The 115,343-nt window shown below is 45.8% G+C and carries 97 protein-coding genes and 3 riboswitches (2 of these 100 running past the window's edge); of the genes, 78 read left to right on the forward strand and 19 right to left on the reverse strand.

Annotation, left to right across the window (positions count from 1 at the left end; all coding sequences use genetic code 11):
• Together BN6539_RS06975 and BN6539_RS06980 are read left to right on the forward strand one after the other, a co-directional pair.
• On the forward strand, positions 1-734 hold the 3' portion of the coding sequence (locus BN6539_RS06975; RefSeq protein ID WP_067535708.1) for a glycerol dehydrogenase. Its footprint begins 358 nt before the window's first position; the window shows 734 of its 1,092 coding nt (coding positions 359-1,092); its start codon lies off the left edge, out of view; the stop codon is at positions 732-734.
• A 485-nt stretch (positions 735-1,219) separates the two neighbouring features.
• Complete coding sequence (locus BN6539_RS06980) at positions 1,220-1,786, forward strand: cob(I)yrinic acid a,c-diamide adenosyltransferase (RefSeq protein ID WP_082907468.1); 567 nt, start codon at positions 1,220-1,222, stop codon at positions 1,784-1,786.
• On the opposite strand, the gene BN6539_RS06985 is transcribed toward BN6539_RS06980, so the two are convergent.
• On the reverse strand, positions 1,783-2,403 hold the full coding sequence (locus BN6539_RS06985; RefSeq protein ID WP_067535714.1) for an HAD family hydrolase: 621 nt from the start codon (positions 2,401-2,403) through the stop codon (positions 1,783-1,785). The genes BN6539_RS06980 and BN6539_RS06985 overlap by 4 nt on opposite strands.
• A 193-nt stretch (positions 2,404-2,596) precedes the next feature.
• Here BN6539_RS06985 and trhA point away from each other — a divergent pair, with 193 nt between their 5' ends.
• The 3 genes from trhA to BN6539_RS07000 all read left to right on the forward strand — a co-directional run bounded on the left by trhA (position 2,597) and on the right by BN6539_RS07000 (position 5,647).
• Positions 2,597-3,256 (forward strand): PAQR family membrane homeostasis protein TrhA, encoded by a 660-nt coding sequence (gene trhA / locus BN6539_RS06990; RefSeq protein WP_067535717.1) that lies wholly within the window; start codon positions 2,597-2,599, stop codon positions 3,254-3,256.
• A 330-nt stretch (positions 3,257-3,586) separates the two neighbouring features.
• A complete protein-coding gene (locus BN6539_RS06995) occupies positions 3,587-4,888 on the forward strand; it encodes an FAD-dependent oxidoreductase (protein ID WP_330385060.1) in 1,302 nt (433 codons plus the stop codon).
• Positions 4,889-4,939: 51 nt separating this feature from the next.
• The gene (locus tag BN6539_RS07000) at positions 4,940-5,647 is read left to right on the forward strand and encodes a pseudouridine synthase (RefSeq protein ID WP_067535723.1); all 708 of its coding nucleotides are present in this window, start codon (positions 4,940-4,942) and stop codon (positions 5,645-5,647) included.
• A 76-nt stretch (positions 5,648-5,723) separates the two neighbouring features.
• Here BN6539_RS07000 and BN6539_RS07005 read toward each other — a convergent pair whose 3' ends face one another.
• A complete protein-coding gene (locus BN6539_RS07005; protein ID WP_067535727.1) occupies positions 5,724-6,341 on the reverse strand; it encodes a TetR/AcrR family transcriptional regulator in 618 nt (205 codons plus the stop codon).
• Positions 6,342-6,936: 595 nt separating this feature from the next.
• On the opposite strand from BN6539_RS07005, the gene BN6539_RS07010 reads away from it, so the two are divergent.
• Genes BN6539_RS07010 through BN6539_RS07020 form a run of 3 tightly spaced genes read left to right on the forward strand, consistent with a single transcriptional unit; the run spans position 6,937 to position 11,482 of the window.
• The gene (locus tag BN6539_RS07010; RefSeq protein ID WP_067535730.1) at positions 6,937-8,601 is read left to right on the forward strand and encodes an OPT/YSL family transporter; all 1,665 of its coding nucleotides are present in this window, start codon (positions 6,937-6,939) and stop codon (positions 8,599-8,601) included.
• Between the two features lie 12 nt (positions 8,602-8,613).
• Positions 8,614-10,356: an N-acyl-D-amino-acid deacylase family protein gene (locus BN6539_RS07015; protein ID WP_067535733.1), complete on the forward strand. Its 1,743-nt coding sequence runs from the start codon at positions 8,614-8,616 to the stop codon at positions 10,354-10,356.
• A gap of 16 nt (positions 10,357-10,372) precedes the next feature.
• Positions 10,373-11,482 (forward strand): aminopeptidase, encoded by a 1,110-nt coding sequence (locus BN6539_RS07020; RefSeq protein ID WP_067538152.1) that lies wholly within the window; start codon positions 10,373-10,375, stop codon positions 11,480-11,482.
• Here the strand turns inward: BN6539_RS07020 and BN6539_RS07025 are convergent.
• Entirely contained in the window at positions 11,479-12,822 is a 1,344-nt protein-coding gene (locus tag BN6539_RS07025) for an MATE family efflux transporter (RefSeq protein ID WP_067538154.1), read from the reverse strand. The genes BN6539_RS07020 and BN6539_RS07025 overlap by 4 nt on opposite strands.
• Positions 12,823-13,236: 414 nt before the next feature.
• Between BN6539_RS07025 and BN6539_RS07030 the strand changes: the two genes are divergently transcribed.
• Positions 13,237-15,054: a M14 family metallopeptidase gene (locus BN6539_RS07030; protein WP_067535736.1), complete on the forward strand. Its 1,818-nt coding sequence runs from the start codon at positions 13,237-13,239 to the stop codon at positions 15,052-15,054.
• A gap of 75 nt (positions 15,055-15,129) precedes the next feature.
• Here the strand turns inward: BN6539_RS07030 and kal are convergent, their stop codons facing one another.
• Positions 15,130-15,522 (reverse strand): 3-aminobutyryl-CoA ammonia lyase, encoded by a 393-nt coding sequence (gene kal, locus BN6539_RS07035; RefSeq protein ID WP_067535740.1) that lies wholly within the window; start codon positions 15,520-15,522, stop codon positions 15,130-15,132.
• A gap of 161 nt (positions 15,523-15,683) precedes the next feature.
• Here kal and BN6539_RS07040 point away from each other — a divergent pair, with 161 nt between their 5' ends.
• The 13 genes from BN6539_RS07040 to BN6539_RS07100 all read left to right on the forward strand — a co-directional run bounded on the left by BN6539_RS07040 (position 15,684) and on the right by BN6539_RS07100 (position 30,840).
• Positions 15,684-17,759 carry a sigma-54 interaction domain-containing protein gene (locus BN6539_RS07040; RefSeq protein WP_067535743.1) on the forward strand — a complete coding sequence of 692 codons (2,076 nt, stop codon included), beginning with the start codon at positions 15,684-15,686 and terminating at the stop codon, positions 17,757-17,759.
• Between the two features lie 170 nt (positions 17,760-17,929).
• On the forward strand, positions 17,930-18,976 hold the full coding sequence (gene kdd / locus BN6539_RS07045; RefSeq protein WP_276326616.1) for an L-erythro-3,5-diaminohexanoate dehydrogenase: 1,047 nt from the start codon (positions 17,930-17,932) through the stop codon (positions 18,974-18,976).
• 216 nt (positions 18,977-19,192) lie between these two features.
• Positions 19,193-20,224, forward strand: a complete 1,032-nt coding sequence (gene kdd, locus BN6539_RS07050) for an L-erythro-3,5-diaminohexanoate dehydrogenase (protein ID WP_067535745.1) — start codon at positions 19,193-19,195, stop codon at positions 20,222-20,224.
• 300 nt (positions 20,225-20,524) lie between these two features.
• Positions 20,525-21,787 carry a lysine 2,3-aminomutase gene (kamA, locus tag BN6539_RS07055; protein ID WP_067535747.1) on the forward strand — a complete coding sequence of 421 codons (1,263 nt, stop codon included), beginning with the start codon at positions 20,525-20,527 and terminating at the stop codon, positions 21,785-21,787.
• A gap of 169 nt (positions 21,788-21,956) precedes the next feature.
• Positions 21,957-22,973, forward strand: a complete 1,017-nt coding sequence (gene kamB / locus BN6539_RS07060) for a lysine 5,6-aminomutase reactivase subunit KamB (protein WP_067535749.1) — start codon at positions 21,957-21,959, stop codon at positions 22,971-22,973.
• Positions 22,974-22,988: 15 nt separating this feature from the next.
• A complete protein-coding gene (gene kamC, locus BN6539_RS07065) occupies positions 22,989-24,632 on the forward strand; it encodes a lysine 5,6-aminomutase reactivase ATPase KamC (protein ID WP_082907396.1) in 1,644 nt (547 codons plus the stop codon).
• A 14-nt stretch (positions 24,633-24,646) separates the two neighbouring features.
• The gene (kamD, locus tag BN6539_RS07070; RefSeq protein WP_067535752.1) at positions 24,647-26,203 is read left to right on the forward strand and encodes a lysine 5,6-aminomutase subunit alpha; all 1,557 of its coding nucleotides are present in this window, start codon (positions 24,647-24,649) and stop codon (positions 26,201-26,203) included.
• On the forward strand, positions 26,203-26,997 hold the full coding sequence (gene kamE / locus BN6539_RS07075; protein WP_067535756.1) for a lysine 5,6-aminomutase subunit beta: 795 nt from the start codon (positions 26,203-26,205) through the stop codon (positions 26,995-26,997). Before kamD ends, kamE begins: the two co-directional genes overlap by 1 nt.
• Before the next feature lie 145 nt (positions 26,998-27,142).
• Positions 27,143-27,856: a CoA transferase subunit A gene (locus tag BN6539_RS07080; RefSeq protein ID WP_067535758.1), complete on the forward strand. Its 714-nt coding sequence runs from the start codon at positions 27,143-27,145 to the stop codon at positions 27,854-27,856.
• Positions 27,844-28,500: a 3-oxoacid CoA-transferase subunit B gene (locus BN6539_RS07085; protein WP_067535761.1), complete on the forward strand. Its 657-nt coding sequence runs from the start codon at positions 27,844-27,846 to the stop codon at positions 28,498-28,500. Before BN6539_RS07080 ends, BN6539_RS07085 begins: the two co-directional genes overlap by 13 nt.
• A gap of 132 nt (positions 28,501-28,632) precedes the next feature.
• Complete coding sequence (locus BN6539_RS07090; RefSeq protein ID WP_067535763.1) at positions 28,633-29,544, forward strand: DMT family transporter; 912 nt, start codon at positions 28,633-28,635, stop codon at positions 29,542-29,544.
• 91 nt (positions 29,545-29,635) lie between these two features.
• Positions 29,636-30,541 carry a DMT family transporter gene (locus BN6539_RS07095; RefSeq protein ID WP_067535766.1) on the forward strand — a complete coding sequence of 302 codons (906 nt, stop codon included), beginning with the start codon at positions 29,636-29,638 and terminating at the stop codon, positions 30,539-30,541.
• Positions 30,542-30,585: 44 nt separating this feature from the next.
• Entirely contained in the window at positions 30,586-30,840 is a 255-nt protein-coding gene (locus BN6539_RS07100; protein WP_118336519.1) for a TfoX/Sxy family DNA transformation protein, read from the forward strand.
• Positions 30,841-30,853: 13 nt separating this feature from the next.
• Here BN6539_RS07100 and BN6539_RS07105 read toward each other — a convergent pair whose 3' ends face one another.
• Positions 30,854-32,059 carry an alanyl-tRNA editing protein gene (locus BN6539_RS07105; protein WP_067535772.1) on the reverse strand — a complete coding sequence of 402 codons (1,206 nt, stop codon included), beginning with the start codon at positions 32,057-32,059 and terminating at the stop codon, positions 30,854-30,856.
• Between the two features lie 68 nt (positions 32,060-32,127).
• Between BN6539_RS07105 and BN6539_RS07110 the strand changes: the two genes are divergently transcribed.
• Positions 32,128-32,916, forward strand: coding sequence for an N-acetylmuramoyl-L-alanine amidase (locus BN6539_RS07110; RefSeq protein ID WP_067535775.1), 789 nt, complete (start codon positions 32,128-32,130; stop codon positions 32,914-32,916).
• 241 nt (positions 32,917-33,157) lie between these two features.
• On the opposite strand, the gene BN6539_RS07115 is transcribed toward BN6539_RS07110, so the two are convergent.
• The gene (locus BN6539_RS07115; protein WP_067535779.1) at positions 33,158-34,339 is read right to left on the reverse strand and encodes a hypothetical protein; all 1,182 of its coding nucleotides are present in this window, start codon (positions 34,337-34,339) and stop codon (positions 33,158-33,160) included.
• A 110-nt stretch (positions 34,340-34,449) separates the two neighbouring features.
• A riboswitch (SAM riboswitch) is annotated at positions 34,450-34,566 on the forward strand.
• A gap of 98 nt (positions 34,567-34,664) precedes the next feature.
• On the opposite strand from BN6539_RS07115, the gene metK reads away from it, so the two are divergent.
• On the forward strand, positions 34,665-35,846 hold the full coding sequence (metK, locus tag BN6539_RS07120) for a methionine adenosyltransferase (RefSeq protein WP_067535782.1): 1,182 nt from the start codon (positions 34,665-34,667) through the stop codon (positions 35,844-35,846).
• Between the two features lie 110 nt (positions 35,847-35,956).
• On the forward strand, positions 35,957-36,520 hold the full coding sequence (locus tag BN6539_RS22275) for a PepSY domain-containing protein (RefSeq protein WP_067535785.1): 564 nt from the start codon (positions 35,957-35,959) through the stop codon (positions 36,518-36,520).
• A gap of 88 nt (positions 36,521-36,608) precedes the next feature.
• On the opposite strand, the gene BN6539_RS07130 is transcribed toward BN6539_RS22275, so the two are convergent.
• A complete protein-coding gene (locus BN6539_RS07130; RefSeq protein ID WP_207645084.1) occupies positions 36,609-37,004 on the reverse strand; it encodes a hypothetical protein in 396 nt (131 codons plus the stop codon).
• A gap of 79 nt (positions 37,005-37,083) precedes the next feature.
• Positions 37,084-37,332 (reverse strand): hypothetical protein, encoded by a 249-nt coding sequence (locus BN6539_RS07135; RefSeq protein WP_067535791.1) that lies wholly within the window; start codon positions 37,330-37,332, stop codon positions 37,084-37,086.
• 545 nt (positions 37,333-37,877) lie between these two features.
• Between BN6539_RS07135 and BN6539_RS07140 the strand changes: the two genes are divergently transcribed.
• A complete protein-coding gene (locus BN6539_RS07140) occupies positions 37,878-39,191 on the forward strand; it encodes an aspartate kinase (RefSeq protein ID WP_067535795.1) in 1,314 nt (437 codons plus the stop codon).
• A gap of 725 nt (positions 39,192-39,916) precedes the next feature.
• Here BN6539_RS07140 and BN6539_RS07145 read toward each other — a convergent pair.
• Positions 39,917-41,113 (reverse strand): alpha/beta fold hydrolase, encoded by a 1,197-nt coding sequence (locus BN6539_RS07145; protein ID WP_067535799.1) that lies wholly within the window; start codon positions 41,111-41,113, stop codon positions 39,917-39,919.
• 113 nt (positions 41,114-41,226) lie between these two features.
• On the opposite strand from BN6539_RS07145, the gene BN6539_RS07150 reads away from it, so the two are divergent.
• The gene (locus tag BN6539_RS07150; protein WP_067535803.1) at positions 41,227-41,814 is read left to right on the forward strand and encodes a TetR/AcrR family transcriptional regulator; all 588 of its coding nucleotides are present in this window, start codon (positions 41,227-41,229) and stop codon (positions 41,812-41,814) included.
• A 104-nt stretch (positions 41,815-41,918) separates the two neighbouring features.
• Positions 41,919-44,744, forward strand: a complete 2,826-nt coding sequence (locus tag BN6539_RS07155) for a transporter substrate-binding domain-containing protein (RefSeq protein WP_147363179.1) — start codon at positions 41,919-41,921, stop codon at positions 44,742-44,744.
• 88 nt (positions 44,745-44,832) lie between these two features.
• Here the strand turns inward: BN6539_RS07155 and BN6539_RS07160 are convergent, their stop codons facing one another.
• Positions 44,833-45,039 carry a helix-turn-helix transcriptional regulator gene (locus BN6539_RS07160; RefSeq protein ID WP_067535810.1) on the reverse strand — a complete coding sequence of 69 codons (207 nt, stop codon included), beginning with the start codon at positions 45,037-45,039 and terminating at the stop codon, positions 44,833-44,835.
• Between the two features lie 4 nt (positions 45,040-45,043).
• A complete protein-coding gene (locus tag BN6539_RS07165; RefSeq protein ID WP_067535813.1) occupies positions 45,044-45,352 on the reverse strand; it encodes a DUF6442 family protein in 309 nt (102 codons plus the stop codon).
• Positions 45,353-45,591: 239 nt separating this feature from the next.
• Here BN6539_RS07165 and BN6539_RS07170 point away from each other — a divergent pair, with 239 nt between their 5' ends.
• Genes BN6539_RS07170 through BN6539_RS07180 form a run of 3 tightly spaced genes read left to right on the forward strand, consistent with a single transcriptional unit; the run spans position 45,592 to position 50,255 of the window.
• Positions 45,592-46,080: a MarR family winged helix-turn-helix transcriptional regulator gene (locus tag BN6539_RS07170; RefSeq protein WP_067535816.1), complete on the forward strand. Its 489-nt coding sequence runs from the start codon at positions 45,592-45,594 to the stop codon at positions 46,078-46,080.
• Positions 46,064-48,379, forward strand: a complete 2,316-nt coding sequence (locus BN6539_RS07175) for an ABC transporter ATP-binding protein (protein ID WP_067535820.1) — start codon at positions 46,064-46,066, stop codon at positions 48,377-48,379. Before BN6539_RS07170 ends, BN6539_RS07175 begins: the two co-directional genes overlap by 17 nt.
• 1 nt (position 48,380) lies before the next feature.
• Positions 48,381-50,255 (forward strand): ABC transporter ATP-binding protein, encoded by a 1,875-nt coding sequence (locus BN6539_RS07180; protein WP_067535824.1) that lies wholly within the window; start codon positions 48,381-48,383, stop codon positions 50,253-50,255.
• Between the two features lie 398 nt (positions 50,256-50,653).
• Here BN6539_RS07180 and BN6539_RS07185 read toward each other — a convergent pair whose 3' ends face one another.
• From BN6539_RS07185 to BN6539_RS07210, 5 genes are all read right to left on the reverse strand, one after another.
• A complete protein-coding gene (locus BN6539_RS07185) occupies positions 50,654-51,961 on the reverse strand; it encodes a DUF4179 domain-containing protein (RefSeq protein WP_067535827.1) in 1,308 nt (435 codons plus the stop codon).
• The gene (locus BN6539_RS07190) at positions 51,958-52,428 is read right to left on the reverse strand and encodes a sigma-70 family RNA polymerase sigma factor (protein ID WP_067535829.1); all 471 of its coding nucleotides are present in this window, start codon (positions 52,426-52,428) and stop codon (positions 51,958-51,960) included. Before BN6539_RS07190 ends, BN6539_RS07185 begins: the two co-directional genes overlap by 4 nt.
• Before the next feature lie 249 nt (positions 52,429-52,677).
• Complete coding sequence (locus BN6539_RS07200) at positions 52,678-53,445, reverse strand: outer membrane protein assembly factor BamD (protein ID WP_148484461.1); 768 nt, start codon at positions 53,443-53,445, stop codon at positions 52,678-52,680.
• A complete protein-coding gene (locus tag BN6539_RS07205) occupies positions 53,352-54,149 on the reverse strand; it encodes a hypothetical protein (protein WP_067535840.1) in 798 nt (265 codons plus the stop codon). The genes BN6539_RS07200 and BN6539_RS07205 overlap by 94 nt, the downstream gene beginning before the upstream one ends.
• Before the next feature lie 16 nt (positions 54,150-54,165).
• Positions 54,166-54,438, reverse strand: a complete 273-nt coding sequence (locus BN6539_RS07210; protein ID WP_067535849.1) for a hypothetical protein — start codon at positions 54,436-54,438, stop codon at positions 54,166-54,168.
• A gap of 230 nt (positions 54,439-54,668) precedes the next feature.
• Here BN6539_RS07210 and BN6539_RS07215 point away from each other — a divergent pair, with 230 nt between their 5' ends.
• The 3 genes from BN6539_RS07215 (at position 54,669) to BN6539_RS07225 (ending at position 61,820) form a co-directional block, all read left to right on the forward strand.
• Positions 54,669-55,283: a cytidylate kinase-like family protein gene (locus BN6539_RS07215; RefSeq protein WP_067535858.1), complete on the forward strand. Its 615-nt coding sequence runs from the start codon at positions 54,669-54,671 to the stop codon at positions 55,281-55,283.
• A gap of 32 nt (positions 55,284-55,315) precedes the next feature.
• Complete coding sequence (locus BN6539_RS07220; RefSeq protein ID WP_067535861.1) at positions 55,316-55,549, forward strand: hypothetical protein; 234 nt, start codon at positions 55,316-55,318, stop codon at positions 55,547-55,549.
• Between the two features lie 235 nt (positions 55,550-55,784).
• Complete coding sequence (locus BN6539_RS07225; protein ID WP_067535863.1) at positions 55,785-61,820, forward strand: M26 family metallopeptidase; 6,036 nt, start codon at positions 55,785-55,787, stop codon at positions 61,818-61,820.
• Positions 61,821-61,979: 159 nt separating this feature from the next.
• Here the strand turns inward: BN6539_RS07225 and BN6539_RS07230 are convergent, their stop codons facing one another.
• The gene (locus tag BN6539_RS07230; protein WP_067535867.1) at positions 61,980-62,207 is read right to left on the reverse strand and encodes a helix-turn-helix domain-containing protein; all 228 of its coding nucleotides are present in this window, start codon (positions 62,205-62,207) and stop codon (positions 61,980-61,982) included.
• A 241-nt stretch (positions 62,208-62,448) separates the two neighbouring features.
• Between BN6539_RS07230 and BN6539_RS07235 the strand changes: the two genes are divergently transcribed.
• From BN6539_RS07235 to BN6539_RS07410, 36 genes are all read left to right on the forward strand, one after another.
• Positions 62,449-64,839: a hypothetical protein gene (locus BN6539_RS07235; protein ID WP_067535870.1), complete on the forward strand. Its 2,391-nt coding sequence runs from the start codon at positions 62,449-62,451 to the stop codon at positions 64,837-64,839.
• Between the two features lie 241 nt (positions 64,840-65,080).
• A complete protein-coding gene (gene metG / locus BN6539_RS07240; RefSeq protein ID WP_067535873.1) occupies positions 65,081-67,006 on the forward strand; it encodes a methionine--tRNA ligase in 1,926 nt (641 codons plus the stop codon).
• A 134-nt stretch (positions 67,007-67,140) separates the two neighbouring features.
• Entirely contained in the window at positions 67,141-67,971 is an 831-nt protein-coding gene (locus tag BN6539_RS07245) for a TatD family hydrolase (RefSeq protein WP_067535876.1), read from the forward strand.
• Between the two features lie 78 nt (positions 67,972-68,049).
• Complete coding sequence (gene speB, locus BN6539_RS07250) at positions 68,050-68,976, forward strand: agmatinase (protein ID WP_067535881.1); 927 nt, start codon at positions 68,050-68,052, stop codon at positions 68,974-68,976.
• Between the two features lie 72 nt (positions 68,977-69,048).
• Positions 69,049-69,465 (forward strand): hypothetical protein, encoded by a 417-nt coding sequence (locus tag BN6539_RS07255; RefSeq protein WP_067535884.1) that lies wholly within the window; start codon positions 69,049-69,051, stop codon positions 69,463-69,465.
• Complete coding sequence (locus tag BN6539_RS07260) at positions 69,446-69,766, forward strand: hypothetical protein (protein WP_067535885.1); 321 nt, start codon at positions 69,446-69,448, stop codon at positions 69,764-69,766. Before BN6539_RS07255 ends, BN6539_RS07260 begins: the two co-directional genes overlap by 20 nt.
• Positions 69,759-70,568, forward strand: coding sequence for a CheR family methyltransferase (locus BN6539_RS07265; protein WP_067535886.1), 810 nt, complete (start codon positions 69,759-69,761; stop codon positions 70,566-70,568). The genes BN6539_RS07260 and BN6539_RS07265 overlap by 8 nt, the downstream gene beginning before the upstream one ends.
• 17 nt (positions 70,569-70,585) lie before the next feature.
• Positions 70,586-70,948 carry a response regulator gene (locus BN6539_RS07270; protein ID WP_067535889.1) on the forward strand — a complete coding sequence of 121 codons (363 nt, stop codon included), beginning with the start codon at positions 70,586-70,588 and terminating at the stop codon, positions 70,946-70,948.
• A 22-nt stretch (positions 70,949-70,970) separates the two neighbouring features.
• Complete coding sequence (locus tag BN6539_RS07275; protein ID WP_067535899.1) at positions 70,971-72,644, forward strand: methyl-accepting chemotaxis protein; 1,674 nt, start codon at positions 70,971-70,973, stop codon at positions 72,642-72,644.
• Positions 72,645-72,655: 11 nt separating this feature from the next.
• Positions 72,656-73,273: a chemotaxis protein CheC gene (locus BN6539_RS07280; RefSeq protein WP_067535902.1), complete on the forward strand. Its 618-nt coding sequence runs from the start codon at positions 72,656-72,658 to the stop codon at positions 73,271-73,273.
• Positions 73,273-73,755 (forward strand): chemotaxis protein CheD, encoded by a 483-nt coding sequence (locus tag BN6539_RS07285; RefSeq protein ID WP_067535906.1) that lies wholly within the window; start codon positions 73,273-73,275, stop codon positions 73,753-73,755. Before BN6539_RS07280 ends, BN6539_RS07285 begins: the two co-directional genes overlap by 1 nt.
• A 15-nt stretch (positions 73,756-73,770) precedes the next feature.
• A complete protein-coding gene (locus tag BN6539_RS07290) occupies positions 73,771-74,709 on the forward strand; it encodes a GGDEF domain-containing response regulator (RefSeq protein WP_067535910.1) in 939 nt (312 codons plus the stop codon).
• A 15-nt stretch (positions 74,710-74,724) separates the two neighbouring features.
• Positions 74,725-76,737 (forward strand): chemotaxis protein CheA, encoded by a 2,013-nt coding sequence (locus BN6539_RS07295; protein WP_067535911.1) that lies wholly within the window; start codon positions 74,725-74,727, stop codon positions 76,735-76,737.
• Positions 76,727-77,158, forward strand: a complete 432-nt coding sequence (locus BN6539_RS07300; RefSeq protein ID WP_067535912.1) for a chemotaxis protein CheW — start codon at positions 76,727-76,729, stop codon at positions 77,156-77,158. The genes BN6539_RS07295 and BN6539_RS07300 overlap by 11 nt, the downstream gene beginning before the upstream one ends.
• Before the next feature lie 152 nt (positions 77,159-77,310).
• Positions 77,311-77,928 (forward strand): TetR/AcrR family transcriptional regulator, encoded by a 618-nt coding sequence (locus BN6539_RS07305; RefSeq protein WP_067535914.1) that lies wholly within the window; start codon positions 77,311-77,313, stop codon positions 77,926-77,928.
• Positions 77,929-77,930: 2 nt separating this feature from the next.
• Positions 77,931-79,028: a radical SAM protein gene (locus tag BN6539_RS07310; RefSeq protein ID WP_067535916.1), complete on the forward strand. Its 1,098-nt coding sequence runs from the start codon at positions 77,931-77,933 to the stop codon at positions 79,026-79,028.
• Between the two features lie 220 nt (positions 79,029-79,248).
• Positions 79,249-80,994 (forward strand): SpoIIE family protein phosphatase, encoded by a 1,746-nt coding sequence (locus BN6539_RS07315; RefSeq protein WP_067535919.1) that lies wholly within the window; start codon positions 79,249-79,251, stop codon positions 80,992-80,994.
• A 52-nt stretch (positions 80,995-81,046) separates the two neighbouring features.
• Positions 81,047-81,268 carry a hypothetical protein gene (locus tag BN6539_RS07320; protein ID WP_147363188.1) on the forward strand — a complete coding sequence of 74 codons (222 nt, stop codon included), beginning with the start codon at positions 81,047-81,049 and terminating at the stop codon, positions 81,266-81,268.
• A 31-nt stretch (positions 81,269-81,299) separates the two neighbouring features.
• Positions 81,300-81,481: riboswitch (cobalamin riboswitch) on the forward strand.
• Positions 81,482-81,631: 150 nt separating this feature from the next.
• Positions 81,632-82,381, forward strand: a complete 750-nt coding sequence (locus BN6539_RS07325; RefSeq protein WP_067535926.1) for an energy-coupling factor ABC transporter permease — start codon at positions 81,632-81,634, stop codon at positions 82,379-82,381.
• 2 nt (positions 82,382-82,383) lie between these two features.
• The gene (locus BN6539_RS07330) at positions 82,384-82,716 is read left to right on the forward strand and encodes an energy-coupling factor ABC transporter substrate-binding protein (protein WP_067535933.1); all 333 of its coding nucleotides are present in this window, start codon (positions 82,384-82,386) and stop codon (positions 82,714-82,716) included.
• Positions 82,716-83,492: a cobalt ECF transporter T component CbiQ gene (gene cbiQ / locus BN6539_RS07335; protein ID WP_067535936.1), complete on the forward strand. Its 777-nt coding sequence runs from the start codon at positions 82,716-82,718 to the stop codon at positions 83,490-83,492. Before BN6539_RS07330 ends, cbiQ begins: the two co-directional genes overlap by 1 nt.
• Positions 83,493-83,500: 8 nt before the next feature.
• Entirely contained in the window at positions 83,501-84,340 is an 840-nt protein-coding gene (locus tag BN6539_RS07340) for an energy-coupling factor ABC transporter ATP-binding protein (RefSeq protein WP_067535939.1), read from the forward strand.
• A 134-nt stretch (positions 84,341-84,474) separates the two neighbouring features.
• Entirely contained in the window at positions 84,475-86,457 is a 1,983-nt protein-coding gene (locus tag BN6539_RS07345) for an Ig-like domain-containing protein (RefSeq protein WP_067535943.1), read from the forward strand.
• A 50-nt stretch (positions 86,458-86,507) separates the two neighbouring features.
• Entirely contained in the window at positions 86,508-87,905 is a 1,398-nt protein-coding gene (gene tilS / locus BN6539_RS07350) for a tRNA lysidine(34) synthetase TilS (RefSeq protein WP_082907399.1), read from the forward strand.
• A gap of 92 nt (positions 87,906-87,997) precedes the next feature.
• Complete coding sequence (gene ftsH, locus BN6539_RS07355) at positions 87,998-90,091, forward strand: ATP-dependent zinc metalloprotease FtsH (RefSeq protein WP_067535948.1); 2,094 nt, start codon at positions 87,998-88,000, stop codon at positions 90,089-90,091.
• Between the two features lie 9 nt (positions 90,092-90,100).
• Complete coding sequence (locus BN6539_RS07360; RefSeq protein WP_067535950.1) at positions 90,101-91,684, forward strand: PucR family transcriptional regulator; 1,584 nt, start codon at positions 90,101-90,103, stop codon at positions 91,682-91,684.
• Positions 91,685-91,775: 91 nt separating this feature from the next.
• Positions 91,776-92,606: a type III pantothenate kinase gene (locus tag BN6539_RS07365; protein ID WP_067535951.1), complete on the forward strand. Its 831-nt coding sequence runs from the start codon at positions 91,776-91,778 to the stop codon at positions 92,604-92,606.
• Positions 92,599-93,561 carry a tRNA dihydrouridine synthase DusB gene (gene dusB / locus BN6539_RS07370; RefSeq protein WP_067535954.1) on the forward strand — a complete coding sequence of 321 codons (963 nt, stop codon included), beginning with the start codon at positions 92,599-92,601 and terminating at the stop codon, positions 93,559-93,561. The genes BN6539_RS07365 and dusB overlap by 8 nt, the downstream gene beginning before the upstream one ends.
• 1 nt (position 93,562) lies before the next feature.
• Positions 93,563-94,756 (forward strand): hypothetical protein, encoded by a 1,194-nt coding sequence (locus BN6539_RS07375; RefSeq protein WP_067535957.1) that lies wholly within the window; start codon positions 93,563-93,565, stop codon positions 94,754-94,756.
• Positions 94,757-94,974: 218 nt separating this feature from the next.
• Positions 94,975-96,468: an SLC13 family permease gene (locus BN6539_RS07380; protein WP_067535960.1), complete on the forward strand. Its 1,494-nt coding sequence runs from the start codon at positions 94,975-94,977 to the stop codon at positions 96,466-96,468.
• Positions 96,469-96,498: 30 nt separating this feature from the next.
• Complete coding sequence (locus tag BN6539_RS07385) at positions 96,499-97,152, forward strand: hypothetical protein (RefSeq protein WP_067535964.1); 654 nt, start codon at positions 96,499-96,501, stop codon at positions 97,150-97,152.
• A gap of 15 nt (positions 97,153-97,167) precedes the next feature.
• Positions 97,168-98,835 (forward strand): thiamine pyrophosphate-binding protein, encoded by a 1,668-nt coding sequence (locus tag BN6539_RS07390; protein ID WP_067535968.1) that lies wholly within the window; start codon positions 97,168-97,170, stop codon positions 98,833-98,835.
• 33 nt (positions 98,836-98,868) lie between these two features.
• Positions 98,869-100,014, forward strand: a complete 1,146-nt coding sequence (locus BN6539_RS07395) for an iron-containing alcohol dehydrogenase family protein (protein ID WP_067535972.1) — start codon at positions 98,869-98,871, stop codon at positions 100,012-100,014.
• Between the two features lie 21 nt (positions 100,015-100,035).
• Positions 100,036-100,926, forward strand: a complete 891-nt coding sequence (locus BN6539_RS07400; RefSeq protein WP_067535974.1) for a LysR family transcriptional regulator — start codon at positions 100,036-100,038, stop codon at positions 100,924-100,926.
• Positions 100,927-101,670: 744 nt separating this feature from the next.
• Positions 101,671-101,752: riboswitch (cyclic di-GMP riboswitch) on the forward strand.
• Positions 101,753-102,149: 397 nt separating this feature from the next.
• Complete coding sequence (locus BN6539_RS07405) at positions 102,150-104,951, forward strand: hypothetical protein (RefSeq protein ID WP_067535978.1); 2,802 nt, start codon at positions 102,150-102,152, stop codon at positions 104,949-104,951.
• A gap of 444 nt (positions 104,952-105,395) precedes the next feature.
• Positions 105,396-106,181 (forward strand): hypothetical protein, encoded by a 786-nt coding sequence (locus BN6539_RS07410; RefSeq protein ID WP_067535982.1) that lies wholly within the window; start codon positions 105,396-105,398, stop codon positions 106,179-106,181.
• A 37-nt stretch (positions 106,182-106,218) separates the two neighbouring features.
• On the opposite strand, the gene BN6539_RS07415 is transcribed toward BN6539_RS07410, so the two are convergent.
• Positions 106,219-107,709, reverse strand: a complete 1,491-nt coding sequence (locus tag BN6539_RS07415) for an aminotransferase-like domain-containing protein (RefSeq protein WP_067535985.1) — start codon at positions 107,707-107,709, stop codon at positions 106,219-106,221.
• A gap of 130 nt (positions 107,710-107,839) precedes the next feature.
• Here BN6539_RS07415 and BN6539_RS07420 point away from each other — a divergent pair, with 130 nt between their 5' ends.
• Both BN6539_RS07420 and BN6539_RS07425 read left to right on the forward strand, forming a co-directional pair.
• The gene (locus BN6539_RS07420) at positions 107,840-109,078 is read left to right on the forward strand and encodes a metal-dependent hydrolase family protein (RefSeq protein WP_067535988.1); all 1,239 of its coding nucleotides are present in this window, start codon (positions 107,840-107,842) and stop codon (positions 109,076-109,078) included.
• Between the two features lie 15 nt (positions 109,079-109,093).
• Positions 109,094-110,365 carry an MFS transporter gene (locus BN6539_RS07425; protein WP_067535991.1) on the forward strand — a complete coding sequence of 424 codons (1,272 nt, stop codon included), beginning with the start codon at positions 109,094-109,096 and terminating at the stop codon, positions 110,363-110,365.
• A gap of 282 nt (positions 110,366-110,647) precedes the next feature.
• On the opposite strand, the gene BN6539_RS07430 is transcribed toward BN6539_RS07425, so the two are convergent.
• The gene (locus BN6539_RS07430) at positions 110,648-111,193 is read right to left on the reverse strand and encodes an NADH peroxidase (protein WP_067535994.1); all 546 of its coding nucleotides are present in this window, start codon (positions 111,191-111,193) and stop codon (positions 110,648-110,650) included.
• A gap of 184 nt (positions 111,194-111,377) precedes the next feature.
• Between BN6539_RS07430 and BN6539_RS07435 the strand changes: the two genes are divergently transcribed.
• The 6 genes in view from BN6539_RS07435 to tsaB are tightly spaced (at most 34 nt apart) and all read left to right on the forward strand, a layout consistent with a single transcriptional unit that may run on beyond the window.
• Complete coding sequence (locus BN6539_RS07435) at positions 111,378-112,577, forward strand: ABC transporter substrate-binding protein (RefSeq protein WP_067535997.1); 1,200 nt, start codon at positions 111,378-111,380, stop codon at positions 112,575-112,577.
• A 34-nt stretch (positions 112,578-112,611) separates the two neighbouring features.
• Positions 112,612-112,836, forward strand: a complete 225-nt coding sequence (locus BN6539_RS07440; protein WP_067536002.1) for a NifU family protein — start codon at positions 112,612-112,614, stop codon at positions 112,834-112,836.
• Positions 112,836-114,281, forward strand: a complete 1,446-nt coding sequence (pepV, locus tag BN6539_RS07445; RefSeq protein ID WP_067536004.1) for a dipeptidase PepV — start codon at positions 112,836-112,838, stop codon at positions 114,279-114,281. Before BN6539_RS07440 ends, pepV begins: the two co-directional genes overlap by 1 nt.
• Positions 114,278-114,820: an ECF transporter S component gene (locus BN6539_RS07450; RefSeq protein ID WP_067536006.1), complete on the forward strand. Its 543-nt coding sequence runs from the start codon at positions 114,278-114,280 to the stop codon at positions 114,818-114,820. Before pepV ends, BN6539_RS07450 begins: the two co-directional genes overlap by 4 nt.
• Before the next feature lie 5 nt (positions 114,821-114,825).
• Entirely contained in the window at positions 114,826-115,245 is a 420-nt protein-coding gene (tsaE, locus tag BN6539_RS07455) for a tRNA (adenosine(37)-N6)-threonylcarbamoyltransferase complex ATPase subunit type 1 TsaE (RefSeq protein ID WP_242869381.1), read from the forward strand.
• Positions 115,233-115,343, forward strand: the start of a protein-coding gene (gene tsaB, locus BN6539_RS07460; RefSeq protein WP_067536011.1) for a tRNA (adenosine(37)-N6)-threonylcarbamoyltransferase complex dimerization subunit type 1 TsaB. The gene runs 684 nt beyond the window's last position; only the first 111 of its 795 coding nucleotides appear in the window; it begins with the start codon at positions 115,233-115,235; its stop codon lies off the right edge, out of view. The genes tsaE and tsaB overlap by 13 nt, the downstream gene beginning before the upstream one ends.

Genomic DNA, 115,343 nt, shown 5'->3' on the forward strand with positions numbered 1-115,343 from the left:
CGCCTTGCAGCGCTCTGTCCGTCATCTATAAAGATGAGGGTGTTTTCGAAGAATACCTGTTCCTGCCTGCCAGCCCGAACATGGTTCTGGTAGATACAGACATCGTCAGCAAAGCGCCGGTGCGCCTGCTGATTTCCGGCATGGGAGATGCGCTCGCCACCTATTTTGAAGCGAGAGCCTGCCTGCAGTCTGACGCATCCAACTGCGTAGGAGGCAAAGCCACTTTGGCTGCCATGGCTCTGGCAAAGCTGTGCTACGAGACTTTGATGACAGACGGTATCAACGCCATGCTGGCTGTCAAGGAGGGCGTATGCACCAAGGCGGTTGAAAATATTATCGAAGCAAATACCTATCTGTCAGGCATCGGCTTTGAAAGCGGCGGCTTAGCGGGTGCTCATGCCATTCACAATGGGCTGACGGCTATCGAAGAAACCCACAGCCTGTACCATGGCGAGAAAGTGGCTTTCGGTACTTTGGTGCAGTTGGTCCTTGAGAATGCGCCTGAGGATGAGATTGCAGAGGTGCTGGATTTCTGTATGGAAGTGGGACTGCCTGTGACCCTGGCAGATCTGGGCATCAAAGAAGTCAAAGCAGATCAGATCATGGAAGTCGCAAAGCTGGCTGCTGGGGAAAATGACACCCTGGGCAACATGCCGTTTGCAGTGACGCCGGAAGACGTCTACGCCGCCATCATGGGCGCCGACGCTCTGGGTAGATATTACAAAGGTGAATAAGTACGTGTTACATGGGGCTGCAGATGCAGCCCCTTTTTATAACATAGGAAATACCGTCCGAAGGACGGATTTCTGTATGTTTCATCGTTCGCTCCGCTCACTCCTCCAGTCGCTAACGCGCCTTTCGCTGTCCGTTTCGCCAGGCCGGCTAAAGCTGGGGCGAAAAGGCAAAGAACGTACCTTGCGAAGAGTCGCCCTTTACGGGTGACATGAGGAAATAGGAATCTTTGATTCCGTCATTTCCACGTTTTTTATTGGTTAGAACCATGTTGAATTTATACTTTTTTAATCGTTTCGGTGGTTTGACCTAAAAAACCGCAATGGACCTTGCTTGCCGGAAATCATCTGCGGAAAATAGTGTTTACCGGAGGGCGGTTTTTGAGAAAGCGCTTATTTATAATTAAAAATGATTTCCTGTTTTTGTATAGAATATGGAGTTTCTACATATCCTAATGACAAAATTGATAATTTAGGATGTGATGAATTTGGCAAATCTTTATACGAAAACGGGAGACAAAGGGGAAACCGGCCTGGTGGGCGGCAGCAGAGTCAGAAAGGACAGTGCACGGGTAAACTGCTACGGCACCATGGACGAAGTGAATGCCGTGCTAGGAGTAGCCTATGCGCTGACGCACAACGATTATATCAAAGAGTGCATCGATCGGATTCAGCATACGCTGTTTCGTGTAGGGGCAGAACTGGCCAGCGATGAAAAAGGATTGGAGCTCTTAGGTGATGATGTGGTGTGCGACAAGGAGGTTACGGAACTAGAAGGCATGGTAGACCGCTGCACCTTGACGACAGGCGTGCAGACTGAGTTTGTAATCCCAGGGGTCAACGCAGCTTCTGCGGTTCTCCATGTGGCGAGAACTGTTGTAAGAAGAGGGGAAAGAACGATTATTGCCGCCGCGGAGGAGATAAAAGTGCGTGACGTATTACTGAAATATGTCAACCGCTTGTCTGATGCTATTTATGCGCTGGCAAGATTAGAAGAAACAGTTTGCCAGCAGGATCAGGGGAAGAGCAAAAGCCGCTGCTGGCCGTCCCGCTAGAGGCAGAGAGACGGCAGTTCTGTGAATACGTGAATGGCAGGTACGCTGCGATTTACCTGTCCGAACCCGTAGGCAGCGTGAATAAAGGGGATTGCAGCCAGATCTGCGGCATCCAGGTCGCCCTGGGTGTCCCCTACATAAACCGCCGCAGTCAACTGATTGCGCATCATGAGATCTCTGATATTTTCACCTTTCGATTGGCCGTGGCTGCCCTCCCATTGAAAATCCTTAAAATAGTGATTGAATTTGTGGACGTTCAGAAAAGTTTCGATATAACCTTCCTGGCAATTGCTGACGATAAACAAATCGTGCTGCCCGGCCAGAGTGCGAAGTGTTTTTTCCAGATGCGGATATAGCGTGCCGCCGCTCTTTTGCAGATATATCAATTCTTCCTGGCAGCAGGCCTTAACAATTTGGAGACTTCGTTCCAGTGGTTCATCTGGCAGTATTCTTTGTGCAATCTGTACAGCCGTCTTTCCCATACAGCCTTTGATATCCTGGTGACTGAGCCTGTGTTCTATGTTATAGCGCTGTAAGACGATGTTCCACGCCGGCAGAATCTGCAGCGTAGAATTCCATAAAGTGCCGTCTAAATCAAAAATAATTCCTTGATACATGGATGGTACCTCCTTGCTATTGCTATCTTATCTCTTTTGCCTGCGTTTTACAACAGGAAAAATGTGATTGGCGACTTGACAAAATAAGATTATAAATGTATTATAATATAGTAATGAAAATTATATTTACGAACATAAAAAATCATATTCTGCATAGAATATGATTAGAATCTAATAGCAGGAGGCTGATTTTATGGCAGATAGAACTTTAAAAAGATATACGGCAGGGGAGGAGATTTTCAACAGCGTGTCTCACGGCGTGGGATCGCTTCTGGCAATTGGCGGTACGGCGCTGATGACAGTCATGTCTGTGGCCCACGGCAGCGGACTGGCGCTTTCGGCCAGTTTGATTTACGGAATCTCTCTGATTGTGCTCTACACCATGTCAACGGTGTATCACGCAGTAGCCAATCCGAAAGCAAAAGAAATCCTGAGGATTTTCGATCATACATCGATCTTCCTTTTAATTGCGGGGAGTTATACGCCGTTTTGTCTGGTGGCCCTCGCAGGAAACAGCAGGGGACTTGCGGTAATCATCGCAGTATGGGCCTGTGCAATTCTGGGCATCGTGCTCAACGCCATCGATCTGAAAAAGACAGAGAAGTTTGGTACGGTACTCTATGTCATCATGGGATGGTCGATTTTGGCTGTGTTCAAGGACATCATCCATGTTCTGCCGGCACCGGCATTCTGGCTGCTTCTCATCGGCGGCATCAGCTATACAGGCGGTTTGGTATTTTACGCCTTGAAGAACGTAAAATACATGCACAGCATCTGGCATTTATTTGTCCTGGCGGGCAGCGTGCTCCATTATCTGTGCATTTCCATCTACGTTTTGCCTATGGCTTATTAATTCTTCCAACAAAATGACATATAGACGTGCCCCAGTATCATATGAATACTATACGGGGATACGATGTAAAACGGCATACCCTAAAGGGGTATGCTGTCTTTCGTTTTCGGGAGAAATGCCATAAAAAGATGTTTTTTTCTAAATTTGGGCAGATTTTCAGGTGGTTTAAAGGCCAATAGCGGGAAAAATGGGATGATTTTATAAGCTGAAACAAAAATTTCAGGATAATCAATACAAAAGCCCTAATTTATGAGCGTAATTTTGAGAATATCCTGCTGATGGCGCTGAAATCTGCCATAATTTCCTTGAAAATAGCACATATCAGGCGTTATGTGCGTGATCCCCGATACTCGGAAAAGTAAATTGGAGGTTCATATGGCAAAAATCGTAATTATCGGCGGCGGCTGGTCTGGCTGTGCTGCCGCCATCGCAGCAAGAAAAATGGGAGCGGAGGTAGAAATACTGGAACGGACAGATCTGCTTCTGGGACTAGGAAACGTTGGAGGAATCATGAGAAACAATGGCCGTTTTACTGCGACCGAAGAAAATATAGCGATGGGCGCAGACGAGCTCTTTGCTATTACAGATAAATGCGCGACCCACAAAAACGTAAATTTCCCAGGTCACGACCACGCAACTTTTTACAATGTCGTCAAAGTGGAGCCAGAAGTGAGGCGGCTAATGAGAGAAATGGATATCGAAGTACATCTGATAACGAGGATCACAGACGTTGTCAAAGAGGGCGATCGAATTACGGCACTGGAATCGGCGGACGGCGAACGCTTTGACGGCGACGTCTTTGTCGACTGTACGGGAACTACAGGCCCTATGGGAAACTGTATGGAGTTCGGCAACGGTTGCAGCATGTGCGTATTACGCTGTCCTGCTTTTGGCCCTCGCGTCAGCATTTCGGAAAAAGCCGGTGGCCATGACTACTATGGAAAGCGGGCTGACGGTACGCCGGGCGCTTTCAGCGGTTCCTGCAAGCTGGAAAAATCCAGCCTGTCAGAGAAAATCGTAAAAGAACTCAATGAAAAGGGCGTCGCAGTCGTGCCGTTGCCAAAAGAACTGATCAACGAGAGCAAGCTCTCGAAGAAAGTATGTCGTCAATACGCATTGCCGCCTTTTGCTGAGAATGTGATTTTGATCGACACGGGCTATGCCAAGATGATGACGCCGTACTTCCCATTGGCGGAGCTGCGCCAGGTAGAAGGTTTTGAAAATGCCCGGTTCGTCGATCCTTATGCCGGCGGAAAGGGAAATTCCATCAGGTATACGGCCGTTACGGAACGAGATCCTTTCATGAAGGTGAAGGACGTCGAGAATCTGTTCTGCGGCGGTGAAAAATCCGGACTGTTCATCGGACATACAGAGGCTATTTCTACTGGTTCCCTGGCCGGGCACAATGCGGGCAGAGCAGCGCGCGGTGAAACACTGATTACACTGCCGGAATCAACCGCTATCGGCTCTCTTCTTACATACGAAAAACCAGACGGGGGCATGATCACCTTTGCGGGAGATGAATTCTTTGCCCACATGAAGGAGACCGGGCTTTACACCACGGACATAGAGAAAATCGCAGACCGCATAGAGACAGCAGGGCTTACGGGAATATATAACGCTTTCAATTAATCGCGTTTTGTGTTAAAATCACTAAAGACAAAGTGAACGGAGAAAAAACCAATGAGAATTAACAAATATATTGCACAGGCTGGTGTAGCCAGCCGCAGAAAAGCAGATGAACTGATTGCCAATGGCAACGTCAAAGTCAACGGTCTGATTTTAAAGGAGCCGGGCTATGACGTTGTCACGGGCGATGTGGTGGAAGTCAACGGCAGGAGAATTGAGGCTGAGGAAAAGAAGGTGTACATCCTTCTTAACAAGCCGGTTGGTTACATTACCAGCGTCAGCGACGATCGGGACAGGCTGACCGTCATGGACCTGGTCCAGGATGTGGATGCGAGGATTTTCCCGGTGGGTCGTCTGGACTACAATACGTCGGGCATGCTGATCATGACAAACGATGGGGATTTTGCCTATACGTTATCTCACCCCAAACACGAGATGACAAAGACGTACCGCGCTGTGGTAGCCGGCGTACTGTCAAATGAAAAGTGCGCGAAACTCAGGGAAGGGGTGGACATCGGCGGTTTTGTCACCTCAAAGGCGAAGGTGGAGATCGTCAAAGGTCATCCGCGGAACACGGTGGTGGACATCACCATTCACGAGGGCAAAAACCGTCAGGTCCGCAAAATGTTCAAAGCTGTCGGCAACAACGTGCAGAGCCTGGAACGCATCGCCATCGGCGACGTCAGACTGGGAAGACTTGCAGAAGGCCATTACCGAAAACTGACGAGAGAAGAAATCGAGTATTTCAAGAATGGAAGATAAAAAACAGAGGGGATTGCGAAGCAGTAGCAAAGCTACTGTAATCGCAATCCCTTTTTAGTGCGCTTGATATACACAATTATTCTTTCTTTATCTTCGCTTCGGCATCATCACGATAGATGCCGAAGAAAAACATATCTGTCATCTTGCGCAGGATTTCTGTATCCTTAGAAAAATCGAGATCGTGGGCGATACAGTATTGGTAAGCGTTGAACTCGATGGTGGAATAAAGATAGGCGGCTACCTCCAAGTCGACATCATCCTTTAAAATACCGCGCTTTTGGTCCTTTGCCAGATAGTCCTTCAGTTTCTCCAGATAATCCGGTGTTGCCGTATCGCTGAACACTAAGCCCTGAAAGAGGCTGGTGTTTTGAAAAATAATATTCGCAAGGTCATTGCCCACCTGACTCGCTTCTAAATCTAAGCCGATTTCTTTTTTGGAATAATCATACAGCGTATCCGACTCCGCCAAAGTCTGCGGCTGCGCTTTGTTGCTGTTAAAAACGCAGAAGAACAGGTCGTCTTTGTCGTAAAAATACTTGTAGATACTGCCGACGGAGATGCCGGCCCTGTCTGCAATGCGATTGACACTGCTCTTTTCGTACTGGTCTTTATATTCAATAAACTCGTCCGCGGCCGCATTGAGGATTCGTTGCTGCTTCTCTGGCGGCAGTTTCAAAAATGTTTTTTTTGGCATGGATATTCCTCCTCTTTCTTATCTTGTTGTAACACAAATTCCCTTTTGGCGCAAGGAGAAAAGATCAGATTATCTCGTCTGCAATATCCTTATGCTTTTTGAATGTATTAGGACATTCTCGCGTAACCGGGTCGCTATCTGGCGGCCTACACCAGGGGGTATATTTAATTATGGTTACTTTTGACTTAAATTTCTTCGCTTCAAACACCGGCCTAAGCCTATAAAAGTAACCGCATACAGATGATTTACAGATTCTGCAAGCAATATGAACTATTTTCGTGAGGAATGGTTCCTGATGTCGTCGTTAAGTTACGCGAAACCTCTAAAATCGTATCAAAAAACCTAACCGTATCGTAGAAGAGACTTCTCTTATACCCCCATACCCTATACGCCGACAAAGAATCTACCTTTTGAGAGGCGATCAATAACAGAATTCAGTATTTTTTGAAAAAATCGATTGACTTGAGGAGGAAAAAGGTGTATAAAAAAAGTGAGTCGACTCACTTTTGCTAAAACGATCTTTTGACGAGGTGTACCGGCAGCGATCAATTTCGTGATGAATGCATGCTGCCTTAGAACACCTGGGGAGGAAATTATGAAAAAAGAAATAAAAGCGGCATCTGGGCTGAGCCTGGACAGAGAATTCAGTTTTCGCGCGATCTTCTTTGGCGTGATGATCGGGCTTCTGCTCATGGCGCTGATGATGTATCTGGATGCGGTATTAGGTCTGGATACTGATGTGGCGCCCATCGCCTCTATGATTGGCGTCCTTTTGATACCACTTTTCGGTGGTCCCACCAACAGACGAGAAGTCAACATCATGCAGACCTGTGCGACTGCGACGACTTTTGCCGCCTATTCGCTGACCGGTAATATCGTGCCGCTGCTGATGATGGGAGAAAAATTGGAAGTGCTGCCGACCTTTGCTCTGCTATTGCTTGCAGATGCCATCGGTATCTGCTTTGTATCCATACTCCGAGACCAGTTCGTCTACGACAAAAACCTGCCTTTTCCCGGCGCGGTCATGTGCACGACTGCCATGGATCAGATTGACGCCAAAGACAAGAGTTCAACAAAGCTGTTGTTTGGCGCAGTGGCCTTCAGCGTGGTGATTTCCTTTTTGCAGAACATGGAATATCTGCCGTATCTGGCGGATTTTACATCTCTTCTGCCGGAGAACGGCATGACCTTGGGCATTCTGATCATGCCTCTGATGCTGGGCATGGGATATGTGCTGGGTTCGAGAAATGCGCTCTGCATGTTGGCGACCAGTTTATTAATCTGCCTCATCGAAGCTCCTGTCGGCACGAGCCGCGGCTGGTTTGCAAATCCTGCCGAAGACTACTTTTCAGAGATCCAGGATTTTAACCTGCCGATTGTAATCGGCATTGCCCTTTTGGCGGCGGTGATTCCCATCTGCAGACAATGGAGAGCCATTGCCCACGCCTTTCAGTTCAAAAAAGGCGCGGACCAAAAGAGTGACCGAGATTATTCCATGAAATCTATCCTGATTCTGCTTTTGGTGCTGACCGCTGCCATGATCGCCTTCTGCAACTTCTATTACCAGATCAAAGTCTTCCACCTGGTCATCTGCACGGTGGTAAGCCTGCTCTTTGCCATGATTGCAGTCAGGGTTTCTGCGGAATCAGGTTTAAGTGCAGGACTGGCACTGAACATTTTTATGATCGTGATCTCCTACGGTCTGACTGGCAATGCGGTATTTTCCATGCTGATCGCCTTTATGAACTTCAATACGTTCATTCTGGCGCAGGATACCATGTATGATTTGAAAATCGGACAGATGGTCAGCGCTTCCCCTAAGAAGCAGATTAAGGCGCAGTTTATCGGCATTTTTTTCGGATGCCTGGTAGGTACGGCTCTGTTCTATGCAATCATCAAAGTCTTCGGACTCAACGACGAGCTGTTCACATTCCCTTTCGGAAACATGTATTATGCAGTAATCAACGGCATTTCTGAAGGCGGCGTCTCAACCCTGTTCAATCCAGGGCGATTTGCAATCGGCGGTGCCCTGGGGGCAGTGCTTTCTCTGATCGGCTTGCCGGCAGGAGGTATCGCTCTTGCCATGTATCTGGCGCCGAAGACCATTCTGGGTATTGCCCTGGGCGGTATGATCCGTCTGGTGGTGGAAAAGACAAAAGGCATCGCTTTTGCGGAGAAGATGGATAATGCGGCGACGGGATTCGTCATCGGAGACGCCATGGTCTGCGTACTGATGGTCATCATCACCATGTTTAGGTAAGGGGGAGACAGTATGTTTGACATAGTGATAAAAAACGGTCTCATCTGTGACGGCACAGGCGGACCGATCTACCTCGCCGATATCGGCATCACTGGCGATGTGATTACATATATCGGGGAAATTTCCCTGACAGACGACGACGGCAAAGACTGCAAAGTCATCGACGCTGCTGGAAAGACTGTGACACCTGGTTTCATCGACCCCCATACCCATGTGGATCAATCCATTCTCACGGCACCGGCAATGGAACCTTATTTAAAACAAGGCGTAACCACTGTGGTAACGGGAAACTGCGGCTATGGCATGGCGCCCCAGGGGGAAGAAGTCTTCTATTGTTCGGATCTGGACCAGGAATTTCTAAATCTGGCCGGAGCAGATCCCTTTGCGCTGCTGTCTCTGCTCTTTGACAGAGAGAAAGCTGCTGCCGCCTACGAAAAGCGATACGGAGTACGGCTGGATTGGCGGAGCTTTGATGCGTTCAACCGAAAATGCGATGAACTTACACTGGGAGGCAACCTGGCGCCTTTGATCGGTTACAGCGCTGTAAGGACTGCCGTCATGGGCAGAGACTGCATGCGGCAGGCGGCCGAAGGTGAAATTGCCTCCTTAGAATCTGTCACCCGGGACTGCATGGAGGCGGGCGCTTTTGGAATTTCAACGGGCAGGGATCCGATGTATATCCCTGGCCCCTTTGCGGCAGATGATGAAATGAACAGGATGCTGCAAGTCGTTGCCAGGTATGGGGGGATTTTTGCAAGCCATACCTTTAACTGCAATGGACAGGGCCAGCCGGACCGTCTCGCAGGTTATGGGGAAATGGTCAGACAGGCGGGAGATACAGGCATCAAAATGAATATTTCCCATGTTCACGTCATGAATATGGCTCGAGATGGGGCAGAGGCTGTAAAAGCAGCCAAAGAAACGATGGACTATTTTGACGGACTTGTCGCCTCGGGAATAGACCTGAGCTACGATGTCATACCCAGCGCGTCTTGTTCTGACTATACCCTGACATCCTGCGGCTATTATCTGCGCCCCTTAGTGCTGATGGCGGGGACGAGGAAAAAACTGGGAGAATTGTTCCGCCAAGAAGCTTTCCGCCAGCGAGTCCGCCAGATTGTAAAGGAAGGAAAGATGCCGATTCTGGATGAAAGTTCCGATACCTGCTGGCTGGGGGAACTTTTCATCACAAAGCATGGGAACCCGGCCTATGCGGGCCAATATTTACACCACTGTGCTGAAAAACGGAATCTCTCGGCTCTCGATGGCTTGATGGCAGTCTTTGCGGAAGACCCTGACATGACAGCGGATTTAGCAGCGCCGGACTTCCAGCAGAGTGTGGACCTTCTATGCAGCAGCGAAATCGCTATGCCATGTTCTGATGGCAGCAGCTACAGCAAGGATACCAACCTCAGCGGCAATGCAGAAATCGGAATTTACCCCAACAGCATGAACATCAGCTATATACCGCGCTATTTAAATCGTTATGGGAAAAAAGATTTTGCGAAGGCGGTTTCTCAGGCCAGCGGTTTTGTGGCGCGGCGGTTTGGGATCGAAAAAAGAGGTGTGATCAAAGAGGGCAGCTTCGCTGATCTGGTCGTCATGGACCGGACTTTGCTCCGCAGTTTTGATGAGGAAGAGAACCCACTGCAGGATCCAGAGGGGATTTTATATGTGTTGGTCAACGGGCAGATTGCCGCAGAGAACAATGTTTTGACGAAGAAAGCAGCCGGCAGAGTGCTGCGTAAAAAGTAAGGAAGAGGTGATGGAGATGGATAGCAGAATCGAGGGCTTGTCCAGGCAGCTGACGGAATATTCCTGTGACCTGAAGGCTGGAGAGCGGGTTTTGATAGAATATGAGGGGCGAGAATGCCTGCCTTTGGTGCGGCAGCTGATCAAGGATGCGTATCGCCTTGGCGGCAGGCCATTTGTTCTGGCGAGAGAAGACAGTGTGCTGAGAGAGATTTTGATGGAGGCAGATGCAGAACAACTGAAGCTGCTTTTTGACTGGGAGCTGACACAGATGGAAGCCATGGATGCCTATATCGGCATCAGAGGGAATGCCAACATTGCGGAACTGGCCGACGTGCCGACGAAACAGATGAGCCTTTATTATAAGCTGAGTCAGCCTGTAGTTGAACGCAGGGTCTATGAGACAAAATGGGTCATACTCCGCTATCCCAATGCTTCGATGGCGCAACTGGCCGGCAGAAGCCAAGAGGGCTTTGAAAGGTTTTTCTTTGATGTATGCACCATGGATTATGGGAAGATGAGCCGTGCCATGGATGCCCTGGTGGATTTGATGAACAGGACGGACCGGGTCAGAATCGTAGGGCCGGGTACGGATTTGTCCTTTTCTATCAAAGGGATTCCCGCTGTCAAATGCGATGGCAAAATGAATCTTCCGGACGGAGAGGTCTATACCGCGCCAGTAAAGAATTCGGTCAACGGTCTCATCCGCTATAACGCCTGCAGCGAAATGCTAGGGTTCACTTACGAAAATGTGCAGTTTGAAGTGAAGAACGGGCGCATTGTCAAGGCAGAAGCCAACGACACGGAGCGGATTAACGCCCTCCTGGATACCGATGAAGGGGCGCGTTTCTTCGGTGAATTTGCCATCGGAGTCAATCCGTTTGTGCTGGAACCGATGAAAGATATCCTCTTTGATGAGAAAATCTGCGGAAGCTTTCATCTGACACCGGGAGAGGCTTACGAGGATGCCGACAACGGCAATCGGTCTGCGGTCCACTGGGATTTAGTGATGATGCAGCGGCCGGAATATGGAGGCGGTGAAATCTGGTTTGACGATGTGCTCATCCGCAAGGACGGACGCTTTGTCTGTCCGGAACTGAAACCCCTGAATCCGGAGAACCTGCTCTAGCGCACGTACTTATTCTCCCATTTGTGACCACGATACCGCAGGACGAAGATGATGATGCGCACGATCCAGTCGATGAACATGGCCATCCAGATGCCGAGGACGCCGAATCCAAAATTCTTGGCTAAGAGGACACCGGCGGCGATGCGGAAGAGCCACATGGAAGCCACTGCTGCGCCCATGACGAAGGTGGTATCGCCGGCGGCTTTCAGGGTCTGGGGCAGGGTGAAGGACAGGGGCCAGAGGAGAATGCCCAGTCCGCCGTGCATCCAGAGAATCAGCTTTGCCAGATGCGAAGCCTCGTCAGAGACGTTGTACAGATTGATGACCAGCGGCAGGATCAAGAAAATCACTGCGTTGATGGCCAGCATGGACAGATAAGACCACTTGAGCAGTTTCTTGGTATAGAACCTGGCGCTTTCAAAGTCCTTGGCGCCCACACATTGACTGACCACGGTGATCATGCCCACCCCGATGGCCTGGGCTGGTAGAATCTGAAAGGTGGCCATGGAGTTGCCGATGGCATTTGCCGCGATGGAGGCGGTGCCAAAAGCAGAGACCACGCTGAGCAGCATGATCTTTCCCAGATGAAAGAGACTGCTCTCAAGACCGCTGGGCACGCCCAGCTTCAATATTGTTTTGACGATATGTCCCTCCAGACGGCAGCGGAATGGCTTGCTGATATGGAGGGTATATTTTTCATTGCGCAGGAGCCAGACCACGGCGACAGCGCCGATGATTCTCGAAGCCAGGGTCGGGATGGCAACGCCTTCTACACCCATGTGGAAACCGAAGATCAAAAGGGCGTTGCCCCCTACATTGATGATGTTCATGCCGATGGAAATCCGCATGGAGACAGCTGAGTTGCCCATGACGCGGAAGAGGGCGGCGCCGGCGTTGTAGAGCGCGATAAAGGGAATAGAGGCTTCTACGATGATAAAATAGGTATTAGCGTGATCCATCACATCCTGATCGATGTTGCCAAAGAGTCCGTGAAGGATGAAATACTTTGTCATATATAAAACTGCGGTCAGCCCTGCGGCCAGCAGGACGATGAAGACCAAAAGCTGCTCTGCGGAATCGTTGGCTTTTTTCAGGTCGCGGCTGCCGATAAACTGCCCGCAGACCACAGCGCCGCCAGTAGCCAGGGCTGCAAAGCCGTAAAACACAAGGGTGTTGATGGAGTCCACCAGGGAAACTGCTGATACGGCAGCTTCGCCCACGCTGGCTACCATGATCGAGTCAGCCAGGCCCACTGTGATTGCGAGGAACTGCTCGACGATCAAAGGCAGGATCAAGCTGCATAGTCGTTTGTTAGAAAAGTTGATTGTTAGTTCGTTCAAAAAATTCCACCACCTTATATATAGTAACAGAGATATTTTATCATATCTGTCAAGTTTCATCAGCATATAGTCGAAATCCTCAATGGCGTGCAATAAAGGCACGCCATTGCTGCACAACTTCATGACAGTGACTGTATCCAAAGAACCGCTTTACATTCTGCCAAAGCCGGCGAATATTTCTTATTAAAGTGTTATGACAGGCGTTTTAAGTGTCAAAATACATGGGAAAAGTAACCGGAACGAGCTATACCCCCCCCTTGGTTTTTCTGTATACAGTCGTTCTGTTGTGCAGAAGTGGAAGAACACGGCCAAAAAGTACAAAAATATTGTAAAGCATAATTGACAAATTACCTTGAAGGAGTATCCTGGTAAAGATAGGAACTGAAATGGGAAGAAGAGGAAGGTGGCTGTGACTTGGAGATAATCTTTGAAACGAACAAAAATGTAGATATTGTAGTGTTTTCCACTCCCAACGGAATGGGAGAAGGGACAACGGTTTGCGACAGGCGATTGACCTTAGAGGACGCAGAGGCGGGTTTTGTATTTAGCTACAAAGCTGCATCGGCTGGGTTTTATACCCTCATATCTACTGTTGTAATTGGTGAGAAGGATGTTGCTGCCGGCAGTAAAACAGTAAAGATAAAGCTGGAGCGAAGAACGGGTAAAGGCTATGAGCCGGAACTGATGTATCGTTGGAGTGATGAAATCGAAGATAAGATGTTTGGAACGGAAGATTTGTGCAATGTGGATACGAATGCCTTGAATACGCCTGCTTTCTGCGGAGAAACTCAGGGGCACCGATTTACAACCCTGGAGGAAGTTGTCGCTTTTTTGCAGGAGTTAGAACGGCAGAGCGCCAATGCCCATCTGTATTTCCTCGATGCAGACAACAGCATTCCTGTCGTACTCTTTACCAAAACGGATTTGTCCGAAGCAAAAGATCTTGACAGTGCACTGACAGTGATGAGAAAAGACGGCCATCTGACTATCATGTATCAGGCACAGATACACGGCAACGAACCGGCCTCTGGCGAGGGAGCGCTGGCTGTGGCGGAAATTCTCGCCAAGGATGAGGTCTATCTGGAGAAGTTGGATGTTGCATTAGCGCCTTGTGTAAATCGGTATGGTGCAGAGCACTTCAGCCGGTTTGGCGACACTCACAAACTGAATTTAAACAGAGACGGCCTCTGTCTGCGTTCTCAGATTGTAAGAAAACTCCATTGGCTATATGGAAGACTGATGCCGGAGGTTTTTATCGACGGTCATGAATTGGCTGGGAGGGTGTCCTTTGTAGAGAAAAGTGAGAGGGGATACTATTTGAATCACTTGGATGATATCAGAATTATTTGTGTCAACAATCTAAATCAAGGCCGCGGTGTCTTTGCTGATGCTGAAAAAATCCTGTGTAAGACCATCGTGGGATTACAGCGACAGGGGTTTCGGACTTTTTTCTATAAACTTTCCTGCGACAATACCACGTCCTGCGGTTATGCAAGACTGCGGAATTCCTACACCTTTCTCATCGAGTCCAACGGTATCAATCTTGGAAAACAGCACTTTGCGAGACGGGTATTGTCACAGCGAGAAGCGGTGCTGTCTATTCTGAGACAGGCCTCTGACAAAGCGGATACCATCCGCAGGACAGTAAAGGATGCCAGAGAACAGATGATTTTTATGGGAGGAAGAGATGCTGGGGAAAATCGATTTGTGTTAAAACATCAGGCTTCCCAAGAGTCTGGGATTGACGTGCTTCGGCCGTCCTATGATTTCTTTGGGCGCCCTGTGGGGAATCCCGGCAAAATGGACAGAGCCTATAACATAGACACCTGCATTAGGAGCAGACTGAGACCTGCTGCATATCTTTTGCCTAAAGGTGTTGAAGGAACGACAGAAGCCGCAGAGATTTTAGCGGCTAACGGTGCGGCGTATTACGAGTTGAAGAATGGCGCAAAGGTTAGGGCGATTCAGTATTCTGTCTCAAAAGATGGAATTCTAATTGGTGATGAGCAGACCGTTATATTTGAAGAAGGAGCCTATGTATTCCCTATGAATCAGGAAGGGGCAAATGTCATCGCAGCCAGCCTGGAACCTGATGTGGATGATACCGTGGAATCCAAAGGCTCCTTTGTCCAGGCAGGAATTCTGAAAAAAACTGAGTCTGGTGATTATCCCCTCTATCGCTGCCAAGACATGAGAATGCTGCGACTTTCCGGTAAGCAGAGAGATAATTGATGAAATTAGAAAAAAGCCTGAACATAAAAAGGGATGTGCATTGCCCGCACATCCCTCGTTCATTTTATCAGTATCTTATTTTCTCTTAAATTCTTTTGGTGTTACGCAAGTTCCTGTTGCTCTTGCTACGACGATTGGTTCTTCTAAGAAGTCAGCGGCAGAAGCGTTGATGTCTTTTCTGGAAACGATGACCTTTCTGGCTTCGAACTTCATCTGTCTGGAAGTGTTTCCGATCTTTGTGATCTCGCCGTAAGCTTCGATGTAGTCTCCAGCGTATGTAGGAGCTAAGAATTCGATGTTGTCATATGCGCAGAAAAGACCCTCGTCTCCGTCCAATTTGATCAAAAGTTCTGTCGCAACGTCTCCGAACAGGTGAACCATATGCGCGCCGTCCACTAATTCTCCGCCGTAATGAGCATCCTTTGCAGACATTCTCAGTCTGAGGGTTGATGTGATTTTTTCTTCCATGATAAAAATTCTCCTTTTCTATAATTAAAATTCTTCTTTTAGTATAACTTTGAATTCGTTACCTGTAAATAATAATTGCAAAATATGTGCCAATGGGTTATCATTGAAATTACATAAAAAGTGAACCGAAATGTGTTCATGCAAAAAGGAGCGAATCAAAAATGACCCGCAATTATGGAACCAACAGAGTCATGGAACCGCAGCACGTACTGCCCACCTCTGCCTGGCGTCTGGACAACAGCAGGAATATAGCACCGGAGGAAATCAGAGTAGATATCAAACGGATACATATTGAACAGACCAGTTTCAAACAGATCTGCCTGGAAGCGGCAGATAACGACCAGCGAATCAAACAGAAAATCATGGACATTGTGATTAGAAGAGGAAAACTGCATAATCCTGTCACGGACACAGGAGGCCTGTTCTACGGTACCGTCTCTGAGGTGGGAGCGGAGTATGACAACAAAAAAGGCTTCAAACCGGGAGAAGAAGTGGTCTGCAATGCGTCCCTGGCCTCGGTGCCTATATACATAGACAAAATCATTTCCATAGATAGAGCCTTTGGCCAGATCGACATAGAAGGGTATGCAGTCCTCTATAACGAGGTGCCGTTGGTCCGAAAGCCAGAAGGCATTCCCATCAACCTGCTGCTCTTCGCGTTCAACGAATCGGGCACCCTCTACAGAATCAGCAATACGGCGGTAGGGAAGAAAAAGTTTTTGATCGTGGGAAATAACCTGCTTTCCAACCTGCTCTTCGGTTATGCCGTCAGAAAAGTGGCTCGAGAAGACGCGGAGGTGGTCTGTCTGCTGGACAGGAAGACGGATATCGTTCTCAAAGGGCAGTCGATCAACGACTTGATTGCCAGAGTGTTTACGGAGGTGCATTATGTGGACATCCTCAAGCCCATGGAATGCCTGTCAGGGCTCAATGCAGATTCTCTGTTCGATCTGTCTGTAAACTGCGCCGACATCCCCGGTGCGGAAACCATCAATATTTTGGCGACAAAGAGCGGGGGAACGGTCGTCTTTGCCAATCTGATCAACAATTACAACATCGCCCTGTATATTACAGAGTCCATTTCGCGCCAATTGGACATCCGCTGTGCAGACGGTTATCTGGAGGCTTATGACGAATTTGACATTGAAATCGTCAAAGACCTGATTCCCTACATTGAAAATGCGGTGGAGACGGATCCTTATGTAGACGACGATCCGTCTTATCCCATCAACAGGGAGACCAGGCTGCTGGAGGCATCGGGCCAGAGGAAGACCATGCTTGAGGACTTTGTCTGTGAAAGCCGGGCTATGGCTGCAGTGCTCAACGATATGCTGACTGTGGCAAAGTACGACTGCAACGTCTTGATTACAGGAGACACGGGTGTCGGCAAAGAGAAGGTGGCAAATATCATCCACAAGAACAGCAATCGAAAGATGCAGCCCTTTATCAAGGTCAACTGTGCATCCATTTCGCCTACCCTGATAGAGTCAGAATTCTTTGGATATGAGAGGGGCGCCTTTACCGGCGCCAACTCCAATGGAAAGAAGGGATACTTTGAGCTGGCGGACAACGGAGCGATTTTCCTTGACGAAATCGGCGAATTGCAGCAGGACATGCAGGCGAAGCTTTTGCGCGTGATTCAGGATGGTGAGTTTTTCAGAGTAGGCGGCACGACGCCGATCAAAACCAACGTGAGAATTTTGTCCGCCACCAATCGCGATCTGGAAGATCTGATCCAAGAAGACAAATTCAGGCGGGACTTATATTATCGGCTCAATGTGGTGAGAATGCGCGTGCCCAATCTGCGGGAACGGACGGGAGATATCCCTGCGCTGGTCAACCATTTTATCAAGAAATACAGCGACAAGTTTGAGATACAGCGGAAAATTGACGACGACGCTGTAGAGTACCTGAAGCAGTGCGAATGGCCGGGCAATATCAGGGAATTGGAAAATGTAGTGCAGCGGCTGATGATTTCGGCAAAGGGAGAGCAGATTACTCTGCTGGACGTCATGAGGGAACTTCATGCAGAAGTTTTTGAGAATACGAGTCCCGAAGCCGCTGCCAATGCGGAAGAAGAGGGGCGGACCCTGAACCTGGAAAAGATGGTGGAAAACTTCGAAAAAAACATCATCAAGCACGCCTGTGAAAAGTACGGCTCTACTCGAAAAGTGGCGAAAGCCATTGGAATCAGCCAGACACAGCTAGTCAGAAAAAAGAAGAAATATGAAATTTAAGCGGAATGAACCGAATTAGGTTCGGGTGGTAAACATTTGAACATAAAACGGTTCGAATTTGACGTGGACCTCAGAAAAACCCATTGGAAACAGTGGGTTTTTATTTTGGCACGGCATTTGCTATATAATAAGGCGACGAAAATTTACATACATTAGAGGAGGAAACACACATGCAGAACATGGAATACAGAAAAGGTGATCCATTTGGCACACACAGAGTTATCAGTCCGGAGGGCGTGCTTCCACAACCAGCAGACGTAATTGACAATACGATGGAAATTTACGACAATGAAGTATTGATCGACGTGCAGACTTTGAACGTGGACTCGGCTTCATTTACTGAAATAGAAAAGAGAGCGGATGGCGATGTTGAAGAAATCAAAAACATCATGATGGGCATCGTCGAAAAGACTGGAAAACACAAGAATCCGTGGACTGGTTCCGGCGGCATGCTGATCGGAACTGTCGCAGAGGTTGGACCGAGCTATGACGGAGACTTGAGGGTAGGGGACAGAATCGCTACATTAGTATCTCTGTCGTTGACCCCTTTGAGAATCGACGAGATTGTCGAAGTGAGAAAAGACATCGACCAGGTGGACATCAAAGGGCAGGCCATCTTGTTTGAAAGCGGCATTTATTCCATCCTGCCGGCTGACATTCCGCAGAACCTGGCTCTCTCGGTACTTGATGTCGCAGGCGCACCTGCGCAGACTGCAAAAATCGTTGAACCGGGTGACACTGTAGTCATTTTAGGCGGCGGCGGAAAATCGGGCATGCTCTGCTGCTATCAGGCGAAGAAAGAAGCGGGCGTCAACGGAAAGGTGATCTGCGTAGACGGATTCGAAAGTTCCATCGAAAGAGCGAAGAGTGTGGACGTGGCAGACGAATACCTGGTGGCAAACGCGACTGATGCGGTTGGCCTGTATAGGGAAGTCGCCAGATTGACGGAGGATAAACTGGCCGACGTCGTAATTAATGTAGTAAATATACCGAATACGGAGATGGCTTCTATCATGGCCTGCAAAGATAACGGCATGGTATACTTCTTTTCCATGGCTTCTGACTTTACGAAGGCGGCCCTCGGAGCAGAAGGCGTCGGCAAAGATGTTAACATGCTGATCGGTAACGGTTATACAAAAGGACATGCAAATGTCGCTCTCCAGGTTCTGAGAGAGAATGACAAACTGAGAGACCTTTTCGCGCAGCTTTATGCGTAATAAACCTCAATCATTCGGGCTGAATTAAAAACGGTTCAGCCCGAAATGAAAATGAACACATTTCGGTTCGCTTGTTATTTTTTTAATAATCTTGCAAATTGGCTGACTGTAACTGTAGACACCGTATGGCGTGAGGCTTATAATGAAGACAGTCATGAGTTATGCGAGACGCATAAATTTAAAAAGTTAAAATATTTTTCTAGGAGGATGATTATTATGAAAAAAGGATGCCCTTACGGAACACACAGAGTTATTTCACCAAAAGGTGTTTTACCTCAGCCAGCAGATGTCATTGACAACACAATGGAAATCTATGACAACGAAGTACTGATCGACGTTAAAACTTTGAACATCGACTCCGCTTCTTTCACAGAAATCGAGAGAAGAGCTGGTGGAGACGTAGAAGAAATCAAAAAGACTATGCTTGGCATCGTTGCTAAAGCTGGTAAACATAAGAATCCTTGGACTGGATCCGGCGGCATGCTGATCGGTACAGTTAAGGAAATCGGACCTGCTTACGAAGGAGACCTGAAGGTTGGAGACAAGATCGCTACTTTAGTATCCCTGTCCCTGACTCCGTTAGTAATCGAAGAAATCTTAGAAGTAAGACCGGAAATCGACCAGGTAGACATCAAGGGCCAGGCTATCCTGTTCCAGAGCGGTATCTATGCAAAACTCCCAGAAGATATGCCAGAAGGACTCGCTCTTTCCGCATTAGACGTAGCTGGAGCGCCTGCACAGACTGCAAAGCTGGTGAAACCGGGTCAGACTGTACTGGTTATCGGCGGCGGCGGAAAATCAGGACTGCTGTGCTTATACGAGGCAAAGAAGAGAGCTGGCGTAACTGGTAAAGTTATCTGCGCTGCTGGTTCACAGAAATCAGAAGACAGAGCTAGAAAGTTAGACTTAGCTGACGAATACTTCCACCTGGATGCAACAGATGCAGTTGGAATGTACAACAAGATCATGGAACTGACTGACGGCGAGCTCTGTGACATCGTTATCAACAACGTAAATATCGAGAACACAGAAATGGCTTCTATCCTTGCTTGTAAGGATGACGGCCTTGTATACTTCTTCTCCATGGCAACAAGCTTTACAAAGGCTGCTCTGGGTGCAGAAGGCGTTGGCAAAGACGTTAACATGATCATCGGTAATGGTTATACAAAGGGACACGCTGCAATTACTCTTCAGTGCCTGAGAGAACACGAAGGACTGAGAAACTTATTTGCAGAAATGTACTCCTAATGGGGAGATTCTAACCCGATTTCCGCAGGAAATTGACGGTAAGCCCCGGTCAGGATTGCCCGAAGCGAAGCTGCAATCACGGCCCGCATAAACTGCTAACACATACTTATGCCACGGCTTCTTACGGGAGGCTGTGGCGCATCTTATGCAAAAAAACGGCTATTACCACTCCGCTAGGGAATCCCCTCAGCACATCCGATCTGTTTGATTCCTAGCATTCAAACACACAGCCGTAGGCTGCTTGAATATCAAAAAATCAAAAAATAATCATACGAAAATCGTAAATTAAGGAGATTTATTATGGCAATTAGAAATTGGAAGGATATTCCTCTATTCAAAGATGTTACTGATGAACAGTGGAATGACTGGCATTGGCAGGTTTCCCACAGACTTTCAACCGTAGAAGACATCGCGCAGGTTGTAAATCTGACTGACCAGGAAAAAGCTGATATCGAAAAAGTAATCGGTGGATTCAGAGTTGGAATCACTCCTTACTATGCTTCCCTGATGGATCCAGATGATCCAAGATGTCCTGTAAGAATGCAGGCGGTTCCTACTTTACTTGAGATGCACAGATCAGAAGCTGACGATGCTGACCCTCTTCACGAGGACGCTGATTCTCCAGCTCCAGGACTGACGCACAGATATCCGGACAGAGTTTTATTCCTGATTACTGACCAGTGTTCCATGTATTGCCGTCACTGCACAAGAAGAAGACTTGCAGGTGAAACTGACGGAGCTAGATCAAGAGAAGATATCGATGCATGTATCGAATACATCAGAAAGACACCAGTTGTAAGAGACGTTCTTCTTTCAGGCGGAGACTGCTTATGCGTTGAAGACGATACATTAGAATACATCATCAGCGAACTGAGAAAAATCGACCACGTTGAAATCGTAAGATTAGGTTCAAGAACTCCAGTTGTTATGCCTATGAGAATCACTGACAACCTGGTTAACATGCTGAAGAAATATCACCCAATCTGGCTGAACACACACTTCAACCATCCAAAAGAAATGACTGCCGATTCAGCTGAAGCATTAAGAAAGTTAGCTGACGCTGGTATTCCTCTTGGAAACCAGTCCGTACTGCTCAGAGGTGTAAACGACTGTAAGCACATCATGAGAGACCTGGTACACGTTCTAGTTAAGAACAGAGTAAGACCTTACTACATCTACATCTGCGACTTGTCCGTTGGCATCGAGCACTTCAGAACAACTGTTGCAAAGGGCATCGAAATCATCGAAGGTCTGAGAGGTCATACTTCAGGTTACGCAGTACCGACATTCGTAGTTGACGCTCCTGGCGGCGGCGGAAAGACTCCGGTTATGCCACAGTACATTATCTCAGAAACGCCTGACAAGGTCATCCTGAGAAACTACGAAGGTGTTATCACTACATATACACAGCCTCGTCTGCCAGATCTGAAATGCACTTGCGATTACTGCACAGGCAAGAAGACATATAAGTATCAGGGTGTATCAGCACTTGGAGAAGGACTTCAGATTAAATCTATGGAGCCGGCTAACCTGCTGAGACACGAAAGAAATAAACACGAATAAAGCATACGCAATAGGGGGGCCTTCCGACAATCCACTTTCTGGTGGATTAGGTCTCCGGTCGTAAACGTCTGCGGAGCAAACTCCTGACGTTCTGACGGGGGACCTACCAACAATCCGCGACGCAGATTGGGTTAGGTCTCCCTATCATTATCAATTGAAGGATTTTATTATGGGTTTACTCTATGATTTATCAACAAAATATAAGACGCTGTCTATAGTGGGAATGGCGAAAAACGCAGGTAAGACAACGGCACTCAACTATCTGATTGAAGAAGCCGATGACGAAGGAATCAGACTGGGCATCACTTCTACGGGGAGAGATGGCGAAACCCAGGACCTTGTTACGGGAACGGAGAAGCCGAAAGTATTTCTCTACGAAGATACCATCGTATCTGTGCCGACGCAGCTGTACGACCTAGCAGATGCGGGGCTGGAAATCATCAAGAAGTCAGAGTACAGAACTTCGATCGGAGATCTGCTTCTCTGCAGAGTAGCAGACAGTGGATATGTACAAATCGCTGGTCCCGTTGCTACGGTTCACACCAAGAAGATGTGCCAGGAGATGTTTGATATGGGCTGCCAATTGATTTTGATTGACGGTGCAATCGACCGAAAGTCCATCGCCTCACCTGAAACGTCTGATGCTATCATTCTTTCCACAGGAGCGGTGCTGTCGCGGAACCTGAAAAAGGTAATCGAGGATACGGCGCACATTGTAGAACTTTACAGTCTTCCTGAGCTAGAAGCTTGCACAGCCCGGCAACTCATTACAGAACATATGGACGAAGATAAAATCATGGTCATCAAAAAGGACAGGGCAGATATTCTTGATCTGACTACTGGTCTGGGTTCCAGTCGGTTTATCGATGAAGCCATAGACGACGATACCGATTATGTATACATTCCGGGAGCGTTTACCAATAGCGTGATTGCAGATATCAATCCCGCCAAGCTGAAAAGGGTAAACTTTGTACTGAAAGATCCGACGAAGATTTTTATCAACCAGATGGACTTTGGACAGCTGCGGAAAAAGAAGTTTAAAGTCAGCGTCATGAAGAATATCGAGGTTGCGGCGGTAACGGTAAACCCAATAGCGCCAAGCGGATATTCCTTCGACCACCAGGTGCTGAGAGACGCGATGCAGAAAGCGCTGCCGGACATTCCGGTTATTGACGTCAGGATATAGACAGGAGGGGCGTTTATGAAACATGGAAGCAACAGACGACTTGCAAATGTTAAGACCAGATCAGAAACAGGCCTTGATTATGTGATGTCGCAGATCGATCTCAACACTCCTTTTGGCAGAACTATCCTGAAGGCCACGAAACCTTTTTTTCCGGGAGAGGAAGAGGAGCTGAGACATGAGCTGAACAAGGTGGAGGACATGATCTGCTTTGCCAGAGAAAATCAGAGATCAATTGAAATGCTTTCCGAGGCTTTCATGGAGATCAAAGATACGACATATACCATCGATCGAAGCGGCAGAAATACACTTTCCGTTGTGGAATTATACGAGATAAAGACACTGCTTCTGATGATGCGGAAGATTGAACAGATCTGCAGCCAGACTCATACAGCAGTGCCAGAGGAGTTTATTTTAGAACCGACGGAAACGCTTTTGGACGTACTCGACCCGAACAAAGACAGGCTCAATACCTTCTATATCTATGACGAGTTTTCCGAAAAGCTCAGAGAGCTGCGTAAAGAAAAACACAGTATTGAAATTACCATCAGAAAGCAGCAGAAGGCAAGAAAAGAAGAAATCAGAAAAGAATACGGTATCGTATTGACTCCTAAGTTTGACTGTGCGGTTTCAAAGACGGGAGGCGATCTTGAGAAATATAAGGCTGTTCCCGATCTGGAACAGGTCGATGAAGACTACATGACAGTCACTTTTCAGCTGAAGCCGGGAGAAGCCGTCTATCAACTGACGCAGAAGATGGAGGATTTGACTACGCAGATTGAGGAAGAAGAGGCTGTCATCAGACAGGAGCTTTCTCTGAGAATCGCGGAATTTGCAGAAGTGCTTAAATCCAATTGCCATAGAATAGGCTGTCTGGATGTAGCGGTAGGAAAAGCTCTTTACGCCATCAAACATGATTGCGTTAAACCGGAGATTATAGACGAGCATCGAGTCACCATTGAAGAAGGCAGACACCTAAAGGTTGAAGATGTACTGAAATCGAAAGGGCAGAACTACTGCCCGGTTAGCATTGCCTTGTCTGACGGCGTCACCTGTATTACGGGCGCTAACATGGGAGGAAAGACCATCTCCCTCAAACTTGCTGGGCTGGTTCCGATTTTGGCGCAGTATGGTTTTTTTGTTCCTTGCAGGAGCGCAAAAGTCGGACTTTCTAATTACATGCAGATACTCATAGGAGACAGTCAATCGGTGGAAAGAGGCCTTTCCAGCTTTGGAAGCGAAATGGAAGAACTGAAGGAAATTTTGGACCACAGCGAAGACCGTTCCCTGCTTCTCGTAGACGAGATTGCCAGCGGAACGAATCCAGTAGAGGGTCTCGCTTTGACCAGAAGTCTGGTGGATTATCTGAAAGAAAAACCGTATATTACCCTCATCACTACGCATTTTGAAGCGGTCACTGAAGCTGATGGAGTTAAAAATATGCAGGTCAGAGGGCTGTCAGACGTCGATTTCAGAAAGCTGGACAGCGAACTTCGTTACGCCAATAGGAAAGAGCGGATTAATATCATATCAAAGTATATGGATTACAGACTATATACCATAGAACAACAAGGGCAAATACCAAAAGATGCTCTGAACATCGCCAAGATGTTAGGGATCAATAAAGAGATTATTGATGGGGCACAAAAATACATTAAGTAAGGAGAGAGAAAAGGATGAAAAGCAAATTAAACCTTGACCCGAAAGTAGTGGACAGTGCTCGTTCTCATGCTGCCAACATTGCACATGACATGCAGGCGTTTATTGACAGACACACCACTGTCAGCACAGAGAGAACGATTCTAAGACTTTTAGGGATTGACGGCGTGGACGACGTTGAAAATCCACTTCCAAATGTTGTAGTTGACCAGATTAAAGAAGTGGGAGGACTTCCAAGAGGAGTAGCTTACTGGATTGGCAACGCAATGGTACAGACCGGAAAGACACCACAGGAAATCGCAGAAGAAATGGCGGCAGGTAAGTTGGATGTTACAAAGCTTCCTACCTGCTCCGCAGAAGAAGCAGAGGCAGCGATCATGCCTATGGTTCATGAATCCTTGAAGAAAATTAAGGCGCAGACCGCGAAGAGAAACGAACTGCTCGATAGATTAGGAGAGGGCGCACAGCCTTATCTTTATGTTATCGTAGCTACCGGTAATATTTACGAGGACGTCGTGCAGGCACAGGCTGCTGCCAGACAGGGCGCCGACATTATCGCGGTTATCAGAACGACAGCGCAGTCACTGCTGGACTATGTACCTTACGGTCCTACGACCGAGGGATTTGGCGGTACTTATGCAACCCAGGAGAACTTCAAAATCATGAGAAAAGCCCTGGACGAAGTTGGCGAAGAAGTGGGCAGATACATCAGATTATGTAACTACTCATCCGGCATGTGCATGCCTGAAATCGCAGCTATGGGAGCCTTGGAAAGACTGGATGTTCTGCTGAACGACGCCATTTACGGCATTCTCTTCAGAGACATCAATATGCAGAGAACCCTGGTAGACCAGTACATGAGCCGTGTCATCATCGGTTACTGCGGAATCATCTTTAACTCTGGAGAAGACAATTATCTGACGACAGATGACGCTTATGAATCAGCCCATACTGTAACTGCATCTCAGTTCATCAACGAACAGTTTGCCGTTTTGGCCAACATCAAAGAAGAGCAGATGGGTCTTGGACACGCATTCGAGATGGATCCAAATACAGAAAACGGATTTTTATACGAATTGTCACAGGCTATCATGGCCAGAGAAATTTTCCCTAAAGCCAGCTTAAAATACATGCCGCCTACAAAGTTCATGACAGGAAATATTTTCAAGGGTCAGATTCAGGATGCGCTGTTTAATCTGGTATCCATCTGGTCAGGTCAGTCACTGCAGCTATTAGGTATGATGACTGAGGCTATTCACACTCCACATATGCATGATAGATATCTTTCTATAGAAAACGCACAGTACATCTTTAACAACTGTAAGGATTTGGGTTCAGAAGTTGAATTCAAAAAGGATGGTATCATTCAGCAGAGAGCACAGCTCGTTCTCTCGAAGGCTGACGACCTTCTTGCAAAAGTAGAAAAAGAAGGGCTGTTCTCAACGATCGAAAAGGGTATATTCGGCGGAGTAAAGAGACCAAAAGACGGCGGCCACGGTCTTGCTGGCGTTTGTGCTAAGGATGATATGTACTTCAATCCGTTTATCCCACTCATGCTTGGAGGTGAAGAATAATGACAACAGAATGCAAAGCAACTAGCAACGTAGATTTAACTAAGGTTAAGCCTTATGGTGATACCTTAAACGACGGAATGACAGAAATGTCTTTTACTCTTCCAGTACCTTACAGCGAAGAGGCAGAAGAAGCTGCAAAGCAGCTGGTGAAAAAAATCGGCTTTGACGAGCCAAATGTAACTTACTATAAAGAACTTTGCCCGGGTTTCACTTTCTTCGTAGTATACGGAAAGATGCAGGCGACGGTAGACTTTACGGCCATTAAAGTTCCAAAGGTAGAAGGAACGACTTTAGATCGTGTAGAATGCGGTGACTGGATTGGCGAACACATCGGCAGAGATATCGTAGTCGTTGGCGCATCCATCGAATCTGACGCGCATACGGTAGGTATCGACGCAATCATCCAGATGAAGGGTTTCCACGGACACTTCGGTCTGGAAAGATTCAAAAATGTAGTGCCTTACAACATGGGTTCGCAGGTTCCTTGTGAACAGTTAATTGCAAAGGCAAAGGAGGTTAACGCCGATGCGATTTTGGTATCACAGACTGTTACACAGAAGGACATTCACATCAAACAGCTGACAAAGATGGTGGAGCTGATGGAAGCAGAAGGACTTCGTGACAAAATAATCTTAACTTGCGGCGGACCGAGAATCTCTCACGAGCTGGCACAGGAATTGGGTTATGACGCTGGTTTTGGTCCTGGAAAATATGCAGAGCACGTCATGTCCTATATCATGCAGGAAGTCGAAAAGAGAGGCTGGCAGGATAAGGCAAACATCGCAGATCGTTAATCAGCTTACGATCCATTGGCAATGCTTACCAAAGGGTAACTTCTTGCGGGAGGTTCCCCTTTGGTGTATGATAATAAATAGATAACGATTCTAAGAACGGCGCTCGGGCGCTGCGGATAGAAAGAAAGAAAGGTGATTTTAAGCAATGATTAACAAAATCAAGACTGCTGACGAAGCAGTTTCCGGCATCAAAGACGGTATGACAATCATGGTCGGCGGATTCCTCGGAACAGGAACTCCAGAATGCCTGATCGATGCACTGGTAAAAAAGGGCGTAAAGCATTTGACTGTAATCGGTAACGATGGAGGCCTTCCCGTCGGTACATATGGGGCAAAGACTGCCAGAGGCATCGGTAAGCTGCTGGAAGCAGGCATGGTAGACCATATCATCGCTTCCCACGTAGGCATGAATCCGCTGATCGGTGACGGCATGGTAGCCGGAACCCTCAAGTGCACACTGGTTCCGCAGGGAACCCTGGCTGAGAAGATCAGAGCAGCAAACTACGGACTGGGCGGCGTTCTGACACCGACCGGCGTCGGCACACCGATGGAAGAAGAGCTGGACGAACTGGACAGACCGAAGAAGGTTCTCGAAATCGAAGGTAAAAAATATCTTCTGGAAATGCCGCTCCGAGCTGACTACGCACTGTGCAGAGCGTCTATCTGTGACAAGTTTGGCAACTTCAGATGTGATAAAGCGACAAAGAACTTCAACTATGTGATGGCTGGCGCTGCTGACCACGTAATCCTGGCGAGCGAAAAGGTCGTAGAGATCGGCGAAGCAGATCCAGATACATTTGTAGTTGCAGGTGTTGTTGTAGATACGATCGTGGAAGGAGAACCAAAATGGCAGATTTAAAACAGAGAATTGCGAAAAGATGCGCAAAAGAATTTAAAGACGGAGATTTCGTAAACCTGGGTATCGGTCTTCCTACGATGGTTGCAAACTACATTCCGGATGATATCGTCGTCACACTGCACTCCGAAAACGGATTCGCAGGACTTGCTGAGGCGGCTGAACCAGGAAAAGAAGATGTAGACATCATCAACTCCGGCGGAGCTTATGTAACAGCTGTAGACAGAGTCAACTACTTTGACACAGCTACCAGCTTCGGTCTTGTAAGAGGCGGACACGTTGCGGCAACGGTTCTGGGCGCTATGGAAGTTGCAGAGAACGGGGACCTGGCTAACTGGATCGTTCCAGGCAAGAAGGTTGCCGGCATGGGCGGCGCTATGGACCTGGTAGTTGGTGCCAGGGAGTGCATCATCGTCATGCTGCACACACAGAAAGGTGCGCACAAAATCCTAAAGAAGTGTACGCTTCCGCTGACAGCACCTGCATGTGTGAACAAGATCATCACGGAGATGGGCGTCATGGAAGTGACACCGGAAGGCCTGGTTGTAACAGAATTACATCCGGATTATTCGAAAGAAGACATTCAGGCGGCTACAGGATGTGAGCTGACATTCAGCCCAGACTTAAAGCCGATGGAAGAAGAATAAACGAAACGTTTTTAGACTGCTCTCGAGAGCAGTCTTTTTTCTTGGACAGATTATCATATTTCACTCGTAATCTGCTTCGCTTTTAGGTATAATGTAAAAGTAAATTTTATTGATATATATGAAAGAGGCATTATGGAAAAGGATAGAAAGTTACATCAGACAAAAGGTTATATCATGATTGCGGTTGCAGGAATCCTCTGGGGTACCATCGGGCTCTTTGTCAGTCTGCTAAAGAATTTAGGCGCTGAATCAGAACTGATTGTTGTCATCCGCATTGGAACGGCGACAATTCTCTTAATCCCGCTGATGCTGGCCAGCGGAGGCCCGTCGTTGTTTAAGGCGGATAAACAGACCATCATCGCCTGTATCGCCATGGGTATATTTAGTCAGGCACTCTTCAATTATTCCTATAGTGAATCTATTAATAACGTCGGAGTTGCGACAGGGGCGGTATTATTATATACGTCGCCGATCTTTGTTTCTGTCATGTCCAGAGTCGTATTCAAAGAGCATGTAGGGAAAATCAAGATTCTGGCGCTTTTTATCAACATCATCGGCTGCACCTTGACCGTAACGGGCGGTAATTTTACTTCAGTTAAGTTCTCCGTCTATGGGGTCGCTATGGGTGTTCTGGCAGGATTTCTCTATGGGCTGATGACGATTATCAGTACGCCTGTTACGGAGAAAAATCACCCTCTGACCATCGTTTTTTATCAGTTTCTCTTTGGAACGATTACCATGGCGCTGATTTCCCATCCGTTTGCAGGTGTTTCCCAGCTAATATCTCTCAAATTTGTGCTGGCAGCCATCGGCTACGGTCTGATTCCCACAGTAGGGTCCTATTTTTTCTATATGCACGGTTTATCACACGGTCTCGAGACATCAAAGGTGCCTGTAGTTGCATCGGTAGAAACCGTTGTGGCAGCCGTCATCGGTATCTTCGTCTTCAGCGAATCCATGAGTTTCTTGAAACTGTTTGGCATCGTATTAGTGTTGGCCTCCATCGCCATTATGAACATGGTGAAGCCGAAGAAAAAATTTTGAATTTTGCATAATTTCTTCTCGTAATTTTATCCATTTTTATGTATAATAGTGGAATAGCAAAAAATTCACCGTACATAATGAAAGAGGCAATATGAAACAGAAAATCAAGATGAGACCAGACCAGAGAAAAGGCTATTTTATGGTACTGATTGCAGGGTGTCTATGGGGAACCAACGGGTTCTTTGTCAGTATCCTTGGCGACTTAGGCGTACAGTCTTCCACTGTGGCCTTTTTAAGGCTTGCAGTTGCGGCGATATTACTCGCTCTTATTATGCTGGTCATGGGCGGAAAGAAACTCTTCAAGATTGACAAATATGGTCTGCTCGCCTGCCTTGCACTGGGTATTTTCAGCCAGGCATTGTTCAACTATTCCTATAATGAGGCCATCGATCATATCGGTGTAGCCATGGCTTGTATCCTGGCCTATACGTCACCGATCTTTGTCTGTATCATGTCGAGGCTCTTTTTTAAAGAAAAAATCGGACCCGTAAAGATCATTGCTCTTGCGGTCAATATTATAGGCTGTATTTTGACGGTTACCGGTGGAAATTTTACGTCAATCAAATTTTCGGTGTATGGCGCTGGTGCGGCAGTTTTGGCAGGGTTTCTCTTTGCTTTGATGACGATTATCAGTACGACGACGACAAGCTACCATCCTTTGACCATACTCTTCTACAGCTTTGTCTTCGGCGCGGTAACCCTGGGCGTCATCGCCAGGCCGTGGAATGCCATCGTTCAGGCGGCAAGTCTGCCGTTGCTGCTTGCTGTCCTTGGTTACTGTCTGATCGCTACGGTAGGGTCTTACTTCATCTATCTGAGGGGACTGTCAAAGAAGCTTGAAACTTCAAAGGTGCCAGTCGTTACCTCGGTGGAAACCGTGGTTGCCACCTGCATTGGAATTTTTGTGTTCAGCGAAGCCATCGGATTAGTTAAATTGATAGGTATCGGACTGGTTTTGGCATCTATCGTTATCATGAATATGGCTAGGCCGAAATAATAGGGACTGCAGTGATAGCAATGTCTGAAAAAGGATGTGACAGAGTGACAGAATTATCATCGATGAAAAATATCGGAAAGGAAATTGAAAAAAAACTCCAAGCTATTGGAATCCGTTCAGGAGAAGAACTGCTGCAAATTGGCAGCAAGGAAGCCTTCCTACAGATGAAAATGCGTTTCCCAAATGTCTGTTTGGTACATTTATATACACTTCAAGGGGCGATTGACGATATTGAATATCATCAACTGCCCGATGAAGTCAAACGAGATCTGAAACATTTCAGTGATGAGCTGAAATAGGCAGAAAGAATCGTCATCTTAGGTGTTTTTCAATTAAATCAATAAACGTATCCACATATTCCGCCTTTGAGAAAATCGCTCGGGCGGAATTTTTATTGCCGCCGCCTTTCCCTCCGTAGATGTCGGCATTCTCTTTGACCAGTTTATTACAGTCATACTGATCTGAGAAAAGCAGTACCGTATTAGAGGGTTGGTGGACTAGAAAAGCGATGGTAGGGATCAAGCCTTTCAACTCCTTGCCGATATCAAGTATATCGTTAATTGCCAATTTATCGTACTTTTTGACGAAGGCAGGCGTAAGAGAGGCTTTGATGTCGCTGATTTCCCGCATAATCACTGATTTTTTCAGGTGATATAATTCGTTACGGCTCTCTTTTGCTTTCTCCTGCTGCGCCTCATACTTAGAGAGCAGGTCGCCGAATCCGGCGGAAAGCTTATTTTCCAAGGTGGTGAGGACGTCAAATCGAGCCTGGTATTGAGTAAATGCCCGCTGACCGGCTTCAAAGTAGATGCGGAACATGCCTTTATTGCTTTCGACTTTATAAATTTTCAGCATTCCCACCTGGCCAGAGGTGCTGGGATGGGTGCCGCAGCAGGCCACACAATCAGCGGGGTTTGAGGTAGCGCCGACGCAGACGATGGTGATATCTTCGTCAAAAGCCAGAGCCTTCCGAAGGGGCAGATTCTCTGCATCCTCTCTCTTGTCAAAATGTCTCGTAATGACAGGAAGATTGCTCCAAATTGCCTGATTTGTGCGAAGTTCGGCCTCTTTTGCCATTTCCCAGGAAATCTTGTCAAATTCCGGCTTTTCCTCCAGACTGATGTCGATAGTCATATATTCTTCCCCCATGTGGAAGCCTCGATTGACGCCGCCATAGAGCTCGAAAAAGATACCAGAAAGGATATGTTCGCCGCAGTGACGCTGCATGTTATCAAAACGATGAGCCCAATCTATTGCTACTTCAACTTCATCGCCTATTGACAATCCATGGTTTAATTGGTCTGTCACATGAAAAATCTCGTCGTCTGACTCATAGACATCGACGATAGGAAGATTGTCAATGGTTCCGACATCACAGCTCTGACCGCCGCCTGTAGGGAAAAAAATGGTCTGATTCAATGTGATTTGGCATTTACCATCCTTTTCTGTTAAACCGGTTACTTTTGCCCGGCATTCTCTCAAATAGACGTCTTCTTGAAATCGTCTGATTGTATTCATAATAAAGCTCCTTCGTGGTTGTCGTATAATGGTTCTTGATAACAACAGTATAACATATATTAATGTGAATGAAAAAGAGTAAAGAAGGGGAAAGTGATTTGAAAATAAAGAAATTTGTCTTAGCATTTTTAATAATCCTCTGCATCTGCGCTATGCCGGGATATAGACAGGCGCTTCAGATTGCTGCAAAATTATCGGTGCCGATGACTTTGGTCATCGATCCTGGTCACGGCGGACCTGACAGCGGTGCAGTCGCCTCTGACGGTACCGTAGAAAAAAACATCAACTTGGCCATTTCGCTTGCCTTAAAACAAGAAGCAGAGAAATACGGGATCAAGGTTGTACTTACCAGAGACAGCGATGCGGGACTCTACGGAGAAGATAATACCAGCGGCCGCTGGCTGAAGCTGGGTGATCTGAAAGAACGGAAAAGAATCATCGACGAAGCCGCTCCCGATCTGATGATCAGCATTCATCTCAATAGTTTTCAGCAGGATTCAAAGGTCAAAGGCGCGCAGGTTTTTTATCCAAAGAATGGAACGGAAGAGGTAAGCGAGGAAAACAAGAGCATGGCGGAGAAGATTCAGAAGTCTTTGACGGCAGGAATCGACGATGGAACGGATCGAATCGTCCTACCCAAAAGCGATATTTACCTGTTTAAAAACGTTGACAGTAATATGGTTCTCGTAGAGTGTGGATTCCTGTCAAATCCTGAGGACCTGGCAAACTTGAAATCCGAGGCTTTTCAACAAAAACTGGCAAAATGTATCATGGATGCCATTGCCGATCAGTATTCGTTAAAAATTCAAAAAAGTCAAACGAATAAAGTAATAGCGAGTCGAACAAACAACTCATAATTATCCATTCAAAAATTGTGGATAACTATCTATTGACAAAAGAGAGCGTTCCTATTTAGCGTTGGAATTTTAATGGATACAGACGATAAAGTTTTCCACATTACAATGTGCACAAAATTGTATACGATTTGAGTTTTCCATGTGGAAAAGTCGTCCAACGGCTTAAAATAAGGGGTTTATCCACTGTTGAAAACTGTTTGCCTAAATGCGAACACTGGTTAACATAAAACCGGAGAATAAATTATTCTCCGGTTTTTATTGCGTCTACAAAGAGTTCAAAATCTTCAAATCCGCTCTGAATAAATTCGTATAGAACAGGTTCTTGAAATTCATATTTTGCAGTCGGTATTAATTTTCTTCCAAAAGAGGAAGTTCCTAAATCAATTTCCAGTTGGCGGATTTCTTCCAGCGAGTAGGAGGCGGAAATCAGCTGTCCCGAATCAGAAACAAAATACATGCCGAGGACGTCTTCGTTCAGGCGGTATTCTTTTTTTGCCACATGTTTATTGTTCGGATGAAAGATCATATAGAGGATACCGGTGTCATGTTTTGTAACCATAGCACCAGGCGTCAGCTTCGTAGAAGTGGCTGTAAATGTCGACGCATCGGCCAGCATTTTGTAGACCGATACAAACTCCGAGCGAGACAACATCATTGCAGCTTCGGCGGAAGAGACTCTGAAAGCAGAGATGCGTTCATAATTACAGATACGCATCTGCGAAAGCTCCACATGGGTTACGATTACGTAATAACTGTCGTCAAATTCGACGAGAGATTCGTTGATATAAGAATTAGGCGCATTCCCTTTGTCTATGGTATTTTTGCAGAAGGTCCCCGCCCTAAAGTCAGAGAAAAGCTCCAGATCAAAGTCCTGTGTCGTTAAATAAGCAGCGGCTCCAAAATCTTTTCCAAAACATCTCATCAGAAAATAATTGATTAGTTCATAAGGAGAATCAATTTGGACGCATTGTTTGCACATCAAAATAAAAAGTTCCGGCTCTGTCATGTGAATATCTTCTTCCAGCAGGAACTCATATTCTGCAAATCCTTCAGGCATAGGAATATTTTCCTTGCGGTTGAGACGCACGTATTCCTGCAGAATAAACTGTGCCTCTCTGAGGGTCAGATCAATTTTTTCTCCCCCCAGCCCACCGATCAGGGAACTTTCAATTTCAGATACCCGCCCATCGTCTGGACCAAGTACGCTGTCATAGGTTTCAAAACCATACTCCTCCGCATCAAAATAGAAAAATTGATGTAAGTCAAAAAGGGCTTTGTTGTCCGGCAGTTTAAAGTGGATGTACATACCCAGTACGCCCATTAATCTGGTGTTTGTCACGTATGCTGATACGAAAGTTTTTCTGCTTGTGTTGGCGCTGTCTAACAGACCGCCACGTATTACCTTAAAATTGTCTTTGTTCAAAATCACACCTCAATATAAGAATTACTACATAAGAGTATATCCTATTTTTACAAAATTACAATATGCCATTGACAAAGATTTTTAACAGAGTATAATTTAGAAGATGACGATCCTTATCAAGAGCGGCTGAGGGAATAGGCCCGAAGATGCCCAGCAACCTAGGTGTCAGTTTACTGACAGAAAAGGTGCTAAATCCTACAGAATTATCTTATTCTGAAAGATGAGGAATGATACCGATAATATCATGCCTTTTCTTTCAAGACGAGAGAAAAGGCTTTTTTCTTGCTAGGGATGTGCAGACAAATAAAAAGGGAGGAAAACTTCAATGAAAAAATTATTCACATCTGAGTCCGTAACAGAAGGACATCCAGATAAAATGTGCGACCAGATTTCGGACGCAATCTTAGATGCAATCATGGAAAAAGATCCATACGGCAGGGTAGCCTGTGAAACGACGGCGACTACCGGTTACGCTATGGTAATGGGAGAAATCAGTACAAACTGTTACATAGACATACCGAAGATTGTCAGGAGTGTGATCAAAGATATCGGCTATGACAGAGCCAAGTACGGTTTTGATGGAAGCACCTGTGCAGTATTGACTGCCATTGATGAACAATCCGGCGATATCGCCATGGGCGTTGATAAAGCCCTTGAATATAAGGAAGGCACTTTGGACGATCAGATCGATACCATTGGCGCCGGGGATCAGGGAATTATGTTTGGTTATGCCTGCGATGAGACCCCGGAATACATGCCGATGCCTATCGCCTTGGCACATAAGCTGGCGCTTCAGCTGACAAAGGTTAGGAATGAGGGCAATCTCAACTATCTAAGACCTGATGGAAAGACGCAGGTCACCGTGGAATACGATGGAAATCAGGTTAAAAGAGTCGACACTGTCCTCGTTTCCACACAGCATGACCCAGAAGCAACACAGGAACAGATCAGGGCAGATATGATAGAACACGTCATCAAACCGATTATTCCTGCTGAACTGCTAGACGACGAGACAAAGTATTTTGTAAACCCAACCGGCAGATTTGTCATCGGCGGACCCCATGGAGATTCCGGTCTGACTGGACGTAAGATCATCGTAGACACCTACGGCGGATATGCACGTCACGGCGGCGGCGCTTTCTCCGGAAAAGATCCAACAAAGGTAGACCGCTCCGCTACCTATGCAGCCAGACATGCTGCTAAGAATGTGGTTGCTGCGGGTCTTGCTGCAAAGTGCGAGATTCAGTTGGCCTATGCCATCGGCGTAGCAAAACCGGTTTCCATCATGGTTGACACTTTTGGCACTGGAAAACTGTCTGATGAGGAAATCGCAGAAATTATCAGCAGGCATTTTGACCTGCGGCCTGCGGCCATCATCAGAGACCTGGATCTCCGCAGACCTCTTTACAGACAGACTGCTGCTTACGGACACTTCGGCAGAACAGACGTCGATCTTCCATGGGAGCATCTGGACAAAGTAGAGGAACTAAAAACCTATCTGAAATAAACTTACCTGAGAAAATGAAAAAGATTTTTCTTTTTCATTTTCTTTTCATTTTTCTCCTTTATATTAAAGCCATAAACAAAACACACACGATATTCAAAGGAGGATATAGAATGAAAGCGATAAAAAACAGATTAGGAAAAGTATTGATCGTTACTACGATCGCCGTATCTCTGCTGGCAACATCTTTTGCTTTTGCAGATACAAAACCTGTGCCTAAGGTGACAGAGGGGACTACGGTATCAGCGAAAGCTTCATCGGTGATCTCATGGAGCAAGGCGAAACGGATCTTCTTAAATGAGTTTCCATCTCTGAGCGGCGTGAAGTATCTGCGTCTTACCAAAGATGATGGCGTGAGAGTATACAAGGGCAAGGCCGTAAAAGGCAGCTATGTGTATTCGATCGAGATCGACGCTTATACAGGTGAAGTCAGAGACAGCGAACGCGACTATGAGGGTTCCAGATATTCTGCATCCAGAGCAGGGGCAGTGAGCAAGAGCACCATCATATCAAAAATCAAAAGAAGAGTACCAGGAGCGACGATCATCTATGTGAAACTGGACAGAGATGACGGCAGATATGTCTATGAGGCAGAAGCGTACAAGAATGGGTACGAATATGATTTTGAATTTACCAAACGTGGTACATTGATTGAATCTGAAAGAGATAGAGTCTAAAAGTAATCAGCGATTCAACAATTTGAAATAGAGAGAAATCTGGCGCAAAAGAGCCGGAGGACAGAAATCCTCCGGCTCTTTGAGTGGATTAAGATATACTAGCTTCGAATTCTTCGATTGTTTCGGCTTTCACAGCCAGTTTGAGCCATCTTTTCAAAGTTTCCGGATATGCTGCGTTAAAACTGTCCTTTTGGATGAATCGGCTGTAGTCATGGAGTGTCGGGGATCTTTTCAGTATTTCTTTGTCTTTATTGTAATCGACATCCAGTGTTTTGACGACAATTTCTGCAGAGTTTTCTGGCAGGGCAGTGATGTAGCTGTCAGACAGACGGATAACAGATTTATCGGGCAGAGCAGGAGTTCCGTTGAATAAAACGCAGAATTCAGGAACGATGAGCTTTTGCTGTTTCGTACTGAAAAAGTTTACAACGCGATACATTCTTTCAAAGGTTTTGGCGGTATAACCCAACATTCGATAAGGCATATTCAGACAAATTGTAGATTGCCTTTTCGCCCCAGCTTTAGCTGGTCAGGCGAAACGGACAGCGAAAGGAACAACGCGACTAGAGGAGTGAGCGAAGCGAACGTTTATGTTCGATTAGCACTACAAATTTATCGCCGATACGAAAGGTCTGGTCTTTGACGGCGTCTACAAAAATTCCGTTTTCCAAGGTTTCGATAAATATCGGGTTGTCTTCTCCGTATACTGTGTCCTCTGGAACATTATAAAGTTCTCTTAATTTATCCTCATCATTGAACAGAGCACGAAATACGCTGTCTTTATCATTACGTTTGAGTTTTTCTTTTATCAATGTTCCTGCCTCCTTTCTAAAAATTATAACGTTTAAAATAATTACTGTAAATAAATGTTGAAAAAATTTATTGCTTCCGTATCTTTGGACAAATAGTCCAATTGTTCCTTAGCTTTTTTGTGACTCGTCAACAAAAATCGTTGCAAGACATGCTTCTGTGTAATATAATGATTCTAAATGATTGTAACGATTAAAACGGCGTTGCCGCAAGGTAAGAATCATTGAAACACGACTTTTGATTGTAACTTCAAAGGAAACGTCGCGTTATAATGATTCTAAATGATTGTAATGGTTAAAACGGCGTTGCCGCAAGGTAAGAATCATTGAAACACGACTTTTGATTGTAACTTCAAAGGAAACGTCGCGTTATAATGATTCTAAATGATTGTAACAGCTACGCTGCAAGGTAAGAATCATTGAAACACGACTTTTGATTGTAACTTTAAAGGAATCGTCGCGTTATAATGGTTCTAAATGATTGTAACGATTAAAACGGCGTTGCCGCGAAAATAAATGATATTGCGAAATAAGGAGGAAATTTCTGCATGGGAATTAAAGTAGCAAAGTTTGGCGGCTCATCAGTCGCTGACGGAATTCAGTTGACAAAGACGAAACAGATCATCGAAGCCGATCCTGAAAGAAGGTACATAGTGGTATCTGCACCGGGGAAAAGGTTTGACGGAGATAATAAGATTACAGATCTTCTGTATCTGTGTAAGACCCATATGGAACACAATCTGCCTTATGACCAGGTTTTTCAGGTAGTGACAGACAGATTCATGGCTGTGGAACTGAACCTGGGTGTTGAAGTGGACTTGCAAGAGAATTTTGATAGAATAAAAGAAAACTTGAAAAAAGGGTGTTCTGCCGACTATATTGCCAGTCGTGGAGAATACCTGAATGCTGTGCTGATTGCAGCGTTTCTCGGTTATGATTTTGTTGATACAGAAGGTTTGATCAAGTTTGACAACAAGGGCAGACTGTTGCTGGAAGAGACGGACGAAGCGCTCCGCGACGAGCTTTCAAAACACGAACGGGCAGTTCTTCCGGGATTTTATGGTACTAATGAAGAGGACGGAAAGGTGAGAACCTTCTCACGAGGCGGATCAGATATTACAGGTTCGCTGGTCGCCAGAGCAGTGGGAGCAGATGTCTATGAGAACTGGACAGACGTTTCCGGATTTCTGATGGCAGATCCGAGGATCGTCAAGAATGCGAGACCGATTCATAAGATTTCCTATAAGGAACTGAGAGAGCTTTCTTACATGGGTGCATCGGTACTTCACGAGGACGCTATCTATCCAGCAAGAATCGCGAACATTCCAATTAATATCAGAAATACGAACCTTCCGGAAGATCCGGGAACCATTATCACCGCAGAGCACGATGAGACCAGCACCAATGTCGTTACCGGCATTGCGGGAAGCAAGGACTTCCTGGTCATCGCAATCTACAAGAACATGATGAGTTCTGAGCGCGGTTTTGTGAGAAGGATTCTCGCGATTCTGGAAGATTTTGATATCAACTTTGAACATCTGCCAAGCGGAATTGACACGGTTTCCGTCGTCATCTCCAGGAAGAGCGTGGATGGCAGGATGGATGAACTGCTGGAAGCCTTTGAAAAGCAGCTCAGTCCTGACAACATGGAAGTCTTCGAGGACATTGCACTCATCGCCACTGTAGGATGCGGCATGAGCAGGAGAAGCGGCGTATCGGCGACGCTGTTCACGGCCCTTGCGGATGCGGATATCAACATCAGAATGATTGACCAGGGATCCAGCGAAATGAACATCATTGTCGGCGTGGAGAACAAGGATTTCGAGAAAGCAATCAAAGCGATCTATCAGGCATTTGAATAGAGAATTAAGGGGGACTGATAACTCTAAGGAGGTATCAGTCCTTTTTATTGGGAAATTCGGTATGAGAATTGCCCTTCTATATAACAGCAGGGACGATCAAGAGTCTGACGGGGAAAACTGCGAAATGGAATAAGAAGACAAAGACGATTTCTGTCAGTGATACAGTAAAAAATGGTCATAAAATCACATATCTTATAAAAGTTAAATAAAATTTAAAATAGAAATGCCGATGATTGCTTAAATACTAAGCTTATAAGTAATAACATAGGTTTTGAGAGTTTAGTTTAACACTTACCAAAGAGCTTTGATATGACGCAATGATTAAAAAGACATATTAAATATAAAGAGCGTAGATTATATGTAATTCACTTATTAGTGATAATTAACCTACGCTTTTTTTCATTGAATTTATAACCGACACCCCAGACGGTCAGTAAATATTGCCCATTGTCTGGCAAAAGAGGAAATACAACAGGTCAAATTCTTTTGCTGTCAGATTTCGTTTTCACTTTTATCGCTGATAAAGGTTCTTGAAAAGGGGCGATCTGAAATCCATTTACTTACTGCTTAATGAAAGTTGGAGAACTAGAGAGCCTAGAAGATCACTATTCAACTGTTTGTTGAAAGATAGTATCCTCGTTATCTGAAAATTTAACAATCGCATTTTCCCATAAACTCAACCACCTGCAGCCATATTCATAACACCTTCAAAGAATTAAAATCAGTTAAGAATACTTTTGTTTTGAAGTAAATATTAATTCCTTGATAAATCTATCGCTTTCATTTATCCAAGGGCTATGACCAGAATTTTCAAACCATACAATTTCTTTATGAGGCGCTTCTAAAACATTCAAATAATCTTCTACTAAGGGAGTAGGTGCATTGATATCATGCCTGCCAAGAAAAAAATAAATCGGTACATTGATTTTTGAATAATCTGTGCGTAAATCAATATCATATAATTGCGGATATACATGATTAAATGTAGTGACAATACCTCGTAAATAATTAATTTTATCAATTATACTATATTCAGATGAAAATATATCACGAAAGGTATTATAGCCCCTATTTTGAATTTTGGGATTGCTACTCATATATGAAGATAAATAGTTTAAATATTCAGCACTTTTCCATGTAACATCAGAACCATAATATGGAGGACGACCGTTTTCTTTTAGTTTTTTAATTTTATCTTTATCACCTTTTTCTGTGGCAATTTCAATCGCCTTGTCATAGTCTAAGTTTTCTGTTTCTATAAAATCAACCATTTGTCCTGTTCCAATTATGGCATGATAATAGTCTGGTGATTTTGACGCAAGAAATATTGCAAGCGTACTTCCCCAAGATTCGCCTACAAGATATATCTTTTCTTGCTTAAATTGGTTACGAAGGTACTCTGTTAAAGCTAATCCATCTTCAATATAGGTATTCACAGTCAAGTTTTCGTTTCCGACAGAATATGATTTACCAGAACCGGGCTGGTCCCATACTACGACTACAAAATGCTTCTCCAATTCTGAAAGTTCATGCCTAACTGCCGCCATTTGCGAACCACCTGGACCACCTGCCAAAAAAAGAAGAACTGGATTTTTTTTGTTTTGTCCACGAATACTGATCCACTCGCTTCTGGTGTTTAAATCAACACTTTCTAATTTAGCGATACTATTTTCCATTACTTTTCCATTTTCATCTTTGATTTTGGGTGTACTTACTGTGATTTGACTATATAGCATAAGACCTCCCATTAATATAATTGTAACGATCAATAGAATAGAGTTCCTTTTCAATCGTACTTGATTTTTTGAAGATGAAACTTTTTTTCGCTTCTTTAATGACCAACTAATTCCCAAAATAATCTCTGCCACCATGAGGACAAACATACTGATTAACAACACTATAAAGATTATTACTTCTACCATTTTTACGCTCCTTTGATATTTTTGACCGATGTTCAACATTATCATAACACAAACTTGACCGCTGTTCAAGTACATTAAGTTATGCTATAATGATTACAAAAGGTGGTGATTTTATGGAAAAGAAGGACTTAATATTAGATTCTATGCTGGAATTACTAGCGGAAAAAAAGGGAGAAAGCTGTTCTGTCAGTGAAATAGCAAAAAAAGCGGGAATAGCAAAGGGAGGAATGTACTATTATTTCAAGTCTAAAGAAGAAGTTTTTGACGCTTTAGTAGAACGGACTTATCAAAATATCATTGATGATTGTCAAAATATTGCCTCGTCTAGTGGAGAAAATGCTATTGAAAAATTAAAACACTTATATATTCATTACCGAAGTTCTATCATATCTTCTGATTTAGATGCATATCTCCATAAACCACAGAATGCTGGTATACACCAAAAATCTTTGGCTAAAATTCTAACCAGTCTTTCACCAATCGTTGCACAGATTATAGAGCAAGGGAATGAAGAAAAAGTATTTCATTGTACTTATCCACTGGAATTAAGTGAAACGATTATTTCTGTTTTTTGCTTTCTTTTAGACCCAGGTATTTTTAACTGGACACCAAAACAAATAGAGAGAAAGCTAACTGTTATCGTTTCTATGTTTGAATGTGAGTTGGGTGTTACTAAAGGTTGTATTGATTTTTTTATTTAATTAAAAATTGGATTCTGCCAGAAATAGGGCAGAGCCCTTTTTCGTTTGTAAAAGGAGGTGTATCGTGTTAGAATAAAGTGAATAAATGAAGTGTGGTGTTCGTAATGAATCAATTTTTAAGAATGAGAAGACTAATCGCTATTTCAGTAGTATTAGTTGTTTTTTGCGTGTCTTTCGTATACTGCGTTTACCCAGTCTTTGCGGAGGAGGGGCCTAAACAAAAGGTAATCAAAGTGGGCTGTGTAGATATCGAACAATTTCTTATGATGGACAAAAATGGCAACGTTCACGGATATGGAGAAGAATATCTTTCTGCAATCAGCAAATATACAGGCTGGCAATACGAGTACGTTGAAGGAAGCTGGAAACAATGCTTGAAGTGGCTGGAGCAAGGCAAGATTGACCTGCTGTTTCCTGCAGAATATACCGAGGAGCGGTCGGAATCATTTTTGTTCAGCGATACACAGTGCTGCATCGATTTTGTCGCATTGCTGACAAGGCAAGATAATCAGAACTTATATTATGGTGATTTTGACAATTACGACGGTATTAAAGTCGGAATGATTACCGAAAGCCATCTGAATAAGATATTTAAAGAAACGGCGAAGGCGAAGGGATTTTCCTATGAGCCTGTTTATTTTGAACGCATGGTCGATTTGCAGGCAGCGCTGAAAAATAAAAAAATCGATGCCATCGTCAACGGCAATCTGTCTATCCAAGAGGGACAGAAACTGCTGCTTCGCACCAAATCTGTTCCGGCCTATTTCATAACTTCAAAGGAAAATCAGAATTTGATGGAGCAGCTGAATCACGCTTTAGAGAAAATGGATATAGAAAATCCGTATTATGTTTCTAATCTGACGGAAAAATATTATGGAGATTTTTCCAAGCATGCCAAAGGCTTGACAAGGGAAGAGGCGGAGTTTGCCTCGGCCAGTGAGCCGATCAAAGTTGCTGTCGCGCCGGACACCTATCCTTACCAATGGTACGATAAGGAAGAAAAGAAGTATAAGGGCGTCGACCTGGATGTACTGAACAGTGTTGCAGAAAATACAGGCCTAGAATTTGAATATGTAGAGACCAGCGATCGGCAGGAGTCCTGGACATTTTTAAAAGAGGGAAAAGTCGATATGATTGCCGGTATCTACAGTGATAATACATTGGAGCGCAAGTATCGATTAACTTTATCTGACAGCTATGCTGACAAGATGAATACAGCAGTGACGCGGCAGGGAAACGTCGTCTATCCGACGGATAAACTAAAAGTGGTTATTCCTGAATCTTTTAAAGGATTGAGATCTTTTATAGAAAACAACTATCCTGAGTGGACCATTGTGACGGCAGTCAATGAGGAAGCTTGCCTGAGTATGGTGAGGGGCGGGAAGGCAGATATCACCTTTATCGATTCTTTGAAGATTCACTCAGATGTCAATTACCAATCAGCAAACGGCGTGGACCTAGTGTCTTCTATTACGATAAGTGTCCCGATCTATATAGGCATCTCCGATGGACAGTCACCTCTTTTGAGGTCTTTAATTGACAAAGGCATTTCGATGATGAACGCGGGCGATGTGGAGGATTATAAAATTTTTAACTCCATCAAACGGAACCAGTATTCACTGTCAGCATTGATTAGGACCAATCCCTTTACGGCATTAGCAGTCTCCCTTGCTTTGATGACGCTGATTTTCTTAGCAATTTTCTTGACGTATAAGAATCGTCAGAGGGCGGCCTACGCCAAACTCTTAGAATCTAACAACCGTCAGCTTCATGAAGCAAATAATGCGAAATCAGAATTTCTCCAGCGAGTCAGCCACGATATGCGTACGCCGATGAATGGTATCATGGGCTTGACCACATTGACTCTGGAGAAAGACGATGTCAAGGGGGAAATCAGGGAAAACCTTGAGCAAATCAATAACTCCAGCGTGTATCTGCTGAACTTGATTAACGATACATTAGACATGAGCAGAATCGAAGAGAAGAAAATGAGTCTGCAGACAGAACCGCTGCTGCTGCAATCTGTAATTGATGCAGTGGACAGTCAGATTAGGATTATGGCCAAGTCAAAGAAGCTGGATTTTATCTGCTGCACTGAAATGGCGAATGAAGTTCTATACGGAGATAAGATTCGCATTAAACAGATTTTGATCAATCTGTTGTCCAACGCTGTAAAATTTACACCGGCAGGCGGTAAAGTGGAATTGTCTGTAAAAGGCTGCAGGCGCAGTGAAACGGAGCTAGAAGCAGAGTTTCTCGTAACAGATACGGGTATCGGTATCAGTGAAGCGTTTCTGTCAAAGATATTTGACCCTTTTGAACAGGAATACGGCAATATTGTTGACAAGATAGGCGGCACAGGCCTGGGCATGTCCATCGTCAAGAACTTAGTTGACATGATGGACGGCACGATTGACATCAAAAGCGAGAAGGGCAGGGGAACCAGAATTTCCGTAACGCTCCCATTTCGAATTGCAGAACAGACAGTTTCAGAGACTGTGCCACCTTCTCATAACAGAGAGGCTGATTTTAATCAGTTAAAAGATAAAAGAATTTTGCTGTGTGAAGACCATAAAATTAACCGTGAGATCGCGTGTAAGATTTTGGAGAATGTGGGCTGCAGAGTTGACACTGCCGCCGATGGAAAACTTTGTCTCGAGAGGTTTGCAGGTTCAGAAGAATTTTTCTATGACTGCATCTTGATGGATATCAGAATGCCTGTCATGGATGGCCTGACCGCTGCGAGGGAAATCAGAAGACTCCATCGCAGTGATGCGAAGAAGGTGACGATCATCGCCATGACGGCCAACGCCTTTGACGAGGATGTAAAGAAGTCGCTGGATGCAGGGATGAACGCGCATATCAGCAAACCCATTGACAGAGAGATGTTATACAAGGCGATTTTAAAAGATTATTACAGCGGAGAATAAAAGTCCTTTCTGTAATGAAAAAGAGGCTGCCGCATGAACGAAATATGACCGTTCATGCGGCAGTTTTCTGCATGTAGAAACTTCTTTATTAAAAGTAAAATAACTCTTCGAATTTTTTATCCAAGGCAATACAGAGCACCAACGCTAACTTAGCTGTAGGATTAAACTGACCCGTTTCGATGGAACTGATCGTATTTCGCGATACACCTATCATTTCGGCAAGCTGGTTTTGTGATAACCGTTTTTCTGCCCGCGCTTCTTTTAAGCGATTCTTCAGTATTAATCTATCGTCCATAAGCTCACCAGGTTGCAATGATATAACCGGCAAAATAAAGAATTGCAGCCATGATGCCGAAGATTGCCGAAACTAATTGCAGAGTATTATGGGTTACGCGGTATTTTCCAAGCCATGAAAAGCCAAAATATGTCCAGAAGAGGATGAAGGCGACTTCATTCTGCAATCCCTTGAACATGTTATATACGATAACGATAATATAGACGGCGAACATGCCCAGTTCGCCAATACGGCGGGCTCTGCTTTCTGCATATTCAACCCCTTCGTCTTTTTTCTCATTGCGGCTCCTCGAGAGAATTTCTTCCTTATTCATTGTTCTTCCTCCTTTGCCAAGTTTACTTGTCAATATCATGATAGCATGCCAAGTTTACTTGTCAAGACTTTGATGTGTTTTTTCTGCAAAAAAGTACAATCACCCTATTGACATTGACCTTTCGTGGTGCTAAAATAGTGCAATACTGATAATAATTAACGTTGTTAATAATTAAATGCGATAAAAATTAACGAATTGTATGAATTGACAGATAAAACTGTTTTCGAAAGGAGAACGAGGTGAAAGAAGAACAAAAGGAATTTTTTGATATCATGACTTCCTTTAGGAAATTGAATATATCCACAATGCTGCCGGACATCAATCATGGGGATTTTGGCATTCTCAAGATGATCGATTACTGCAGTGAACGCAGCAGGGGCAAGAGCGTAAAGGTATCCACCGTGGTCAGGTGCAAGAACGTACCAGCGCCGGCAGTTTCCAGAAGCCTTCGCTCTTTGGAACAGAAGGGATACATTATCAGATCTGTTGACAGGAACGACCGCCGCAACACCTATGTGGAAGTGACAGATGAAGGCTATGCGGTGCTTCGTGAGACAGACGCAATCATGAACGATTTTGCAGATGCGGTCTTCGGGCGGATGGGTGATGAGAATATGAAGAAACTCAACTCTTTTTTGAGAGAATTTCTCGATACCGCTGAAAAGGAGGTCGCACTTCGCAGATATAAGGGCAAGAAGGGAGAGACAGAGAATGAAGAGAATATTTAAAAATCTGATTCCCTACTGGAAAACTATAATTTTGATCGTATTGCTGTTGATGGTGCAGGCATATTGTGACTTGGCGCTGCCGCAATACACTTCAGACATTATAGACGTAGGAATTCAGAACGGGGGCGTAGAGCACATCACGCCGGAGAAGATTACATCAAAGGAGTTCAAGGAGGCGCAGATCTTCATGAATGACGACGAGAAAGAACTCTGGCAGAGCGCTTATGCAAAAGATGGAGATGTTTATCATCTGAATATTACAGACGAAAAGAAACTGGATGAAATAGATGACAAGCTGCTGACATCGATTGTGCTGACCTATCAGCTGGGGCATATGAGTGAAGCTGATTTTAAGAATACGGTCAAAGAAACCATGGAGAAAGATCCTCAGACCGCGCCTATGGCTGAGCAGATTGACGATATGTCCATCAGCGATATAGAGAAACTGATGCATACGGATATAGACAGTTTTAAGGCGGAAGATGAAGAGGGCAATATGGCTACTTATGTTGACATGAGACCCTTGATGGAAGACATGATTGCAAGCGGGCAGATGGATGATTCTATGGTGAAGGAGTCCAGAAAGTCCATGGAGGATACAATTTCCTCCACAGGTGCAGAAACCCTGCACTCCATGGGTGTGGCATATGCCGTATCCTGCAATGAAGCCGCAGGACTAGATGTAGACGATATACAGATGAACTACCTTTGGTCTGAAGGTCTGAAGATGTTTATGATGGCGCTTTTGATGCTGGCGGCGGCAGTGATGGTGTCTTTCCTGGCAGCCAGAGTCGGCGCCGGTGTCGGACGGGATGTGAGAGGCAAGGTCTTCCGCAATGTAGTCGGTTTCTCCAATGCGGAAATGGATAAATTCTCCACCGCATCGCTGATTACAAGGAGCACCAATGACGTACAGCAGATTCAGATGGTTACGGCGATGATGCTGAGAATCGTACTCTACGCGCCGATTATCGGACTGGGCGGCGTCTATAAGGTTGCAAAGACAGGCGCCAATATGGAGTGGATCATCGCCCTGGCTGTTCTCGTCATCATCGGCTTTGTAGGAACCCTGGTGTCCATCACCATGCCGAAATTCAAGATGATGCAAAAGCTGGTGGACGCATTAAACCTGGTTTCAAGAGAAATTTTGACGGGCCTTTCCGTTATCCGCGCCTTTGGACGTGAGCAGACAGAAGAGGAACGCTTTGATGTGGCGAACCAGAACTTGAAGAAAACCCAATTGTTTACCAATCGAGTGATGACTTTTATGATGCCGGGTATGATGATGATTATGAACTGTCTGGTCATCCTCATCATGTGGGTATCTGCACACAGAATTGATACGGGCGATTTACAGGTCGGTGCAATGACGGCCTTCATCACATATTCCATGCAGATTGTCATGGCCTTCTTAATGCTGACGATGATGTCTATCATGCTGCCGCGAGCAGGCGTTGCTGCTGATCGTATCGATGAAGTCATCAGAACCCATTCCTCCATTGAGGACCCAGCAGAGCCAAAACAGATTACAGAGCCAAAAGGTGTTTTGGAATTTACCGATGTCTGCTTTAAGTATCCCAATGCAAAAGAAGATGTGCTCCACAACATCAGCTTCAAGGCAGAACCGGGTAAAGTGACTGCTATCATCGGCAGTACTGGTTCTGGAAAAAGCACGTTGGTTAACCTGATCCCTCGATTTTACGATGTGACGATGGGAACCATCACCTTAGACGGAGAAGACATTCGAAATCTCTCCATGAAAGAACTTCGTCAGGAAGTTGGATTCGTACCACAGAAAGGTGTCTTGTTTTCGGGCACCATTGCCAGCAACTTGCGCTTTGGCAACAAGGATGCGACGGATGAGCAAATCAGAACCGCCGCTGAAATCGCCCAGGCGGAGGACTTTATCGAAGAGAAAGATGAAAAATATGATAGCTATATTTCTCAGGGGGGAAGCAACGTATCTGGCGGCCAGAAGCAGAGACTTGCCATCGGCAGAGCCATTGCAAAAGAACCAAAGCTTTTTGTCTTTGACGACAGCTTTTCAGCTCTGGACATGAAGACGGACGCCAAATTGAGAAAAGCGTTGGAAACAAAAGTATCAGACTGTACTGAAGTCATCGTCGCACAGAGAATCAGTACGATTCTTCATGCGGATCAAATATTGGTATTAGATGATGGAGAGATCGTCGGCAAGGGAACCCATGAAGAGCTTCTGGCAAATTGTGAGGTATATCAGCAGATTGCAAAATCACAGCTTTCTGCTAAGGAACTTGGGATAGAAGAGGGGGTGAGCTAGTATGAGTAATGAAAGAGAACACGAGTTTAAAATGCCGAAAAGGCGTCCGAGAGGCCCTATGGGAGGTCCGGGCGCAGGTATGATGCCTGGTGAAAAAGCGAAGGACTTCCGGGGTTCTTTCAAAAAGCTCCTGGCTTACATTGGCAAATATAAGTTTGCGATTTTGGTCGTGGTCATCTTTGCAGCGGCTTCCACCGTGTTTAACGTTATGGGGCCGAAGGTCATGGGTCATGCGACCACAGAACTGGCCGAAGGTCTGATGAGAAAGATCGGAGGAACCGGCGGCATTGATTTTGACAAAATTGCACAGATACTCCTATTTACACTGGCGCTTTATTTGGCCAGCGCCGCATTTACCTTCGTTCAGGGCTGGATTATGACCGGCGTGACGCAGAAAATCTGTTATCGCATGCGCAAGGAAATATCCGAGAAGATCAACCGCATGCCGATGAAGTATTTTGAGAGCAGAACTTATGGTGAAGTACTTTCCAGGATTACCAACGATGTGGATACCCTTGGGCAGGGACTGAACCAGAGTGTGACGCAGATTATCACTTCTACAGCGACCATTATCGGTGTCATCGTGATGATGCTGACCATATCGCCGCTGATGACGCTGATTGCATTCGTCATACTTCCGATATCGGCCGTCTTGATGTCCATCGTCGTGAAATTTTCGCAGAAACATTTCCGCTCACAGCAAAAATACTTGGGCGTTATTAACGGCCAAGTGGAAGAAACCTATGCCGGCCATCTGGTTATCAAAGCCTTTAACAAGGAAGACGAGACCATCGATACGTTTAATGATACTAACAAGACCCTTTACAACTCGGCTTGGAAATCACAGTTCTTGTCCGGCATGATGCAGCCGATTATGATGTTTGTCGGCAATCTGGGATATGCAGGAGTTGCAATCTCCGGCGGAATCCTCGCCATCAAGGGAACCATCGGTATCGGAGATATTCAGGCGTTCATCCAGTATGTAAAGAACTTTACACAGCCGATTCAGCAGATTGCACAGGTCATCAATCAGGTGCAGTCCATGACTGCGGCCTCTGAGCGTGTGTTCGAGTTCCTCAACGAAGAGGAGGAGGATCAGACCGTAGCCAATGCGGTGAAGCTGGAAAATCCACAGGGCGCTGTCAAATTCGATCACGTCCGGTTCGGCTATGATCCGGAACAAGTCATCATCAAAGATTTCAGCGCTGATGTAAAGCCGGGACAGAAAATCGCTATTGTAGGGCCGACTGGCGCGGGCAAAACCACCATTGTAAAACTGCTGATGCGTTTCTATGACGTACAGAGCGGCAGCATTACGCTTGACGGCCACGATATACGAGATTTCAACCGGCAGGAGCTGCGGGATTATTTTGGCATGGTACTGCAGGATACCTGGCTGTTTAAGGGCAGCATCATGGAGAACATCCGCTACGGCAGACTGGACGCTACCGATGAAGAAGTGATGAAAGCGGCAGATGCTGCTTATGCTGATCACTTTATCAGGACGCTGCCAGGAGGTTACGACATGGAACTCAACGAAGATGCGTCCAACGTGTCACAGGGACAGAAGCAGCTGCTGACCATCGCCAGAGCAATCCTGGCGGATAACAGGGTGCTGATTCTCGATGAAGCGACTTCTTCGGTAGATACTCGTACAGAAGAGCGAATCCAGAAGGCCATGGATAATCTGATGGAAGGCAGAACCAGCTTTATCATCGCTCATAGATTGTCAACGATTCGCAATGCGGATTTGATTCTGGTCATGAAGGACGGCGACATTATCGAACAGGGTAATCACGAAGAACTACTGGCGCAGAACGGATTCTACGCAGATCTGTACAATTCACAGTTTGAAGAGGCAGAAGAAGCAGTGTAAGATTAGGTTGATATAGATGAAACAGGAGCAATGCCCCAGGGGGAGCTGCTCCTGTTTTTTTGTGAATAATATTACAATAATTGCTTTAATTTACATAAAATGTATGATATGATAATGACACTGCTGAACCTTCAGTAAGTTTGCTGGAAGGAAGTGATAGCAATGCTGGATTTTTGCTCTGCATTGAGTATTTCTGTCATGGGCAGTGTAATTGCATACTACATAGCCAAATGGCTGGACAGGAAGAAATAGCAGCAGTCAGCCAAATAAAAAACACGGAGTCGCACCTCCGTGTTTTTTGGTGATGTTATGCATTGAACTTTTGCTCTGCGTTGTTCAAGCTAACTCTATTCTAGTACAGTCATAAGGGGAAGTCAATGGCTATTTTCGTGTTTTTGTTACTGTTTTATTTCCACCTTTACTGGCGAATCGGGCTTCCAATCCCTGTTATAATAAGGCACGATCCAGGCTTCCTCTTCGGGATAATCTTCGAAGTAGATGCTGCCCAGGGAATCCCGCATGTTGATATCGTATATCTTCCTGTTGCTGTCACAGATATGACTGATCCACTGTTCTGCTGGCATTTTAGTATTGTCAAACCTGATTTTCCAGCGGTTTTCCTTCTGCCTGGTTGAGAGAACTTTGATTCCGTAGGGCAGCGTCTCCGACTTGCCGGTTCGTAGGTCTACGTGATATCTGTAGTGGTCTTTTTTGAGCCAGCGGGCGCCGGTGACGACGATGGAAAGCTTTTCTGCCTTCTGAAAATAGGCGCTGTCGCAGTAATAGGAATTCATCTCCATGGACTCCGTGCTTCCCGAAGCTGTTATCCCGTTAGCGGTGGGTTTGAACTTTTTGCCGCCGTCAGCCAGAATGTAGAGATCCAGACTCGCCAGCCAGGCAGTATTGGACGTATCGGTTTTGATGTCGATGCGCATGTGCGTCGGGTAGATTTCGATATCGGTAAAAGTGACCTTCTGACCGTCCAGCATCACGGTTTTATCGACAGGGATCTTCTTTCCTGTGGCGGTGAATACAGGATCAAAGTGTAGCTGAAACTGAAAGACGGCTATATATGGAGGCTGGTCATAAGTCGCATCCGGAAACTCGGAATCTTCTACAGGTGTGTCTCTTTGCGCATCCTCGTCGTACAGCTTTAATATCATCTCCATAGAGTCCGGCACATCCCGGTCTGTAAAATCCACAGTGATGCTCTGTAGGCTTCCATTCTCTACATCCCAATCGTTGAGGAAATAGGAGCAGGAGAGGAAGCCGCCGTCTGCGTTTTTGATCTTGGGATCTATGGCGAGATGGCTGTATTTTTCTGAATTGACCCGAAAGAAGATATTGACCTGCTTCTGGTCGACGATCAAGTATTCCACGGAGATTGAGACGCCGTTTTTGCTCTTTCTCAAATCCACCGGCTGCACGTAATCGTTATCCACTGCCTCTGAGAGAGAATTGGAGAAGGTCACAGCCTGTGCCAATTCCTTGAGGATAGGAATCTTGGAGCAGGCGTCTGCAATTGGCGCGCAGAGGTTGACTGCCAGCACGAAGGTCAGACATATGACTGCAAAACTGGTCAGGGGCTTTGCGACCCAGTTTCTTCTTTTTCGCCTTGCCTGCGCTCTCTGCAAGGCACCATCTAAGGCTGGAACCGGCTGACCCAGCTCCTGCAGCAGTTTGGCGTATTCTTCTCTGCGATTCATTTTGACACCTCCTCTTTTAATTCTAATCTGAGCAGCGACAAAGCGCGGCGCTGCCGGCTGGCCGCGGTTCCCTGGGGAATCTGCAGGATTTCCGCAGTCTCCACCAAGGTATAGCCTGAAAAATATCTTAAAATAATGACTTCCTTCAAGTCCTTCGGCAGCTTTGCGATGGCTTCTTTCAGTGGCAACCGGTCAAAAGCTTCTTCTGCTGTCTCCGGAAACTCATCAAAGCTGCCGCGGCGTTTTTGTCGTTTCAACTCTGTATAACATTCGTTGATTAATATTCTGATGATCCAGGTGTCGAAGTATTCCGGCTGCCGCAGCTTCTTCAGCGAACAAAGTGCTTTGTATACGGACTCGTCTACGGCATCCACTGCCAGAGTCTCGTTACCGAGATACAAAAGGGCCGTTCGATATAATTTGTATTTGATTTCTTCTATGTGAAGAGCAAATTGTTCCTCTGTCATATGCGCCTCCTTTTTGTCTATATATCTATTAGATACCGATGACAGTGATTTTTATTTTAGAATTGTAAAAAATTATAATAAAGAACATTTTGATATGGCTGTAAGAATAAGTGAGCTATCTAGAGACGGCTTTATCGAGGATAAATGCGCAGAGTACATTTCTTATTTAATAAAAAAGGAGCTGCTTCTGATAGATGTGAAACGCTCCTGTTTTGTCTTGACAACCTATGGTGAGCAAATTGGCCTTTGTTAGATATAGTCATTATACTTTTCGTAGGCAAATTTGTAAGTGTATATGCCTACTTGCAGTGTGATGATGGCAGATTTATGCTTAAACATCATCACTGTACCTTTGGAAAAATCGTGGCAATCTTTCTCAAATGTCATTTTATTTTCTGTGAAGGAGACAGGTATAGGGGTATTGTGCTGCGAATAAGCGGCAAGCTTTAGAGTTCCGTCACTTACAATATACCGAACTCTAAATGATTCCAGACCTGTGCTCCATTTAAAATCTTTACCATCCAATATAGAGGTACCCTTTGCTTCCTTAAGCTCCCAGTCTCCAACAAACGTTTTTTCTTTTTTACTTAATTTTAAGGCCTTTTTTATATCGCTCTTTAGTTTGTTTATTTTTGTTCCTTGCAAATCTGTTTCTTTAATATAATCAAGAGCAGCTTTTAAGTAACCAGATTCACCGAGCTTGACGACTTCTAGATAAGCACAGTCACTTGATCGCTGGGGACTATCTTTGTAATTCCCTAATTTCACAAAAGCAGCTCTTGCTGCATTGTAGTCTTCATCTTTATAATCTTCATCGGCTTTCAGGTAAGCGCACTCCTTATAGCGTTTACTACTGTCCTTATAATCTCCGAGCTGTTTAAATATAGATTTCGCTGTATCGTAATGTCCTTTTTCATACCAAGCTATAGCTTCATTGTAAGACTGCCTTGGAATAATAATTTTTGATATATTAAAAAACCGGACCCGCCTAGGATGATAACGGCAATGGCGATGCATATTAAGATTTTCTTGATCTTTTTTATCCGTTTATCTCGCACAGACTCGTTTTCTAACTGTGCTGTGCGGTCTGCCTGGTCATATGTTAGTTTTTTTTGCACTAGTAAATCTGTATCCAGGGCAGAGAATAATAAGTCCTTTTTGATTCCGCAGATACGGCAAGCTGATGTTTGAGGGGCATTAATGGTGCCGCAAGTACAAAGCCAACTACCGTTATGCTGCTTTGGGATAAATATACACTTGCTAGTAGATTTAATTTCTGAAATATATCTGATGAAAGTTTCTTTCATTATATCTAATGCATCGATAGATTCTTTTGGGAAGCTTTGATTTAAAGAGACATTAAGTTCTACAATACTTTCATCGCTAAAGTATACTTGATGAATAACAATTTCAAACCGACGTACATCACCGTTCTGAAGAATAATAGGAACTTTACTACCAAAGGTGTCGTTTTGGCCAGCTGTTAAATCCATATAAGTCTTTTTACATCGATATAGTTCAGTGTTGTCTAGATTTTTACAAATGATTTCAACTTCCAATGCTGAAATTTGTTTGAGCTGAATGTTTTCAAATTGCAATTGCAAAATAAATAATTTATTATGGTTATCGGCTAACAACGCACCTTTGCTGAAGATAATCGGTGATTGTTCATGATATAGCATAGTATCCAATGATAGTATGCGTGTATATCTCTCTGTCATAGTATTTCCTCCTGTTTTACAGTTCAGGTAAATCAATGCTCTTGTTTAAGGGATCAGTATTGTCCTTTATATTTTGAAGCAGTTCAATAATTTCACCAAAGCCATATAATATCAAGCTGCCGATAGCCGCAGGGATAAAAACGGCAATAAAACCTACAAACCCTATGGATTCGTAGTAGTTAACTGGATTATCAGCGAAGGCGATAATAAATCCAAGGACTAAGCCGCAAACGGCATTTACAATTGCGATGATTTGAATGATTTTTGCTGTTTTGTTTTTCTTATTCATGGTTAAATACCTCCCGTATAATTTCTTCAATCTTAACATAAATTACGGAAGAATCAACATATTATTTTACTATGATAGACCCTTGGGCTAAGGGCTGCGGTCTAGCTTAAGACTTTCTTTAATTTCGATTTCTAAAATATTTTAACATAATTTCCATTCACTTTAGGCGCATTTTGATATATAATAAGCACAAGGGGAAGGACAGAGAAAATAATAGAAAGGGTGTTTTTATGAAAAAGCTAGTTACAATAAGCAGAGAATATGGCAGCGGCGGAAGGATCGTCGGACGCCTCATTGCCGAAAAGCTGGGTGTTCCATTTTATGATAAAGAAATAATCGATATGGCCGTAGAAAAGAGCGGGTTGTCCAGAGAGATCGTGGAGACGGCGGAGCTTAGGGCAAAGAGCAGTTTTTCCTATAGTTTGTCTTCTGCCATGAACTTCGGTGAAGGCATGATGAGCGAGCCTGTCTCGGTGAACGAAAAACTGTTCATCACCCAGTTTGATGTCATCAATCAGATTGGAGATACAGGAGAAGGCGTTATCGTCGGCAGATGTGCAGATTATATTCTCAAGGATATGCCAGGCGTAACCAACATTTTTATCTATGCAGAGCTTGCAGACCGAATCAAACGCTGTATAGACACGTATGGCATTCCAGAGGAAAAGGCAAAAGAAACGGTAATGACCTATGACAAGGCGAGAGCAAACTACTACAACTATCATACCTGCCAGAAATGGGGTCACTTTTCAAATTATAACCTGGCGATTAACAGCAGCTACATATCTGAAGAGCAGGCAGCAAATTTAATTGTAGAGTATATCAATACCAGGTCATATAAATAAAACGTTTTGCGATCACAAAGGAGGAAGAGGAAATGGGAAAATGTAAAGACAATAAATTACAGCCGAACAAGGCGGATAAGGGCAGAAATCAGGGGCCTTCAACAGCGGCAAAAGCTGCTCTTGCTATTTTGGGCGTCGGCTTTGTGGCAGGAACCACACTTGTCATCGGCATGGATCGAATCATGAAGAAAATCTTTGTCAATGAAGACTGGCCGGACGAAGAATGGTCAACTGATGATTGGGCAGAAGAAGATTTGGACTATTAATCCTTAACAATGACAGCGGCAGGTATTCCTGCCGTTTTGTTGTTTTGACTAAACATGAAAAAAGTTATACAAATTTCCCTAAATAAATTACCGATTTCACGATTAACGTGAGTCGGTTTTTTTATGTAGTAAAATAAAGTGAAAACCGATTTCCTAAAATGAAATGCCCACTACACAGTTAAAGTTCAAGTAGGTTGAGCGTCATCTTAAATTAAGAAAGCAGGGAGAAGAAGTAATGGATAAGTTAAAGAAAAATATCAGCGCGAAAGCAAAGTCTCTTTGGCGGACAGAGAGGGGGAAGGCAGCACAGAGACTGCTTGTAATGACTCTGTCTCTGTGCATGATGGTCACGCTGATTCCATCGACAGGGTTTGCAGCGTCTAGCGAAGAAACTCCATTGAATAGCAGCGTAACCAGTTTTAACTCCGGCACCGTCTATACCATTGCCAGCCAGGAGCAGCTGACACGGCTGGCAACCTTGGTAAATGACGGGCGTAGTACCGAAGGCTGTACCTTTAAGCTGACTGCTAATATAAACCTTTCGGGAGGCTGGACACCGATAGGTAATAAAGACAATCAGTTTATGGGAACCTTTGACGGCAACAGTCACGTTATCTATCATTTGAACGTCAACGCCAGTACTCGCTATGCGGGACTCTTTGGCAGAATCGGTACCTCTGCTGTCATCCAAGACTTGGGTATAGAGGATGCAAAGGTAATTTCCACTGACAACGATGTGGCTATTATGGCAGGCAATGCCCAGGGCGGCAGCATAAATGGATGCTATGTTTCCGGGGAAGTCAAGGGAAAAAGCGCCGTCAGCGGAATTCTCGGCTCAACCCATAGTGCGAGCTATCCTACCTCAGTGACCGATTGTTATGCCAGAGTTTCCCTGACAAAGACTGGGACTACAAAAGATATTGCGGGGATTTCTGGCTGGAATGAATCGACCAGCATTGAAATTACCAACTGCTATTCCGCCTGTATTGGAGAGGTGCGTCCCATTGCCGGCTGGAGTGATGGAGGAGCAGTAAACAACGGCCAGTTTGTCAGCACCTATTTTGACAAGACCCTTTCCCCTAATTTTTCGGAAGGCAGCGGGCGAATTGATCTTGGTAAAACTTCCGAAGAATTGAAACAGCAAAAGACCTACAGCGGCTGGGATTTTAACAGCACCTGGACCATTGACCCTGCTAAAAACGGCGGTTACCCCTATTTGCAGGGCTTTGAGCCGGGGCTGGGCGGCGCGCCGGGGTCGGTTTCTGTTACTCTGAAGGACAAGGATGGGCAGCCTGTCTCGGACAAGACGGTAGAAATCCAGGAATCGTCGAAGGAGACAGACATAATACCGCTGAACCATCAGGGCGAAGGCGTCTATTCCGGCACCGTTACCACGACAGGCGGAATCTATGATGTCTATTTGGACGGCGAAAAAACTGACATTACCATTGCGCAGAATGGCAGTAATGCGGCCAGTGTTGTCATAGAGAATGTGACGACCGGCGGCGCGCCGGGCAGTCATACCCATGACGGCATTGCTTATACGGCCATAGATCAGAGTTTTTCTGGCGGGGCCCTTGAAGGGAATATTTACCTTGACCGTCAGGTCACTCTCACAAGCAGTGTCATAGTGAAAAACGGCAAAACACTCAACCTCTGCCTTAACGGGAACACCTTGTCAAATTCTTCAAGCGGGGCCATAGAGGTTGAGTCCGGCGGAACTTTAAACCTCTGTGACTGCGGCTCCGGCGGTAAGGTGGCAGGGGGATCTTATGCGAGCATTAAGAACTATGGCACGACTAAGATCTCTGGCGGAACGATGATCTCTATGTATGACAATGGCATTGTGAATTACAGCGGTGAAATTTACCTCAGCGGTTTGCCGATCATTACAAGTGGAAGCAGCTACGCTTCAATCTACATGTCTTCTGGCAAGTTGTTTGCCAATGATGGCAATGAAACGCAGAGTTATTACACTGGCGACAAGTTAACGCTGAATTGCGGCAATTATTCCTCAGGCAGCATAGCGGTCTATGGCGTGAACGATTCTAATAAGGACAGGTTTACGTTAAAAAATACTAATTATGAACTGCAAAAAGGCACTGACCACAACTTACATAATCTGGTCATAAAAGGAATTGATAAAAAGATCTCCTGGCAGGACGACAACGGACAGAACCTTTCGGGAGATGCCTACCCGACTGGGGCAGAATACGGCGCTGGTATCATTTTGCCTGACGTGCCGGCAAAGCCTGGCTTTATTGCCATAGGCTGGCTTTACTCCAGGGACAGCGGCATAACGTGGAGCAATGCCATATGGAAGAACTATGATGACATAAGGACAGACATCACTTTTAAGCCCCTATATACTGTGGATTTTGCAGGAGGCACGGGAACTGCCCAAGATCCATATCAGCTCAGTACGGCAGCGCAGCTAAAGACCCTTGCTGATCTGGTAAATGCAGGGAACATAGAGTATAACAGCAAGTATTACAAGCTCACAGCGAATATAGATCTTTCCTCGATTTGCAGCAGCAATAATGGGAGTTGGACACCGATAGGCAATTCCAGCAATTCGTTTGGAGGCAAACTGGACGGAAATCATCAAACCATCTCCGGCCTTTACATCGATAAACCAACGTCGGATTATCAGGGCTTGTTCGGCGACATCAGCGGCAGCAGCGCTTTCGTCAGGAATTTGAAACTTACAGATGTGAACATCACTGGGAATCACAGAGTTGGCGCCATCGCAGGCTCTGTATCTTATGCGGAGATCACAGGCTGCACTGTCAGCGGCAGCGTCACCGGTTACAAGAATATCGGTGCAGTGGCAGGGACTGCCTCTGGCAGCGGTGTGAGCAGCAATGACGTGGATGGATGCAGAGTCAAGGTTTTGCCTCCTGCGGGGTATACTGCAGATGCAAATGGTATCATGGCGTTTAAAAACAGCTCAAATATCATAGATGTAGAGGGCTTTTACAATGGCAATTGGATCCAGACGACCTATAGCGACAATGGTTATGAAATCCAAAGTGAGAACATGACAGATGACAATATTACCGCAAAGGCTTCCTTTATCAACGATGGTCGTTATGTGCAGCTTTCCTATACTGTAACCGCAAACAGGGGAGCGATTACAGACGGCAAGCTTGCCGTTCATGCTGACGTGAAAATCGGCGATAATGACAGAGCTGCCGTAGAGGCGATACAGGCTGCCGATGGACAGGTCATCGGTCTGAAAATGGTGGAGGATAACACAAGTAATTCTACGTATAACGCGCAGTTCAATCTGTACTTTGCCGGCGCAGGAGGCGTTACCCCGGTGAATACCTACTGGTTTGGCAACTATTCTGACAGAAATAAGAACTGTTTTAATCAGCTGGCTGAAGAAAATAAGAGCAGCAGCGGCACTTACAGCAAAGACGGTGATATTTTCACCAAACTCTCTGGAACAGACAGCGGCATGGCTTTCTCCTGGCAGAATATCAATCTAAAAGCAGGCGAGAGCAAAACCTATTCCGTTATTTTAGGCGTAGGAGAAAAGTCGGATCCGCCAGAATGGGAGACAGGCGGTGATACATCTCCGATCAGTCTGACCCTGGCAACGGAGCAGCAGGCTCTCAGTATCAATGTCAGTGCAAAAGTCGCTCATGTCGATGGAGTGACGGCAAGCCTGTTTTATGACATCGACGGCGGTGAGGGCATCAAACTAGGCGATTTTATACCTGGCAAAGACACCGATTCTATCACTGAAATCCTGGATATCTCTAATCTGAAGGCGGGCAGTCACGATCTGCACTTTTGGGTTGTCAATTCCAGCGGTGCTGCATCCTCTGCGGTGACAAAGACGATTACCATTAATGAGAAGGGCGAAATCTCCGGCGGACTGGATGGTGATATTCCACCTGCAGGTGAAACAACGCAGGAAAAACTGGATAAGCTATTCGGCCAAGGCAATGTGACTTTCGATGAGGAGAATCACAAAATAGTCATCAACAAGGATATTCAGCTTGAAAATACCGTTGCCATCAACAAAGATGTAACGGGAGAAAAAGACGTTGTCATAGATTTAAATGATAATAATATCACCGTAAAGCCTGACAGTGGAAACGGAAAAGACGCCATTGTCGTGGACCATGAAACGAAAGTAACGATTTCTGGCGGTGGCAGCATTACAGGCGGAAACGGAACGGGCAATGGCGCAGGCGGCAACGCAGTCAGCGGAAGCGGCAGCGTGATTGTAACGGACGGAACGACTCTTAGCGGCGGAAATGGTGCGGGAACCGGTACCGGTGGAAGTGGTGCTGCGATGAGCGGAGACGGCAAGGCTACCATTAGCGGCGGCACCTCTATAGGAGGAAACGGCGCAATTGGCGGAGCTGGAGTTCAAACCGAAAATGGAACGATCACCGTAGAAAATGGCGGAAAAGTTGTCGGCGGCAATGGAACAACAGGCGGCACTGGCGGAACAGGTGCAAAAACGGATAGCGGAAAAATTACCGTAGGGACCAGTAGCATTGTCAGTGGCGGCGCAGGCGGCAAGGGAAACAATAATACAGCAGGAGGCAACGGCGGCATTGGTACATCAACTGCCAGCGGAAGTACAATAGTGAATGGTACTGTCACTGGAGGTAACGGCGGAAATGGTGCAGGCGGCAAAGACGGCGGCAATGGCGGTACGGGTGCGAAAACAGAAAGTGGATCAATTGACGGCAATGGGACCATTATCGGCGGCAACGGTGGCAACATCTCTGACGGCGGCAGCGGGAAACCGGGAACTGGCGGCACGGCCATTGACGGAGGCTCTTTCGATAGCGGGACTGCAGTACCCGGCGTCGGCGGTATGAATGCAAATGCAACGGTTGAAAGCAAACCAGGCGCACCTGCAGTAACAGCGCCGGAAGAAAACTTGATTAACGGTGCGGTAACCGATGAAGAGCGCAATAATAACGAGATTACTCAAATCGATGTAACTCTGTCAGTTGAAGAAAAACCAAATCCGGCTGACAAGGATCTGGTGGATTCAAAAGTTACCGCAAACCAAAGAATCGGCGTCTATCTGGATATTATTTTGGAGAAGACGATATCCAAAGCTACTGGCAATCCGGTAACACAAGCAGTGACCAATGCAGTTAAGCCAATTACCATTACCGTGGCAATCCCAGAAAATATGAGAGACGGCAGCAATTACAAGATCATCAGAGTGCATAACGGCAGTTCAGAAGTCATTGTGCCAGCACACGATCAATCTGCTCATACGCTGACCTTTGAAACAGATAAGTTCTCCACCTATGCGATCGCCTACGAACCAAAGGGTACTTCTGTGCCTCCGTATACGCCGGGGGAGAAGAATCCTGTAACCAGCAGTGGGGAGAAAACGACATTAAAGCAGGACAGTGCTATCAAAGACGGCGTAGAGTCTGTCACCGTCAGTGACAGTGATGCGGATCGGCTGATTGCAGCCATAGAGAAAGAACAGGCAAAAGAAGTGATTATCGAGACGCAGCCAAAGAGTACTGTATCAAAGGCGGACGCTGTGGAGGTTTCACTGCCGGTCAAGGTGCCAGGCGCTATGATCAAAACAGGCACAAGCAAGCTCACCTACCAAATCGGCGACTTTATCATCACCTTTGATAGAAAAGCGATCAAAGCCATAAAAGCACAGGCAAAAGGCGAGACGCTCCTTCTCACCGCAAAAAGAGATTTCGACGGAACATGGGGTGTAAAAGTTACTGATAAAGACGGTGAAGCATTTACCGTGCAGATTAAAATGACAAGCGGCAAGGCAGACATAAACTATTTTAATGGCGGAACGGCGAAGGTCAGCGTAAGGACGCAGACTGAATCGTCTGCTGAATACGTATATGCCAGCGGCAAAATCGCAGCTTTTACTAACGAGATGAAAGACGGCTGGCTTATCTACACCACAGATCGCTTTGACAGCATTCCTTATTGGGGTGCAATCGCCAAGGCAGGCGTGCAGAAAACCAAAGTGATAAGCCTGAAAACCAAAGCGAGGAAGGGCTCCGTCACTTTGACGTGGAAGAAGTCCCGCTCTGGTTACAAAGTGGACGGCTATCAGGTATGGCGTTCAATCAAAAAGAACAGCGGATATAAGCTGATGAGAACCACGAAGTCCCAGACTTACAAGAACACGAAGTCCTTGAAAAAAGGAGTTAGATATTACTATAAAGTCAGAGGCTACAGAACCATAGATGGTAAGAAAATCTATACGAAGTGGTCGCCAAAGGCTTATAGAACAGCGAAATAAAGGATAGAAATAAAGACCGGCAAATTTATTTGCCGGTCTTTTAAAACGAAGCTGTGGAATAGGAGGCGCCTCATAATGAATTCATCATGAGGCGCCTCCTTTATATTTTGAATACGATAAGAGGAAACAAATTGTAGTTTGCAGCAAAGCCTTTGCAGGTCAGGCAGAATGTCCTTCTTCGGCTTCTGCATCAGGAATATACTGAAGGATGTCGTTGACACCACAGTGCAGAAAGGTGCACAAATCATTGATTGTCATAGTGCTCAGTGGTTCATCGTGACGCAGGCGGTTAATCGTAGAACTGCTGACCCCGTGCTTATTAATAAGAGCGTATGTACTGATACTTTTTTTCTTAAGTGTCTCCCAAAATGGCTTGTAAGTAATCATGCGTCCTCCAGTCTTTTCCTTCTACAGAAAAGTATATTTTGAATTCGGCTTCTTGACTATAGTCGATAAAGCGACTATAATGAAAAGAAGAGATGACTGAAAATTATGATAGGAACGCGGACAAGCTGTCCTCCAGCTAGCCTTCTATCGCTAAGGAAAATCAGCATCTCCATTCATTTTGTATGTCCATTTCGGCATACAGAATTCAAAACTTTTATAATAATAAGAAAGGAATGAGGGGATGAAAACAAAAATGAAAAAAACCGCTGTCGTGTTGATGTCATTGATCATGGTCATGTGTTACATGCCGATGATGGCTTTTGCAACAGAAGGTGATAATGTGGGGCCAACACCTACAGAGAATTCAACAAATGTTGCACAGGTAGATGGTAATATGTACACTAACCTAAAGGATGCATTTGCCGTGGAAAATAGTGGTAAAACAGTGAAACTGTTGGCTGATGTTACTATTGAGACCGAAGAAGACAGAGTTCTGATTAACAGCGGAACTTATACGCTTGATTTAAATGGATTTAAGATTAGTCAAAGTTTAATTGGAGATAATATCTCAAAGACAGCATGCCCAATTCGGTTAGAAAGTTGCAGTCTTACTGTTACTGATAGCAGTGAGAATAAGGCAGGTGAAATTTTTGGGTACCAGTGCGCTATTGGAACATTCAAAAACTCAAAATTTATACTGGAAGCTGGAACACTTAAAGGAGAGTGGTACGGCCTTGCAGGAAATGGATTAAATGAAAATGACACGGAAATTTCTATTAAAGGTGGAGCGGTTATAAGTAATGACCCCGCGGCTTGTGGCATTTATCATCCACAAAAAGGCACTATAAATGTTTCTGGTGGAATCATTCAGGGATCTACAGGACTGCAAATGTGCTCAGGCAATTTGTCTGTAGTCAACATGAATGGAGGCTCTATCATTGGAACGGGTGAGGATGAAAGAGAAGGAAAAACTGGTGATGGAGCAGTGTCAGATGGATCAGGTATCTCAGTTGTCAATCGCCCAGGATATAGTGGAGTACCATCTATTAAGATAAGTGGAGGGACCATAAAGTCTACGAAGAATGAAGCAGTACTTGCATATACTTGGCAGGGTGGAAAAGCATCTGTGTGGACTAATGCAAAAGATTACGTTACAATAGATGGCGGCAATTTTTCCTCTGATCCTAAAGAATTTCTTCTTCCAGGCTTTGTAAGTGTGAAGAAGGATGACAACACATTTGATGTTGAGAAAATAACTAACTCCATTAACATTAAATTACCTAATTTCGTAGTCAATGAAAAAGGCGAATTTGAAATAAGCACAATTACAAATTTACCACTTGCTGATACAGTAATGGTTGTTGGAAATGCAACATTGACAAAAGACGGTAAGGATGCAATGGATAAATTAGCATCATGTGAGTATTATGAGTCAACAAGTGGTACATGGAACAAGCTGGAAGGCAATTTCGGATCGAGTGATGGGTTCCCATTGGTAAATGCAACAAGCAGATTTAGAGTAGCATTCAAAGAAGCAGGGACCTACACAATTAAATATCAAATTGTAAAGGCTGAGGATCCAGATACAGTTGTTGCAAGTAATGAGGAGACATTCACTGTGACAAACGCAAATACCCCAACGCCGACACCAACGCCGACACCGGATGACAACGTAACCAGCAACCCTGGTGACAAGACGACGACTGCAGACGTGGAGACCTCAACCGGCACAGACGGCAAGGCCACTGCCACGGTGGACAAGGCCACTGCTGACAAGCTGGTCGACAAGGCAGTTGAAAACAAATCCGAACAGGTCATCGTCGATGCGACGACAAAGGGGGATGCCAAGACTGCGGAAGTCAGCCTGCCGGCAGAGACCGTCAAATCCATCGTCGAGAAGACTGACGCAGACGTGGTCATCAGGACCGACGCTGCGGAAGTGGTACTGGATCAGAAAGCGGCAGAAGCTGTGGCTGACCAGGCAAAGACGGGCAGCGTCACCATCGTCGTCGACAAGGTCAAGGAAGACGACAGCCAGGTCCAGGTGGAGCTGAAGGTCGTCACAGACAACGGGAACGTCACCGACTTCAAGGGAGGCAGCGTGAAGGTGACGGTTGCACTTCCGGCAGCCCTGAAGGACAAGGAGGTCGTATGCGTCTACATCGATGAGAAAGGCAATTACACCAAGGTCAGCGGCGTGAAGAATGCCGACGGCACCTATACCTTCACGACCGGCCATTTCTCAACCTATGCAGTCATGACGGCTGAAGAGGCTGACAAGGTCATCAGGGAGCAGGAAAAGGCGAAGAATGACAGACTGAAGGCAGGCGTGAAGGCCACGACACTCAAGGCATCTTCCACTGCGAAGAAGGGCTCCATCACCATCAAGTGGAAGAAGAGCTACGGATACAAGGTGGACTACTTCCAGGTGTTCAGATCGACGAAGAAAAACAGCGGATATGGAACAAAGGCATTCTACACCACCAAGAGTGGAACCCAGAAGAGCTACAAGAACACAAAAGCTCTGAAAAAAGGGACGAGATACTACTACAAGGTGAGAGGCGTCAGAACGATTGATGGCGTAAAGGTCTACACCAAGTGGTCGAGCAAGGCGATCAGAACCGCTAAATAATTATGTAGTTGATACATGAAAGGGACTGTGCAGACAGTCCCTTTTTGGTTGATAAAAACCCATGTCAATGTCTGCTGCGGTCTACACTTTTCAGTGGATGGGTGCTGATCATACTAATTTTAAGATTTCAGCTTGTAAGCTTTCTTCAAACGTTGACTAAACCTTGCAAAATGTGGTATCCTAAAAAGATACAAACTACCTCGCCCCATTCGGCGCAGGAGACGAAAGGAATGATTTGAAAATGACAGAGAAAAAGGGTACTTATTATATTACAACCCCGATCTATTATCCAAGCTCCAATCTTCATATAGGACATACGTATTGTACCGTCATGGCGGATGCTATGGCTAGATTTAAAAGACTTTCTGGTTATGACGTAAGATTTTTGACTGGTACAGATGAACACGGACAGAAAATCCAAACCATTGCAGAAGAAAAAGGCGTAAGCCCGCAGGAATACGTAGACGGCGTCGTCGCCGGCATCAAAGACCTCTGGAAGACCATGGAAATCTCTTACGATGATTTCATTAGGACCACAGAGGACAGACACGTACAGCGGGTACAGGCCATATTCAATAAAATGTACGAAAAAGGCGACATCTACAAAGGCGAGTATGAGGGCATGTACTGTACGCCTTGCGAATCATTTTGGACAGAGAGCCAGTTAGCTGACGGCTGTTGTCCGGATTGCGGCAGACCAGTGCAGAAAGCAAAAGAAGAAGCCTATTTCTTTAAGCTTTCCAAGTATCAGGACAAGCTGATTGACCTTTTAGAGAATACTAACTTCCTGGAGCCGGAGACTAGAAGAAACGAGATGCTGGGTTTCATCAAACAGGGTCTTGACGATCTCTGCATTTCCAGATCTACCTTTGATTGGGGAATTCCAGTGCCAATCGATGAGAAACACGTCATCTACGTATGGCTAGACGCATTGACCAACTATATCACTGCACTGGGGTATCCTGACGATCCAGCGCTTTTCGAAAAATACTGGCCGGCAAATGTGCACCTGGTGGGCAAGGAAATCGTCAGATTCCATTCCATCATCTGGCCGGCAATGCTGATGTCCCTGGATATTCCAATTCCAAAGCACGTGCTGGGACACGGCTGGCTGCTTTTGGAAGGCGGCAAGATGAGCAAGTCAAAGGGCAACGTAGTCGATCCAGTCAAACTGATTGACAGATACGGCATCGACGCCCTCAAATACTTCCTGCTCAGAGAGTACACCTTTGGTCAGGATGGCGTATTCACCAACGAAGTGATGCTGAAGAGGATGAACTACGACCTGGCTAACGACCTGGGCAATCTGGTGTCGAGAACGGCCTCCATGATTGAAAAATACTGCGCAGGTATCGTGCCTGAATCTCACGGCGAAGACGATTTCGATAAGGATTTGAAGGCCATTGCTACCGGCGCAGCGGCAAAGGTAGAAACCCAGATGGATAAATTCGCATTTAACATGGCCCTGGAGGAAATCTGGATCGTCGTCAGAAGAGCAAACAAATATATCGATGAAAAAGCGCCTTGGATTCTTGCCAAGGATGAAGCGAAGAAGCCGGAACTGGATACCTGTCTGCACAATCTGGCAGAATCCTTACGAATTATCTCCATTCTGATCCATCCGTTTATGCACACCACATCTGAGAAGATCAGGAAGCAGATGGGACTTTGGTATGCCGATGTTGTCTGGGAAGACGCATTTGAATTTAATATGATGTATCAGGAACAGGTGAAGAAGGGCGAAGCCATTTTCCCGAGACTGGATATCGAGAAAGAGCTGGAAGAACTTGACGCGATGCAGAAAGAAGGTCAGGAACCGGAGGACGAGAACATTCCGCTGGAACTGAAGCCGGAAATCGAGTACGAGGACTTTGATAAGATTGACTTCAGAGTCGGCCTCATCGAAAAGGCGGAGAAACATCCTAAAGCAGATAAGCTGCTGGTGTTCCAGATCAAGATGGGGACAGAAAGACGGCAGATCATCTCTGGCGTTGCTGAAGACTTCAAACCAGAAGACCTTGTCGGAAAGAAGGTGCTCATCGTAGCCAACCTGAAGCCGAGAAAGCTGAGAGGGCTGGAATCCAAGGGTATGATTATGTTTGCCGAAAACGGCGGCAGATGCGAAATTATGACGACTGTTGCGGAAGACGGCGTCGTCGTAGACTAATACTTGTTAAATTCATCTGTGACCTCGCGGTCTATGGTACCAAGGCACAGAGGTGCTTTTCCAGTTATCTATAAACGATCAACTCACAGGGCCTGAAATGAAGACAGGCCCTGTTTTTTAAAAAGGAGTGACCAATGTTATTTGACTCTCATACACATATCAACAACGAAAATTACACTGATGAGCAGCGGGCGGCGCTGATTGCGGAAATCGCTGCTTCCGATGTATCTTATGCCATGGACATCGGATTTGATCTGGCCTCTTCTGTGCAGGCTGTCAAAGATGCCCAGGAGAACGACTGGTGTTACGCGGTCGTCGGGTTTCATCCCCACGATGCGAAAAACATGGACGACATGACCTTAGAACTGATCGGAGGGCTGGCAAAAAAAGATAAGGTGAAGGCCATCGGCGAGATCGGCCTCGACTATTATTATGACCATTCAGAAAGAGACGTACAGCAGTTTTGGTTTCGACGGCAGATCCAGCTTGCTAACCAGTTAAAAATGCCGATTGTCATCCACACAAGAGAAGCCGATCAGGATACCATGGCCATACTCAAAGAAGAAGGCGCTTTTTCTGCTGAGCGGCAGAGTTGGTTTCCAAAGCGCAGAGGGCCTGAAGGCAAAGAGCTGGCTGACAGCCGGGTGCTGCTTCACTGTTTCTCAAGCAGCAAGGAATTGGCGAACCAGTATGTAAAGCTGGGAGCGACCCTTTCCATCTGCGGGCCAGTTACCTTTAAGAACAACCGCAGGACGAAAGAAGTAGTGGAGACGATTCCAATGGAATTTTTACTGGTGGAAACCGACGCGCCCTATCTGACGCCGGAGCCTTTCCGCGGCAGACCGAACAAATCGCCTTATGTGGAGTATACGACCCGCAAAGTGGCGGAGATCAAAGGCATCACCTATGAGGAAGCCGCCCGGATTACATGTGAGAATGCGAAGCATTTTTTCAACATTGATTGATCAGTTGATTTTGGACGGTTAGTCCCTTATAATGATAGTAAGTAAAAAGTCAGGTTTGACCTGTAATGGGAGGTATGTATGTTAAAGAAAGACCAATTTGCCCTCGACAAAGAGGCTTGGTGTAATCTGAACCAGCCAGATTGTAGTGAGGAAGATGTAGATATTGTAATTTTTGGGATTCCCTATGATAAAGGAGTCAGCTACAGAGGTGGTGCAGCCGAAGGTCCCGACTGTCTGAGGCAGAACGCTTTCACATCAACGCCGTACACTGAAAAATTACAATCCATAGAGGAACTGAAAGTCTTGGACGCTGGAAATTTTTGTGATGCCGACAGAGACGAGATGTTTGCCGAAATAGAGGATTATGTAGCGGATTTGGTGCGTAAAGGCATAAAATTTTCCATGGTGGGCGGCGATCATTCCGTTACGATCCCGGTAGAGCGGGGTGTGAACAAAGCCCTCGATGAGGAGTTCGGTATCATACATATCGACGCTCACTTTGACCTCTGCGACGCGCTGTACGGTGATAAGCTGTCACACGGCTCGACAGAGAGAAGAGCATTGGAGATGAACAACATCGGCGGACCGGAAAACCTTTATTTTATCGGAATCCGCTCCATTGAACCAGATGAATTTGCGTTCAAAGCGAAGAATGACATACAGGTAAAGACTGCTTACGATTGTTTTCGTGACAGCATTGAGTTTGTAGCCGCAGACTGCGTTGCAGCCATGAGCAAATATGATAAAGTCTATCTGACTTTTGATATCGACGCCTTAGATCCTGGGTATGCGGCAGGGACTGGAACGCCGCAGTTTGGCGGTTTGACACCGAGAATGTGTCTGACACTGCTGGAGACATTGTTCCGCAGCCTGAACATCATCGGCTTTGATATCGTAGAGGTAGCGCCGGCCTTAGACCCATCACTGACCGCCATGTTTGCGGCAAGAAAACTGCTCACTGAGATGTGGGGCTACTGGGCGGAACAAATGGGAAAGTTAAAGTAAGATCCTCCTTGTATTCTGTTGTAAAATAATATATGATTAGAAGAGCAGCATATCATATTTGAAGGATTTAGCATGGAAGACTACATAGACGATTTATACTTGCTTTTTTTAGGAGGAGGCAGCTATTTTCTGCTCCCTCTGTGTTATGTAAAACAAGTGCGGGAAAGAACAGCAGAACAGACGACAACAAAAGAATTTAATTTTTCAAGAAGACTTCATAAAGACGGACCTATAGAGAGGTACCAAGTCGTTCTCGGATTAGATGGTAAAGAACTCTGCTTGGCGGCAGAAGAGGTATTGGGCATCGAAACCCTGGATCAGTACCGTTTTACCAAACTGGAGGAATCGGTTTTAAATGAGAGAAACCGCTATCTGAAGGCCGTAATCCAAAATAAGAACGAAGCGTATCCATTTGAGGCCGCCTTTCTTTTGGAGCCTTCTTTTTTGCATATGGAGATGGAGGCGGCAAATGAAATGGCAGACTGCTAGAAACGGCGACGAAATCTATGCGTTGGAAAAAGAGAAACTTATCACCCTGGTAATGGACCCTCTGATTAGTGAAATACCAGAAACGAACGACAATATTCGAGGCATCTCTTTTTACCAGGATAAGGCGGTCGTCTTCTATCAGACTGATCAGCAACGCCCGGGGCGTATCGGCGTCTTGCTGGCTAATGAGCCGAGTATTTTAAATGGCATATTAGTAGAAGAAATTCTAGGTGAAATTGAGGAGTTGGATGAAAATGCAAAGGGGATTGCCCCTGGATTGTGGGTGATGAAGTGTGATTAGATTAAGTGAGGCTGAATATTTAGAAATCGTGGAATACATGAAAGAACACTTCGGAATTAATTTGAGCAAGAAAAAAACCCTGATTGAATGCAGGCTTGCAAAGCCCTTGAAAAATCATGGGATAGAGTCTTTTGACGGGTATATGGATATGGTGAAAAAAGACCGCAGCGGACAGGCGGCAGCAGAAATGGTGGATTGTCTTACAACAAACTACACTTATTTTCTGAGGGAACCTGCTCACTTTGATCTGCTTCAGGAGAAAATACTGCCAGATATCTTTGATAGAATTCGCATGGGCGTTTGCAATATCTGGTGCGCAGGCTGTTCCACAGGCGAGGAATGCTATTCCATGGCTATGGCTGTTGCAGATTTTAGAGATAAAAGAGCAGGCGCACTGCCGAAGATCAGTATCAAAGCGACAGACATATCCAAATCCGTTCTCAGGGAGGCGGAGGAGGGAATCTATCCTATTGAGGAGCTGGAGCGAATACCGAAGCCGTGGAGAGAACGGTATTGCAAAAAAGTGGGAGAGAAGAGCTTTCAGGTGGATCGAAATCTTCGCAGTTGGATTCACTTTCGAAAAGAAAATTTGATGCAGCCTGAGGGAGCGGTCAAGTACGATTTGATTTTCTGCCGCAATGTGATGATTTATTTTGACCGGGAAGCGAAGGGAAAACTGATCAGGAAATTCGAAAACAGCTTGAATCCGGGCGGTTATTTGATTCTGGGTCATGCGGAACTCCTTTCACGGGAGGATACAAAACTAGAGCCAGTCTTTCCGGCGGTATACCAAAGAATTTAGAAGAAATAGGAGCGCATATGGATAAGAAGATTTTGATTGTAGATGATGCCATGTTTATGAGAAGCGTCATACGCAAGACATTAAGCGAGATGGGGTACCAGCATATTTTTGAAGCCCAGGACGGAGAAGAAGCACTGCTCTCCTTCAGAGAGCATCAGCCAGATCTGATCATACTGGACATCACAATGCCGGGCAAATCTGGCATTGAAGTTTTAGAGGAAATTCACGATGAAAATCCTCAATTAAAGGTCGTCATGTGCTCTGCAATCGGACAGGAGATGATGATTCAAAAAGCCTTGGAAGCCGGCGCGGTAGATTTTATCGTGAAGCCCTTTAAGAAAGAAGAATTTTGTAGAGTGATTGATTACCACTTGGTTTAAGAAGAATGAGAGGATACCGCAGATGAAAGATTGGATAAAAAACCTGAAGATTGGAAAAAAACTGATGGCAGCTTTTGCTATTATCATTATACTATACAGCATCACAATGATTACTGCCGGAACCAATATCAAGAGCTTAGCAAAAAGCACGGAAGACTTGTACAATGGTCCCTTCGCCAACGTTGAAAATTCGCAGGAGATTCGATATGACTTAGAGTGCAACCGACGCAATTTGCTGCTTCTATCGGATTCGACAGATATTGATGAGGATGCAAAGCTGGCTGATATCAACGATCGGCTGTCACAAATCGATGACGGCTTAGAGAAACTATCCACTGGTTATATCAGCGGCCAGGGAAAAGTGGATCAGCTGCTAATTGAGTATGAGAAATTGGCGGCACCGAGAGCGAAAATTATCGATTATCTGGAGAAAGGCAATAAACAGAAAGCCCTTGAAATCTGCCTCACCGAATATGAAGAACAGTCCGGCATCGTGACAGATTTACTGAAAGACGTTGTCGAAGCAGCTTCTATCGATGCAGAAGAGACTCTGGCATCGGTTCAGAACCAGGCTGCAGGTGTCTTACTTGTTTTGATTATTATTTCGGTGATCTGCATTTTCGCCACGATTATTCTGTGTATTACTATGACACGCAGTATTGTAAATCCAATTAAGGAATTGAAGAACGCATCGGCCAGCATTGCCAACGGTGAATTGGATATCCAGCTCTCTTATACCAACAAAAATGAGTTAGGACAGCTTTGTGAGGACATCCGAAATACGGCGGCAGCCCTCTCTTTATATGTGACTGAAATACGCAAGGGTATGGAAGCCCTTGGAAATGGGAAATTAAACTATCACAGCGATGTGAAATTCGTAGGTGATTTTGTCGCTGTGGGGAATACCATGAATGAAATTGGAGCGCTTTTGCGTGATGCCATGGGCCAGATCACTAACAGCGCGGAACAAGTATCCAGCGGAGCGGAACAGGTGTCCAGCGGGGCGCAGGTTTTGGCCCAGGGCGCTTCTGAGCAGGCTGGATCTATTGAAGAGCTAGCGGTAAGCATCAATGAAATCGCAGAAAACGCAAAGGAAAGCGCAGAGAAATCAGAGAAATCCAGTGAATTGACGGAAAAGGTATCCAAAAAAATCTACGATAGCAACGATCAGATGACAATTTTGACCGAGTCTATCTATGAAATCAAGGAGAACTCAAAAGAAATCACAAGTATCCTCAAAGAAATTGAAAATATTGCATTCCAGACCAATATCCTGGCCTTAAACGCTTCGGTCGAGGCGGCGAGAGCCGGCGAGGCGGGCAGAGGATTTTCAGTAGTGGCAGGTGAAGTGAGACGACTGGCAACCAAGACCACCGAGGCGGCCAAGATGACGGCCGAACTGATTGACCGCAATGCCAACGTGGTCAATAAGGGAATTACCATCGTAAACGAAACTGCGGACGGCCTGACAAAATCCGTAGAAGGTGCTAAAACGGCAACGAAGATGGTCAATGAAATTGCTGAAACCTTTACGCAGCAGGCGAATGCCATCGTCCAGATCAGAAGGAATGTGGAGATGATTTCGGATATCGTGCAGGGAAACTCCGCTACGTCACAGGAAAGCGCTGCTGCCAGCGAGGAGCTATCCGCTCAGGCGCAGCTCTTGAAGTCGTTAGTAGAGCAGTTTGAAATATAAAGGAGTCAGAGATGAAGAGCTACGCAGAGATGGACGAAATGTCAGCAGACATACTGAAAGAGCTGGGCAATATCGGTACTGGCAATGCCATTACCTCTCTGGCCCAGATGATGGGGATCCCCTTGGATATTTCATCTCCCTCCCTGCATCTGGCACAGGTGCAGGAGATTTATACCTTGCTGGAACAGTCGCAGGAAGTGGAAACAGGTATATTGGTAGAAATAAAAGGTGAGATTACGGGAATGTTTTTATTCTTTCTCAACGAAAGCTTTACCAACATTGTTTTAGATGAAATCTTAGAAAAACGTGAGCGGAACATTTTAGAATTAGACGATTTGGAACGTTCACTGCTCAGCGAGCTGGGCAATATCATGTGCGGTTCATACATCAGAGCGCTTTCGGCTCTCATGGATATGGATATTGATGTTTCTGTCCCGGAGATCTGTGTCGATATGGGAGGCGCTATCCTCAGTGTGCCGTTGGCAAGAATAATGAGCAAAAGCGCAGACATCTTACTGATAGAAAATCAATTTCAAATTAATCACCATTCTTTTTCCGGTCGTATTCTGTTTTTTCCAGATCCGGAATGTCTGGAACCGATTCTGATGAAGCTGGGGATTGGGAAGTGATGAATAAGATTTTGGTACAGATTGGAGACGGAAACACAGCCGCAGCGGGACAGACTTTAGTCAGCTATGCCTTGGGTTCGTGCATCGGGGTCTGTCTCTATGATAAAGAAATTAAGATAGCGGGAATGGTCCACGCCGTGCTGCCAGCAAAAAAAGGCGGCGAGGTCACGGCTGCAGAGCAGCAGTATCGGTATGCAGACCAAGGCATCAGACGTCTGATCGACCAAATGTGCAGCTGCGGGGCAAAGAAATCCCGACTGACTGCAAAGCTGGTGGGAGGCGCGCAGATGTTTCAGACCATAAATTATGAATGGGACATCGGTAAGAAGAACATTCAGATGGCTAAGAAAATCCTTGCGGCAGAAGGAATTCCTCTTTTGGCGGAAGATACAGGCAGTGATTATGGAAGAACAGTTTGGTTTACTGCCGAAGACGGCAGGGTGAGAGTTGAAGCGGCCAAGCACCCTTCAATCGAGTTATAGTAGCGGAGGTAAGAGATGGATGAAAAGAAAAAACAGATTGTGATGGTCGTAGACGACAGTCTTTTAATATGTAAACAAGTGAAGATGGCCTTAAAGGATGAGCCATATTTTATCTGCGAAGCACACACTGGCGGAGAGGCAGAGGAACTGATTGAACAGTATCAGCCTGATCTGATTTTGCTTGACGTCGTTCTTCCCGATGCAGACGGCTATGAATTATTTCACAGACTGAGAGAACGAGATCAAAATGACGCGGTGATTTTGTTTCTGACATCTAAAGCGACAGACGAAGATGTGGTAAAAGGTTTCACCATGGGCGCTTGTGATTATATTAAGAAACCCTTTGTACCGGCGGAGTTGAAGTCCAGAGTCTTGGCGCATCTGCAGATGAAAAGACAGAAGGACGAACTAAATCAACAGAATAAAGAACTGCGTACAAATATGGAAAAGCTGAATTATATGGCCTTTCGAGACGGCTTGACGGGACTTTATAACCGCAGATATGTCATCAGCGAGCTGGTTGAGGACATGCGGGATATAAAACGGGAAGAATTGAAAAATGTGGTGATTCTCTCTGATATCGACGATTTTAAAAAAGTCAACGATACGTATGGTCATGAAGTGGGGGATACGACATTGGTCTGCATCGCCAATATTTTGGAAGGGGCATGCCGTAAACACCGGGTGATTCGCTGGGGCGGAGAAGAGTTTTTAATCATTCTGCTATCCGTTACAGAGGAGGAAGCTTTTGCAATCAGCGAACAAATTCGTAAAGAAGTAGAGCAGTTTCGGTTCTTTCATGAAAATGGAGAGTTTTCGTGTACCGTTACCTTGGGACTGCATGCATACAATGAAAACGAAGGCATCGAGAACAGCATCAACTTTGCGGATAAGGCCCTCTACGAAGGAAAACGCAGGGGAAAAAACTGCAGCATCTGGTATGAAAAGATTTAGTAAATGGAGAAATAAATGAGTTATTTTGATGAAGATGCCCGCGAAATGCTGGAGGTCTATTTGCTGGAGACCAGACAACTGACAGAGCAGCTGAATAACTGTCTGATGGAAGCGGAGAAGAACAATCGATTTGCTGAAGAGGATATTCACGGCATTTTTCGTGTCATGCATACGATCAAGAGTTCTTCTGCCATGATGGGCCTGACACAGCTTTCCGCTCTTGCCCATAAGCTGGAAGACATCTTTGCCTACTATCGAGAAGAGATCGGAACCATAGAAAATCCAGAACAGGAAATATTCGATCTGATGTTTCTGGTTTCGGATCACATTACAGCCGAAATGGAACGGATGGAGGCGGAAGAATATGTACCGTCAGATATAAAGCGAATTGAAAAGCAGGCGGAAGAGTATTGGGAACAGTTCTGCTGTGATGAGCAGAAAAAAGAGCAGATCGTGGAACCACAACAGGAGGATCCGCAGAAGTGCGACTACTTTGATGGAAAATCCGGTACCATAGTGAATGTCATTTTCGAACAGGGTTGCCGTTTGGAAAATGTCAGAGCCTTTATGCTGATTCGGCAGATTCGCGGATTATGCTCTGATTTGGAGACTTATCCGCCTGATCTGGAGCACTCTAGTGAGAGCAGCGCCTTTATCGGAGAAGAGGGGCTTTATATCTGCTTCACCAGTGATCAGAAAACAGAAGTTTTGGAGTTGATGGAAAAAGGCCTGTTTGTCAACCGCGTGATATTGATTGCTGATGAGGAAGAGCCGGAAGAGTCGACAGAAGAGTTGATCCCGCAGGAATCACAGACAAAGAAGCAGCAGGAAACCAGAGAAACTGAATTTTTAGATGTGAAGGCGGAAAAGCTGGACAAGATGCAGAATCTTTCTTGTGAAATGGTCATCCAAATGCTGGTCTTAGAAGAAGCGCTTCGTAAAAACGGACTGGAAGATATCAGGGAGGGGACCGCCCGTCAGATCAATCTATTAATCAGTGAAATGGAGCGGACCGTCATGGAAATGCGCATGCGGCCTGTCAACCGGATCGTACCGAAGCTGCGCAGGATTCTCAGAGATATTTGCAGGGATGAAGGGAAAGAAGCAGAACTCGTCATAAACTGCGGCGATATCGAAGCGGATAAGAGTATAGTAGAGTGCTGTTCAGAGGCCTTAATGCACTTGATTCGCAATGCCGTTGACCATGGCATCGAGTCTGGCCAGGTGCGCCAGGATCTGGGTAAAGAGAAGAAAGGCAAAATTGTCTTTCAGGTGGAAAGCACGGTGGGCGAACTGCTATTGACCCTGAGTGACGACGGCTGTGGGCTGGATGAGGAGAAAATCCTCAATAAAGCGAGAGAACGAGAGCTGCTTGTGAAGCCAGAAGCAGAATACACCTCGCAGGAGATTTATGAACTGATTTTGAAACCAGGCTTTACTACCAACGAGACGGTGAACGCGTACTCTGGCAGAGGAGTCGGTCTGGACGTGGTAAACAACATCATGGAAGAAATCGGCGGGCATCTGTATATTGAAAGCCAGGCAGGCGTGGGCAGTAAATTTACCATGGTGGCGCCTTTAACGCTGTCGACCATAGAGAGCGCCTGTTTCCGTGTGGGAGCCTATCACTTTTCCGTACCGGCACGGTACGTATTCAATTTTATGGAGTATGAGGAAAAGCAGAAACAAATCCGCCAAATTGATGGTCACTCCTATGTTTTATATGACGGCAAGATGGTTCCGCTGATCAATTTGCGCAAGGTATGCGGGCTGGAAGAGGAAGTCCCCGAGCACTCCATTGTAATTTATGTGAGAGGCACGAGGCGGGAAGGCTGCCTGGTGGCTGATGCCATGCAGGAACAAAAGCGTATTGTCGTCAGACCTCTGCCCACGCTGCTGGGAAGCAGCTTTCGAAAAGCAACTGGCATCAGCGGCTGCAGCATTATGGGAGACGGAAATATCTGCGCGGCCTTAGACCTGGAGACCGTCATCGGCAACTTTGAGAAGGAGGGCGCTCATGAATTCTAAAAGCAGCAGAGAGCTGCTCTGCATTACGGGCAGCGAAAAGAACTATGCCTTGGACTTGAAGTGGATTGCAGAAATTTATGCAGACGTGCATATTTCTCCCTTTCCCTGTCTGCCGCCACACTATATCGGCATGTACAATTATAAGGGGCAAATTATTCCAGTTATCAGCCTTGAAGAGGCTGATGCGAGAATTCTTATTATCATTCGATGTAATGACTGCCTTTTTGCCATGGCAGTATCAAAAGAACCCTTTATCATCGATCAGAAGGACGTAGAGGAAATTGATTCCCTGCATCCCGATACCATGTCCGGCCTTTGGGCGGAACAAGCCTTGTATCAGATGGAGGGCACTCTGGTTTCGCTGCTGGATATCCAGAGCAGCGTAGAAAAAATGCAATCGATGAATGAAAAGGAATTTTAAAAAGATAAACTGTTATGATTACACCTCTAGCGATCATAACAGTTTTTTATTTACGAGAAAAGAAATCAAAAAAGTCTTGACAGGCGAACAAATGTTAGCTAAAATATAAAAAAGAGAACGAACGTTAGCCTAAAGAGAAGGGGGATGGAACATTGAAGAGGAACACGAAGGAAGATATTTTGATTGCCGCATTGAATCTCTTTGCGGAGAAGGGCTTTGACGGCGTCAGTGTACGTGACATTGCAGAAGAAGTGGGAATCAGACAGAGCTCTTTGTATAAACATTACGAGAGTAAACAAGACATCTTTGACAACATTTTGATTCGGATGGAAGAACAGTATCAGCGAATGACGTTAGAGGTTCGTGCGCCGCAGGGTGCGATGCAGGATGTAGCAAAGGCTTACGAGATCATTACGACGGAGGAACTGAAGGAGATTGCCAGAGGAATGTTTTTCTATTGGACGGAGAGCGATTATGCCTCTCGTTTTCGCAAGATGCTTCTGGTGGAACAGTATAAGAGTGAAGAGAAGAGCAGGCTGTATCACGAATATCTGACAGACGGGCCGCTGAAGTTTATGGCTGAATTATTCAGACTGCTCGTTGAAAGAGAATGCTTCATACAAGAAGACTGGGAGTTTCTCGCTCTGGAATTCTACTCACCAATCATTTTTCTCATGGCCAGGTATGACAGCGGCGCGGAGAGAGAAGTCATTATTCGGCAGCTGAATCAGCATATAGAACACTTTGCAGCGCATTACAGAAAGGATTAGAGATGACAGTACAGAAACAATTTGATTTGGAAAACTATCTGACGACAGGGGTTGAAAATATCGTGAAGGGTGCAATCAAGGCCACCTTAAAAGACCCCAAGGAAAGCGCATTTATGGTTTCTTTTGCTGCTGCCAGCAAGAAAGGGGCCAGCCGCCGCAGACAGTGGGCGGATAAGGGCGAACATATCCCGCCCTTTCTCATCGCCAGTATCACCAGCGCCTGCAATTTACACTGCAGCGGCTGCTATGCCAGAAGCAACGAAAGTTGCGTAGATGGGCTGCCCGACTGTCAGCTCACAGCGGAACAATGGCTGGCAATTTTTCTGGAAGCCAGGGAGCTGGGCATTAACTTTATCCTCTTGGCAGGGGGAGAACCTTTTTTACGGAGGGATATTATTGAAGCGGCTGCAAAAGTGCCGGAAATACTCTTTCCGATTTTCACCAATGGGACCATGATGGATGAAGCGTATCTGCAGCTTTTTCAGCAGTGCAGAAATCTTGTTCCCATTTTCAGCATCGAGGGAGATGAGAATCTGACAGACCAGCGAAGAGGGGAAGGGACTTACGCCACTTTACTGACGGCTATGGAACAGATGAAACGGCGCGGTCTGCTCTTTGGAACTTCTGTCACAGTGACGACCGAAAACAAAGACGTCGTTACTTCCCCCGATTTTCTCAGCCAGCTTTCCCGTTTCGACTGTAAGGCGGTCATCTATGTGGAATATGTGCCAGTAACGGAGGAGAGCCGAGAACTGGCTTTTGGCGATGAGGAACGAGAGTGGTTTCAATCGAAGCTGTCGGCGGTGAGAGAAGAGAAGCCGGAGATGGTCTTCATCTCTTTTCCCGGCGATGAAAAGAGTTCCGGCGGCTGTTTGGCGGCGGGCAGGGGATTTTTCCACATCAATTCCCATGGCGGAGCAGAACCGTGTCCCTTTTCACCCTACTCTGATATCAACGTCAAGGAGACATCATTGAAAGAGGCTCTTCACTCCAGGTTGTTTACGTTTCTTCACGAACAGGAGCTTTTGACGGCAGACCATCAGGGCGGATGTGTATTGTTTGAAAAGCGGGAACAGGTGGAGAAACTCCTGGCCCAGTAAGTTCCTCTCTTTCGACACCCGCCTTCGACAGCAACCCCCACAGAGTTCATGATAGAATATGTAAAAAATGAGCACATAACGGAGCGAAAGCTCCTATGTACACATGCGCCGCTATGGCGGCGACATTTCATAAGGAACGTTTTTTGAAACATACGGAAATATCGCTTACGGTTCATATTTCCTATGTTATAAAAATCAAAGGGAACAAAGGGGAAGAAATATGGAATTTGTAGGGAACCAGATTAATTTCAAAACCGTGTTGGCCACTTTGACAGTGGCCTTCTTTATTGGTCGGATCAATCTGTTCGAAGGGACCTTTCCGGCCACAGTGGCGCTGATTACCGTCATGGTGGCGGTATCGACAGTATACATATATTTGGTGCCGGTCATTGCGGTTGCGATGCTGACTTATGGGGGAGCCGTCTTAAATCTCTATGGTGATATGATGGCTATGATATTTTGCGGGATATTTTTTCTGTTCTTTCACAATCACAGATTTACCATAAATCAGAGAACGTCAGTAGCAGTTGCCGCAGTTATTGTCTTCAACTGCGCTTATTACGCCTATGGGCATTTGACCTACCTGTTGAGCATAGAGACCATGATCAAAGAAACGATTGCGGTCATCGTCTTTATCAGAGTATTCAATACCATAGCAAGGATTCTTTTCGTAGGGAAAAATCCCATGCAGATCTCGGAAGAAAAAATTGGACTAGCCTACGAGATTTTCTTAATCTCATTAATCGGTGCCATTGATTCTGTACAAGTAGTCTTTCCACTCTGGCTGCTTGCCATTGTGGTGATTCAGTACTGCAAAGGGATTCAGCCGGCTATGGCAGCCGCCGGTATTGCGGCCGTTTTCTGGCAATGTCAGCATGTGGATTACGCAGAGCTCTTTATCGGTCTTTTTGCAGGCATGCTCACAGGATGGTTCCTGGCTTCGCTGATTGACGGAAAATATCGCAAAACGATGCTGGCGCTGACGATTTTTGCTACAATCGCATTATCTGCCAGTGACCAGATTTACGGCGCCGCGGCAGCTATGGCTCTGTTTATCGCTGTGCCGAGCGGTATCATCACCAGGTTATGGTGTGTTGGTGAGGAGCGGTTCTGTCAACAGTCTGCCACGGGAGCGGATTTGAAGCTGGAAGCGATTCGGCGTGACTTGATGAAAAAGCGGGAAGTCTTTCTCAGTCTGAGCAAGCTATACAGTGCCGGCATGGACAACAAACAGATTGTTTCTTATCAGTTTGACGGCATGGCGAGGACGGTTAATGAGCTGATGCAAGACTTGGAAGGCCGAGGTGAATCTTCTGCGGCTAGAAACGCGCCGCAGATTCTGGTGGGAAGCGCATCTTATGCCTTTGAAGCAGTGTCTGGCGATAGCTGCCTGTCCTTTTCTTTCGGCAAAAATAAGCAGGCGCTGATTATCAGTGACGGCATGGGCAAGGGCAGCCGGGCGGCCACAGAAAGCAAGCTGGTAGTTACAACCTTATCCAAGCTGCTGTCTGCCGGTTTTGACGTAGATATCGCCATGAAGACGGTCAACGCCATTTTGATGACGGGTAACAGTGCGGAGATGTTTGCCACGGTGGATTTGGCAATCATAGATAAGGTGACTGGCAGAGCGCAGATCTTTAAAATGGGCGCAGCCTCCACCTACGTAAAACACAACGGCAGCGTCTCTATGCTGAAACGGCCGGCGCCGCCGGTGGGCATTGTGGACGGACTGAAGTTAGAGTACATCGATGTAAGATTAAAAAGGGGAGACTTGCTGATTATGGTTTCTGACGGCGTCACTGACTGCGACCGCAGCGACCCTGACGGCCAGTGGCTGAGAGAGCGGCTGACGGAGCTGGGCAGCCGCGATCCAGATACAGTGGCAGAACTGATTGTAAACAAAGCAGCGGAGAAATATGGAATCAGAGAACGGGACGATTTGACCGTCATGGTGGCAGCCATTTAGGCTGCCGCTTTTTTTGTCCAATCTTATAAAATTCTGTTGCATTTTTGCCAAAATGGGCAAAATCTATGCTTTTGGAAAAAAGCTCGAAAATACTGAAATTCAGACATTTATAGGAAGAGCTTTAACGCAGTTTGATGATTTACGCTTTGAAACCGTTGCAAATACTCGCTCAAAAACTTTTTTCGAAATCGACAAAAAACACCTTTTAAGCAAAAAAGCCAGCCGAGCTTGGCAAAGCACAGTTTGCCATGGTGTTTCTTTTTCTTTGCCTTGACAAGAGCGTAAATGTCGTAGTAGAATGAAACTACAATTGAATGTAAGAAGGTCCCCAAATCGGGGTTAAAAGAGAAGCAAGTGAGAGACTTGCACGGTCACGCCGCTGTGAAGACGTAGCCACATCTCAACAATGTCACTGGGAAACTGGGAAGGCGTAGATGTGCGTGTTTGATGTCTAAGTCAGAAGAACTACCTGAATACAGCCAATTTGCACAAGGTTACGAACGATGGCCGGGTGTGAACGCGCATGGAAAACCCAAAGCGGTGTCATTGCTTATGGATTCCAGCGAGACGCCTGTCTGATTTCGGACAAGCGTTTTTATTTTGCGTGAATTTTTGTTTAACCATGAAAGGAGATAAAATGACAAAAAGGCAAAAACTAACTTTATCAATTGTTACAGCACTTTCCATTGTATTCGGTATCGTACCGACGGCAAGTGCAATGCACATTATGGAGGGCTATTTACCAGCGATGCATTCCCTTGTATGGGGAGTTATCTGCGTTCCCTTTGTAGTATGGGGTTTCATTTCCATTAAGAAAACCCTCAGCGAAAACAGAAAAGCAATTACCGTTCTGGCTATGGCTGGAGCATTCATCTTTGTTATATCATCACTGAAGATTCCTTCCGTTACAGGAAGCTGTTCTCACATGACAGGTACAGGACTGGGCGCCATTCTCTTTGGGCCTGCTTCTGTCAGCATCCTTGGAATTATCGTATTGCTATTCCAGGCAATCCTCCTTGCTCACGGCGGACTGACCACTTTGGGAGCAAACACCTTTTCCATGGCCATTGCAGGACCATTTGTTTCCTTCGGTGTGTATAAGCTCTGCGAAAAGTTAAAAGTCAACAAGATGGTCTCTGTGTTTTTGGCAGCGATGATCGGTGACATTTTTACATATTGTGTGACAAGTATTCAGCTTGCCGTTGCATATCCTTCTGAAGTAGGAGGCGTCATGGCTTCAGCTGTGAAGTTCCTGGGCGTTTTTGCGCCGACACAGCTTCCACTGGCAATCGTAGAAGGTATTTTGACGGTTGTCATCGTCATCGGCCTGGAGTCCTTTGCAAAACCTGAACTCAGATCAATAGGCTTTATTAAGGAGGGCAGATAGTCATGGAAAAGAAAAAAAGCAGAAAAGGACTCGTCATCGTCCTGCTGGTTATCGCCATTCTCATCGCAGTAATCCCATTCCTCGCCCTAAAAGGCGCGGAGTTTGGAGGATCTGACGATGCGGGCAGCCAGATGGTTGCCGAAATCCAGGGCAGCGAGTATACGCCTTGGTTTGAACCAATTCTTGAACAGTATCTGGGAGGAGAAATCCCAGGCGAAATAGAGAGTTTGATTTTCTGTCTGCAGACAGGCATCGGCGTCGGGATCGTCGCCTTTATCATGGGTCGTTTCTACGAGAGACATAAGTGGAAAAAGGATGAAGAAGAGGTAGAATAGTGATACTAATTGATAAGCTCTGTTACTTATCAAAGATCAGGTACGTTAATCCAGCAGAAAAGTTCGCCTTCGCGGTGCTGACTCTCATATTCTGTATTGTCAGTCGTTCCATCGTGATGGGGCTTTTCATCCTGGCCTTTAACAGTTTCCTGACTATAAAGATCGGCGGAATTTCAGCCAGGAGGTACGGCAATCTCATGCTGGTGCCTCTGGCTTTCCTATTGCTCAGTACGGTGGCTATCATCGTCAATCTGTCAAAGCATCCTCTGGATGCCTTTGCACTGCAGATTGGAGGCTGGTATCTGACCGGCAGCTGGAATTCTGTTTTGCACGGCCTGCAGCTCATTGTGACAGCCATGGCGGCAGTATCCTGCCTCTATTTTCTGTCTCTCAATACGACCATGACGGACATTCTTTCGGTACTGCGAAAAATGCATTGTCCCGCACTGCTTGTAGAACTGATGCTTTTAATTTACCGATACATCTTTGTATTGCTCGATGTGGCTTATTTTATCTCCACGTCGCAGAATGCCAGATTGGGTCATAAGGATCTGCGCACCTCTATCAAATCCTTTGGCGGAATGGTACAGGCGCTCTTCATCCGCGCCATGAAGCGTTCCAGGAACCTCTATGACGCCATGGAAGCCCGATGCTACGACGGCGAAATCAGAGTGCTGGAGGAGAATCATGAAGTCAGCAGACGAAATATCATAATGATTGCAGTATTTGAACTCGTTCTCTTCGGGTTCACCGTGTTTATAAAGATGCAAGGATAGGAGTTCTGATGAAAGACATCATTATCAAAGCAGATGATTTATATTTTTCCTATGATGACGAAAAGAGTTATTCCCTCAACGGCATGAGTCTGGAAATCGAAAGAGGGAAGAAGGTGGCCTTTATGGGGGCCAACGGCGCGGGGAAATCCACTTTTTTTCTCTGTCTCAATGGGATTCACAGACCGACAGCCGGCACTTTGTACGTTGACGGAGAAGCGGTAGATTATAGTAAAAAAGGACTTTTAAATCTGAGGAGCAAAGTAGGCATCGTCTTTCAAGACCCTGATAATCAGCTCTTTTCTGCCTCAGTTTTTCAAGAAATCTCTTTCGGCGCGCTGAACATCGGCATGAGTGAAACGGATGCCAAAACGGCGGTGGAACAGGTGATTGACACCCTGGAAATTACGCCTTTTATGGACAAACCGACCCACTCTCTTTCCGGCGGTCAGAAAAAGCAGGTTTCTATCGCAGATGTACTGGTCATGAATCCGGAGGTCATTATCTTGGACGAGCCGGCTTCCTCACTGGACCCTAAGCACACGGTCATTGTCAACAAAATCGTAGACATGCTGGTTGACCAGGGAATCACTGTACTGATGTCCACTCACAATGTAGACTATGCCCTGGAGTGGGCGGAAGAAATCATCTTGATTCACGATGGAAAGACTTTGATGCAGGGTTCGCCCGTAGAGGTGCTTTCAAACGGCCAGGTTCTGGAGAAGACCAATCTGAAAAAACCGGCGGCTATCGAACTCTTTGAAAGCTTGGTGAGCAAAGGTGTTCTGTCCGCCGATCTGCCAGTTCCCAAAAGCCTGAAAGAACTGGAGACTTATATCGCAAGCCTTTAACCAATAAAATATAAACTAAGAGACCGCACTGGAGACAGTGCGGTTTTGCCTTTAGGGAAAGTTGCCATATTCGGTTGAAAAATACATAAGTTCAGCGTATAATCGAAAGTAATTTAATTGAGAAGGTGAAAATAATGAAACGAATACTTGCGATATTGTTATCTCTGACCATGCTGTTTAGCTATATGCCGGCATCTGCTTTTGCGGCAGACGGTGAGACAGATGGCGGCGGACAGACTGAGGTGGAAAAAACTGATATCTCCACATTAACTTTAGGTTACTATCCTAAGTCCATCACCTATGATGGAACTGCCCAAAACCTGAGCACTCTGTATCTCGAGGAATCAAACCCCCATAAGTCTTTAAAGAAGGACATAGACTTTACAGTGGAAGTGACCAACAACATCAACGTCGGAGACATGGTGGTAACTTTGAGAGGAATTGGAGCGTACTGCGGAGAAGTTCAGCTGATTATCCCTATTTTGCCCAAGGACATCAAAGGCTGTTTTTATGTTGTAGATAAGTATACAGAAGAAGGGCATAAGCCGGGGATCAAACTTTCCTTTGGCAGCACAGCTTTAATAGAAAATGTAGACTACCAAGTAACAGACTATACGGAGAAAGAGGATAAAGGCGTTGTAACCGTAAAAGGAATCGGCAACTATACAGGCACTAAAAGCATCAACTATACTGTGGGCAGAGATATAGCCCGAGCTGACGCCACATTGTATCAGGACGGTGAATTTGTCTACACGGGCCGTTACCAATTTCCATCAGTAAAAGTGACCTACAATGGCGAGCGGCTGAGGGAGAGTTACGACTATAAAACTACATACAAGAACCACATGGAAGTGGGGACTGCTACGATTACAATTACTGGTATCGGTAAGTTTCACGGAGAGAAAGAGATTCATTTTACCATCAAGGGAAAAGAGCAGAAAGTCACCCCTGCCAAAGCAGTCTATGATGCGTATATAAGGAGTCAGCCTTTCAAAATTGAAGCAGAGGCTACGGGAGACGGAACCGGTTTCTCTTACACCTCTAGTAATCCGGCAGTTGTCACGGTAGATGCAGAAGGCATGGTTCATGCTCACAGTGAAGGAACTGCCGTGGTGACACTGAGAACTGTCGGCATGAAAGGTTATGCAGAAGCTTCTGCGCAGGTGACTGTCAACGTAAAACGCAGCAGTATTGACTTTGGAACTATTTTAGCAGAAGAAAAGGGTTTGTCTGCCTCTATCAATAAGCTGACTGCGGAAAAAATCGTGTCGGCATCTGTTTTCATCGGAGAAACGGAATATTCCTGTAAGATTGAAGATAAAGGGACCCAGGCGTTGATCAAAGCGACTTATCCGGAACAGAAAAAGGGACGGGAAATCAAAATCGTAGTAAAAGATGATCTCGACAAAGAAATTACAAAGACTGTAAAAGTAAAAAATGCAGTGATTGAACTCAGTGTCAATAAGATTTACGATAAAAGTACCTCAATCAAGGGAAAGACATACCCGGGAATGACTGTGAAAACGGTACTGAACGGAAAACTCTATCAGACAAAAGCCGGGAGCGGCGGCGCTTTTTCACTGAAAATTCCGAAACAGAAAATAGGTAAAAGTATTAAGATTACTGTTATCAGCGAAAATGGGAGTACCAAATCCATAAGCAAGAAGGTCTATAAGAGAACAGGCAGCAGCGTGGCCAGCAAATATTATGTTCTGCGGACCTCAAAATACGTTTATGTACGCTGCAGAGGCGCTTCTCAAGGCGATGTGATAAAAGTAAAAATCAACGGGAAGATCTATAAGAAAAAAATTGGAAAGACGAGCGGCAGCCCGACTGTAAAAATTTATACTGGCAAACATACAACGGGTTCTGCTGTCTACATGTACCTGTATAATTCTCATAATCAGAAGATTTGTTCCAGAAAAACCAAGGTGTATTTTGGCAATAAGCTCTATGTTGGAATGACCAGCAGCCAGGCGCTGCAGACCACATGGGGTAAGCCGATTGCAAGATACCAATATCCCGGTTACCAAATTTGGCTGTTCCAAAGCGGTGAAACAGTGGGATATGCATGTATTCAAGGCGGTAAAGTGACAGAAGTGGGTTATATATATTAGTGCAATAAAATCTTTTAAAACCCACCTGTTTGTGGTATACTTACTCTGTTATGATTAGAGAAACAGTGTTAAACACGATCAGGGAACATCATTTAATTGAAAAAAATCAGCACATCGTCATCGGCCTCTCGGGAGGTCCTGATTCGGTGTGCCTTTTTCATGTTCTGCAGAACTTGGCGAAAGAGTGGCCACTGACACTTCATCCGGTCCACGTCAATCACAAGTTCAGACCGGGTGATGCGGAAAGCGATCAGGCTTATGCAGAGCAAATCGCAGATGAGGCCGGCTGTCCGTGCAGGACCTTTGTCTACGACTGCAGCAAAATTGCCGCTGAAGAAAAGATTACTTCCGAAGAGGCTGGCCGTAAAGTGCGCTACCAGGCCTTTGCAGAGGTGGCCGCAGAGGTAGCAGCGGAGGGAATCCCGAGAGAAAACATCAAGATTGCCGTGGCGCAGAACGCTGACGATCAAGCGGAGACTATTTTGTTCCGCATCTTACGCGGGGCTGGAACGGACGGGCTTTCCGGCATCAGCTACAGACGCTTTGATGAATACGGAAATGAAATCATACGACCGCTGCTGGATGTCAGCAAAGCGGAGATCTTGGCCTATTGCACAGAGCATGATCTGCGCCCCTGCATCGACCATACCAATTTAGAACCGATTTACGCGAGAAATAAAATTCGCTTAAATCTGATTCCCTATCTGGAAAAGGAATATAACACGAATATAAAGGATACAATGATTAGAATGGGGAAAACTGCCTCTGTAGACAAAGACTTTTTGTGGCGGCAGGCCCTTGAGACTTTTGCAGATTTGGTCAAAGAAAAGAGTGAAAACAGCGTTCTGATGGACGGTGCAAAACTTCGCCGCCTGCACCGTGCGGTACGCCAGAGAGTTTTTGCCAAAGCCTTTCACAGCATCGGTCTGACAGAAGACCTGGCCTTCATCCATTTTGACGGCTGTGAAGAGATCGCCTTTCACCCGAAGCCGTCTGCACGGTTTGATCTGCCGAGAGGATATTATCTGACAAAGGTTTATGACGATGTCAAGGCTGCAAGAGCTGCGCCCTTGCAGACGAGGACTGTCCACGTGGCAGTTTTGTCCAAGGAAGATTATGAAAAACGAAAACTACCTAAAGATAAACATGCGGTTTTTGACTATGATTTGATTAGAGCGGCTTTTGGGGAAAATGCGGAAGCACAGATCACCTTGAGGAAGCGTATGGCAGGAGACTTTATCACAATCTTCGGCGGCAAGACGAAAAAACTGCAGGATTACTTGGTGGACCGCAAGATTCCAAAGGACGAAAGAGACAGCGTAGAGCTTGTTGCAATCAACCGGGAGATTCTCTGGATTCTGCCGCACCAGGGCAGGGGCCGGTATGCAGCCAGATACAAACTGTGTGAGGATACAAAAAAGGTGATTTGTATTGAAATAAATTGTTGAATATGATAAAATTATAAGACTGTTTTGTTAAGAGAGAACAAATTTGTATTACGAGAATTTGGGAATATAGATATGGGAGGAGAAAAACGAAATTGAAGAAATTCGCAAAGAATATCAGTATTTACTTAGTGATTTTTGCTCTGGTGTTAGCAGCGGCCTTTTTCTATAATGGCAGCGGCGGCTCAGAGTACAAACTGGTAAAATTTTCGACGCTAACCAATTATTTGGAGCAGGAGAAGATAACCGAGATCAAGATTGAAGACACGAAGATTACGGGGAAGATAGGAAAAGACAAATATGTCTATGCTTATGCGCCGTATATCACAGAGATCAACTGGCTGGAGGAAAACTATATTTTCCCGCAGATGCAGGAAAAAAAGCTGACCGTTGAGACGCCAAAACCGTCTTCCGGTTCCACCATTCTCAGTCTGCTGCCTACATTGATCATGGTAGTGGCGCTGGGTTTCTTGTTCTATCTGATGATGAATCAGGGAGGCAACGGCAAGGCATTTTCCTTCGGGAAGAGCAAGGCGCGGCTATATAAAGGAGAAGGCAAGAAGATCACCTTTGACGAAGTGGCCGGGCTGGACGAAGAGAAGGAAGAGCTTTCAGAAGTCGTAGACTTCTTGAAAGATCCGCGCAAATACAAAGAAGTAGGCGCCAGAATACCGAAAGGTATTTTGTTAGTCGGCCCTCCGGGAACAGGTAAAACCTATGTCTCTAAGGCGACTGCAGGTGAAGCAGGCGTACCGTTCTTCACCATCAGCGGTTCTGACTTCGTAGAGATGTTTGTCGGTGTCGGCGCATCGAGAGTGAGAGACTTATTTGACCAGGCTAAAAAGAACGCGCCTTGTATCGTTTTCATCGACGAAATCGATGCAGTCGGACGGAAAAGAGGCGCAGGTCTGGGCGGCGGCAACGATGAAAGAGAACAGACGCTCAATCAGCTGCTGGTTGAGATGGACGGATTCGGAGAGAACTCCGGCATCATCATTCTGGCTGCGACCAACAGACCGGACGTATTGGATCCGGCTCTGCTGAGACCGGGCAGATTTGACCGACAGGTGGTCATTGGCATTCCGGATATCAAAGGCAGAGAAGAGATCATCAAAGTCCACTCCAAAAACAAGCCGCTGTCTGACGAGGTTTCTCCGAAGATTTTGGCGAGAAGAACGCCGGGATTTACACCGGCCGACATAGAGAACCTGCTCAACGAAGCCGCTTTGATTACGGCCAGAAGAAACGGCCGCAAGATCAGAATGGCAGAAATTGAAGAAGCTGCCACCAAGGTAATGGCTGGACCTGCTAAGAAGAGCAGAGTGATCAGTCCGGAAGAGAGAAAGCTGACAGCGTACCACGAAGCAGGCCACGCGATTGTCATGAGAAGTCTGCCGGATTCAGATCCAGTGCATCAGATTACAATCATTCCGAGAGGCAATGCCGGCGGATTCACCATGTCTCTGCCAGAGAAAGACAAAGGCTTTGAGACGAAGAATGGCATGCTTAACAGCATCAAACACCTGCTGGGCGGACGTGTCGCTGAACAGCTGACCCTGGACGATATCAGCACAGGCGCCAGCAATGACATCATGAGAGCGACGGAGATTGCCAGAGCAATGGTTACAAAATACGGGTTCAGCGATAAGATCGGACCTGTCAATTACAGCGAGTCTGACGAAGTATTCCTGGGCAAGGATTTCTCAACGAGGAAAAATTACTCAGAAGGAATCGCCACAGAAATCGACCATGAGGTAAAATCCATCATTGAAGAAGCTTACGAAGTGACATCTCGCATTCTGACTGACAATATGGATAAGCTGGAGAGAGTAGCACAAGCCCTTCTGGAGGTGGAAACGCTCGACGGCGAGCAGTTCGAAGCACTGTACACTGGTGAAGTTGACGCCCAGGGTCTGGCAGAACTGGTAAAAGAAAAAGAAGAAGAAATTCAGAGAGTCAACGCAGAGGAAGCGGCTGAATTCGAGAGAATTCGCAAAGAAGAAGAGGAAAAACTGGCTGCTGAACTTGCAAAATATGATACTGACTATATGGATGACGAAGACCATCCATCTGATTCCGATGACGACACTGAAAGCGGAGAAGGGAAAGAAGCTATAGGTGAAGACAGTTCCGACGACGAAACAGCCAAAACGCTGACAAAAAAAGAGGAACCTAAGGAAGAAGAATAGAGGTAATTTATGAAAATAACTGTAAATGATTGTTTGAGTTTGGAGTCATTCAGCCCCAGCATTCTTGCGGCAGGAAAACGAAATATTGGCAACAGGGTCCGTTCCGTTTCGGTAATGGACGCTGCCAATGTGGAGACTGCCATAAAAAATAACGGGGTCAGGGAACAGATTGTTCTTACATCATTTTACGGAATGACGGGCAAGGAAAAGCTGCAATGCGAAGTTGTCAAAGGCCTGGCAAAGGAGGGAGTCAGTGCGCTGGTCATTTTTCATGTTGAAAAAGGTCTGACCGGAGCGGACAGCGAAGTCATTGAAACGGCCGAGCAGGTGGGACTTCCTTTGATTGTCATACCGAAAAATAACAAAGCAGAGTATTCTGACGCCATTGAACAGATCATGGACAAACTTCTATACGGCGACAATTTTAAAAACAGCTTGATTAACAATACCATCTATCATCTGCTGAACTTTGAAAAACATAAGACCTTTCAGGCAGCGCTGAGAGAGGCTGCCGTAAGCAACGACTTTCAGGTGGTGCTCTTATCAAAGGACTTTAATCCGATTTTGTCCATTGAGACAAGACAGAAGACTACCATCGCTGATGCAATCAGAATGGGGAAAGAACGAGATGTTGAAAAGGCGGGCATCTACACCTTTATCGATGTCAACGGCGTTCTGACCTATTGGGGTCCCATCACAATCAATAAAGAAAAGTACTTCCTCTTTATCGTAGACAACGAAGACAACTATTCAGCGGGGGAGATAACCAAGCTGGCGGAAATTATTGAGCTGGCGATGGGCATGTGGAAATACACGCCGGAAAGAGACGTGAGAGCCGAACTGATTAAGGCTTTGATCAGAGGCAACAAATCACTGGCTTATTCTTTAAAAGACGAGATGGAGATCAAAGCGGACAACATCCTCAGCGTTTTCTATGCCAAAGGTATCGAAAACAACCAGGGCAATGGAGTCATCAGCGAATTTGAAAAGAAAGAGAATATCGAGGTTCTCAGGATTACCGAAGGGGAAGAAACCTACGGCATGATTCTGAAGAACGGTGAAAAGCCGGAGGATGAAGAAACGACGCAGAAGTCCAGCTGTCTGGTGCTCTTCGACAAGTTGAAAGAGGGCAGCAAGACGGTGAGAATCTTCCATGCCACGGGTGTTGACGGAATCGAGGGTGCAGGCGACGCCTTCAGGCTGATCAGCGAAACCTGGACTTTTGTGGAAAGCGTTTTTCCTTATAAGAGAGTATTTACCAAATATGAACTTGCTCTGGTTTCTAACTGTATCAATTTGCAGGTACAGGGCGGGTATTTAAAGAAGAACTACATGGATCTTCTGGAACCCTTTAGAAAAGAAATGGGAGAAAATAAAGCAAAACAACTGCTGGAGACTTTAGAGACTTTTGTTCTCGACGCCGGGATGAACAGTGGCAAAACCTCAGAGTTTATGGGGATTCATACCAACACTGTGCAATATAGACTGAAGAGAATCAACGAAGTCCTGGGCGCAGAAATCACCGGAAATCGCGTTATACCGGGATTGACTATGGCCCTGGCCCTCAAAAGGCTTGACAGAGTTGTGAAATAGTACGACCGATTGCATTTTGTAAAGTCGTGAAATCACAACATAAGGCCTGTCCCGCAAATTGGGTCAGCGCCATTAGGAATGGAGAAAGACAATGCTTTTAGCTTTTGACGTTGGAAACAGCAACATCGTACTTGGAGTATTCAAAGACGGAAAGCTGGTCACCAACTGGAGAATCGAAACAGACAACAACAAAAGTGCCGATGAGTACGGCATGATCGTAACCCAGCTCTTTCAGTATGAAGGGCTGCAGGCATCGGACGTAAAAGACATCATTATTTCTACCGTTGTACCGTCAGTTCTCTACACGCTGCAGCACTTGGCCATGAAGTATTTTAAAAAGCGCGCCATCACTGTAGAATCCGGTGTAAAGACTGGACTGGTTGTAAAGTATGACAACCCTAAACAAGTAGGGGCCGACAGAATTGTCAATGCTGTGGCCGCCTACCAAAAATACGGCGGACCTTTGATTATCATCGATTTTGGAACAGCGACCACGTTCTGTGCGGTGACTGAGAAGGCCGAGTACTTAGGCGGATCCATTGCCCCGGGTCTGAAGATTGCATCTGAGGCGCTCTTTGAAAAGACCTCGAAGCTGCCAAAGGTAGAACTGGAGGAGCCTGGTCAGACGATCTGCAAAAATACCATTCAGAGTATGCAGTCCGGGCTTGTTTACGGACACATGGGAATGGTGGACTACATCGTAAAAAAGATGAAAAGAGAGTTGGAGGCCATTACGGAATCGGGCAAAGCGGTCACAGTTGTCGCAACTGGCGGTCTGTCTACGCTGATTGATGACGGGGTAGACTGTATCGATCATGTGGACAAGATGTTGACCCTGGAAGGGCTTGAAATCATCTATCAAAAAAATAAGAAGCCGGCAAAACCGTGCAAGGAAAAAAAGGAACCAATACAGAATGAGTAAAAGCTTGAAAATAGGAAATATTGAACTTGATAATCCTTTTCTTCTGGCTCCACTAGCAGGAATTACAGACGCTCCCACTCGCAGAATCTGCCGCGAGATGGGAGCGGCTTTGGTCTATTCGGAAATGGTCAGCGGAAAAGGCCTGTATTACGGCGACAGGAAGACAGACCAGCTGCTCTTTCTCTACGAGGAGGAAAAGCCGGTGGCATATCAGGTCTTCGGAAGTGAACCGGAGATCATGGCATTCACTGCCCGCGCATTAGAAGAGCGGGAAAATGCGATTCTGGATATCAACATGGGATGTCCTGTACCGAAAATTGTAAAGAATGGCGAGGGTTCGGCGCTTTTGAAGCGATTGGATCTAGTTTATGATTTGATTTCTGCCATGGTCAGCAATACGAGCAAGCCGGTGACGGCAAAAATACGCATCGGTTTTGACAAATCCTGTATAAATGCCGTGGAGACGGCAAAAGCTATTGAGGAAGCCGGCGCGGCGGCAGTTGCTGTTCACGGTAGGACGAGGGAGCAGTATTACAGTGGAAAAGCGGACTGGACGCAGATAAGGGCCGTGAAAAATGCGGTCAGCATCCCTGTCATTGGCAACGGAGATGTGGTGGACGGCGATTCTGCCATGGCTATGATGGAGGAAACCGGCTGTGACTTTGTGATGATTGGTCGTGGCGCTCTGGGAAACCCCTGGATTTTCCGCGACGTTCTGGCGGCTTGGAAGGGAGAACCACAGCCAGAATTGCCAAATCTTGTCGAAAAAAAAGAAATGATGCTGCGTCATTTTCATGATATGATAGAATTAAAGGGCGAATACGCCGCAGTCCGCGAAATGCGTAAATTTGTGGGCTGGTATCTCAAGGGCATTCCCGGAAGCGCCGCTTTGCGAGGAAAAATCAACTTAATTGACGATGCCCGGGAGCTGACTACTGCGATAGGAGAACTTTAAGATGAAAACCAAAAAGATATTGGTACGTTTCTTTATTGTCTGCATGGTTGTCATGTCTTTTACGACAACAGCTTTTGCAAACATTGTGGACGACCTTAAGAAAGAACCCAATGCTATGGCGCTTGTCACCATAGATAATGAAGACTGCACAGAAATTGCTAATTTAAAAGACCTGAGTGTGCGGATTACCGCACCTGGTACGAATATCAATATTATCATTCCCGTTGAAGAAGTGAAAGAGGATGGAGAGACACTGGGTCTTTGGCTGGGTTATCCCAAAGACCGGATCAGCGATGCCATTATGAAGGAACTGGCGGAAGTGCAGGGGAATATAGATTTGGGCACCTATGAAAAGGATCCGGAAAAATTTCTCACAGACATAGATAACGTCTTGTCGAAGTTTCATGTGGAGATCATCGGTCTGCCAGAGAATCATTATTCTGTTGTCAGCAGTTCCATCATTCTCACAAATGATATCTTCCAGCAGATTGTGGACATGTTCAAGGAGTTGATCAAAGAGGAAGTTGGCGATTTTGACAGTTTTGCATCCCTGATTGACGTGCTGCTTCAGGACGCCGGCCTGACAATGGATCAGTTCTTGGCAGAACTGGAACCTGAAGACGCGGAGGCGGTCAAGAATTTGATTGAAAACCTGGACCCTCTGCTGGCCTATATCACCAGTTCGGATTTCACCGGCCTTCTCATCGCAGGCGCCGAGCTGGCCTGCGAGTGTCCGTCCATAGATTACTTCCAGATTATTCACAAGTACTACCAGCGGACTGACGGCAGGTTGAAGCTGATGGCTACGGTTTATGAAGGCAGCTATGATGATTACTTTGAGGGGAAATGCCTTCAGGGCTATACAGGGGATATCATCAAGGCGAAGGACTTTGTAAACTGTAAATATGACGGACAGTTATTCGACTATATGGGCAGCTATGATTCTTACGTCCTCTACGACAATTACAAGTGGTCAGATTATGAGCTGGATTCTTTTACGCTGGGAGACTGGCAGACGGACGGGCTGATACTCCGATATGTAATCGACAAAGAAAAAGAGGCCGTGACGGAGAAGCCAGTTTCAACACAGACGCCAGATACAGGAGATCGGGCCTCCCTTGGGATGTATATCGTGCTGCTGTTTACCGCACTGGGTGCCAGTGGTGCCATTGCTGGTCATCGGAGGAAGAAGTAATACCCTGCGATAAATATAATTTATCGTGTTCAATTTTAAAAAAATGTAGAACAGTCATAAAAAGCTGTTTTGCATTTTTTTTTGATTTTTTGTACGAAAAATGAAGAAAAATTATAATTTTTATTTATTGTTTTAGAGTGTTTACTAATTTTACTTATAATCGGTAGCGTGTTAGAATTTTATCAATCCGATCGATCGAAAAGACTAAGGAGGAAAAAATGAAGAACTTAAACAAAAAGAAGGATATATCGTACTATATCAAAGCCCTTATCGGCATACTGATCATGCTGCTTTTCCCGATTCTTCCGGCACCAGCGCCGATTACAACGGTGGGCATGGTGATTATCGGGCAGCTGCTGGGACTGATTATCCTGTGGACTTTCGTGGATATGATGTGGCCGACCTTTCTGGCCATCATTTTGTTCGGGCTTCACGCCCTGGACGTTTACCCTGCATCATGGCAGACCAACGGAATCTACGAAGCGGGACAGCAATCCTTTGGTAACTGGATCGTACTGTTTGCCCTGGGCTGTTCGATTTTGTGTGTACTGCTGGAGGAATCAGGGATTATCCGAAGAATCGTATTTTGGTTCATTACCAGCAAACAGGCGAAGAACAATGCATGGACTTTCAGTTTCATGTTCCTCTTTGCAACGATGGCCATTTCGCTGTTTTTAGACTGCGTGGCGGCAGAATTCTTCATGCTCGGGATTGCACATGAAATATTTGCAATCTTCGGTTTTAAAAAGGGCGACAAATGGCCGAAATATATGGTAATCGGCATTACCTTCACGGTTATTTTGGCTTTTGCCATGACGCCGATCTGCCATACCGCAAGCATCTTGTTCATGGGGATTTACTCAGGAATCACCGGTCAGGCAGCCAATGTGCTGGGCTACATGCTGGTAGGTATTCCGGTAGGGTTTGTCATCTGGTTCCTGATGCTGCTTTGGTTCCGCTTTGTGGTCAAACCGGATATCTCTCACTTTGACAAAATTGACTTTGCTGCAATTGAAGCGATGCGGCCTGGTGCAATGGACAAGAAAGAAAAGCTGGTGGGAGCAGTTAGCATTCTGGTTCTGATACTTTGGATTATACCAGGTTTTCTGTCATTCCTGGCACCGACCTCAAGTGTCTTCCTGTTTATGGACAACTTGACGGCTACAGCGCCGCTGTTTATCGCCATTGTATTCCTTGCAATCGTTCGTATTGAAGGGAAACCGGTATTAGATTTACATGCCGCCATGAAGAAGGTGGACTGGCTTTCGATTGTGTTCCTGGCAGGCATCCTGATGATTGCGACTGCCATGGGTGAAGCAACCACCGGTATTCCGGATTTTATTGCCAAGAATATCATCCCACTGGCAGAAGGCAAAAGCCCGTATGCAGTCATTGCGCTCTTTGCCGTACTCAGCTGCGCCATCACGAACATTGCCAACAACATACCAGTAGGCATTATCTTTGTCAGCGTTGGCGTGCCGCTTGCGCAGGCGGCGGGAATCAATCCGTTCCTGCTAGTCGTCACCATTTGCATCGCAGCCAACATGGCTTATACGATACCGCCAGCCTTTGTACCTATCGGCATGGCTTATTCTGACGAATGGTGTGAAGGGAAATCCGTTTTAAAGAACGGACTTGTTATGACGGTTATCAGTTGTGCGTCGCTGGCGCTGCTGATTTACCCTCTGGGGAATCTGATTCTCGGAGCTTAAAATATTGAATATGTGATGGAGGAAAAACAAATGTATACATTAAGACTATATCAGGACTATGTTCCAGCAAATATCGAGTGCAGGCAGATTGAGTCGCAGCATTCCATCCTTTATGTACTACGGGGAGGCGCAGAAATCAATGGCGAAGCAGTCGCAGCAGATCAGGCTGTTTATTGTAAGGATAGCATCTTTATAAAGACGGCAGAAATGGATGCCGTTATCTGGCGGTGGGAGATTGTCAGAGAGGAAGCTGCAAACACCTATTTAGAAGGAGGCCCAGTACAAAGCAAGCTTGCAATCAGCAGGAAGGTGCAGATGTTTGAATTGACCTCCCGCAGTAAGTGGCTGTTCAGACTGGACTGTATCTATGGCAATCTGGGTTCAACAGGACTGCATTCCCATCCGGGTTCCGGCATCCGCTGCTTGCTTGAGGGAAATCTCCATGTGCGCGGCGTCATTGGGGAATGCTCAGACAACACTAAAACAGGAGACGCATGGTATGAAGAAGGTTCCTATCCGATTATTTCGACCACCTATGGCGATGAACCGGCTGCATTCCTGCGGGGGATGATTCTGCCTGTAGAATATGATGAATATCCAGACACAGCGATGTGGATTGAGGGAGAAAAGAAGGTCCAAAGTTCATGGAAGAATTACTCTCAGCAAGTCATCATGCTCAGATAGTCAAGGAGTATAAAGATGAAGAAAGTAAAAGGAAGTAAAGCCTTAATAGAGTTACTGAAGCATCATGGAACGGAATGTGTATTTGGAATTCCAGGTGCAACAGAGATTTTTTTCATGGAAGAGCTGGAAAGAACACCGGAAATAAAGTTCATTCTTGCCCTCAATGAAATGGTTTGTGTGGGGGCGGCGGAAGGATATGGCAGGGCAAAGGGAAAGCCAGCGGTGCTGAATCTGCATACCGGACCTGGGATGGCCGCAGCGATGCCCCTCCTGCTCAATGCGAAATACGGAAAAGTGCCCATGGTCATCCTGGTCGGACAGAATGACACCCGCCTCCTCGTAAAGGATCCACAGTTATCGGGGGATATCGTCTCAATGGCAAAGCCGGTAGTGAAGTGGGCGACAGAAATCCATCGCGGACAGGACATTCCAGTGGCAGTGAATCGGGCTTTCAAAATGGCGATGCAGCCGCCGATGGGACCGGTGGCTGTGTCGATTCCCTCGGATTTAATGAATGAAGAGGTGCAGCTCGATTTACGTTCTTTGCCGCCTTATGGATATAATGCAGGCAGGGGTGACAGCCACCAGATTGCCCATGCAAAATCCTTGATTTTACAGGCAGAGAATCCAGTACTGCTGGTGCAGGAGGGCGTGGCGCGCGCCAGGGCCCTCGCTGAAACGGTAAAGTTTGCTGAACTCTTGGGTGCGCCCGTGTATCAAATCTGGATGGGGGACGTCAATTTTCCGGTCAGGCATCCTCAGTACCGCGGGGATATCGATTCGACCAGCCCACAGATGGTAAGAGTGCTGTGCGAATCGGATCTTCTGATTGAAATCGGGGGACAGTTGTTTAACGATGCATTTTACAGCGATGCAGAGGCATTGCCAGAGGCGCTCCCTGTCGTACAAATTGACGACGACCCATGGGAGCTTGGAAAGAACTTCCCCGTGGACTGCCCAATCCAAGGAGATATCAGAGAAGTCCTTGCAGAACTGAATGGACTGCTAGAAAAAGAGTACGATTTGGCGGAAAAGGCGGCAAAGAGAAGGAAACTGTTGGCTGCAGAGTCGGAAAGACAACAGGAGGCGCTGTCAAACAAGATAGAGGCTGAAAAGAACCGGCAGCCTGTAGCAGTGACTGCGTTGATGGCCGGTGTATCTGCGGCGATGACTGACAAAACTTACATCGTCGATGACTGCTGGTCTTCTTCGGCCATGCTTCGCGCTATTGTAGACTTTAAAGACGAAAAGAGTCTTTATCGTCCGCGTAACGGAGGTAGTATCGGCTTCGGCCTGCCTGGGGGTCTTGGCGTCAAGCTGGCCTGTCCGGAAAAGGAAGTGCTGGTATTATCAGGGGACGGTAGCGCAGCTTGGTCTATGCAGACTTTCTGGACGGCAGCGCATTATCGAATACCGGTCATTATGATCATTACCAACAACGGAACTTACCGTCAGGTCAAAACCGTCCGAAAGAGGATTTTGGGGGATTATCCCTTGAATGAACCTCATCTGGGGATGGAAATTGATAATCCAGTCATTTCCTTTATGGCACTTGCCAAATCCATGGGGGTTTCCGGATGTCAAGTTCATAAGGCAGTGGAACTCAGCAAAGCGATAGAAAATGGAAGGAACTGCAAGGAACCATATTTAATCGAGGTCTTTGTTGAAAACAGGCCAGATTAGAAATTGCCACAATATGTGCAGGAAAGGAATAAAATGAGGTATAATTTTACAGTTAAGAGTAATATCCATTTTGGCTCGGGGTCAATGAGCGCCCTGTCAGAGATTTTGTCCGGCTATGCCTTTGAAAAAGTAATGATCGTCTATGATGGCGGAGTAAAAGCTGCCGGCATTACGAAAAAAATTCTTGCGGAAGTAGAGAAAAGTGAAACATCCTATTGTTGTTTTGACGAAGTAATTCCAAATCCTACTAACGAAGTGGTTGAAAAGGCAGCACGGATTGCAAAGGAAAACAGAGTGAAGGGATTGATCGCTATCGGCGGTGGAAGCAGCATCGATCTTGCTAAGGCTGTCAACATTTTAATGACAAACCCTGGCGCAATCGGAGATTATGGAGGGATAAACACTGTCAAAGAACCCTGCCTGCCATTGATCGCCATACCGACCACGGCAGGAACTTCCAGTGAAATTACCAATGTATGTGCCTTGATTGATACACAAAGGGTTGTAAAGTATGTTATAATAGACAACAAGATTATTGCATCAGATATCATTGCTGATCCGGAGTTGACTCTGACTATGCCAAAATCAGTCACAGCGGCGACGGGGATGGATGCCATAACCCATGCGATGGAGAGCTACATTTCTAATATGGCAACGCCACTGACAGAATATCATTCCCTCAAGGGTTTAAAGATTCTCTTTGAGAATATCCGGAGGGCATATGAGGATGGATCAAATCTTGATGCGAGAGAACAGATGATGCTGGGATGTATTATCACAGGATTTGGATTTTCTAATGCAAATCTGGGAATGGTTCACGCAATCGCGCATACACTGAGCGCACACTTTGCTATTGCCCATGGAATGGCTAACGCGGCAGTGCTGCCGTATGTAATGGAATTTAATATGCCGGCTTGCAGAAAGAAGATGGCTCAGATAGCAGAAGCGATAGGCCTTAAAAATAGCGGAGACGCAACTGCAGACAGCGCAGCGGTGGTGCAGGCGCTAAAAGAATTGTGCGATGCGGTTGGAATCCAAACATTATCTCAACTGGGTATTCATAGGGAAGATTTTGATGTTATAGCCGCTGACGCACTAAAGGAGGCGCCACTGCAGTTTAATCCTCGTCAAAATGTCTCTAAAGAGGATATTCTCTTTATCTTGGAGAGCGCTTACTAACTACATGGGAAGGTGTCAATTATGGATTTGCGTCAACTACAGATATTCGTATCACTTTCGAAAACCTTGAACTTTTCTGAGACGGCGAGGAACAGCTTTATTACACAGCCTGCAGTGAGCCATCACATAAAGTCACTAGAGATGGAACTGGGAACGGCCCTGCTTTATCGAAAAGGCCACAAGGTAATCCTAACAGAAGAGGGCGAAGTGTTCTTGGAGCATGCGCTGGACATCTTAAAGACGGAAGCCCGGGCAAAGACCATTATCAAAAACATGACCGACGGGATGAAGGGTGTCATTAAGGTAGCGGCAATCCCTACACTGAATGAGGAGTTATGCTGCTGCCTGGCTGAACTATCAAAGAACCACCCTAAAATACAGGTAATCATCGATCAGATGGAAGGTGACGAGTTCATGCGTTGCATCAGTGCAGACGAGTATGATTTCTACTTTGGCGCGAACCGAATGTTTTCAAATTTGGTAGGCTATAATCAAGTGATTACCAAGAAAACCAGGTTGAAGTTGTTCGTCCACAACGAAGTTGTTGAAAAAAACGATGTGACGGATTGGGAGGCTCTCAAAGATCTGCCATTTGTCTCCATCAGTCCCACCGATACGGTGCTCACCGAGCAAGTGCTCGAAATTTGCACGAAGAGAGGCTTTACGCCAAATATCATCAACTATTACAATCGGGCTGAATTGGTGCCGCTGGCAGTCAATGCAGGAATCGGCATTGCCATTCTTCCGGCGCCCCTTGAAGAAGGAAATCCTTTTCTGAATGTCAGAACCTTTGACATCAACGATGAAGGAGCAGAGCTTTTTCACATTATTGCCTGGAGAAAACTTAGGAATTCTGCTTCGGTGGAATTTCAGAAGGTGATTGATAAATTGTATATGAAACAAAACAATTGACATTGTTAAGACCCTTGCCGGCTCTGAATAAGAGCCGGCTTTTTAGGTTGGAATTAGAAACGTAGGATAGGCGCGATTACTTATTTTAAGCACTTGTTACCTGAATAATGCCATATTGCTAACGAGACAAGACGAATCCTGCTAACATCAATAAAGAATGAAAAAAATCGACAGCAGTTAAGGCATAATGGACTGGCAGGATATAAAGATACTTGCAAAGTGCTGTGCAAGGGACAATCATGACCAGAATCATTTTTTAAACCTGGAGCTGGCAACTATTTTACTTTCCAATTTGAAGGTGTAAATGTAAATACCTGTCGAAAAAAACTGGAGTATACGACATAACCGCAATCAAGAATGGCATATTGAAAACACATGAAAATACTTTATATTCAGCAAGATGGATCAAAACAAATAGAGGGAGTTGTAGCGAAATGAATAGAACACTAACTTGGTTTGCAATGCAGGCACACGGTTTGCCAATATTGGGAGTGAAGTAAACAGGGCGATTCAGTGGAGACGACGAGGGGATGTACAGCGTTCTGTTAATTTCTGTAGTAAGGCAATAGAATTATTGGATTAGACTTTTGATTGAAGAACTGAAAGATTATTTCTTGGGGGAAAATGTTTGGAAACCTTATTGGAATAGAATAAACTCTTTCGTTTTAATATAAATCTGCGGAAACTCAAGAAAGATTCGGCATTGAAGAAAAAAGAAAAAAAGTGTATACTAGAAGATAGAAAAATTGAAAAGAGCAAACTTGTCGAAAGGCAGGGACGCAAAGCTATAGGGCCTGTTCCAGAAGGATGGCTGCCAGTTGCCAATGTAATATCAGATTGTATATTTATGATTTGAGACAGGCGTTGGCCTGTCTCTTTTTTAATAACATAGGAAATATCGTCCAAAGGACGTATTTCCGTATGTTTCATCGTTTGCTTTACTCACTCCTCCAGTCGCTAACGTGCCTTTCGCTGTCCGTTTCGCTCGAGCCAGCTAAAGCTGGGGCGAAAGGGCAAAGAGCGTACCTTGCGAAGCGTCGCCCCTTGCGGGCGGCATGTGGAAATGGGAATCTTGAAGCCCTAGCCCGATTTACTTTAAGTAAATCGTTGGCAGGTCTCATGCGAAAAGTCCCCAAATCTTGATTTGGCAGACTTGACCGCTTGATTCCGTCATTTCCACGATCTTTATGAACCGAAATAAAGTATAAGGAGAGAACGATAATATGAAAAAGTTTTTAGCAATGCTGCTCACTGCAGGTCTGGTAATCTCCATGATTCCAGGCGTTGCTTTTGCGGAGGAGGTTCCGGCAGAGCCCGTAGCCCAAATTGGAGGGGATAAATTCCCTACACTGCAAAAGGCTTTCAACTCTGTAAGTACGAGTTCAGAGACAGAGATTACCTTGCTTGCAGACGTTGAGGAAGAAATTACTATTGATTATAATGACTACCGTAGTTTTATTCTGGATTTGAACGGATCCACCATAGGGGGGACGATTCAGAATGTCACTAGTTATTTGACCATTCAAGACAGCAGCGAGGGAAAGACAGGGACAGTAAATGCTTCTATTGAGCTTACTGGAGACATCAATACTTGGAAAAATTCGAAGCTCACAATACTGAGTGGAACTTTCACGGGAGACATTGTTGCAGGCAATAAAGGCACACTTTGTGTCGAAGGCGGGACGATTGACGGTACGATTACAAAAAACTCGGGAACAGTGGTGTGCACTGGTGGCTTATTTAAGGTGCAACCGGGAAATGATATGCTGGGAACAGGATATATCGTTAACGAAAATAAAATTGAGGGCTATTATCAGGTGGAATCGGATAAGGTTGCTCAGATTGGAGATAAGACCTATAATACGCTGAAAAAGGCGTTGGCTGCTGCGAAAGATGACGATACCGTGATCCTCTTAAAGGATCAAATTAATATAGGCAGTATAAACTATTATGTTATAGAGGATGCTATCATATTGGACTTGAATGGTAAAACGGTTTCGACGACAGGTACCAGGACAATTTATACTAATAAAAATGATGTAACAAAAAATATAACAATTAAAAACGGAACGATACTCAATACAAACACTTCCAATAATCCTTCCGTGGGAATTCTGGCTGAACAGCGAGTCAATCTGACCCTGGAAAATGTGACAGTGGAAGCAGCCGGTACCAACGGTTATGGAGTTTTTGCAAATCCCAAAGAGAATATTGTACAGCCAGTGATTACCGTCAAGGGCGACAAGACGAAAATTTCGGGGAATGTGGCAGGCATTGCTGTAAACGGCTATGGGGAGGATGTAAGTACGACTACTTTGCATGTGGAAGACGGTACGATTGAAGGCGGCAGGTATGGCATAGCAGGCAATGGTGAGCAACACAATACAGAGATCACGATAAATGGCGGAACGATTATTGGGGGCTCTTGTGGCATTTTTCACCCACAGGATGGCAAGCTGGACATCTCCGGCGGAAACATCACAGGCGCTACAGGCATTGAAATGCGGGCAGGGGAACTGAATGTTTCAGGCAGTCCTGTAATTACTGCTACGGGCGAGTACACGTCCGACAGCAATGATTCAGGAAATACGAGCAGCGGAGTAGGCATTGCGGTCGCCCAGCATACAACCAAGAAACCTATTTCTGTCAAAATTGACGGCGGAACGATCAAAGGAGAAAAATCTCTGGCGGAGATGAATCCGGAGGAAAATGACAAAGAAGATATCTCCAAAGTGACCATAGACGTTAGGGGTGGAACCTTTGATGGTGAGGTAGATGCAGAAGATGTCTCTAAATTTATCCACGGTGGAACATACTCAACAGACCCGACAGGTTTTGTTGGCGATGACAGGTACGCATACAAAATGAACGAACAATACATCGTTGCCCCAGAAGGATATCAGTCGGCAAATTGGGTATTTGAAAAAGACGCAGTCAACGACAAGCTGTATATTGGCACTTATCATATTCCATATGTTCCGCCTGCTCCAGTTGATCCGATAACCAACACCGGATCCGCTTCATCTGAATCGGCCACAACCAATGCAGATATCAGTAAGGATCCGGCTTCTACAAAGGAAGAAAAAACGGAAGTCACGGAAGACAATAAAGAAGTAACGACGACAACAATTAAGATTGCGCCGGAAACGGCAGAGAAGATTGTACAAAGGGCAATTCAACACAGTTCTGCCCATATTGTCATAGATGCGACCACAAGCAAGGCGGTAAATACTGGTGCGGGTGACAAGACAGAAGTTGTTCTTCCGGCGAGCACGATTTTGACCCTGGCCGAAAAGACAACAGCAGATGTCGTGATAAAATCAGATATAGCTGAGATTACTCTGGATGCAAAAGCAGTTAACGCGGTAGCAGCGCAGACAAGTGGGGAGATAGCTGCAAATGATACAGTAATCGTGGTTGCCCAAAAGGTCAAGGACGAAAGCAACGAGATGAGATTTGATTTGAAAGTCGTGACGCCAAATGGTCCCGTTTTGGATTTTGATGGAGGCGATGTATTGGTAAAGGTTCAATTGAACGATCAATTGAAAACAAAGGAACGTTTGGCCTGCCTATATATGGATGATTATGGCTGGCTCAACAGAGTGGAAGGTTCGAAAAACGCAGATGGTACCTATGCATTTGTGACGGGACACTTTTCGGCCTATGCCATTATGGCGGAAAAAGAAGCTGACCGGCTCATTGAAAAGCAGACATCACTGACAAATGGCGTGCGGAATACGACGATTAAACTTTCATCTTCTCTCGTATCAAAGGGAATTAAGCTGAAATGGAAAAAATCAAAAGGATTCAAAGTAGATCAATATCAGATCTACCGCGCTGTGAAAAAGAACGGGAAATATAGCAAGATTTATCTGACCAAGAAAGGTACGACAACTTCTGTAACGAACCGAAAAAATCTAAAGAAAGGAAAGCGGTATTTCTACAAGGTGAGGGGCGTGAGAACCATCGCGGGGAAGACCTTTTACACCAAGTGGTCAAATAAAGCAAACAGAATTTATAGATAGCAGATTTAATGGAACTTTGCGAAAAGGTGTGGCGTGTTAGCCATGCCTTTTCTTTTTGCCCGTTATCGGCTCTGCCCGACAGGGAGCTTCCACGATACTTTTGTGCTGCTACGAAAATATTTTATCCTATGACCTAAATGTCTCGTGACGATAGGTGAAAAAGAAGCAGTAAGAGGGCTTTGATGAGGTATCGGGGCGGATTTTGATGATCTATACTGAATAAAATTGCCAAAGTCGGTGGGAATGCAGACCGTACAATGGAGTATTAGTGGTATTTTGGGATATTGATGCCTTTGATGTGAGGTCATTTAGGTCAAACGATAGAAAAAGTTTCATATAGCATAAAAGTATCGTGGTGATAAGCGCAGACAAAAATAAATGGAAGAAAATGGTTGACGCATCCTGGGCGGTGATGTAAAATAATGTAAAAAGGAGGCGGAGAGAATGTTCGACAGTGGCAGTTATGTCGCTCGCGATTTGGCGCATCAACAGCGGATGCGGAGACTTTTGATGCAGCAGAAAAGGGGGCTGCCGAAGGGGAGACTGACAACGACGAAGATAAACGGAAGACTTTACTATTATCGAGTGGTTGACGGGAAAAAGGAATATCTTGGCACTGGGGAAAATGAGATAGTGCTGAAATTACAGAAGAAGTATTTTATTGAAGAAACCGTTAAACGGATTGATAAGAACTGCAAGTACATGGACAAGCTCATAGCAGGCTACGCCAGCGTGGATCCGGAGGACATCATGGAGGCTGCACCACGTGCCTATCAGTCGCTGCCAAAGTCCTGTTTCACCATGGTAGGCATCAACAACCAGAGGGGGTGGAGTTATGAACCCTACAAACGGTACATGGGCTATCCAGAGCAGCTCAACAATAAAACCCTCAAGGGAGATTTTGTCAGATCAAAATCTGAGGCGATCATCGCCAACATGCTATTTGTAAAAAAGATCGAGTACCACTACGAAGAAGAACTTGTGCTGGGAGAATACACCTTTGCGCCGGACTTTAAGATTGCAGTGAAGAGCCAACGGAAATGCAAACTGTTGGAACACTTTGGCCTGATTGGCGACAAAGACTACCGGGATACCTGCATGTGGAAAATCCGAACGTATCTGGAATTTGGTTATCGGCCATATGAAGACATCCTCTTCACCTATGATGATAAGGACGGCCATATCAATACACTGGATATCGACAAAGTCATCGAGTCATTTTGCAGATAAAGAACTGGATATCCGTTCTCCCAACTGCGGCTGCCGCTTAACCTCGACTGGCTCTGACCGCTTCGGACAGCCGCTCGATGCCTTCTGTCAGTTCATCCGGACTCACATTGCCATAGCAGAGCCTTACCAGGTTATCTCCCTTACTCCTGAAAGGAAAGAACAAATTGCCGGGCATGTAGGACACGCCCAGCTCGTGGGCTTTGCAGAGCAGTCTCTTCGGATTGATGTTCTCATTGATACAGCACCAAAGAGAAGTACCGCCCTTTGGCACAGTGAATCTGTAGTCGATATCCTCTGTATCTGTTAATGTCCGACAGAGAAGGTCGCGGTTCTGTCTGCCGAATTGACAGATCTTCTCGATAGAATCATAGATATAGCCTCTGCTGATAAACTGGCTGGCGATGTATTGATTGAGGGGGCTCAAAAATATCTGTGTGTTTTCCATGATCATGGAAAGCTTTTGAGTAATCTTTTCTGGCGCCACCATGTAAGCTGTCCGTATACCTGGACAGATGGTGGCGATAAAAGAATTGATATAGATGACGTTTCCCATAGTATCCAGCGCCTTCAGAGAAGGTACGGGGGTTCCTTCGTAGCGGATGACGGAATCGCAGTCCTCTTCGATGATAGGAATGTCGTACTTGTAGGACAGCTCCAGCAGTTCATAACGCCGCGACAGACTGAGGACACTGGAGGTAGGAAAGTGAAAGGTAGGGATGGTGTAGATCAGTTTAGGACGATATTTGACGATTAGCCCTTCCAGATAGCGCGTTTCCATGCCGTCTTCGTCCATCGGAATGGTGATGACGTTGACGTCCATGAACTGAAAAGCCTGCAGCATATCGGGGGAAATGGGTTCTTCCGCAATAATGGTATCGCGGGACGATAGAAAAATCTTGGCGGCGAACTGGATGGCTTCATAGGTTTCCGAAACCACTTGGATTTCTTTGGACGTCGCGTGGATATTTCGCCGCTTCAAAAGCCCTTGAATGCTGGCAATCAGTTCCGGCAGTCCTTGAGCCGGTGAAAATCCATACCAATCGAAGCCGCCGGCCCTGCTGAGTTCTCTTACGATTTCATTGAGATGCTCTCTCGGATAGAGATCCTTTGTAATGATATCTGCTGCCAGAGAGATGACCTTTTGCTCGGATTTTGCCAGTCCGTCATTATAAAACAGCTCGCTGAACAAAGAATCCATCTGCAGATACTCGTCTTTGAGCATATAGCTCAGAGCGCCGGGGTACTTGCGGCTGGAAAAGCCCGTCACTTTCTTATATTCTTTTTGCTGGCTGTAGGTGACAAAATAACCTCTGGGGGACACGGAAGACGTGATGAGCTCTTCTTTAATCAGTTCTTCATAAGCTCTGATGATGGTATTTCTGTGGACACCTGTTTCTTTAGCCAGTTCTCGCTCTGGAGGCAGCTTAAATCCGCTGACCAGCTCACCAGAGAGAATCTGTTTCTTTATGATGTTTTTAATCTGCATATATACGGGCGCACTCATCTGCCTGTCGATGTGAATGTTCATTTTCCACTATCCTCTTCATTCTTGACTTTCTTTGAACTCATTATAATCTTCCACTGCACTTTCGTAAAGTAAAATTTGGACTAGGAACAAAGGTACCATTTGGCACTTTATCGTCAGAGGAAGACGGAGTATGATGAGAAAAACGAAAATTCGGAAAATGAATGGAGGGAACATCATGATTGTGATACGCAATTGCAGATTGGTAAAAGAATTAACGGAAGGTTTTGATGGCGCCGTTGGAGACGTATACATAGAAGATAATCGAATAGCGGCAATAGCAGCGCCGGGCAGTCATCAGGCTGAAGAGAAAACCTTGATTGAAATCGACGGAGACGGCAGGACGCTGATACCGGGACTCTTCGAGATGCACGCCCATCTATATGGTTTCATCTACAACCCTTATGAACTGCAGTGCGCTACTGAAGGGAAAATCGTATTCGGTGCGCTGGACTTTGCCGGTGAATACCTGAAACAGGGGTTTACCACCATCAGAGACTGCGGAAGTTCGTATAACTGTGCGGCTTCCGTGAGGGATGCTATCAAAGCTGGCATCGTCAAGGGTCCGAGAATTGTATCCTGTGGACTGATCATCACGCCGACGGAAACGGGAAACGATACTTTCAGTGATCTTTATCTGGAAGCCGACGGACCGGAGGAGATGAGGAAGGCCTGTCGAAAAGAACTGCAGAAGGGAAATGATTTTATCAAGCTGATGGTCAGCGGCGCTTTTATGAACGAAGGGGCCGACCCGGGAATCCAGGTGCTGGAACCTGAGGAAATCGAAGCAGCCGTGTCGGCAGCCGCGCGGAAGGGAACTTACGTCTGTGCCCACTGCCACGGAACGGACTCCATCAAAGCAGCGATTACTGCGGGAGTACGCACGGTAGAACACGGAACCTTTATCGACGATGAGGGTATCGAAATGCTAAAAAACAACGAGAATACGTTTCTTACGCCGACGGGAGCGGTTGGACTGTACTGTCTGGATGAATCGAATCCGGACGTATCCGCGGAGTTGCTGGAACTGAGCAGAGAAGCTGCAGAAATTGAAATTGCCAACATCAACAAGGCTTATCACGCAGGACTGAAGCTTGGGTTTGGCTCCGACATCGACTTAGTCGCCCTGCGGAAACATCCAGGCTATGAGTTTATCGCCAGAAAAGAGTACTACACTTTTGATGATCTGGATATCCTGCTGCAGGCCACAAAAAACAGCGCGGAGATCATGGGATTTGGTCACTCCCTGGGAACGATCAAAGTGGGCAAGCTGGCTGATCTGGTCTTGGTGGACGGAAACCCTGATGAAGATATTTATGTGATGACAAAGCCGCCGGTCCACGTGATCAAGGACGGCGAGATACTCGTTTAAGAAAGGAAGTTCATAATGGATAAGAATACCTCGATAAGAAGAAAACTGTTTCTCGCCTGTATGGTGACGTTCTCCAGTATCGTACTGCTGATTCCCTACCTGGCTTACGATTTTTATAATCAATTTCTCAATACGTATGGCGTGACAGATAGTCAGATGGGCTGGCTCCTCACTGCTTATGCAGCTTCCGCCGTCCCCAGCTATTTTATCGGCGGCTGGATTGCTGATATCATCAATCCGAAAAAGCTTGTCATCGCATCCTGCGTGACGACGGCGCTGGTATCCTTTGCCGTAGCCATGTGCAGTTCCTTTGTGATGCTGGCACTGCTGTTCTTCTGCTTTGGCATTACAGCCATTACCCTCAACTGGAGCGCTTATTTGAAAATCATCAAAATGCTGGGCGGCGATGATGAGCAGGGCAGGCTCTTTGCTATGACCGATATCGCATACTCCATCATGTCCCTGGTGCTGCAGTACGTGGTATTGGCCATTATCACCTATGCGCTGGCTGATAATCCCAACGGTTTCAAAATCGCTTATGTCATTTACGGCGTACTGAGCATTTTGGTCGCCGCAGCGATCTTCTTCCTGATTCCGAACATGGAGTATGAGAAAGAGGGCAAAGGGATCAGGGAGGACCTCCGCCTCTTGGGACATGCGGCAAAACTGCCGATCACCTGGTACCTGGCAATCTTCACCCTGGGCTATTTTTTGATCAGATCGGTGATTCCGTATCTCAATCCATATCTGACGGATGCCTATGACCAAAGCATTCCTTTTGCACAGGCTTTTACGGCTGCAATCAGAACAGGCGCGCTGATGATCTTCTCACCGATCGGCGGGATGCTCAGGGACCGCATGGGGCAATCCGCCAGCAAGCTGATCAACCGCTTTTCCCTGGGCTGCATTTTTTTCTCCCTGGTCATGATGTTCATCCCTCAGGGAAAGCAGTACGCCGTCTGGATTATGGCGGTAGCAGTGCTGGTACTGATTTGCAATGCGATGATGTCTAATTTCCTCTACACCTTGGTTACGACAGCGTCAGTTCCTGTATTATACGTAGGAAGTGTCTATGGTATCGCTTCTGCCATCGGGTATTCTTCAGATCTTTGGCTCTATACCGTCTGCGGCAGTTGGCTGGATTCCATGGGAAATGACGGATACAGGTATATTTGGCTGGTAGGCGCAATGGGCGGACTGATGATGCTGGCGATGGGTATCGCCGTGGCGAAGAGGTATGGAAGTGGCGGTGAGACGGGGACGGACAAAGGGGAGCAGGCCGCATAGCCATCTGCTCCCGCCCGCGCTCCGCGGCTATACTGAATTTGCGATTCCGCCTGGCCAATGAAAGACTGCCGCACAGTAATATAAAGTTTGAGGAATCCACATAGCGCAGGCTGTGTGGATTTTTCAGGCTCAAAATTCCAACCCCAAAGAGAATACTCGGGACACCAAAAGGATACCACCACAATATGAAACCTCTTCAATTCCCAAAGAAAAAGAGAGCCATTTCTGACTCTCCATATCTTCTATGTACTTGAATTTCAAACATTTTTAAGGCATTGACCTTTAGCCGAAGTATCTCTTCAGAAGTCCTTCGAAAGCAGCGCCATGTCTTGCTTCGTCTTTTGCCATTTCGTGGACAGTATCGTGGATTGCGTCCAGATTCTGCTGTTTAGCCATAGTAGCAAGAGCCTTCTTACCTGCGCAAGCGCCTGCTTCAGCTTCCACTCTCATCTCTAAGTTCTTCTTTGTGGAATCTGTCACAACTTCGCCGAGAAGTTCTGCAAATTTAGCTGCGTGTTCTGCTTCTTCGTAAGCAGCCTTTTCCCAATAAAGACCGATTTCTGGATAGCCTTCTCTGTGGGCAACTCTTGACATTGCAAGGTACATGCCTACTTCTGAGCATTCGCCCTCAAAATTAGCTCTCAGTCCATCTATAATCTCCTGATCAACACCCTTTGCAACTCCGACAACGTGCTGGTCGGCCCATTCTACCTTGCCTTCTTCCTGCTTGATAAATTTGTCAGCTGGAACTTTGCACTGAGGACATTTCTCAGGCGGCTGATCTCCTTCATGAACGTATCCACATACTGAACATACCCATTTCATAATACTATTCCTCCTTTGAATTTCATTTTAACTTTGATATTGTTATTGTACCACATTTTGGAAAGACCAAACAAAATAATTTCGTTATCTTTCTGTGAAAGTTCCTTCACACAAAAAAGGTTTACTTTTATGCCAAATATAGTATAATTAATTGTATGTATGCAATTGGAACAAAGAAGGGGAAAATATGAGTAAAACGAGAAACATAGCCCTGGCACTTGTCTTGACAGTGGGTGTGACCCTCATGACAGGCTGCACAACTTTTGATAATTTTAAAGAAGCCTTTTTCTCCGAAAAGGGAGCTGCGGCAGATACGGTCAAGATCGGTATATTGGAGCCGCAGACAGGAAATGACAGCGAGAAGGGCCAGATGGAAATAGAGGGAATCGAACTTGCCCATGAAATTGCAGGAGAGGTATTAGGAAAGAAAGTAGAGTTGGTATACGCGGATACGCAGAGCAGCATCTATGTAGCGGAATCTGCCGTGACAGATTTGATAGATAAAAAACCTGTCATCGTCCTTGGCAGCTATGGAGAGGCAGTATCTCTCGTCGCCAGCCAGAAGCTTGGAAAGGTAAAAATACCGGCCATTGCAATTACGGCAACCAATCCGCTGATTATCAAGAACAACGAGTACTATTTTCGAGTGACTTTTACCGATGCGAGCCAGGGTAAAGCTTTGGCGGACTATGTCTTTGAAGAATTGGAACAAGCAAAAGCCGGCATCATTAAAATGGAAAATGAGGATACTACCAGCGAACTAGTGAGACAGTTTACGGCCGAGATGGAAAAATTGACAGAGGACGAAAACTGTATTGCTGCATCGGTTCAGATCAGCCCGAAAGCAAAGGACTACAAAGGGTATTTAGAAAAAATAAAAGCATCCGGCGTAAAGGCCGTGTTTATGCCAGTTTCCTTAAAGACTGCGGACAAAGTTTTTGCAGAGGCACAGAAGATCGGCCTGCGCGACGTTACTTTTGTTGCACCCAAAGATTGGCATAATAATGATTTAATTGAGTTACAAAATAGATATCAGGGTATAAAGATAGCGGTAGCTTCAAACTTTATGAGTACAAGCGCTGAAGAAACGGCGGATAAAGATATATTGTACAACCAATTTCTCAAAGCATATCAAGATAAGTTTGGTGAAAGCGAACCACCGGAGGAAACGGTTCTGGGATTTGACGCTTACATGATTGGACTTCAGGCCATAGAAAAAGCAGGGTCCATTGACGGTTACCTGGTAAAAGAAGCCTTGAAAGGAACAAACCACTTTAAAGGCGCTTCTGGTGAGATTTCTTTTGATGAGACAGGGGAGCCGACCAAACCGATCAACGTAGACGTCATCAAAGACGGCAAATTCGTTTCCGTCTATACAGCTAAATAAGTAATTTTATATTTAAATACAAAGGAGAAACAAAATGGAAGACAAAATTAAAGCAGCTTTAGAGCAGATCAGACCAGTATTACAGAGAGATGGAGGAGACATCGAATTTGTGGAACTGACTGCAGATAATATCGTAAAAGTAAGACTGCAGGGTCACTGCGCAGGATGCCCAGGCGCCAGAATGACTCTGAAAGGCATTGTAGAGAGAATTCTCGTAGAAAGCTATCCTGAAATCGCCGGTGTTGAAGCCGTAGAATAATGGATTATCTGAAAAAGATAGAGGAGAACAGGGAACTGCAGATTCAAACTCTGCAGGACCTTGTATCCATCAAAAGTGTGCAGTCAAATCCTGTAGCGACCAAAGACGGAGAAGTTTATCCCTTCGGAAAAGGCGTGCAGGATGCTTTTGCGTACACGCTAAATAAAGGAAAAGAACTGGGCTTTGAAATAAAAAACGTGGACCATTACGGGGGTCATATTGACTATGGCGTCGGAGATGAAATCGTGGGTATATTAGGTCATTTGGATGTGGTGCCGGAAGGTGACGGCTGGTCCTTTGACCCATACAGCGGTGCCGTCTCTGATGGATATATCTATGGTAGAGGCACCCTGGACGATAAGGGACCGGTTATCGCCGTTCTCTTTGCGATGAAGGCCTTGAAGGATGCCGGTTATGTGCCGTCAAAAAAGGTCCGTCTGATTTTAGGATTAGACGAAGAGACTAGTTGGAACGGCATGGCATACTATGGACAGCGAGAGCAGATGCCCAATTACGGCTTTACACCTGATGCCGAATTTCCCGCCCTCAATGGGGAGAAAGGTATTGTCAGTTTTGAAATCGCCAAGAAGTTTGCCAAAACCCAAAATATGGGGCTGGATCTGCGCAGTCTCACAGGCGGCGCTGCAGCCAATATGGTTGCCGAACATGCCAGGGCAGTCGTAAAGCATGATACGCCTGAGAGTTATGGACAGATTAGAGAATTGGCCGCCGCTTACAGGGAAGAGACCGGTTATAAAATCGGCGTCAAAGGTGTCGGAAAATCTTTGGAAATCACGTCAGACGGAAAGTCGGCCCACGGCGCTACCCCAGAAGCGGGACTCAACGCCATTTCCATCATGATGGATTTTTTGGGCAGATTGAACTTCTCTAATGATGACGTCAACGACTTTATTCAGTTCTACAATACTTATATCGGATTTGATTTAAATGGGGAGCAGATCGGCTGCGGTTTCTGCGATGAACCATCAGGAAAGCTGACGCTTAACGTGGGACTGGTATCTTATGACAGGGAATCTATCACTTTGACCATCAATGTTCGCTATCCGGTGACATATACGGACGAACAAGTCTTTGCGGCGATTACGCCACTGATCAACAAATACGATCTGGGCATTATCAAAGGCAGGGCACAGGCGCCGATCTTCATGAATCCAGAGAGCCCTATGATCAAAACCTTGATGGAAGTCTATCAGCAGAACACTGGCGATTATGAGAGTAAACCGCTGGTGATTGGCGGCGGCACCTATGCGAGAGCAGCGAAGAATATCGTCGCCTTCGGCGGCATGTTTCCAGGCGATCCGGATCTGATGCACCAAAAGGACGAGCGGTTGTCCATTGAAAAACTGATGAAGATGACGAAAATTTATGCAGATGCGATTTACAAACTCTCACAGGCAGAGTTTCGAATTACGGAGGAAGAATGAACAACAAATTCAACACAGTAAAATTAGCAAAACTGGCCATGATGGTGGCTATTTCCTGCGTTCTGGTTCTATTGATCAGAATCCCCTATCCACCAGCGCCGTTTTTAGTCTATGACCCGGCAGACATTCCAATCTATATCACGACCTTTGCCTTCGGACCGATAGCAGGACTGACGGTTACCTTGATCGTCAGCTTGATCCAGGCATTTGTCCTGGGTGGAGACGGCGTGTATGGCTTTATCATGCACTTCTTTGCCACAGGCATCTTTGCGCTGATTGCAGGCGGCCTTTACCGCCATAAGAAGTCAAAAAAGGAAGCGATTATCGCATTGGTGGTGGGCGTGATTGCCATTACCGCAGTGATGTGTTTAGCGAATTATATCGTTACTCCTTGGTTCTTAGGTACGCCGAGAAAAGCGGTCCTAGCCATGCTGATCCCCATTGTCATACCGTTTAACCTGCTGAAAGCCAGCATCAACGCGCTGATTACCTTCCTGGTATACAAGCGAATCTCTAAATTCTTACACAGGGGCGCATGAGACAGATGAGAGAAGTACTTATTAAAAACGAAGAAGACACCAAGGTCTTCGGACATAGACTGGCAGAAAGCTTGACGGAAAATGCCGTAGTCGCTTTGATTGGGGATCTGGGTACAGGAAAAACAACACTGACGAAATATATTGCAGAGGGGCTTGGCGTTGCAGAAACGATTACAAGCCCTACTTTTACGATTGTCTGCGAATATCATTCCGGCAGACTGCCTTTGTATCACTTTGACGTGTATCGTTTGGAGAATGCAGACGATCTGTTCGAAATCGGCGCTGAGGAGTATTTTTATGCAGGCGGCGTGTCTGTCATAGAATGGGCGGATCAGGTAGCGGAAATACTGCCAGAAGACACGAAATGTATCTTCATTGAATACGGTGAAAGAGAAGGAGAGCGAATATACAAATGTACATTTTAGCTATAGAGACGACAGGACCGCTGGGCAGCGTTGCAATCACAGACGGCGCAGGGAACTGCTCACTGAAAATTTCAGGTGAGGAAATGAATCATCTGAAA

It is taken from the genome of Emergencia timonensis (assembly GCF_900086585.1).
In the GTDB taxonomy this organism is placed as follows: Bacteria; Bacillota; Clostridia; order Peptostreptococcales; family Anaerovoracaceae; genus Senimuribacter; species Senimuribacter timonensis.

Coding starts and splice junctions, on each gene's coding strand:
- BN6539_RS07440 (WP_067536002.1), top strand. CDS start 112,612: ATGGAAGACAAAATTAAAGCAGCTTTAGAGCAGATCAGACCAGTATTA.
- BN6539_RS07345 (WP_067535943.1), top strand. CDS start 84,475: ATGAAACGAATACTTGCGATATTGTTATCTCTGACCATGCTGTTTAGC.
- BN6539_RS07290 (WP_067535910.1), top strand. CDS start 73,771: ATGGATGAAAAGAAAAAACAGATTGTGATGGTCGTAGACGACAGTCTT.
- BN6539_RS07020 (WP_067538152.1), top strand. CDS start 10,373: ATGGATAGCAGAATCGAGGGCTTGTCCAGGCAGCTGACGGAATATTCC.
- BN6539_RS07300 (WP_067535912.1), top strand. CDS start 76,727: ATGAATTCTAAAAGCAGCAGAGAGCTGCTCTGCATTACGGGCAGCGAA.
- dusB (WP_067535954.1), top strand. CDS start 92,599: ATGAGTAAAAGCTTGAAAATAGGAAATATTGAACTTGATAATCCTTTT.
- BN6539_RS07325 (WP_067535926.1), top strand. CDS start 81,632: ATGACAAAAAGGCAAAAACTAACTTTATCAATTGTTACAGCACTTTCC.
- BN6539_RS06985 (WP_067535714.1), bottom strand. CDS start 2,403: ATGTATCAAGGAATTATTTTTGATTTAGACGGCACTTTATGGAATTCT.
- BN6539_RS07040 (WP_067535743.1), top strand. CDS start 15,684: ATGACCCGCAATTATGGAACCAACAGAGTCATGGAACCGCAGCACGTA.
- BN6539_RS07450 (WP_067536006.1), top strand. CDS start 114,278: ATGAACAACAAATTCAACACAGTAAAATTAGCAAAACTGGCCATGATG.
- BN6539_RS07415 (WP_067535985.1), bottom strand. CDS start 107,709: ATGAACATTCACATCGACAGGCAGATGAGTGCGCCCGTATATATGCAG.
- BN6539_RS07435 (WP_067535997.1), top strand. CDS start 111,378: ATGAGTAAAACGAGAAACATAGCCCTGGCACTTGTCTTGACAGTGGGT.
- tilS (WP_082907399.1), top strand. CDS start 86,508: ATGATTAGAGAAACAGTGTTAAACACGATCAGGGAACATCATTTAATT.
- BN6539_RS07280 (WP_067535902.1), top strand. CDS start 72,656: ATGAAGAGCTACGCAGAGATGGACGAAATGTCAGCAGACATACTGAAA.
- BN6539_RS07175 (WP_067535820.1), top strand. CDS start 46,064: ATGAAGAGAATATTTAAAAATCTGATTCCCTACTGGAAAACTATAATT.
- BN6539_RS07145 (WP_067535799.1), bottom strand. CDS start 41,113: ATGGTAGAAGTAATAATCTTTATAGTGTTGTTAATCAGTATGTTTGTC.
- kdd (WP_276326616.1), top strand. CDS start 17,930: ATGCAGAACATGGAATACAGAAAAGGTGATCCATTTGGCACACACAGA.
- BN6539_RS07110 (WP_067535775.1), top strand. CDS start 32,128: ATGAAAAAGAGTAAAGAAGGGGAAAGTGATTTGAAAATAAAGAAATTT.
- BN6539_RS07010 (WP_067535730.1), top strand. CDS start 6,937: ATGAAAAAAGAAATAAAAGCGGCATCTGGGCTGAGCCTGGACAGAGAA.
- BN6539_RS07245 (WP_067535876.1), top strand. CDS start 67,141: ATGTTATTTGACTCTCATACACATATCAACAACGAAAATTACACTGAT.
- tsaE (WP_242869381.1), top strand. CDS start 114,826: ATGAGAGAAGTACTTATTAAAAACGAAGAAGACACCAAGGTCTTCGGA.
- BN6539_RS07130 (WP_207645084.1), bottom strand. CDS start 37,004: ATGCCTTATCGAATGTTGGGTTATACCGCCAAAACCTTTGAAAGAATG.
- BN6539_RS07395 (WP_067535972.1), top strand. CDS start 98,869: ATGAGGTATAATTTTACAGTTAAGAGTAATATCCATTTTGGCTCGGGG.
- BN6539_RS07155 (WP_147363179.1), top strand. CDS start 41,919: ATGAATCAATTTTTAAGAATGAGAAGACTAATCGCTATTTCAGTAGTA.
- BN6539_RS07015 (WP_067535733.1), top strand. CDS start 8,614: ATGTTTGACATAGTGATAAAAAACGGTCTCATCTGTGACGGCACAGGC.
- BN6539_RS07090 (WP_067535763.1), top strand. CDS start 28,633: ATGGAAAAGGATAGAAAGTTACATCAGACAAAAGGTTATATCATGATT.
- BN6539_RS07340 (WP_067535939.1), top strand. CDS start 83,501: ATGAAAGACATCATTATCAAAGCAGATGATTTATATTTTTCCTATGAT.
- BN6539_RS06995 (WP_330385060.1), top strand. CDS start 3,587: ATGTGCGTGATCCCCGATACTCGGAAAAGTAAATTGGAGGTTCATATG.
- speB (WP_067535881.1), top strand. CDS start 68,050: ATGTTAAAGAAAGACCAATTTGCCCTCGACAAAGAGGCTTGGTGTAAT.
- BN6539_RS07235 (WP_067535870.1), top strand. CDS start 62,449: ATGAAAACAAAAATGAAAAAAACCGCTGTCGTGTTGATGTCATTGATC.
- metG (WP_067535873.1), top strand. CDS start 65,081: ATGACAGAGAAAAAGGGTACTTATTATATTACAACCCCGATCTATTAT.
- BN6539_RS07315 (WP_067535919.1), top strand. CDS start 79,249: ATGGAATTTGTAGGGAACCAGATTAATTTCAAAACCGTGTTGGCCACT.
- BN6539_RS07425 (WP_067535991.1), top strand. CDS start 109,094: ATGGATAAGAATACCTCGATAAGAAGAAAACTGTTTCTCGCCTGTATG.
- BN6539_RS07360 (WP_067535950.1), top strand. CDS start 90,101: ATGAAAATAACTGTAAATGATTGTTTGAGTTTGGAGTCATTCAGCCCC.
- trhA (WP_067535717.1), top strand. CDS start 2,597: ATGGCAGATAGAACTTTAAAAAGATATACGGCAGGGGAGGAGATTTTC.
- BN6539_RS07205 (WP_067535840.1), bottom strand. CDS start 54,149: ATGACAGAGAGATATACACGCATACTATCATTGGATACTATGCTATAT.
- BN6539_RS07210 (WP_067535849.1), bottom strand. CDS start 54,438: ATGAATAAGAAAAACAAAACAGCAAAAATCATTCAAATCATCGCAATT.
- BN6539_RS07085 (WP_067535761.1), top strand. CDS start 27,844: ATGGCAGATTTAAAACAGAGAATTGCGAAAAGATGCGCAAAAGAATTT.
- BN6539_RS07285 (WP_067535906.1), top strand. CDS start 73,273: ATGAATAAGATTTTGGTACAGATTGGAGACGGAAACACAGCCGCAGCG.
- BN6539_RS07095 (WP_067535766.1), top strand. CDS start 29,636: ATGAAACAGAAAATCAAGATGAGACCAGACCAGAGAAAAGGCTATTTT.
- kamD (WP_067535752.1), top strand. CDS start 24,647: ATGAAAAGCAAATTAAACCTTGACCCGAAAGTAGTGGACAGTGCTCGT.
- kal (WP_067535740.1), bottom strand. CDS start 15,522: ATGGAAGAAAAAATCACATCAACCCTCAGACTGAGAATGTCTGCAAAG.
- BN6539_RS07260 (WP_067535885.1), top strand. CDS start 69,446: ATGAAATGGCAGACTGCTAGAAACGGCGACGAAATCTATGCGTTGGAA.
- BN6539_RS07390 (WP_067535968.1), top strand. CDS start 97,168: ATGAAGAAAGTAAAAGGAAGTAAAGCCTTAATAGAGTTACTGAAGCAT.
- BN6539_RS07220 (WP_067535861.1), top strand. CDS start 55,316: ATGGGAAAATGTAAAGACAATAAATTACAGCCGAACAAGGCGGATAAG.
- BN6539_RS07140 (WP_067535795.1), top strand. CDS start 37,878: ATGGGAATTAAAGTAGCAAAGTTTGGCGGCTCATCAGTCGCTGACGGA.
- BN6539_RS07365 (WP_067535951.1), top strand. CDS start 91,776: ATGCTTTTAGCTTTTGACGTTGGAAACAGCAACATCGTACTTGGAGTA.
- BN6539_RS07160 (WP_067535810.1), bottom strand. CDS start 45,039: ATGGACGATAGATTAATACTGAAGAATCGCTTAAAAGAAGCGCGGGCA.
- BN6539_RS07180 (WP_067535824.1), top strand. CDS start 48,381: ATGAGTAATGAAAGAGAACACGAGTTTAAAATGCCGAAAAGGCGTCCG.
- BN6539_RS07380 (WP_067535960.1), top strand. CDS start 94,975: ATGAAGAACTTAAACAAAAAGAAGGATATATCGTACTATATCAAAGCC.
- BN6539_RS07080 (WP_067535758.1), top strand. CDS start 27,143: ATGATTAACAAAATCAAGACTGCTGACGAAGCAGTTTCCGGCATCAAA.
- BN6539_RS07405 (WP_067535978.1), top strand. CDS start 102,150: ATGAAAAAGTTTTTAGCAATGCTGCTCACTGCAGGTCTGGTAATCTCC.
- pepV (WP_067536004.1), top strand. CDS start 112,836: ATGGATTATCTGAAAAAGATAGAGGAGAACAGGGAACTGCAGATTCAA.
- BN6539_RS07320 (WP_147363188.1), top strand. CDS start 81,047: ATGGGCAAAATCTATGCTTTTGGAAAAAAGCTCGAAAATACTGAAATT.
- BN6539_RS07185 (WP_067535827.1), bottom strand. CDS start 51,961: ATGAATCGCAGAGAAGAATACGCCAAACTGCTGCAGGAGCTGGGTCAG.
- BN6539_RS07385 (WP_067535964.1), top strand. CDS start 96,499: ATGTATACATTAAGACTATATCAGGACTATGTTCCAGCAAATATCGAG.
- BN6539_RS22275 (WP_067535785.1), top strand. CDS start 35,957: ATGAAAGCGATAAAAAACAGATTAGGAAAAGTATTGATCGTTACTACG.
- BN6539_RS07190 (WP_067535829.1), bottom strand. CDS start 52,428: ATGACAGAGGAACAATTTGCTCTTCACATAGAAGAAATCAAATACAAA.
- BN6539_RS07200 (WP_148484461.1), bottom strand. CDS start 53,445: ATGCATCGCCATTGCCGTTATCATCCTAGGCGGGTCCGGTTTTTTAAT.
- BN6539_RS07105 (WP_067535772.1), bottom strand. CDS start 32,059: ATGAATACAATCAGACGATTTCAAGAAGACGTCTATTTGAGAGAATGC.
- BN6539_RS07270 (WP_067535889.1), top strand. CDS start 70,586: ATGGATAAGAAGATTTTGATTGTAGATGATGCCATGTTTATGAGAAGC.
- kamA (WP_067535747.1), top strand. CDS start 20,525: ATGGCAATTAGAAATTGGAAGGATATTCCTCTATTCAAAGATGTTACT.
- BN6539_RS07225 (WP_067535863.1), top strand. CDS start 55,785: ATGGATAAGTTAAAGAAAAATATCAGCGCGAAAGCAAAGTCTCTTTGG.
- BN6539_RS07375 (WP_067535957.1), top strand. CDS start 93,563: ATGAAAACCAAAAAGATATTGGTACGTTTCTTTATTGTCTGCATGGTT.
- kamB (WP_067535749.1), top strand. CDS start 21,957: ATGGGTTTACTCTATGATTTATCAACAAAATATAAGACGCTGTCTATA.
- BN6539_RS07255 (WP_067535884.1), top strand. CDS start 69,049: ATGGAAGACTACATAGACGATTTATACTTGCTTTTTTTAGGAGGAGGC.
- kamC (WP_082907396.1), top strand. CDS start 22,989: ATGAAACATGGAAGCAACAGACGACTTGCAAATGTTAAGACCAGATCA.
- BN6539_RS07005 (WP_067535727.1), bottom strand. CDS start 6,341: ATGCCAAAAAAAACATTTTTGAAACTGCCGCCAGAGAAGCAGCAACGA.
- BN6539_RS07000 (WP_067535723.1), top strand. CDS start 4,940: ATGAGAATTAACAAATATATTGCACAGGCTGGTGTAGCCAGCCGCAGA.
- BN6539_RS07165 (WP_067535813.1), bottom strand. CDS start 45,352: ATGAATAAGGAAGAAATTCTCTCGAGGAGCCGCAATGAGAAAAAAGAC.
- metK (WP_067535782.1), top strand. CDS start 34,665: ATGAAAAAATTATTCACATCTGAGTCCGTAACAGAAGGACATCCAGAT.
- BN6539_RS07295 (WP_067535911.1), top strand. CDS start 74,725: ATGAGTTATTTTGATGAAGATGCCCGCGAAATGCTGGAGGTCTATTTG.
- BN6539_RS07420 (WP_067535988.1), top strand. CDS start 107,840: ATGATGAGAAAAACGAAAATTCGGAAAATGAATGGAGGGAACATCATG.
- BN6539_RS07310 (WP_067535916.1), top strand. CDS start 77,931: ATGACAGTACAGAAACAATTTGATTTGGAAAACTATCTGACGACAGGG.
- BN6539_RS07400 (WP_067535974.1), top strand. CDS start 100,036: ATGGATTTGCGTCAACTACAGATATTCGTATCACTTTCGAAAACCTTG.
- kdd (WP_067535745.1), top strand. CDS start 19,193: ATGAAAAAAGGATGCCCTTACGGAACACACAGAGTTATTTCACCAAAA.
- kamE (WP_067535756.1), top strand. CDS start 26,203: ATGACAACAGAATGCAAAGCAACTAGCAACGTAGATTTAACTAAGGTT.
- BN6539_RS07410 (WP_067535982.1), top strand. CDS start 105,396: ATGTTCGACAGTGGCAGTTATGTCGCTCGCGATTTGGCGCATCAACAG.
- BN6539_RS07275 (WP_067535899.1), top strand. CDS start 70,971: ATGAAAGATTGGATAAAAAACCTGAAGATTGGAAAAAAACTGATGGCA.
- BN6539_RS07150 (WP_067535803.1), top strand. CDS start 41,227: ATGGAAAAGAAGGACTTAATATTAGATTCTATGCTGGAATTACTAGCG.
- BN6539_RS07230 (WP_067535867.1), bottom strand. CDS start 62,207: ATGATTACTTACAAGCCATTTTGGGAGACACTTAAGAAAAAAAGTATC.
- BN6539_RS07215 (WP_067535858.1), top strand. CDS start 54,669: ATGAAAAAGCTAGTTACAATAAGCAGAGAATATGGCAGCGGCGGAAGG.
- BN6539_RS07330 (WP_067535933.1), top strand. CDS start 82,384: ATGGAAAAGAAAAAAAGCAGAAAAGGACTCGTCATCGTCCTGCTGGTT.